At 36.1% G+C, this 115,343-nt stretch carries 98 protein-coding genes, 3 tRNA genes and 1 pseudogene (1 of these 102 cut by a window edge); 38 read left to right on the top strand and 64 right to left on the bottom strand.

Translation table 11 applies throughout. The annotated features are described in order from the left end of the window. A protein-coding gene (gene xdhA, locus ACPUVN_RS01980; RefSeq protein WP_426369851.1) for a xanthine dehydrogenase small subunit crosses the window boundary here: on the bottom strand, positions 1–1,225 show its 5' portion. 278 nt of this gene lie to the left of the window's left edge; only the first 1,225 of its 1,503 coding nucleotides appear in the window; the start codon lies at positions 1,223–1,225; its stop codon lies beyond the left edge, outside the window. 198 nt (positions 1,226–1,423) lie between these two features. On the opposite strand from xdhA, the gene ACPUVN_RS01975 reads away from it, so the two are divergent. The 6 genes from ACPUVN_RS01975 (at position 1,424) to ACPUVN_RS01950 (ending at position 8,542) form a co-directional block, all read left to right on the top strand. Beyond that, complete coding sequence (locus ACPUVN_RS01975; protein ID WP_426358249.1) at positions 1,424–2,959, top strand: ABC transporter ATP-binding protein; 1,536 nt, start codon at positions 1,424–1,426, stop codon at positions 2,957–2,959. Then, a complete protein-coding gene (locus tag ACPUVN_RS01970) occupies positions 2,956–4,083 on the top strand; it encodes an ABC transporter permease (RefSeq protein ID WP_426358250.1) in 1,128 nt (375 codons plus the stop codon). Before ACPUVN_RS01975 ends, ACPUVN_RS01970 begins: the two co-directional genes overlap by 4 nt. Next, positions 4,083–5,009, top strand: coding sequence for an ABC transporter permease (locus tag ACPUVN_RS01965; protein WP_426358251.1), 927 nt, complete (start codon positions 4,083–4,085; stop codon positions 5,007–5,009). The genes ACPUVN_RS01970 and ACPUVN_RS01965 overlap by 1 nt, the downstream gene beginning before the upstream one ends. Before the next feature lie 145 nt (positions 5,010–5,154). Further along, positions 5,155–6,222, top strand: coding sequence for a BMP family ABC transporter substrate-binding protein (locus ACPUVN_RS01960; protein WP_426358252.1), 1,068 nt, complete (start codon positions 5,155–5,157; stop codon positions 6,220–6,222). A 75-nt stretch (positions 6,223–6,297) separates the two neighbouring features. After that, positions 6,298–7,776 (top strand): uracil-xanthine permease family protein, encoded by a 1,479-nt coding sequence (locus ACPUVN_RS01955; RefSeq protein WP_426358253.1) that lies wholly within the window; start codon positions 6,298–6,300, stop codon positions 7,774–7,776. A gap of 34 nt (positions 7,777–7,810) precedes the next feature. After that, positions 7,811–8,542, top strand: coding sequence for a DUF5020 family protein (locus ACPUVN_RS01950; protein WP_426358254.1), 732 nt, complete (start codon positions 7,811–7,813; stop codon positions 8,540–8,542). 338 nt (positions 8,543–8,880) lie between these two features. Here ACPUVN_RS01950 and ACPUVN_RS01945 read toward each other — a convergent pair whose 3' ends face one another. The 12 genes from ACPUVN_RS01945 to ACPUVN_RS01890 all read right to left on the bottom strand — a co-directional run bounded on the left by ACPUVN_RS01945 (position 8,881) and on the right by ACPUVN_RS01890 (position 23,110). Then, on the bottom strand, positions 8,881–9,294 hold the full coding sequence (locus ACPUVN_RS01945; protein ID WP_426358255.1) for a group I truncated hemoglobin: 414 nt from the start codon (positions 9,292–9,294) through the stop codon (positions 8,881–8,883). Between the two features lie 2 nt (positions 9,295–9,296). Beyond that, complete coding sequence (locus ACPUVN_RS01940) at positions 9,297–10,151, bottom strand: DUF3034 family protein (protein ID WP_426358256.1); 855 nt, start codon at positions 10,149–10,151, stop codon at positions 9,297–9,299. Next, positions 10,144–12,525 carry an EAL domain-containing protein gene (locus ACPUVN_RS01935; RefSeq protein WP_426369850.1) on the bottom strand — a complete coding sequence of 794 codons (2,382 nt, stop codon included), beginning with the start codon at positions 12,523–12,525 and terminating at the stop codon, positions 10,144–10,146. Before ACPUVN_RS01935 ends, ACPUVN_RS01940 begins: the two co-directional genes overlap by 8 nt. Before the next feature lie 3 nt (positions 12,526–12,528). Further along, entirely contained in the window at positions 12,529–13,191 is a 663-nt protein-coding gene (locus ACPUVN_RS01930; RefSeq protein ID WP_426358258.1) for a methylamine utilization protein, read from the bottom strand. Between the two features lie 495 nt (positions 13,192–13,686). Next, positions 13,687–15,045: an 8-oxoguanine deaminase gene (locus ACPUVN_RS01925; RefSeq protein ID WP_426369849.1), complete on the bottom strand. Its 1,359-nt coding sequence runs from the start codon at positions 15,043–15,045 to the stop codon at positions 13,687–13,689. 196 nt (positions 15,046–15,241) lie between these two features. Beyond that, a complete protein-coding gene (locus ACPUVN_RS01920) occupies positions 15,242–16,501 on the bottom strand; it encodes an allantoate amidohydrolase (RefSeq protein ID WP_426358260.1) in 1,260 nt (419 codons plus the stop codon). Positions 16,502–16,510: 9 nt separating this feature from the next. Beyond that, positions 16,511–17,740, bottom strand: coding sequence for a pyridoxal-phosphate-dependent aminotransferase family protein (locus ACPUVN_RS01915; RefSeq protein ID WP_426369848.1), 1,230 nt, complete (start codon positions 17,738–17,740; stop codon positions 16,511–16,513). 4 nt (positions 17,741–17,744) lie between these two features. Further along, positions 17,745–18,569, bottom strand: a complete 825-nt coding sequence (locus ACPUVN_RS01910) for a sulfite exporter TauE/SafE family protein (protein WP_426358262.1) — start codon at positions 18,567–18,569, stop codon at positions 17,745–17,747. 119 nt (positions 18,570–18,688) lie between these two features. Then, positions 18,689–20,275 (bottom strand): gamma-glutamyltransferase family protein, encoded by a 1,587-nt coding sequence (locus ACPUVN_RS01905; protein ID WP_426369847.1) that lies wholly within the window; start codon positions 20,273–20,275, stop codon positions 18,689–18,691. Then, positions 20,268–21,473 carry an amidase family protein gene (locus ACPUVN_RS01900; protein WP_426369846.1) on the bottom strand — a complete coding sequence of 402 codons (1,206 nt, stop codon included), beginning with the start codon at positions 21,471–21,473 and terminating at the stop codon, positions 20,268–20,270. Before ACPUVN_RS01900 ends, ACPUVN_RS01905 begins: the two co-directional genes overlap by 8 nt. A gap of 463 nt (positions 21,474–21,936) precedes the next feature. Further along, a complete protein-coding gene (locus ACPUVN_RS01895; protein ID WP_426358264.1) occupies positions 21,937–22,419 on the bottom strand; it encodes a putative 4-hydroxy-4-methyl-2-oxoglutarate aldolase in 483 nt (160 codons plus the stop codon). A 49-nt stretch (positions 22,420–22,468) separates the two neighbouring features. Further along, a complete protein-coding gene (locus ACPUVN_RS01890; protein WP_426358265.1) occupies positions 22,469–23,110 on the bottom strand; it encodes a TetR family transcriptional regulator C-terminal domain-containing protein in 642 nt (213 codons plus the stop codon). 499 nt (positions 23,111–23,609) lie between these two features. Here ACPUVN_RS01890 and mutS point away from each other — a divergent pair, with 499 nt between their 5' ends. Beyond that, positions 23,610–26,231, top strand: coding sequence for a DNA mismatch repair protein MutS (gene mutS / locus ACPUVN_RS01885; protein WP_426369845.1), 2,622 nt, complete (start codon positions 23,610–23,612; stop codon positions 26,229–26,231). Between the two features lie 422 nt (positions 26,232–26,653). On the opposite strand, the gene rpoS is transcribed toward mutS, so the two are convergent. From rpoS to ACPUVN_RS01830, 11 genes are all read right to left on the bottom strand, one after another. After that, positions 26,654–27,559 carry an RNA polymerase sigma factor RpoS gene (gene rpoS / locus ACPUVN_RS01880; protein WP_426369844.1) on the bottom strand — a complete coding sequence of 302 codons (906 nt, stop codon included), beginning with the start codon at positions 27,557–27,559 and terminating at the stop codon, positions 26,654–26,656. Between the two features lie 73 nt (positions 27,560–27,632). After that, on the bottom strand, positions 27,633–28,073 hold the full coding sequence (locus ACPUVN_RS01875) for a peptidoglycan DD-metalloendopeptidase family protein (RefSeq protein WP_426369843.1): 441 nt from the start codon (positions 28,071–28,073) through the stop codon (positions 27,633–27,635). Next, positions 28,021–28,446 (bottom strand): LysM peptidoglycan-binding domain-containing protein, encoded by a 426-nt coding sequence (locus tag ACPUVN_RS01870; protein ID WP_426369842.1) that lies wholly within the window; start codon positions 28,444–28,446, stop codon positions 28,021–28,023. The genes ACPUVN_RS01875 and ACPUVN_RS01870 overlap by 53 nt, the downstream gene beginning before the upstream one ends. A 51-nt stretch (positions 28,447–28,497) precedes the next feature. Beyond that, positions 28,498–29,076: a YqaA family protein gene (locus ACPUVN_RS01865; protein ID WP_426369841.1), complete on the bottom strand. Its 579-nt coding sequence runs from the start codon at positions 29,074–29,076 to the stop codon at positions 28,498–28,500. Beyond that, the gene (locus tag ACPUVN_RS01860) at positions 29,076–29,738 is read right to left on the bottom strand and encodes a protein-L-isoaspartate(D-aspartate) O-methyltransferase (protein WP_426358271.1); all 663 of its coding nucleotides are present in this window, start codon (positions 29,736–29,738) and stop codon (positions 29,076–29,078) included. Before ACPUVN_RS01860 ends, ACPUVN_RS01865 begins: the two co-directional genes overlap by 1 nt. A gap of 62 nt (positions 29,739–29,800) precedes the next feature. Continuing rightward, positions 29,801–30,547, bottom strand: a complete 747-nt coding sequence (gene surE / locus ACPUVN_RS01855; protein ID WP_426369840.1) for a 5'/3'-nucleotidase SurE — start codon at positions 30,545–30,547, stop codon at positions 29,801–29,803. After that, positions 30,547–31,605 carry a tRNA pseudouridine(13) synthase TruD gene (truD, locus tag ACPUVN_RS01850; RefSeq protein WP_426369839.1) on the bottom strand — a complete coding sequence of 353 codons (1,059 nt, stop codon included), beginning with the start codon at positions 31,603–31,605 and terminating at the stop codon, positions 30,547–30,549. The genes surE and truD overlap by 1 nt, the downstream gene beginning before the upstream one ends. 29 nt (positions 31,606–31,634) lie before the next feature. Further along, positions 31,635–32,117 (bottom strand): 2-C-methyl-D-erythritol 2,4-cyclodiphosphate synthase, encoded by a 483-nt coding sequence (gene ispF / locus ACPUVN_RS01845; RefSeq protein ID WP_426358274.1) that lies wholly within the window; start codon positions 32,115–32,117, stop codon positions 31,635–31,637. Next, positions 32,117–32,899, bottom strand: a complete 783-nt coding sequence (ispD, locus tag ACPUVN_RS01840) for a 2-C-methyl-D-erythritol 4-phosphate cytidylyltransferase (protein ID WP_426369838.1) — start codon at positions 32,897–32,899, stop codon at positions 32,117–32,119. Before ispD ends, ispF begins: the two co-directional genes overlap by 1 nt. 2 nt (positions 32,900–32,901) lie before the next feature. Then, positions 32,902–33,186 (bottom strand): cell division protein FtsB, encoded by a 285-nt coding sequence (ftsB, locus tag ACPUVN_RS01835; RefSeq protein ID WP_426369837.1) that lies wholly within the window; start codon positions 33,184–33,186, stop codon positions 32,902–32,904. A gap of 194 nt (positions 33,187–33,380) precedes the next feature. After that, positions 33,381–34,001 carry a hypothetical protein gene (locus ACPUVN_RS01830; RefSeq protein WP_426369836.1) on the bottom strand — a complete coding sequence of 207 codons (621 nt, stop codon included), beginning with the start codon at positions 33,999–34,001 and terminating at the stop codon, positions 33,381–33,383. A gap of 310 nt (positions 34,002–34,311) precedes the next feature. On the opposite strand from ACPUVN_RS01830, the gene ACPUVN_RS01825 reads away from it, so the two are divergent. From ACPUVN_RS01825 to ACPUVN_RS01800, 6 genes are all read left to right on the top strand, one after another. After that, a complete protein-coding gene (locus tag ACPUVN_RS01825; protein WP_426358278.1) occupies positions 34,312–34,899 on the top strand; it encodes a paraquat-inducible protein A in 588 nt (195 codons plus the stop codon). Then, complete coding sequence (locus tag ACPUVN_RS01820; protein WP_426358279.1) at positions 34,896–35,519, top strand: paraquat-inducible protein A; 624 nt, start codon at positions 34,896–34,898, stop codon at positions 35,517–35,519. The genes ACPUVN_RS01825 and ACPUVN_RS01820 overlap by 4 nt, the downstream gene beginning before the upstream one ends. After that, complete coding sequence (pqiB, locus tag ACPUVN_RS01815; RefSeq protein ID WP_426358280.1) at positions 35,503–37,146, top strand: intermembrane transport protein PqiB; 1,644 nt, start codon at positions 35,503–35,505, stop codon at positions 37,144–37,146. The genes ACPUVN_RS01820 and pqiB overlap by 17 nt, the downstream gene beginning before the upstream one ends. Positions 37,147–37,171: 25 nt before the next feature. Next, the gene (locus ACPUVN_RS01810) at positions 37,172–37,921 is read left to right on the top strand and encodes a PqiC family protein (RefSeq protein WP_426358281.1); all 750 of its coding nucleotides are present in this window, start codon (positions 37,172–37,174) and stop codon (positions 37,919–37,921) included. A 129-nt stretch (positions 37,922–38,050) separates the two neighbouring features. Beyond that, positions 38,051–38,851 carry an IS110 family transposase gene (locus tag ACPUVN_RS01805; protein ID WP_426370543.1) on the top strand — a complete coding sequence of 267 codons (801 nt, stop codon included), beginning with the start codon at positions 38,051–38,053 and terminating at the stop codon, positions 38,849–38,851. Further along, positions 38,838–39,059: a hypothetical protein gene (locus tag ACPUVN_RS01800; RefSeq protein WP_426369835.1), complete on the top strand. Its 222-nt coding sequence runs from the start codon at positions 38,838–38,840 to the stop codon at positions 39,057–39,059. Before ACPUVN_RS01805 ends, ACPUVN_RS01800 begins: the two co-directional genes overlap by 14 nt. A gap of 518 nt (positions 39,060–39,577) precedes the next feature. On the opposite strand, the gene eno is transcribed toward ACPUVN_RS01800, so the two are convergent. After that, positions 39,578–40,876, bottom strand: a complete 1,299-nt coding sequence (gene eno / locus ACPUVN_RS01795) for a phosphopyruvate hydratase (protein WP_426358282.1) — start codon at positions 40,874–40,876, stop codon at positions 39,578–39,580. Between the two features lie 170 nt (positions 40,877–41,046). Next, the gene (locus ACPUVN_RS01790) at positions 41,047–42,684 is read right to left on the bottom strand and encodes a CTP synthase (protein WP_426358283.1); all 1,638 of its coding nucleotides are present in this window, start codon (positions 42,682–42,684) and stop codon (positions 41,047–41,049) included. A gap of 231 nt (positions 42,685–42,915) precedes the next feature. Here ACPUVN_RS01790 and ACPUVN_RS01785 point away from each other — a divergent pair, with 231 nt between their 5' ends. Then, on the top strand, positions 42,916–43,500 hold the full coding sequence (locus ACPUVN_RS01785; RefSeq protein WP_426358284.1) for a DUF4202 domain-containing protein: 585 nt from the start codon (positions 42,916–42,918) through the stop codon (positions 43,498–43,500). Between the two features lie 38 nt (positions 43,501–43,538). Here ACPUVN_RS01785 and ACPUVN_RS01780 read toward each other — a convergent pair whose 3' ends face one another. From ACPUVN_RS01780 to ACPUVN_RS01765, 4 genes are all read right to left on the bottom strand, one after another. Beyond that, a complete protein-coding gene (locus ACPUVN_RS01780; protein WP_426358285.1) occupies positions 43,539–43,922 on the bottom strand; it encodes a YbaN family protein in 384 nt (127 codons plus the stop codon). Between the two features lie 97 nt (positions 43,923–44,019). Beyond that, entirely contained in the window at positions 44,020–45,024 is a 1,005-nt protein-coding gene (locus ACPUVN_RS01775) for an ABC transporter permease (RefSeq protein WP_426358286.1), read from the bottom strand. A 3-nt stretch (positions 45,025–45,027) separates the two neighbouring features. Then, complete coding sequence (locus ACPUVN_RS01770; RefSeq protein ID WP_426369834.1) at positions 45,028–45,909, bottom strand: ABC transporter ATP-binding protein; 882 nt, start codon at positions 45,907–45,909, stop codon at positions 45,028–45,030. 45 nt (positions 45,910–45,954) lie between these two features. Further along, a complete protein-coding gene (locus ACPUVN_RS01765) occupies positions 45,955–48,165 on the bottom strand; it encodes a GNAT family N-acetyltransferase (RefSeq protein WP_426369833.1) in 2,211 nt (736 codons plus the stop codon). Between the two features lie 161 nt (positions 48,166–48,326). On the opposite strand from ACPUVN_RS01765, the gene ACPUVN_RS01760 reads away from it, so the two are divergent. Continuing rightward, positions 48,327–48,512 carry a PA3496 family putative envelope integrity protein gene (locus tag ACPUVN_RS01760; RefSeq protein WP_426358289.1) on the top strand — a complete coding sequence of 62 codons (186 nt, stop codon included), beginning with the start codon at positions 48,327–48,329 and terminating at the stop codon, positions 48,510–48,512. A gap of 121 nt (positions 48,513–48,633) precedes the next feature. After that, positions 48,634–49,290 carry a pyridoxamine 5'-phosphate oxidase gene (pdxH, locus tag ACPUVN_RS01755; protein ID WP_426358290.1) on the top strand — a complete coding sequence of 219 codons (657 nt, stop codon included), beginning with the start codon at positions 48,634–48,636 and terminating at the stop codon, positions 49,288–49,290. A 161-nt stretch (positions 49,291–49,451) separates the two neighbouring features. Here pdxH and ACPUVN_RS01750 read toward each other — a convergent pair whose 3' ends face one another. From ACPUVN_RS01750 to topA, 8 genes are all read right to left on the bottom strand, one after another. Beyond that, complete coding sequence (locus tag ACPUVN_RS01750) at positions 49,452–50,585, bottom strand: sodium ion-translocating decarboxylase subunit beta (RefSeq protein ID WP_426358291.1); 1,134 nt, start codon at positions 50,583–50,585, stop codon at positions 49,452–49,454. A gap of 8 nt (positions 50,586–50,593) precedes the next feature. Continuing rightward, the gene (gene oadA, locus ACPUVN_RS01745) at positions 50,594–52,366 is read right to left on the bottom strand and encodes a sodium-extruding oxaloacetate decarboxylase subunit alpha (protein ID WP_426358292.1); all 1,773 of its coding nucleotides are present in this window, start codon (positions 52,364–52,366) and stop codon (positions 50,594–50,596) included. 21 nt (positions 52,367–52,387) lie between these two features. Beyond that, entirely contained in the window at positions 52,388–52,651 is a 264-nt protein-coding gene (locus tag ACPUVN_RS01740; RefSeq protein ID WP_426358293.1) for an OadG family protein, read from the bottom strand. A gap of 1,424 nt (positions 52,652–54,075) precedes the next feature. Then, a tRNA-Arg gene (locus ACPUVN_RS01735) sits at positions 54,076–54,152 on the bottom strand. 84 nt (positions 54,153–54,236) lie between these two features. Continuing rightward, positions 54,237–54,313 (bottom strand) — tRNA-Arg (locus tag ACPUVN_RS01730). Positions 54,314–54,376: 63 nt separating this feature from the next. Further along, positions 54,377–54,468: transfer RNA gene (locus ACPUVN_RS01725), tRNA-Ser, on the bottom strand. 143 nt (positions 54,469–54,611) lie between these two features. Then, positions 54,612–54,809, bottom strand: coding sequence for a carbon storage regulator CsrA (gene csrA, locus ACPUVN_RS01720; RefSeq protein WP_304370079.1), 198 nt, complete (start codon positions 54,807–54,809; stop codon positions 54,612–54,614). A gap of 906 nt (positions 54,810–55,715) precedes the next feature. Continuing rightward, complete coding sequence (gene topA, locus ACPUVN_RS01715; protein ID WP_426358296.1) at positions 55,716–58,388, bottom strand: type I DNA topoisomerase; 2,673 nt, start codon at positions 58,386–58,388, stop codon at positions 55,716–55,718. Positions 58,389–58,785: 397 nt separating this feature from the next. Between topA and ACPUVN_RS01710 the strand changes: the two genes are divergently transcribed. Continuing rightward, positions 58,786–59,895 (top strand): arginase family protein, encoded by a 1,110-nt coding sequence (locus ACPUVN_RS01710; protein ID WP_426358297.1) that lies wholly within the window; start codon positions 58,786–58,788, stop codon positions 59,893–59,895. 100 nt (positions 59,896–59,995) lie between these two features. Here ACPUVN_RS01710 and ACPUVN_RS01705 read toward each other — a convergent pair whose 3' ends face one another. Next, entirely contained in the window at positions 59,996–62,299 is a 2,304-nt protein-coding gene (locus ACPUVN_RS01705) for a beta strand repeat-containing protein (protein WP_426358298.1), read from the bottom strand. Between the two features lie 169 nt (positions 62,300–62,468). Between ACPUVN_RS01705 and ACPUVN_RS01700 the strand changes: the two genes are divergently transcribed. Further along, positions 62,469–63,800, top strand: coding sequence for a dicarboxylate/amino acid:cation symporter (locus ACPUVN_RS01700; protein WP_426358299.1), 1,332 nt, complete (start codon positions 62,469–62,471; stop codon positions 63,798–63,800). A 226-nt stretch (positions 63,801–64,026) separates the two neighbouring features. Here the strand turns inward: ACPUVN_RS01700 and ACPUVN_RS01695 are convergent, their stop codons facing one another. Both ACPUVN_RS01695 and ACPUVN_RS01690 read right to left on the bottom strand, forming a co-directional pair. Next, positions 64,027–64,242 (bottom strand): hypothetical protein, encoded by a 216-nt coding sequence (locus tag ACPUVN_RS01695; protein ID WP_426369832.1) that lies wholly within the window; start codon positions 64,240–64,242, stop codon positions 64,027–64,029. Between the two features lie 28 nt (positions 64,243–64,270). Then, positions 64,271–64,612: a ribonuclease E inhibitor RraB gene (locus tag ACPUVN_RS01690; RefSeq protein ID WP_426358301.1), complete on the bottom strand. Its 342-nt coding sequence runs from the start codon at positions 64,610–64,612 to the stop codon at positions 64,271–64,273. A 167-nt stretch (positions 64,613–64,779) separates the two neighbouring features. Between ACPUVN_RS01690 and ACPUVN_RS01685 the strand changes: the two genes are divergently transcribed. Further along, the gene (locus ACPUVN_RS01685; protein WP_426358302.1) at positions 64,780–65,682 is read left to right on the top strand and encodes a pseudouridine synthase; all 903 of its coding nucleotides are present in this window, start codon (positions 64,780–64,782) and stop codon (positions 65,680–65,682) included. Positions 65,683–65,874: 192 nt separating this feature from the next. On the opposite strand, the gene dapA is transcribed toward ACPUVN_RS01685, so the two are convergent. Beyond that, positions 65,875–66,783 (bottom strand): 4-hydroxy-tetrahydrodipicolinate synthase, encoded by a 909-nt coding sequence (gene dapA / locus ACPUVN_RS01680; protein WP_426358303.1) that lies wholly within the window; start codon positions 66,781–66,783, stop codon positions 65,875–65,877. A gap of 127 nt (positions 66,784–66,910) precedes the next feature. Then, positions 66,911–67,297 (bottom strand): hypothetical protein, encoded by a 387-nt coding sequence (locus ACPUVN_RS01675; protein WP_426358304.1) that lies wholly within the window; start codon positions 67,295–67,297, stop codon positions 66,911–66,913. 586 nt (positions 67,298–67,883) lie between these two features. On the opposite strand from ACPUVN_RS01675, the gene ACPUVN_RS01670 reads away from it, so the two are divergent. The 3 genes and pseudogenes from ACPUVN_RS01670 (at position 67,884) to ACPUVN_RS01660 (ending at position 71,426) form a co-directional block, all read left to right on the top strand. Further along, positions 67,884–69,161: a CinA family nicotinamide mononucleotide deamidase-related protein gene (locus tag ACPUVN_RS01670; RefSeq protein WP_426369831.1), complete on the top strand. Its 1,278-nt coding sequence runs from the start codon at positions 67,884–67,886 to the stop codon at positions 69,159–69,161. A gap of 214 nt (positions 69,162–69,375) precedes the next feature. Continuing rightward, positions 69,376–69,703 (top strand): annotated as a pseudogene (locus ACPUVN_RS01665) (hypothetical protein). Positions 69,704–69,740: 37 nt separating this feature from the next. Then, the gene (locus tag ACPUVN_RS01660) at positions 69,741–71,426 is read left to right on the top strand and encodes a DUF342 domain-containing protein (RefSeq protein WP_426358307.1); all 1,686 of its coding nucleotides are present in this window, start codon (positions 69,741–69,743) and stop codon (positions 71,424–71,426) included. Positions 71,427–71,498: 72 nt separating this feature from the next. On the opposite strand, the gene ACPUVN_RS01655 is transcribed toward ACPUVN_RS01660, so the two are convergent. Further along, entirely contained in the window at positions 71,499–71,843 is a 345-nt protein-coding gene (locus tag ACPUVN_RS01655; RefSeq protein ID WP_426358308.1) for a HopJ type III effector protein, read from the bottom strand. A 209-nt stretch (positions 71,844–72,052) separates the two neighbouring features. On the opposite strand from ACPUVN_RS01655, the gene ACPUVN_RS01650 reads away from it, so the two are divergent. The 3 genes from ACPUVN_RS01650 to ACPUVN_RS01640 all read left to right on the top strand — a co-directional run bounded on the left by ACPUVN_RS01650 (position 72,053) and on the right by ACPUVN_RS01640 (position 75,391). Beyond that, positions 72,053–73,558: a dipeptidase gene (locus tag ACPUVN_RS01650; protein ID WP_426369830.1), complete on the top strand. Its 1,506-nt coding sequence runs from the start codon at positions 72,053–72,055 to the stop codon at positions 73,556–73,558. 166 nt (positions 73,559–73,724) lie between these two features. Beyond that, positions 73,725–74,450 carry an SDR family NAD(P)-dependent oxidoreductase gene (locus ACPUVN_RS01645; protein WP_426358310.1) on the top strand — a complete coding sequence of 242 codons (726 nt, stop codon included), beginning with the start codon at positions 73,725–73,727 and terminating at the stop codon, positions 74,448–74,450. 44 nt (positions 74,451–74,494) lie between these two features. Then, positions 74,495–75,391 carry an amidohydrolase family protein gene (locus tag ACPUVN_RS01640; RefSeq protein ID WP_426369829.1) on the top strand — a complete coding sequence of 299 codons (897 nt, stop codon included), beginning with the start codon at positions 74,495–74,497 and terminating at the stop codon, positions 75,389–75,391. Positions 75,392–75,546: 155 nt separating this feature from the next. Here the strand turns inward: ACPUVN_RS01640 and ACPUVN_RS01635 are convergent, their stop codons facing one another. The 3 genes from ACPUVN_RS01635 to ACPUVN_RS01625 all read right to left on the bottom strand — a co-directional run bounded on the left by ACPUVN_RS01635 (position 75,547) and on the right by ACPUVN_RS01625 (position 77,863). After that, complete coding sequence (locus tag ACPUVN_RS01635) at positions 75,547–75,831, bottom strand: SelT/SelW/SelH family protein (protein ID WP_304370062.1); 285 nt, start codon at positions 75,829–75,831, stop codon at positions 75,547–75,549. A gap of 15 nt (positions 75,832–75,846) precedes the next feature. Then, positions 75,847–77,022, bottom strand: a complete 1,176-nt coding sequence (locus ACPUVN_RS01630; RefSeq protein WP_426358312.1) for a mandelate racemase/muconate lactonizing enzyme family protein — start codon at positions 77,020–77,022, stop codon at positions 75,847–75,849. 61 nt (positions 77,023–77,083) lie between these two features. Beyond that, positions 77,084–77,863: a class II aldolase/adducin family protein gene (locus ACPUVN_RS01625; protein WP_426358313.1), complete on the bottom strand. Its 780-nt coding sequence runs from the start codon at positions 77,861–77,863 to the stop codon at positions 77,084–77,086. A 210-nt stretch (positions 77,864–78,073) separates the two neighbouring features. Between ACPUVN_RS01625 and ACPUVN_RS01620 the strand changes: the two genes are divergently transcribed. Beyond that, a complete protein-coding gene (locus ACPUVN_RS01620; protein ID WP_426358314.1) occupies positions 78,074–78,865 on the top strand; it encodes an NRDE family protein in 792 nt (263 codons plus the stop codon). Positions 78,866–78,883: 18 nt separating this feature from the next. Here ACPUVN_RS01620 and ACPUVN_RS01615 read toward each other — a convergent pair whose 3' ends face one another. Next, positions 78,884–79,057, bottom strand: coding sequence for a hypothetical protein (locus ACPUVN_RS01615; protein ID WP_426358315.1), 174 nt, complete (start codon positions 79,055–79,057; stop codon positions 78,884–78,886). 542 nt (positions 79,058–79,599) lie between these two features. On the opposite strand from ACPUVN_RS01615, the gene ACPUVN_RS01610 reads away from it, so the two are divergent. Then, positions 79,600–80,826 (top strand): threonine/serine ThrE exporter family protein, encoded by a 1,227-nt coding sequence (locus ACPUVN_RS01610; RefSeq protein ID WP_426358316.1) that lies wholly within the window; start codon positions 79,600–79,602, stop codon positions 80,824–80,826. Positions 80,827–81,029: 203 nt separating this feature from the next. Then, entirely contained in the window at positions 81,030–83,102 is a 2,073-nt protein-coding gene (locus tag ACPUVN_RS01605) for a M13 family metallopeptidase (RefSeq protein WP_426369828.1), read from the top strand. Between the two features lie 215 nt (positions 83,103–83,317). Here the strand turns inward: ACPUVN_RS01605 and fadR are convergent, their stop codons facing one another. Next, complete coding sequence (gene fadR, locus ACPUVN_RS01600) at positions 83,318–84,028, bottom strand: fatty acid metabolism transcriptional regulator FadR (RefSeq protein ID WP_426358318.1); 711 nt, start codon at positions 84,026–84,028, stop codon at positions 83,318–83,320. A gap of 234 nt (positions 84,029–84,262) precedes the next feature. Here fadR and nhaB point away from each other — a divergent pair, with 234 nt between their 5' ends. Together nhaB and dsbB are read left to right on the top strand one after the other, a co-directional pair. Further along, entirely contained in the window at positions 84,263–85,855 is a 1,593-nt protein-coding gene (gene nhaB / locus ACPUVN_RS01595; RefSeq protein ID WP_426358319.1) for a sodium/proton antiporter NhaB, read from the top strand. A 334-nt stretch (positions 85,856–86,189) separates the two neighbouring features. Continuing rightward, complete coding sequence (gene dsbB, locus ACPUVN_RS01590; RefSeq protein WP_426358320.1) at positions 86,190–86,708, top strand: disulfide bond formation protein DsbB; 519 nt, start codon at positions 86,190–86,192, stop codon at positions 86,706–86,708. Between the two features lie 106 nt (positions 86,709–86,814). Here dsbB and ACPUVN_RS01585 read toward each other — a convergent pair whose 3' ends face one another. The 3 genes from ACPUVN_RS01585 to ACPUVN_RS01575 all read right to left on the bottom strand — a co-directional run bounded on the left by ACPUVN_RS01585 (position 86,815) and on the right by ACPUVN_RS01575 (position 90,060). Beyond that, complete coding sequence (locus ACPUVN_RS01585) at positions 86,815–88,203, bottom strand: SLC13 family permease (protein ID WP_426369827.1); 1,389 nt, start codon at positions 88,201–88,203, stop codon at positions 86,815–86,817. Positions 88,204–88,241: 38 nt separating this feature from the next. Continuing rightward, positions 88,242–89,255, bottom strand: a complete 1,014-nt coding sequence (nagZ, locus tag ACPUVN_RS01580) for a beta-N-acetylhexosaminidase (protein ID WP_426358322.1) — start codon at positions 89,253–89,255, stop codon at positions 88,242–88,244. 166 nt (positions 89,256–89,421) lie between these two features. After that, positions 89,422–90,060, bottom strand: a complete 639-nt coding sequence (locus ACPUVN_RS01575; protein ID WP_426358323.1) for a TetR/AcrR family transcriptional regulator — start codon at positions 90,058–90,060, stop codon at positions 89,422–89,424. A 339-nt stretch (positions 90,061–90,399) separates the two neighbouring features. Between ACPUVN_RS01575 and ACPUVN_RS01570 the strand changes: the two genes are divergently transcribed. Further along, complete coding sequence (locus ACPUVN_RS01570) at positions 90,400–92,244, top strand: M2 family metallopeptidase (protein ID WP_426358324.1); 1,845 nt, start codon at positions 90,400–90,402, stop codon at positions 92,242–92,244. 394 nt (positions 92,245–92,638) lie between these two features. On the opposite strand, the gene ACPUVN_RS01565 is transcribed toward ACPUVN_RS01570, so the two are convergent. Further along, positions 92,639–93,700, bottom strand: coding sequence for an alpha/beta fold hydrolase (locus ACPUVN_RS01565; RefSeq protein WP_426358325.1), 1,062 nt, complete (start codon positions 93,698–93,700; stop codon positions 92,639–92,641). A 284-nt stretch (positions 93,701–93,984) separates the two neighbouring features. Then, entirely contained in the window at positions 93,985–94,521 is a 537-nt protein-coding gene (locus ACPUVN_RS01560; protein WP_426358326.1) for a TetR/AcrR family transcriptional regulator, read from the bottom strand. Between the two features lie 134 nt (positions 94,522–94,655). Here ACPUVN_RS01560 and ACPUVN_RS01555 point away from each other — a divergent pair, with 134 nt between their 5' ends. Together ACPUVN_RS01555 and ACPUVN_RS01550 are read left to right on the top strand one after the other, a co-directional pair. Beyond that, positions 94,656–95,087, top strand: coding sequence for a VOC family protein (locus ACPUVN_RS01555; protein WP_426369826.1), 432 nt, complete (start codon positions 94,656–94,658; stop codon positions 95,085–95,087). Positions 95,088–95,095: 8 nt separating this feature from the next. Then, the gene (locus ACPUVN_RS01550) at positions 95,096–96,034 is read left to right on the top strand and encodes a pyridoxamine 5'-phosphate oxidase family protein (RefSeq protein WP_426358328.1); all 939 of its coding nucleotides are present in this window, start codon (positions 95,096–95,098) and stop codon (positions 96,032–96,034) included. Positions 96,035–96,083: 49 nt separating this feature from the next. Here ACPUVN_RS01550 and ACPUVN_RS01545 read toward each other — a convergent pair whose 3' ends face one another. Further along, a complete protein-coding gene (locus tag ACPUVN_RS01545) occupies positions 96,084–97,844 on the bottom strand; it encodes a potassium/proton antiporter (protein ID WP_426358329.1) in 1,761 nt (586 codons plus the stop codon). A gap of 1,166 nt (positions 97,845–99,010) precedes the next feature. On the opposite strand from ACPUVN_RS01545, the gene ACPUVN_RS01540 reads away from it, so the two are divergent. Then, positions 99,011–99,286, top strand: coding sequence for an HU family DNA-binding protein (locus tag ACPUVN_RS01540; RefSeq protein WP_426358330.1), 276 nt, complete (start codon positions 99,011–99,013; stop codon positions 99,284–99,286). Between the two features lie 372 nt (positions 99,287–99,658). Next, positions 99,659–101,179 (top strand): esterase-like activity of phytase family protein, encoded by a 1,521-nt coding sequence (locus tag ACPUVN_RS01535; protein WP_426369825.1) that lies wholly within the window; start codon positions 99,659–99,661, stop codon positions 101,177–101,179. An 87-nt stretch (positions 101,180–101,266) separates the two neighbouring features. Here the strand turns inward: ACPUVN_RS01535 and ACPUVN_RS01530 are convergent, their stop codons facing one another. Further along, positions 101,267–102,610: an MFS transporter gene (locus ACPUVN_RS01530; protein WP_426369824.1), complete on the bottom strand. Its 1,344-nt coding sequence runs from the start codon at positions 102,608–102,610 to the stop codon at positions 101,267–101,269. 178 nt (positions 102,611–102,788) lie between these two features. Then, the gene (locus ACPUVN_RS01525; RefSeq protein WP_426369823.1) at positions 102,789–103,478 is read right to left on the bottom strand and encodes a glycerophosphodiester phosphodiesterase; all 690 of its coding nucleotides are present in this window, start codon (positions 103,476–103,478) and stop codon (positions 102,789–102,791) included. A gap of 605 nt (positions 103,479–104,083) precedes the next feature. Here ACPUVN_RS01525 and ACPUVN_RS01520 point away from each other — a divergent pair. The 3 genes from ACPUVN_RS01520 (at position 104,084) to ACPUVN_RS01510 (ending at position 110,061) form a co-directional block, all read left to right on the top strand. Further along, positions 104,084–106,480 (top strand): TonB-dependent receptor, encoded by a 2,397-nt coding sequence (locus ACPUVN_RS01520; RefSeq protein WP_426358335.1) that lies wholly within the window; start codon positions 104,084–104,086, stop codon positions 106,478–106,480. Positions 106,481–106,677: 197 nt separating this feature from the next. Next, entirely contained in the window at positions 106,678–108,654 is a 1,977-nt protein-coding gene (locus ACPUVN_RS01515) for a tetratricopeptide repeat-containing sulfotransferase family protein (RefSeq protein ID WP_426358336.1), read from the top strand. A 339-nt stretch (positions 108,655–108,993) separates the two neighbouring features. Next, a complete protein-coding gene (locus tag ACPUVN_RS01510) occupies positions 108,994–110,061 on the top strand; it encodes a metallophosphoesterase (protein WP_426358337.1) in 1,068 nt (355 codons plus the stop codon). Positions 110,062–110,262: 201 nt separating this feature from the next. Here ACPUVN_RS01510 and rimO read toward each other — a convergent pair whose 3' ends face one another. The 7 genes from rimO to ACPUVN_RS01475 form a co-directional block, all read right to left on the bottom strand. Continuing rightward, the gene (gene rimO / locus ACPUVN_RS01505; RefSeq protein WP_426358338.1) at positions 110,263–111,714 is read right to left on the bottom strand and encodes a 30S ribosomal protein S12 methylthiotransferase RimO; all 1,452 of its coding nucleotides are present in this window, start codon (positions 111,712–111,714) and stop codon (positions 110,263–110,265) included. A gap of 293 nt (positions 111,715–112,007) precedes the next feature. Then, a complete protein-coding gene (locus ACPUVN_RS01500) occupies positions 112,008–112,481 on the bottom strand; it encodes a tetratricopeptide repeat protein (protein WP_426358339.1) in 474 nt (157 codons plus the stop codon). Positions 112,482–112,704: 223 nt separating this feature from the next. Continuing rightward, positions 112,705–113,196, bottom strand: coding sequence for an AAA family ATPase (locus ACPUVN_RS01495; protein ID WP_426369822.1), 492 nt, complete (start codon positions 113,194–113,196; stop codon positions 112,705–112,707). A gap of 146 nt (positions 113,197–113,342) precedes the next feature. Continuing rightward, positions 113,343–113,945 carry a pentapeptide repeat-containing protein gene (locus ACPUVN_RS01490; RefSeq protein ID WP_426369821.1) on the bottom strand — a complete coding sequence of 201 codons (603 nt, stop codon included), beginning with the start codon at positions 113,943–113,945 and terminating at the stop codon, positions 113,343–113,345. A gap of 70 nt (positions 113,946–114,015) precedes the next feature. Beyond that, positions 114,016–114,507, bottom strand: coding sequence for a DUF3617 domain-containing protein (locus tag ACPUVN_RS01485; protein WP_426358343.1), 492 nt, complete (start codon positions 114,505–114,507; stop codon positions 114,016–114,018). Positions 114,508–114,570: 63 nt separating this feature from the next. After that, positions 114,571–114,834 carry a hypothetical protein gene (locus ACPUVN_RS01480; RefSeq protein WP_426358344.1) on the bottom strand — a complete coding sequence of 88 codons (264 nt, stop codon included), beginning with the start codon at positions 114,832–114,834 and terminating at the stop codon, positions 114,571–114,573. A 152-nt stretch (positions 114,835–114,986) separates the two neighbouring features. Continuing rightward, positions 114,987–115,283, bottom strand: coding sequence for a hypothetical protein (locus tag ACPUVN_RS01475; protein WP_426369820.1), 297 nt, complete (start codon positions 115,281–115,283; stop codon positions 114,987–114,989). Positions 115,284–115,343 lie beyond the last annotated feature (60 nt).

The following is a 115,343-nucleotide window of genomic DNA, read 5'->3' as shown; positions in this document are numbered from 1 at the left end:
CTGAGGTAATAACATTGTTCGCATGCTCTACCGCTAATATTAAACACACCGTTGAAATGTCATCTTCAAAACGTTTTGATACTTTATGACAAGCAAGTTTTAAAGATTCACTACGTTTTGGAATACTGATTTTAGCGATAACTTCATCAGCAGCTAATACTGTTTGGCGATAGCCCGTAAAGAAGTCTTCAACCTTGATGGTGCGAATACCTTTTACAGATTGAAGATCCATAGTGGCATTTAACGCAATAAGTAAAGGAGCAGGATCACCAATCGGTGATGCATTACCTAAACTACCACCTAAAGTTCCACCATTACGTACTTGAGTTGAACCTAAGCGTTCAAATAACTCTTTAGCTTCAGGATAAGTTCTACAAAGTACATCAACAAAATCGCAGTAAGGTACTGCTGCACCAATTTCAAACTGCCCATCTTTTTCACTAAATTGTGTAAGCTCACTGGTTTGGCTGACAGAAATAACGACTTCAGGTTTTAATAAGTGTTGGCTTAGCTCAATAGCAAAGTCAGTTCCGCCAGCTACAATACTCGCTTCAGGGTAAGTCGCTGTAAGCTCAACTAACTGGCTTACTGTTTGTGGTAAGTAGAATTTTCGTTGGTTGTCTTCTAAATAAGGTAAAGCGTTATCTTGAGGCGCAGCTAATAAGCTTTCTTTAAAGTTGATTGCCATTGCAGACCATGGCTCTTCAGCTCGGTCGTATTCAAAAGCTTTTTCTGCAGCTTTTAATATAGGGTTATAACCTGTACAACGACATAGGTTTCCACCTAGGGCATGAATAACAGCAGTTTTACCAGGATAAGTTTCGTTATTTATATATAAAGCTAATAAGCTCATGATAATGCCTGGCGTACAAAAACCACATTGCGAACCATGACATTCAACCATAGCTCTTTGCACTGGGTGTAAATCTTCTAATTCTGGGTATTGAGTTAACGAAACCGCTTCTACTGTAATAATATGCTTACCATGCGCGTTACCTACTAGCATTAAACAGCTATTCAATGTTTTATATTGCCAGTAAGTTTCACCTTTATTATTTGTGACTTCTTCACCTATTAATAAAGTACATGCGCCACAATCTCCGGTTGCACACCCTTCTTTGGTGCCTTTCTTCCCCGTTGTGGTGCGTAACCACTCCAAAATGGTGAGACTCGGCGAAGCACTCTGCACTTCAGTTACTGTGTCGTTTAGCAAAAACTGTATCACTACTTACCTCTCTACTCTTAGCCAGCCCTTTAGAATCAATACATTAAAAGACTAACTTTAGATTTTTTATATAATTTTTAAATATAGATTATTAGATATGGTCAAGTTATTGCATACACCATACCAACACTGACCGATCGGTCAATAATAAGTTAATTTATTAACTTATTAAAGAACATTCGCTACTAAGGCTCAATAATGACAAATACGAATAGACTTATAATGAAAGGTATAACCAAGGAATACCCAGATTGCAAGGCTAGTAACAATGTCAACTTAGAGATAAAGCACGGCGAAATTCATGCTTTATTAGGTGAAAATGGCGCTGGCAAAAGTACATTGATGAAAATTCTCTATGGCGTAGTAAAACCTGACCGAGGTGACATGTTCTGGAATGGAAAGCTAACCATCATTAATGCGCCAGTGAATGCACGAGCTTTAGGTATAGGTATGGTTTTTCAACACTTTTCACTATTTGAGACCTTAACTATAGCCGAAAATATCGCATTAGCCTTAGGTGATCAAGCGGGAGATTCCCACAGTTTATCTCGTAGAATTGAAGAAACCTCAAAACGTTACGATATGCCATTAGATCCACAAAGACGTATTTCAACACTATCTACAGGCGAACGCCAGCGTGTTGAAATAGTGCGGTGTTTATTACTCGATATTCAGTTATTAATATTAGACGAACCGACATCGGTTTTAACACCACAAGAAGTAGACGCATTATTTAAAACCCTGTTCAAATTAAAGAAAGAAGGTTGCTCCGTATTATTTATTAGCCATAAGTTACATGAAGTCACTGCATTATGTGATACCGCAACAATATTACGAAATGGCAAAGTAAGTGGGCATTGCAATCCTAAAAAGGAAACGCCAGCCTCCATTGCTCGTATGATGGTTGGTGATGACATATCCATAAGTAATGAAACCCGACGGGCTAAAGGCTCCGAAAACTTCCTCAATGTAAATAATCTCTGCACATCCCCCCAAGGTCATTTCGATGTTTCATTAAAAAACATTAGTTTTAACGTTCACAAAGGTGAAATAGTCGGAATAGCAGGTGTAGCAGGAAATGGTCAAGAAGAGTTACTCAAAGCATTATCAGGAGAAGAACCTCAAAAGCATTCAAGTGCCATACAATTTGCCAATCAAATAGTCGACCACTTATCTCCCCTCTTTCGTCGACGCTTAGGTTTAGCATTTGTTCCAGAAGATCGTTTAGGTCGAGGAGCCGTTCCCGAAATGGACTTATGCCAAAATGCTCTACTCACAAGTTATGACGAAGGCCTCGTTAATAAAGGTTTCTTAAATAAAGCAAAAATAAAAGATTTAGCTAACAAAATCATTTCAAAATATAAAGTTAAAACCCCTGGTAATCATTCCCACGCAAATAGCCTTTCTGGCGGTAATTTACAAAAATTCATTGTTGGTCGAGAAATCGAACAGTCCCCTTCTTTCTTACTTATGTCGCATCCTACTTGGGGGGTTGATATAGGCGCTCAAGTTGCTATTCATCAAGCCATTTTACAATTACGTGATAAAGGCTGTGCTGTGCTTATTATTTCTGAAGACTTAGATGAACTTTACAAAATCAGTGATCGTTTAGGCGCTATTTGTGACGGAAAGTTATCACCGTTAATTGCTACAGATGATTTACCCCTGTCTCAGTTAGGTAGATGGATGTCGGGCGACTTTGATCATAAAGCTAACAATGGAGAAGCCGCATGATAATTCGTTTAGAAGCGCGACCACAAAGCTCAAATTTATGGAGCTACTTGTCACCTTTATTAGCGGTAATGCTTACCTTAATTACTGGGTTCTTTCTTTTTTCAGCATTAGACCAAGATCCTATTCATGCGCTGTATATATTTTTCGTCGCTCCTGTTTCTGATTGGTACGGCATTACAGAGTTACTTGTTAAAACAATCCCTATTTTGTTATGTGCTTATGGTTTAGCCCTTTGCTATCGCGCAGGCGTTTGGAATATAGGCGCTGAAGGTCAGTTATTAATGGGTGGCGTTTGTGCTTCAGCCGTTGCTGTACTTTTTGTTGATTCAACAAGCTTTTGGGCAATGCCTTTAACACTAATAGCAGGAATGATTGGCGGCATGATGTGGGCAAGTATTGCGGCGTTTATGAAGTTACGTTTAAACACTAACGAAATTTTAGTCACCATCATGATGAACTATATCGCGTTAAACATTCTGTTATGGGCGGTACATGGACCTTTGAAAGATCCTGATGGCTATAACTTTCCTGAAAGTGCTTTATTCGGCGACAGCACCCTACTGCCTATTTTGTTTGAAGATACCCGCTTACATTTAGGCTTGGTATTTACCTTGATTGCTTTGGTAGCCAGTTGGATATTTATCAGCAAAACCTTTACCGGCTTTCAAATTCAAGTATTAGGTTTAGACAAACCTGCAGCCAAGATGGCGGGTTACAAACAACATAAATTAACCCTTATGGTCTTCTTGGTCTGTGGTGCTTTGGCAGGCTTAGCTGGTGCTAGTGAAGTAGCTGGGCCGATAGGTCAGTTGGTTCCTCATATTTCACCTGGTTTTGGCTACGCCGCCATTATTGTTGCCTTTTTAGGTCGATTACATCCTTTAGGATTAACCTTTGCGGGTTTGCTGATGGGTTTACTTTATATGGGTGGCGAAATGGCTCAAATAGAAATAGGCCTTCCTAACGCCATTACAGGTATCTTCCAAGGTTTAATGTTGTTCTTTTTATTATCTTGCGACGTGTTGATCCGTTACCGCTTACGTTTTTCATTACCAAAAAGCTTTATCAAATCTCTTCAAGCCAATCCAGCAAATCAAAGTGCGCAAACACAGGAGCAAAAATAATGGATATTGATCTAATCACCAATATTTTATACGCCACCATCCGTACGGGTACGCCTTTGCTTTTAGTGGCACTTGGAGAAATGGTTTGTGAAAAGAGTGGCGTACTTAACTTAGGCCAAGAAGGGATGATGTTGCTGGGCGCTGTAGCTGGTTTTATTGCTATGTATCACTGCGACAGCTTATTTATTGGCTTTGCTGCAGCTGCATTAACGGGCGTACTCATTTCTTTAGTCTTTGGTTTTATCACCCTTAACTTAAATGCTAGCCAAGTAGCAGCAGGACTTGCATTAACCATATTTGGTACAGGCTTATCTGCATTTTTAGGTGCAGATTATGAAGGTAAAACAGTTGAAGCTTTACCTACTTTATCCTTAGGCGTTTTACAAGACATTCCATTAATCGGTAAGCCTTTATTCGCGCAAGACGCCATCGTGTATTTGAGTTGGGTATTAGTGATCGGTGTTTATCTGTTTTTCAAATATCACCGTGGTGGTTTAGCTGTTAGAGCAGTAGGTGAAAACCCAGATGCTGGCAGTAATTTAGGTTTACCTGTAATGCGTATTCGTTACATGGCTGTGATGTTTGGTGGTGCAATGGCTGGTATTGCAGGTGCTTATCTTTCTCTTGCTTACACACCACTTTGGACAGAAAACATGACCGCAGGTAGAGGCTGGATTGCTTTAGCTCTTGTGGTATTTGCGAGTTGGCGTGTAGAGCGCGTAATTCTTGGTGCTTACCTCTTTGGTTTTGCCAGCATTATGCATTTGGTTGCTCAAGGTTTAGGGCTATCAATCGATTCTAACTTGCTTGGCATGATGCCTTATTTAGCCACGCTATTCGTATTAGTGATGCTGAGTAAAGACAAAGAAAGATTAAAGCTTTTCGAACCTATGTCACTGGGTAAACCTTGGCACAAAGGACATTAAAAGCATGGCAACTCACAAAGATTTAATAACGTTAATTTTAACTCTGACGGATCGCTCCGTTAGATAAAAAAATCCTTAATTTCTTTTAATACAACGGCGTATCAAAAGGCATAAAGACAAATAAAACCAAAACTGGAGTTTACACATGAAACGAATATTAAAAACAGCAGGTATCGCCTTAATGCTTAGTGTTTCAGCACTTAGTTATGCAAAAGATACTTTGAAAGTGGGTTTTGTCTACGTATCGCCTACGGGTGAAGCTGGTTGGACGTATACCCATGACGAAGCCAGAAAGTTTATTGAGGAAAAATTTGGCGACAAAATTAGTACAACCTTTGTAGAAAGTGTTGCTGAAGGTGCTGACTCTGAAAGAGTTATTACCCAACTAGCCAAAAGTGGACACGACCTAATATTTACCACGTCTTTTGGTTATATGAACCCAACGCTAAAAGTTGCTAAACGCTTTCCTAAAGTTAAGTTTGAACATTCTACAGGTTACAAACGTTCGAAAAATGTAGGTACTTACTTTGACCGTATTTATGAAGCTCGCTATTTAACAGGTGTTATTGCTGGGCACATGACAAAAGTTGACACCGTAGGTTATATCGCTGCGTTTCCAATTCCTGAAGTATTGCGCGGTATCAATGCTTTTACCTTAGGACTTCGTTCAGTAAAGCCTGATGCAACAGTAAAAGTGGTTTGGGTAAACAGCTGGTTTGATCCTGGTAAAGAACGTGAAGCGGCTGACAGTTTAATTGACCAAGGCGCTGACATTATTACGCAACACACAGATTCACCAGCACCATTACAAGCGGCTGAAGCTGCAGGTATTTACGCGATAGGTTATCACTCAGACATGAGTGCGTATGGTCCTAAAGCTCATTTAACCGCTGCAGTGCACAACTGGCATGAGTTCTACGCTAAACGTGTTCAACAAGTATTAGACGATACATGGAAATCGGAAGATGTTTGGCAAGGTATTAGCTCAGGCATGACAACGTTATCACCTTTAAACAAAGCTATTCCTGCAAGTGTAGTTGCTGAAATTACAGAGCTAACAAACAAAATATCTAAAGGTGATCTGCACCCATTTACGGGTCCAATAAAAGACCAAGCAGGTAAAGAAATATTAGCTGCAGGTGAAGTGATGGATGACAAAACCTTATTAAGAATGAGCTTTTATGTAGAAGGCGTTGAAGGCAAGTTGAAATAGTCACTTTTAGTAAATTAGCCATGAGAAACCATTATTGATTTCTCACTATTTTTGAACAAAAAAGAGAGTTTAGTTATGTCAAATCAAACCAGTTCGTCAGATGACATCATTTATGCTGTAGATGATAAACCAGGTGCCGTTGAATCATTTTTTGCAGGTTTACAGCATGTGCTTGCAAGTTTTGTAGGGATTATTACTCCAACGTTAATTATTGGTGGTGTATTAGGCTTAGGTGCAGAAATACCTTACCTAATCAGTATGGCGTTGGTTGTTTCGGGCGTGGGCACTATGATCCAAGCTCGTCGTATTGGTCCTGTTGGTTCAGGCTTAATTTGTGTTCAAGGCACTAGTTTTGCTTTTTTAGGCACAATATTAGCGACGGGCTTTGCCGTAAAAGCAACGGGTGGTTCAATCGATGAAGTACTCGCTACTATATTTGCCGTGTGTTTTCTTGCGGCTTTTGTAGAAGTTTTTATCAGCTTTTTTGTTGATAAGTTGGGCAAGGTAATCAAGCCAGCGGTAACAGGTGTGGTGATCACAACTATTGGTATTTACCTGATTAAAGTGGGTATGACAGACATAGGTGGTGGTCAGTGGTTACTTGATAACAAGCCTGAAAATTTTGCTTCAGCAAAAAATCTTATTGTGGGTTTTACTGTAGTGGCTTTAGTTGTATTTCTTAATGCGAGTAGAAACCAATGGATACGTTTAACGGCTGTTGTGGTAGCCATGACTATTGGTTGGATATTGGCGCTTATTTTAGGAATAGCGAGCTTTAAGCTTGGTGAATATGACCTTATCGCTATGCCTATCCCTTTCAAATATGGTTTTAATGTTGATTTAGGTGCTTTGATTGCTTTTGGTTTTTTATATTTGATCACAGCCATTGAATCGACTGGCGACATTACTGCTAACTGTTCTGTTTCAAAATTACCTGTTTCAGGTCCTAGTTACTTAAAACGCATACGCGGCGGTATTTTAGGTGATGGTGTAAATTCAATAATAGCAGCTATGTTTAATACATTTCCTAATACAACTTTCAGCCAAAACAACGGTGTAATTCAATTAACAGGTGTGGCAAGTCGTCATATTGGTATCTGGATTGGAGCTATTTTATTAATTTTAGGCTTATTTCCAGTGGTTGGTACAATCTTACAAAACATACCTAAACCTGTACTGGGTGGTGCAACGTTAGTAATGTTTGGAACAGTTGCAGCAGCGGGTATAAAAATATTAGCAGGAGAAGAAATGAACCGTAGAAACTTATTGATTATAGCAGTGAGCTTCGGAATGGGGCTAGGTGTTAGCTTTGTTCCTGCCCTATTTACCAATGCACCTAAATTAGTTGCGGCTGTATTTGGTAGTGCGGTTACCGTTTCAGGTTTAACTGCGATTGTGATGACACTCATACTGCCTGATAACTATTCAGCAACTGCAGACAGTAAAGATAAAGCAGCTTCAACAAAAGTGCCTGCCGCAGAAATAAACGTAGAAACAAAAACAACAAATAAAAATGATAAAGCGAGTGCTGATACTACAACTAGCATCGCATAAAAAATAATAATTTTAACTTTAAAGGGAAAACAACATGAAACTTAAAACACTTGCTAGTTTAGCTTTAATACCAACAATCGCTTTATGCTCAATAAATGTATCAGCTAAACAAATTTGGTCTGATTACAGTGTTACAGCAATGACAGGGAGCGATTACCTTAATCCATTTGCTGGCACTGAAGATGATAGGGATGTTGTAACTATAGAACATGCTTCTGGTCACACTTGGGGCTCAACTTTCTTCTTCTTGGATCGCTTATCTAACCCTGATGAAGTTTATGGTGAAATTAATATTAATCCAACTTTATATAAAATGGATGGTTTCGTAAAAGAAGTGTATTTAGGGCTACAGATTGAATACGGCTCTGGAGACACTAACCAAAATAACTTTCTATATGGTGTAGGTGTATCGCTAGCAGTACCTGGCTTCAAGTTTTTTAATGTGGGTTATTACCGTCGTAATCAAGATGAAATTGGAATTGAACGTGAAGATAACAACCAATTACAAGTTACTTGGCGTATAGATGAAGGCAACCTTCGTTATGATGGTTTCTTAGATATTGTAGATAGCGCTGACACTATGTTTGGTGAGAGTGAAGGAGGTTTCAACTTTACTTCTCAATTGAAATACAACATTGGTCCAATGTTAGGTATGGAAAGTGGTCGTCTTGATGTAGGTATTGAGTACGTATATTGGAAAAACAAGTTTGGTGTTGACGGTCAAACAGAGAAGAACCCTAACTTAATGGTTAAATGGCACTTTTAGTTAGACTTAACTACTTTTAACGTTATTTAACCTGAACTCGGTTTAGTATGTTTTTAATTCATTGAAGTTATGACTAATAAAATTTAACTCATACTCTAGTTTGTAGTTTTTCTTTCTTCAAGGAAAATTTCGCGTCAATAGCTATCCTATTGCAAATAAATTTAACGATGAAGCAAGTAAAAATAGCTGCTAGAGAAGAATATTAAAAAGCCGCAACGTGTATTTTTAATACAAGCTGCGGCTTTTTTTGTTTGATTAACAACACTCTTTTGATGTGTTTAAGTTAAAGCTTATTAAAGCTAAAACCTATTAAAGCGACAAAGTAAAACCGAGCAAAGTTAAAGATAAATAATATCTTCTCTTAGCTTGGCTAAATGATTCAATATTTTGTTTTGGTGTGGATGAGTTACGTTAGATTTATTCATCGCATTAATTAAGAGATCAACCGTGGTATTAAAGTCGGTTTCATTAATGTTCATGCCTTTATGAACTAACAACATTGAATCCCCTGTGTATTCACAAGGACCTTCAAGTACCAAACATAAGTGTTCAGTTATTTTCTCTCTGAATCTATCAACATTAGCGTTAGCAAAATAAGGAAAGATTGATTCGTTGTATTGAATTTCTTCAATAAAGTTATCAACAATCAAGTCTATTTTCGGCTGTCCACCAATGGTTTCATATAAAGACGCTTGTTTTGCTGCACAACCAGAAATAACCAGTAAAGCGATAAGACATATTGATTTTAACATAATTACCATAATTTCCCCGTCATCGTTAAGAAAAGTCCGTCTTGATCTTTAGCTCCTGCGATCGTGCCTAATTTCGCCCAAGCTAATGTTAAGCTGAAATGTTTATTAGGAATATAACCGACAAAAGCATCAAACCAATCATCTTCTTTTAAACCTAAGTTGTCTGGCTTTTCTCTGTATTCGATACCTGCAACCCAGTTTCTAGATAAGAGTATACCTACAGATCCTTCAAGCAAAAATTGGTAATTTTCTTCCGTGCTAGAACCAAAACCTAATAGACCTAATTCGTTACCCTTAGATAAACGCCCTGTAAGGTTCCACACCACGTTATAGCCATATGCTAAGCCTAAGTTAACCTTGGTTGCGGCTATATAATAATCGGTACCTGAACTAGAATCTTTTGCGCCTAAGGCGTTTGCAATCGCTCTATCGCTTAATCTTTTATGATGCATACCTAAACTAATTTGAGGCCACTTAGAATAGATAACATCGCCATACACTCGTACTTTTGCACCATAAATGGTTTGTTCAATATCACCACCTAAAGTCGTTAAATCAAACCTCTGTTTTGCAATGCTAAGTTCAACTCGATCATAAAAACCGACATTTGCTCCCAAAACATTTAACCGATAATCATCTAAGGTTACTTGCGTATAAAAAGCGGAAGCTGAAATCTCATCTTTTGAACCATAGCCAGCAATAGTCGCCCAAGGCACAATTCCGCCACCGCCAGAACCTTCTATTTGCGTAATGCCAGATGTGGCTAATAACTTTCCGCTGCCTGCCAGCGCTGGTGTTGCTATTGATGAAACCATTAAGCAGATAAGGTAAAGCAAATGATTGTGTTTTTTAAGCATTATGTATTACATTTTCTTGATGGAATGTTGTTAGCCATGTATTAACGTCTTGTGATGGCATAGGTCGGCTAATAAAATAACCTTGAATATATTGACAGTTCATTTCGTTAAGCATGTTTAAGGTTGATTCGTTTTCTACGCCTTCAGCAATAACATATAAATTAAAACTTTGAGCTAACGATATAATGCTTTTAACGATAATTTGATCATCTAAATTTTCATCAAGTTTTAGAATAAAGCTTTTATCAATTTTCAATTCAGCTACAGGGAAATCTTTAATGTAAGTTAAAGATGAATGCCCAGTGCCAAAGTCATCAATTGATAAGATAAAACCATATTCTCTGAATTTATTCAGCTGGATGATCGCTTTTTCAGGATCATCCATAATATCACTTTCAGTAATTTCAAAAGAAAGGTGATAAGGAGATAACCCGTAGAGTTCTAAGTTTGACAAAATAACGTCAAAAATCTCTTCTGACATAATATCTTGGGCTGAAAGGTTAATCGCCACTTGCACATCATTTCTCTGCCAAGAAGCTAAGTCACTAATCACTCGATGTATAACCCAATGACTCAACTCTTTTATAATGCCTGCTCGTTCAGCAATAGGAATAAATAATTCAGGAGATATGAATCCTAATTTTGGACTATTCCAACGGATTAATGCTTCCATCTTCTCAACCTTATTTGTTTTTAATAACAACTTAGGTTGATAGAACATAGCAAGCTCTTGATTATTTTTATCTTCTAAAACATTTAAGAGTGCATGAAGGATCTCTAAACGTTGCAGGTACACCGTTTCTTGTTCTTGATGATAGGCTTGAATGAAGTTGCTAGACAGGCGTGCATGACTAACCGCGATACTTAAACTACGTAAAATATCTTCAGCTTCTTTTTCTAATGTTTGAGGATTGTTCACACAACCAATAACGAGTTTAATCCTAATTTTTAATTGCGAGCAAAGTACTCGTTTTTCAAAGTCAGACTGGAGCTTACTTAATGCTTGTTCATCAAGCGGTTCAGGTGGCAACCAAATAACTTCTCCGCCAGAAAATCGAGCAGCGTAGCCGCCCTTTTCTTCTATGTATTTAGCTAATTGCAGTATGCAGTTATCACCTACTTGAAAACCAAAGGTTTCATTAACTTCTCTAAAATTATTAATTTGAATAGCTAATAACTGAGATTCTTTAGCTTCGGTAAGAGTTTCTTCTAATACTGAAAGAATTTTATTTCGATTGTATAAGCCCGTCAGTTGGTCGTGTAAGGCACTGTATTTTATTTTTTCTTCACGTTCTGATATATCGTGCTGCATGTGTGTAAACACAGATGATAGATTACGTATTTCAAAAGAACCGTCATCCAAGCTAATGCGTGTTAAATAATCTCCACCTGCAATTTTCTTGGCAACAATTGAAAGTTTTTCAAGTGGCTGCGTTAAGTTTCTTGAGAAAATAGTGCCCATTAATAAGGTTAATAACACGGCAACAATAGAGATCACGATAACTTCATCAAGCAGCGCATCAAACTCTTTAAATAAAATATCTGTGTCATGAGTTAATAAAATATAACCTGAGAATTCAGGATAATCTGTTAAATATAAACGTTTGGTGGCAAAGTTTTCTCGTTCGTTATAAGTATTTTTATTATCAGCTTTATCTGAGCTATCGAGTTCAGAATTCCCTAATAAAGTAACTAAATTTTCATATTTAAGAGTGGTTAAATATAGAGGTGTATTATTCTTTAATGCTGCGCTTTGTGAGGTAACATTTTTAACCATATCATCATTAAAAGCGATAGTGATATCAAGTCTAGTTAAGTGACTAACTCGCTCAACCAACGGTTGGTTAATCTCGAAACCTATCATGGTAATAGCAATGGGCTGTGGCGCATCCACTGTTAAAAATAGCGTTTGATAAAGCTTACCGTTAAGCTCTTGAATAGTACTTAACCCACCATCGGCTATTATTTTATTAATTGCCGTTCCCATATCTGTAATGCCGTCATCAAATGACAAGCCAGAACTCTGAGATATTGTTTCGCCCGTTAGTGTGAACACCGCCATAATATCAGCTGAAATTCTTTCACTTTGGTTATTCAAAACACTAACAATCGTCGCGCTGTCGTTCGTAGCTATAGCTTCTTTAAAGCCAAAGTCTTCTGTTAATACCGTTGCTGCACTAATTAACATGCTTTCACGATTACGTAAAAAATCTAAGAAAACACTTTCACCTACATCAAGTTCTCGAGAAAGTTGGGTATTAGCATGTCTGTCGGTGGCAAAGCCAATTGAGATAAGAATAGCAATAGTCGTGACTATAACGAGACTAGCGATTAGTCTTATTATTTTCGTTTTAAGAGAATACGAAGCAGCCACTATTTATCGTTTCCCAAATTTTTTCTTAAAGGTATTATTTTCTTTAACTTTACTTTTTGCAGCCAATCCAAGAGTTAATACATATTCACCTTTCTCATTAGGCTCAGGTAATTGCATTTCAATATGTTCAGTTCTTGAAGTAGATAATTGTGGGTGCCATAACTGGATGGTTGATAAAGCATTATTGTTTTTAGTTGAGACCAGCGCCTCACCTAGCGGATCAGTTTTAACCGCATATGTATTATCGCTTACGTATATATAACCGAGCATTTGATCATGAATATTACAACCTAACTCAACCACACCCGCTTGCTCAAATTCAATAGGCTCTGACGGTGTATTCTTATATAACTTGATTTTAAAAGGTTTAGCTTTCGAAAAACTATAGACGTGATGTCGAATATCATCACGATTGGGGAATGAAACAAACTGACCTGAATTAATTAACAAAACATGTGGAGAAAACTGACTGTTTATCTGATCCATTATCGCTATATCAGGTTTCGATTTAGCCAATGACTCTTCATCAATCAGTTCAGAAGGAACTTTAATGATAACGTTAGCAATAGGAGCTTTTGACTCATCAACGACTCTTAATTTGAAGTCTTTTGCATAAGATGTATTAAAAATAAAAAAGGTAAATAAAAAGAAAATAGAAAATTTCATAAAAATACTTTTACTTCTTCATGTTAGGTACATTATTTATTGAGTATAGCTAAAAAAATCTAATAAGACCCAGTTAACCTGCATTTCATAAAATCATTATAAAATATACTATTTAAAGAAAAGAAAAACAATTTAGTTATAAATATTATAAAGCTACATACTTTATGATTCAGCGAGATAGATATTTTAGATAACTTAAATAACTTAGATGATATTTTGAATACAAAGGCAAGCGAAAGACAATAGAAAGAGAATAGAAATACAAGCGAAAGCCTAGTAATAGTTAGGAAGATAATAAAAGTGAAATAAGTAACCTTGTATCTAATTACTTATTCCCTGCTCGTTTTTAATAATATTCCAGGTAACTTTTAACAACTTCCTAGACTCTTTTAAGATGTATTTTAGGACTATAATTACTTAAGGGTTTATAGCGATAAACTTAAGGAATCACTTAATTATTTACCTCGCTATTTACTTAACTGTTTGCTTAGCTACTTAGTTAACGAGCTGCCTAGCTAAAGTATGATGTTGTTGCTTAATCGCCATTATGTCTTGATTCAATAACTCACCATTTTTAACCAACCAGTTGCCTTTACACATCACAGCATCAGCTGAATGAGCGCCACACAATATCAACGCAGCTAAAGGGTCATGGCTACCTGAAAAACGTAATCCGTCTGTTTTGAATAGCGCTAAATCCGCTTGTTTACCCACAGCCAACTCACCAATATCATCACGTCCGATAACCTTAGCTGAACCTTTTGTAGCCCAATAAAGTGCATCGAGATGAGTTACTTCGTTAGCAGGATATCTCAGGCGGTTAATCATTAATGCTTGTCTAACTTCTTGGATCATATTCGATCCATCATTTGACGCTGAGCCATCAACCCCTAAACCAATTTTAACGCCTGCCGCCTCAAGTTCTTTGGTACGGCAAATACCTGAAGCTAGTATCATATTAGACGATGGGCAATGACAAATACCGACTTGGGCTTGCCCTAAACGTTTTATTTCTTCGTTATTAAAATAAATACCGTGAGCCAGCCATACATCGCTTGCTAACCAGCCAACCGACTCTAAATAGTCTAACGGTCGCATTCCAAACATTTGTAAACAAAAGTCATTTTCGTCTTCTGTTTCTGCTAAATGGGTATGCAGCATAACTTGATGACTTCTCGCCAGTTTAGCGGTTTCAATCATTAAGTCTTGAGTAACTGAAAAAGGTGAGCAAGGTGCTAAAGCAATATTCACCATACTGCCCTCTTCTTTATCATGGTAGAGATTAATTAATCGTGCTGAGTCGGTTAGTATTTGCGTATCTGTTTGCACAGTTTGTTGAGGAGGTAAGCCACCATCTTTTTCACCTAAGCTCATTGAACCTCGCGTTAACATAACACGACAGCCCATACTTTTAGCTGCCTGCACTTGCAAATCTATCGCATCTTCAATAGCTTTAGGAAACAAATAATGATGATCAGCGACTGTTGTACAACCCGATAAAATAAGCTCAGCCAATCCTAGCTTTGTTGAAGCTGTGATCATTTCAGGCATCAATTTAGCCCAAATGGGATATAAGCTTTTTAACCAAGGAAACAAGGCTTTGTTAATGGCTTGCGGTAATGCACGAGTTAAGGTTTGATACAGATGATGATGGGTATTTATTAAACCAGGAATAAGGACATGCTGTGAGGCATCAAACACGTGCTGAATATCGCTTATAGGCATTGTACCTTTAGCAACAAGTTCAACAATTTTTCCTGTAATTTGATCAACGACAATACCATTATCAGCATTTTCATCGTTAGCGGTATAAACAGCTAGAGGCTGCTTGATCCAGAGGTTATTTTTGCTCATTTCACTTTCCAGTTTAAGAGCTATCAAACTTCCAAGTATGTATTTTGAAAGTTGAATAGCTCATTATGAGCTTGGCAGGATTTTAGATAGATCACTGCCATAGCTCGTTAGAGTTATGGCAGTGACTTGCGTGTTAATCTGCCGATTTTATCAGTTAACGCTTATATTATTATAAATAAAAATTTATAAACAAATATTACAAACTTGCATTTCTCTGTTTAATAAGTGCGGTATATAAAACAGATAAAGCCTTAGTTACATCCTCATCAATCACAGATTCACTTGGATGATGACTAATACCTTTAGGGCTGCGTAAAAACAACATTCCAATTGGGCATACTTTCGCTATTGCCATCGCATCATGACCAGCACCTGAAGGTAAAAAGGGTGACTCTTCTGAGTTAGCAGAACAAGCAGATTTGAAGAGTTGCTGAATACCGTTATCGCAATCCACCGCTCCTGCTTGATGTGTCCACTGCCAATCAAATGTTAGGTTTCTTTCTTCAACAATTTTTTCAACAGAGTTTCTAATATCGCTAAGCAAAGCATCTAAGTCTGGAGCGTTTTGCGCTCTAATATCTAAACTCATTAAGGTTTTACCTGGAATAACGTTGGTTGCTCCTGGTTTAGCTTCAATTTGACCAACCGTTGCTACTTCACCATTTTTAGAGTTTTTAGCTAATTGCTCTATCGACACAATAAACTCAGCCGCTGCAGCAAGAGAGTCTTTACGCAAATGCATAGGTGTTGTGCCAGCGTGTCCGCTATGACCAATAAACGAAATAATTGCGCGTTTAGCTCCAGCGATTGCCGTAACAACACCGAGTGCTTGATCTACAGATTCTAGAACAGGGCCTTGCTCAATATGCGCTTCCCAATAAGCGATTAGCTCTTCAGGTTTAAGGGCTGATGACGAATAATCATTAGGTGTTAAACCAAACTCTGTCATGGCTTGTTCCATAGAAACACCATTAACATCGGTAAGGGCTAACCAATCAGGAGAGAATTCACCTGCTAAAGCTTTAGATCCAATTAAGGTCGTCGCAAAACGTGTACCTTCCTCATCACAAAAACCAACAACGTCGAGATGAAAAGGTAGCTCTATTTGTTGCTCAGTAATTAACGCTGCAAGTTCAACCGCTAGCAATACACCTAAAATACCGTCATAAGCGCCAGCATTAGGCACAGTGTCTAAATGCGAACCTATGATCAGGCGTTTAGCATTAGGATTAGCAGAAACAATACGTCCCCATTGGTTGCCAACACTGTCTTGCCAAGTAGTCATACCCGCTTCAGTCATCCAATCACTTACCGTAAGATTACATGCTTTATGTTCTTTGGTTAGGTATTGACGTAATATTCCACCGTCCATTTCGCTGATTTCACTTAAAATTTTACAGCGAGATAAAGCGCGTTCAGAATATTGAGCGGCAAGCGTGTTATTTAACAACTCCATTTTAAATCCCTATTTATAATGCGCTAATGCAGCTAATGTTGCTTCGCCGCTAGGACCTTTGTAGCCGTTGGCATGTAAACAAGCATCTAAACACGCTAATGTTTGTAATACGGTGTCTTTTCTGGCGTTATATCCCATAGTACCAATACGCCAAATCTTCCCGTGTAATGGTCCAAATGATGTACCTATTTCAATACCAAAATCATTTAACATTTGGTTACGCACTGTATCGCCATCAACTTCGTCAGGAATATAAACACCAACAACGTTATTCATTTTGTTTTTAATATCGCCGAAAATTTTCAAACCTAAAGCTTGAAGACCAAACAGCATCGCATCACCATGTAATTTATGACGAGCAACACTGTTATCAACGCCTTCTTCAATAACAATTCGCGCACATTCTGACGCACAGAACAACATACTTGTTGCTTCAGTGTGGTGGTTAAGTCTTTCTTCACCCCAGTAATCCATGATCATACCCAGATCGAAATAGTTCGAACCAATGAAAGGTTCAACACCATCTTTATGATCAGCGGTACGAATACCTGCTTCAACTTTTTTACGTTGGCGGATCCAATCAACACATTTATCACTTAGCGTGATAGGCGCTGAACCTGATGGACCACCTAAACATTTTTGTAAACCAACTGATAAAGCATCAACCTTCCACTCGTCTACAGGTAAATGATTACCTACGATTGAAGCAGTAGCGTCACAATAAAAAAGAACATCATTCTTTTCACAAATATCACCAATAAATTCGAGCGGTTGATTCATTGTTGTTGATGTATCGCCTTGCACCATAGCAAGCACTCTAGGCTGTATACGTTTAATAGCTTCTTCTATTTGTTCAGGCTTAAATACTTCACCCCATGGTACTTCAATCGTATGAACTTCAGCGCGAGCACGTTCTGCAATTTCAGCCAGTAAATGACCAAATCGACCCATGATAGGAATAAGTACTTTATCGCCTGGACGTAACATTGAAACTAAAACAGCTTCAATACCCGCACGTGATGTACCATCAATCAGCATGGTCCATTCGTTTTGAGTTTTAAATACTTCACGATATCGCGCCATGGTTTCATTCATAAAACCTGTCATTACAGGATCATATTGACCAATTAGTTGGGCTGACATTGCACGTAAAACACGAGGGTCTGCATTAATAGGACCTGGTCCCATTAATAAACGTTGTGGTGGATTTAACGTTTGAATTTGTGAGGTGTTTGTCATGAAATTACACTCCCATCGCTTGAGTTAACATACGGATACCTGTGAACATAAGCACTACAGCAAATGCACGTTTTAATTGCTTAGGATTAAGCTTGCTACCTAGTTTCACACCGACAGGTGCAAACAATATGGTTAATGGAATAATTAAGAAAAATGCTGGTACGTTAACTAAACCAAAAGTACCAATAGGTGCATCGCTAGGCGTTTGGCCTACCGTTAATAACGTGAGTACGCCAGGTAAAGCGATTAATAAACCAAATACCGCAGCAGTACCCACAGCAACATGAGCGCGTACATTAAAAGCCGTTAGCATAGGAACGCCTATGGTGCCGCCGCCTATGCCTATCATTACTGATAAACCACCAACGATTGAAGCCATAACACCTTGACCAAACTTGCCTGGTAACTCTTGTCTTAGCGCTGGAGCATTAGCGCGTAAAAGCATATTTAAGCTAACTAAAATAGCAATAACTGCGAACATAAAGGTTAAGCCGTTACCACGAACATATTGTGCAAGTAAGCTACCTACAATCGCCATAATTAAAATGAATACTGCCCAGTATTTTAATAGAGCGACATCAACATTACCTTTCGCATGATGTGAACGAATAGATGAGATAGAGGTAGGCACAATAGTCGCTAACGACGTTGCTGTTGCGATCATCATCGCGGATTCAGCACTTACGCCAAAGCCTTGTAGTAAAAAGTACATAACAGGCACGATAACAATACCGCCACCGACACCAAATAACCCAGCAAGAAGCCCTGCAAAAATACCTGTTCCAATTAGAGCTATTGCTATTGGCCATTGATTTAATAATTCTGACATTTATTTTCCTAATTAATTGTTTTTATTTTGTTTACTTAACTTTTTGCCTAATAGAGCTTAACTTTATTTAACTCAAATAGGTTTAGCTCTATTGCGTTCCATCTTTAACGACTTTTAGACTAGACAGCTTTAGCCACTATTGCCTTTCCATCTGAACGAGGATCTGTTGCTGCTTCAAGTGTATTTGATGCATCTAAAATAGCGCCAGCATGTCCCATCATTTCATTGTTATCATCAACCGATTGCCAATCATGTCCGCGAGCATTTAATTCGTCACTCACTTGATCTGCTAAGGCTTTTTCTACTTTCAAGTTTGTGCTGTCTTCACCCCAAGTGCGACCTAATAACCAACGAGGATCAGCTACTGCTTTCTCGATAGATTTATTTCGCCAAGCATAACCTGTAAAAATAGCTGCTTGAGTTTGTGGTTGCCCTTCTCCGCCCATAGTACCGTAAGATAAACGTCTGCCATCGTCGAATTTAGCCATAGCTGGGTTTAATGTATGAGCTGGTTTTTTGTTAGCGGCTAATACATTAATATCACTATTTTGTAGGCTGAAACTTAAACCTCGGTTGTTCCAAGAGAAGCCACCTTCAGACATAGCAACTCCGCTACCAAACTCCCAGTAAACACTTTGAATAAAGCTCACCAGTTGTCCGTATTTATCTTTAGCGCCCATCCAAACTGTATCGCCAGGCTCAGCGTCATAAGGCCACGTTTTGGCTTGTTTTATATCAACACCTTTAGCTAAAGTGTTTAACGTATTTTCAGTAAGTGCGTCGTTGTAAGCATCAGAAACTACAGCTGTTTTATCTGCCCACAAAGTACCTCTTTTGCTAAAGCTTTGTTTTGTCGCTTCAACAATCAAATGCAACCAATCGGCTTCGGTAGTTATATTATGTTGCTGTTTTAATTTGTCTAATACACCAATAATTTGTAATGAATGTATGCCCTGTGTCGGCGCTGGCAAGTTAAAACAAGTTGCTCCATTAATAGATAGAATTAGAGGCGTAACAACATCTGCTGCCGTATTAGCTAAATCTTCACGTGTTAACTGGCTACCTGCTGCTGCTAAATCTTGTACGAATGAGTCAGCTAACTCACCTTGATAAAAAGCATCTAAACCGTGAGTCGCTAGGTATTCAAAGGTACTAGCTAATTTAGGGTTAAAGTAATTATCGCCAGCCTGTAGAGGTTTACCTTGATTATTGCTGTTCAAATAAAGAGATTTAAAGGCTTGGTTTGTTTCTGCCACGCTGGCTAGCTTTTCACAGCCTGCTTGTAAGCTTGCTGAAACCACAAAGCCGTTACGCGCCCAACTAATTGCAGGTTCAAGAATACGGCTTAATGGTAGTTTTGCATTTTTATCGTTAGCTAACGCTTGTTGCCAACCTCTTACAGTGCCCGCTTGCGTTACTGCGCTTAAACCGCCACGAGATGGCATTTGGCTATGATTTTTATAAGCACCAATATTACTAGCAGAACGCCCACAAGCATCGATAGCTATAGGTGTTTTTTCGTTAGGATTGTCTATCAACCAAAAACCGTCACCACCGATAGAATTCATATGAGGATAAACCACACTAATAACAGCCGCTGCTGCCACCATAGCTTCAGTAGCGGTTCCACCTTCTTTTAAAACTTCAACGCCAGCTTCAGATGCTGCCCAATGTGGAGCCGTAAACGCTATATTTTGATCACTCATTAACCATCCCCTTTTTAAACTCGTTCGATATTTTAGTTATTTTTGTTAGTAAACTTTTGTCATTACCATGCGACATCATTAATGAAAATCCATACGGATGTCCTTTATCAGAAGTGGCTAATGGCAAATGTACCTGGGCCGAACCACTTAAACCGGCGATAGCCGACAATGTGATAATTCGCATACGTAATTCGCTAGTATCTTCACCTAGTTTAGGTGCAGTTGTTGGCGTAGTAGGCAGAAATAAACAACTTTTCTCATCTAAATTTTCTGCAATAACTTTCTGCCAAGCCTGCTGTACAGCTAAAGCTTCTTTTTCTTCAGCTTCAGTTAACGCCATTGCCATTTCAAAACGCGAAGTGATGGCAGGAGAAAAGCTTGGTTGTTCTTCATTTATCCATTTACTGTGCTGTTTAGCAATAGCTCTACCTTGTAAAATACGAAATGCATCGGCTAATTCAGTTAAAATATTTGTGTTCGGTAAAATAAACTTTTTATGATGAGTAAATTGAGTTTTTGTTTGCTCTAGCAAGCTTTGCATTATAGGTAGAAGTGCGGGATCAATTAAATCAAATAAACCCTCATCAATAACAAGTGTATCTACTGAGTTGATAGCTTGCTCAGGTAATAATACATCACCCGTTTGCTTTAATAACTCAGCCGTACTTGTAAACCAGCCGATAGTATCGAATGGCGGAGCTAAAGGAATAAGACCATCTTTAGCAATAATATCGTGACTAGGTCGCATACCATACAAGCCACAATAACTTGCTGGAATACGAACAGAGCCACCTGTATCAGTACCTAAACCAATATCAGCTAAATTAGCAGCAACCGCAGCTGCAGATCCCATACTTGAACCACCACAGGCATGGTTAGGAACTTTAGGGTTTTCAGCAGCGCCATAATGAAAATTATTGCCTTCTAAACTATAGGCAATTTCGTCGGTATGGGTAAAACCTACAAATTCACATCCTTGCGCCATCAATTTATCTATTGAAGAAGCACTCTGTTGGGCATTAGTCGCTTTTGCAAACCAATCAGGATTACCTGCACTATTCTTTTCACCCTTAACAGCAAATAAGTCTTTAACGGCAAGGCGTTTATTAAGCAAAATACCTTGATGACTAGTTTGCCATTGCGTTGGACCATGCTGACAAAAAATAGCGTTTTTATTTATATGTGAATTATTGTTCATAATTACCCAACAGTTTTAAATTGTTCATGTGGAGAATGCTCAAAACATAACATTAAGCTCAGTGTAAATAGCTTAGTAGTCACTTCTCTTAATCTGTACTATTTTGTATTGATTTGCATTTATATTTGAATAGTTCAAAGCACTGAAAATGCAATAAAGCATGTAATCGATTGCATTTAACTTTACTAAAAATAAAGTTCAACTCACCTAAAAATAAATAAGGAGCAATTACAATGCCAAAACAACATTCCTGTCCGATCGGTCAATGATAACAAAGATGCGCTTAAAATGAAAAATAAATATAACGCAAAATGATAGGTTTTCATCACCAGCATGGTGCTATAAATCACCAGAATAGTGCTTAAATAGCCACTACAGAGAACAAAAGATAACGATGCGAAGTGATTAAATTAGGCATAAAGATTTATGCCTAATTGAGGTATTAACCAGAGTATAGGTTAAATTAAATAAGTGGAGATTCGTTAATGATCAAACCGTTTACGTCAGCGTACACCCAATCATTAGGCGAAATAAAAGTACCTAATAAATTAACCGTTTGGTCTTTATCACCAAAACCACGCTTAAGTGTACTTCTTGGTGTAACGCCTAATGCCATTACCGCAATATCCATGGTTTTTAATATTTCAATATCGCGACAACAACCATTGATAATAACGCCTTCCCAACCATTATTAATGGCAGTTGTTGCCATAATATCACCAATAAAAGCATGTTTCTTACTAGCAAAACCATCAATAACAAGCACCTTCCCCTTACCTGGTTGTTTCAGTGCTTCAACAGCAAAAGAGTTATCTTCTGGACAGGTTACTGTTACCGCTTGACCAAAAAACTTATTTTTTCCACCGTATGAATTCAAACCACTTTCAGCTGTTCTCACGGTATCTCTATGATCGTCAAACAAATCTGGCGTTGTAAAATCTTGCATAATGTTAAAACCTTTAATTGCGTAGATAGATAATTACTGGGATAAATAATTACTTAGGAATAGAAAGACCAATGCCTTTCAAAATAATTTGAGCAATAGACTGAGTAATAGCTTTCACATCACTTTCTTCATACTCGTACTTATTCAATAACAATAAAGCTTCAGTTTGAAAATCAGCATAATATTGCGTAGTCGACCAGATCGTAAATAACAGGTGGTTAGGATCTACTTGATCCATCTTTCCTGCATCCATCCAAGCTTGTAACAATTCATATTTTTCTCTGAACCATGGACGTGAGTTTTTACGAATATAATCTTGAAGAAATGGCGCACCACGGATCATTTCAATCGCAAACAAACGCGACTGCATCGGCTTTTCTATTGATAGAATAACTTTGTACTGAATGTACTTATATAAAATAACAGCGGGATCATCTTCAACAGAAACGTCTTCTAGCCCTAAATTCCATGAGCTTACAATGTTCTCAAGTACTGTTTCATAAAGACCTTCTTTACTAGTAAAGTAATAATGAACATTAGCTTTAGCGACGCCAGCTTCTTTAGCTATCATACTCATACTGGCGCCATCATAGCCAAGTTGAGCAAATATTTTTTCGGCAGCAGCAAGAATAAGTTGCTGATTTTTCTCACGAGTCGCTTCTTTTTTGTTTTGTTTAATTTCTACTGTCATAAGATGCAATTTGATTAATTTATATTACTTATTTTTACGCATACTGACCAAAAGGTCAATGTGTGATAATTTAATAAAATTCATATACTGATAAAACATTAACCCATTGGCTTAAAGCGCCATATATCAACTGAAATAAAACTAAACAGTTAATTGTTACCGCGAATAAATAATTGATAACCTTGTATTTATATGAAGTATTCAAAACTCATTATCCTTAGATTTAGACAAGTATATGCACTTTACAAAAAATATTTTTTACAGATTCATTGCTAGCCCTATACCAGTAAGCAAAGTATCATTATGAACAAATTATAAATATGCGATTTAGTGTAGGTTTTCTCAGCGATTAGTTGTTATCAATTAAAACTACATTTTCACCTACACTAGATGCGGTAACAACATGAAAATTCATAGCGTTACACAATATTTAAATAGTTTTTGAAATATCCAAAAACTACATAACCCATTATAAATAAAGTAATAAACGAAATAACACATGACAGATTTATCACAACACACACCTATGATGCGCCAGTACCTTACGATTAAAGCAGAATTTCCGAATATTCTGATTTTTTATCGTATGGGCGATTTTTACGAATTATTTTTTGATGATGCTAAAAAAGCGTCTGATTTATTAGATATATCACTTACTGCTCGCGGTAAAACGGGTGGTAATGCAATTCCTATGGCGGGTGTTCCCTATCATGCTGTTGAAGGTTATTTAGCTAAGCTAGTTCAGCTAGGTGAATCTGTCGCGATATGTGAACAGATTGGCGATCCTGCGACGAGTAAAGGTCCTGTTGAACGTAAAGTGGTTCGCGTTGTTACACCAGGTACAGTGAGTGATGAAGCTTTATTAACAGATAAACAAGACAATTTAATTGTAGCGATTAGTGAAACGGTTCAAAAAAATAAGCATCATTTTGGCTTAGCTTATTTAGATATGACCAGTGGTCGATTTGTTATTACTGAACCGAGTTCGAAAGAACAGTTACAAGCTGAATTACAACGTCTGAATCCTGCTGAATTATTATATCCTGAGTATTTTTCTGACTTTTCGTTAATTTCTAATCATAAAGGTTTACGTCGTCGTTCTGAATGGGAATTTGATTTAAGTACTGCAAATAGCCTTTTAAACAAACAATTTGATACTAAAGAGCTGACAGGTTTTGGTGTAGCTGATAAAGCTTATGGTTTAGCTGCTGCTGGCTGTTTATTTCAGTACGTAAAAGAATGTCAGCGCTCTGAGCTGCCTCATATAAGATCTGTAGTTTTTGAATCAGCAGCAACTGGCGTTATTTTAGATGCAGCAACGAGAAGAAACTTAGAGTTAACTCATAACCTGAAAGGTGGCACTGACTGCACATTAGCGGACATTTTAGATAATAGTGCAACACCTATGGGATCGCGTTTACTGAAGCGTTGGATCCATTTTCCATTACGATATTTAGCTGTACTCAACAGCAGACATGAAGTGATTGAAGATGTATTAACTCATGACTTATATTTCGATTTATTTACGACATTAAAGTCGTTCGGCGATATTGAACGTATTGTTTCGCGTATTGCTTTGCGCTCTGCTCGCCCACGTGACTTTGCCCGTCTTCGAGATTCTTTACAAAGGTTACCTGAACTACAAGATATTTTGAGTATTAAAAACTCAGGCTATATGCACGAGTTAACGTTAAAGAGTAAACCTTTACCAAATATTCAATCTTTATTAGAAAAAGCTGTTGTTGAAAACCCTCCTGTACTTATTCGTGATGGTGGCGTTATTGCGCCTGGTTATCATGAAGAGTTGGATGTACTAAGAGACTTAAGTGATGGCGCAACTGAGTTTTTATCTCAGCTTGAGCAGCGTGAAAAAGAACGTACTGGCATTCAGTCTTTAAAAGTCGGTTATAACAAGGTTCATGGCTTTTATATTGAAATAAGCAGAAGTGCTTCTAACGATGTGCCTGACGATTATATTAGACGTCAAACCTTAAAAAATAACGAACGCTTTATCACTAATGAATTAAAACAGCATGAAGAAAAAGTATTAGGAGCACAAAGTAAGTTCTTAGCGTTAGAGAAAAAGCTATACGATGAGTTATTCGATCAAGTATTACCTGAATTAGTCGCCTTACAAGAGCTTTCAGATGCTATTTCAGAGTTAGACGTATTAACTACATTTGCTGAACGTGCACAAACACTAAATTACGTGAAACCGACCTTAACTGAAGCGTCGGGGATTTTAATTGATGATGGCCGACATCCTGTTGTTGAACAAATGACAACGGATGCTTTTATTGCCAATCCGGTACATTTATCAGAAAAGCATAAGATGCTTATTATCACAGGTCCTAATATGGGTGGTAAATCCACCTATATGCGCCAAACAGCTTTAATTGTGTTACTTGCTCATATTGGTTGTTATGTACCAGCAAGTTCAGCTGAAATAGGTATGGTTGATAGAATATTTACTCGTATAGGTGCTTCAGACGATCTGGCTAGTGGTCGCTCTACCTTCATGGTTGAAATGACTGAAACTGCGAACATACTGCATAATGCTACTGATAAAAGTTTAGTATTACTTGATGAAATTGGACGCGGAACAAGTACATACGATGGTTTATCGTTGGCTTGGGCATGTGCAGAAATGCTAGCAAGCAATATTAAAGCTTATACTTTATTTGCGACTCACTATTTTGAGTTAACCTTATTATCTGAAGAATTTGAGTTATTAGACAATGTACATTTAGATGCGATTGAGCATGAAGATACCATTGCCTTTATGCATAAAGTACAGCAAGGTGCTGCAAGTAAAAGCTTTGGTATTCAAGTAGCACAGCTTGCTGGTGTACCTAAATCAGTTATCAGTAGAGCCAAGCAACGACTTGTTGAGCTAGAACAAAACCATACAGCTTCATCTTCGTTGGCAGTTCATAAGAGTACTTCAAAAGCAGCTGTAACAAGTACGGTTAAAAATCAGAAAGAAGAAGCTAACTTCGAACAACTATCGTTCATTGATGAAAGTCACCCTGTTATTGATATGTTAAAAGGTACTGATTTAGATGATTTAACGCCAAGACAAGCGCTTGAATTATTGTTTACGTTAAAAGCTAAAATATAGTTTCGTATAGACTTATACCAAGTTGATTAACTAACTCACCTGAACTCTGGATAAGCAGTTACGCCTAATATTGTGATTTACCCCTCTAACGTCGTTGCCTGCATGGATGCAGGTACTTAGTTTTTATCGGGAATAAAAAAACTGTATTTTTCTTGACTAATAGCCAGCTATTAGTCAAGAAAAATGCCTGTTATAGAATTAAATTCCAACATCAGGAGAGTAATAAATCATTTAAACAAATAGTGTTGCAATAATTTACTTATAAAGCATTGAAAATCAATGCATTACAAAACCCATCATCCAGAATTCAGGTTAGCTACTCATTTTTAATGGTTAAATTAATTCAGATACAAAAAAACCAGCTTCTTTGCTGGTTTTTTTATTTTATCGATTGATTACATCAATTAAATACATAAATGCTATTAGGTTTGAAAGATAGCTTCTATCGATAAGTTTTGTTGGCTTAAAATATCTCGCAAGCGTTTCAATGCTTCTACTTGTATTTGACGAACACGTTCACGTGTTAAACCAATTTCAGAACCAACATCTTCTAATGTCGCAGGTTCATGACCAAGTAAACCAAATCTTCTCGATAAAACTTCGCGTTGTTTAGAGTTAAGCTCGCCTAACCAAGTTACAATGTTATTTTTGATGTCATTTGTTTGTAGTTTACTTTCTGGATTACCGCCCTTTTCATCAGGAATAATATCTAACAATGCTTTTTCTGCATCACCTGTGAAAGGAGTGTCTACCGAAGTAATACGTTCATTTAAACGTAACATTTTAGTAACGCCAGCTACAGGTACATCTAATTCTTTTGCAATGTCTTCAGCGGTAGGTTCATGATCAAGTTTTTGAATGAGTTCACGAGCTGTACGCAAATAAATATTTAACTCTTTAACAACATGAATAGGTAAACGAATTGTTCGAGTTTGATTCATGATAGCGCGTTCAATAGTTTGACGTATCCACCATGTAGCATAAGTTGAGAATCTGAAGCCACGTTCAGGATCAAATTTTTCTACTGCTCTTATCAAGCCTAAATTACCTTCTTCGATTAAATCGAGTAAAGGTAGACCGCGATTGTTATAACGACGAGAGATTTTCACAACTAAACGAAGATTACTCTCAATCATACGTTTACGTGAAGGCTCATCACCTTTTAGAGATAAACGGGAAAAATAAACTTCTTCTTCTGCAGTTAAAAGTGGAGAGGCACCGATTTCACTTAAATAGATTTGTGTTGGATCTAAGTTAGCTGATTTTTCTTCGGCTGTTATCGTGTTCTTGTCTGTTTTAGTACTTTCATGTTTTGCATCAATGCTCATGTTCTATCTCCAATGTTTAGCTTAGCTAAACTCACTGATTAGTTGTTAACATATTCTCCATTTTTTTTTATTATTATTTTTTCGACAAGTACTTCATCGGATTAACAGACTTTCCTCTAAAGCGAACTTCAAAATGAAGCATAACTTTATCGGCATCTGTACTTCCCATCTTGGCTATTTTTTCACCGTTCTTAACCGTTTGTTGCTCTTTAACCAATATATGGTCATTGTGGGCATAGGCGCTAAGATAATCTTCATTATGCTTAACAATAATTAACTTACCATATCCACTAAGCGCATCTCCAGCATATACAACAATACCATCTGCTGTTGATAAAACAGGTTGTCCTCTGCGGCCTGCAATATTTATCCCTTTACTGATCTGTTGTGAAGAAGAAAAGTAGGTAATAACCTTACCTTCAGTAGGCCATTTCCATTTGTGAACCTTTTGATTTAAATCACTACTTTTCTTGTCTACAATTCCACCATACGCTTGATTTTTTTTTCTTAGCAATAGGTTTTTTGACTACTTTAACTTTATCTATACTACCTTTACTATTTTGTAACGGTTTTTTAACACTAGGCGCTAATTGGTTAACCAAATCAAGCTTTTGTCCCGGATAAATGTGGTATGGTGAGCCAATATTGTTAAGTTTAGCAATATCTCTTACATCGATTCCTGAACGCCATGCAATTGAGTATAACGTTTCACCTTTTTTGACAATATATTGAGTCGCTTTTAAGCTATTTTTAATTTTTTTACTTAAAGGAATTGCACCATGGGTTTCAATAACAGGTGCTGGGGTTTTTCGAGAAGAACAACTCGCGACTAATAAAATAAAAAATAGTGTGAAAACGAAATTCATCGTTTTATGATAATTCATCATTAAATTAACAAACCGGTTTCAACATAGTAAAGTTAATAATCACCATTTAATTTAGCGTAAAACCAAGTAAGCAATAACAATAATAGCAACAAGTGCCCAGCCTATTCTATCAGCCCACTGTCTCAATTTTTCTTCCATTGCTACTCCACCCCATTTAATTAACCCTGCAACTAAGAAGAAACGCATGCCTCGTCCAATAGCGGAAGCGATTAAAAATGGAAGGAATGCCATTTGTAATAAACCTGCACTCACTGTAAATAGTTTATAAGGTACTGGCGAGAAGCCGGCAAGAAATACAACCCAAATGCCATACTGTGAGAACCAAGCCATAACTTGATCAAAACGATGCTGATAACCTAAATCAGTAATAATAGGCTGTATCCAAGGTTCAAACATTAGATAACCTAAGATATAACCACAAACACCACCAAGCACTGAAGCTATAGTAGTTAAGCTAGCAAACCTCCATGCTTTTTCTGGTTTTGATAACACCATAGGTGCTAGTAAAACATCAGGTGGTATTGGGAAGATAACTGATTCAGTAAAAGATAGTACAGCGAGTATATAAGGTGCAAATTTATGTTTCGCCCATTTTAGCGTCCAATCATAAAGGGCAGAAAATATTTTCATTAAGATAAAGCTCCTGGTACAAGGGGAACAAAACGAACGGCTTCAACTTGCTGTTCAGTATATTGGTCACCTTGACGGGTAATAATTTTTAAGATTTGTGTTTGTTCGCCAACAGGGATAATTAAACGTCCCCCATCAGCTAGTTGATCTAATAACGCTTGCGGCACTGATGATGGCGCAGCGGTTACTATGATAGCTTGAAAAGGTGCTTTACTGCTCCATCCTTTCCATCCATCTCCATGTTTCATTGAAACATTATGTAAATCCATTGCTTGTAAACGTCTTTTAGCTTGCCACTGTAAAGACTTGATACGCTCTACAGAAAACACTTTAGGTGTAAGTTGCGCTAAAATTGAGGTTTGATAGCCTGAGCCTGTTCCTATCTCTAAAATGCTTTCTGGCGTGCCATTGGCTACCAATAACTCTGACATTTTAGCCACAATATATGGCTGTGAAATAGTTTGACCTTGTCCGATAGGCAAGGCAGTATTATCGTAAGCTTTATGAGCTAATATTTCAGGTACAAAAATGTGTCTTGGGGAACGAGCTATAGCCTGCAACACATCAACATTTATAATTCCTTCAGCATGTAATTTTTGTGCCAGTATTTCTCCACTTCGACTTGATTTACCACCAATACGACTTCCTACTCTGACATTCATATTCCACTCATTTTTATTTTTTTAATTTTAATTTCAGTTACTCGAAAACTATCAAGAACAACTTATAAAGAAAGCTCGTTTACCCATTTAGCCATAGTGCCTATGCTCTTATGTGCCGTCATATCTACTGTTAGAGGCGTTATTGATGCATAGTTATTGGCTATAGCATGAAAGTCTGTGCCTTCGCCAGCATCCAGCTCTGGTCCTAACTGCCCATACCAATATATATTTCGTCCCCATGGATCTTGTTGTTTCTTCATGGCTTCAGCTTGATGCCTATGACCTAGGCGTGTGACTTTAATGCCTTTTAATTCAGCTAAAGGGATGTCAGGTACATTAACATTCAAGATTTGATCTTGAGGCAATGGAAAATCTTTTAAGCGTGTTATTAATTTAACAACAACCGCAGCTGCCGTATCAAAATGTTCATTACCTACTAAAGACACCGCAATAGCAGGCATTCCCATATGTCGACCTTCCGTTGCAGCCGCTACCGTGCCTGAATATAAAGTATCGTCGCCCAAATTAGCGCCATGATTAATACCAGCCACCACTAAATCAGGATGCGAGTCCATTAGCTGGCTAATACCTAAGTGAACAGAATCTGTTGGTGTACCGTTAACGGCAATAAAGCCATTTTCTAAAGTATGTGTGCGTAGCGGATTAACTAACGTTAATGAGTTACTTGCCCCACTACAATTCCTATCAGGCGCAACAAGTGTCACATCGAACTCTTTGGTTAAGTGTTCGAATAAGACTTTAATACCTTGAGCATGAACACCATCATCATTACTGAGCAATATTCTCATTAAGCGTGACCCTGGCGTTGAGTAAGGTCTGTGTAATCTAATAACTCGCGTATAACTGTTGTGGCGTATGAACCAGCAGGTAATGAGAAGTCTAATACTACCGTGTTATCGTCACCCTCTTTAGTAACGCTGATATCAGCATTGCTTACACACAGGCGAATTCTGCGACGTTCTTGCTTTAAACCAAACTTAGCTAAGCCATCACAAAACTCTTGAAATTGACTACCTATGATTTGCTCAAAGGTTTGTATTTCTTGTGTTGTCATTAACTCGCCAGCGCCCCACATAGGCGCTGTGATATCTATGTCTTTTTCAATAAAGCGTTTTTTTATACTGTCATCAATTTCGTCAGCGATAAAAACCGATTGAGTTCCCGCTAACATGCATACATCGCCATCTGATAATTGATCAAACTGATTGTTTTTAATTCTTTCGTCAATCATGGTGTTGAATATTAATGAACGTGCGGCAGAGAGATAAATACCTCTTTTTTTCTTATCTTTTACTTTAGTACCTGAAAATAACGACAGCGCTTTTTCAATGTTGCCACCTTCAATACCAAAACGTTGTTCACCAAAGTAATTAGGTACACCGTGAGCAACAATCGCGTGCCAACGTCTAACAAGCTCTTCAACTTCAGTCACTTTTTTTAAGGTAATTTGAAAACGGTTACCCGTTAAAGCACCAATTCGGAGTTTTTTATTATGGCGAGCGCTTGATAATACTTCGATACCTTCAATAGACAACTCAGACAAATCGAAAACTGCTTTACCTGGTACATGAATACCAAACCATTGTTCGGTAACAGCAAAGCGATCTTTTAATCCTGCATAAGAAACTAAGTTTTCTTTTACGCCAAAATGTTTAGCTAATTGCTTTGCAATAAATGCGGTATTTTCACCTGTTTTTCTTACATGAATAAACAAATGTTCACCTTCACCACAAGGTTGAAAAGGTAAATTTTCAAATACTTTGAAATCAGTCATTTCGCTACGTAAAAAGCCTGTAGAAGTTGGTTGTCCGTATAAATATGTAAATTTAGGCAATGCAGTATTCAAGTTAATTTCTCTGTATTTATTGGTAAGTATTAAGAGGTGCTTTTAGGCATAAGTAAAACAACGGCATGAACAGCTACGCCTTCTTTACGACCTGCGTAGCCTAATTTTTCAGTGGTAGTTGCTTTAACATTGACTTGAGACATTTCAGCATTTAAATCTTCAGATAAACATGTTCTCATGGCGATTAAATGTGGAGCGATCTTAGGTGCTTGAGCAACAATAGTTATATCTGCATTGCCTAATTCAAAACCTTGTTCATTCATTAATCCCACAACATGGCGTAATAAAATACGGCTTGAAATATTTTCGTATTGCCCATCAGTATCAGGGAAGTGGTTGCCAATATCAGCTAAACATAAAGCCCCTAAAATAGCATCACATAAGGCATGAATAGCTACATCACCATCTGAGTGTGCAACAAATCCATATTCATAAGGAATACTAACACCCGCTAATACTAAAGGACCTTCACCACCAAATTTATGTACATCAAAACCATGTCCTATGCGCATTACTTTACCTTCTGGGAAATTGTATGAGTTGTGCTTGTTGTGTGTTCAGTGTTCTGCTGAGAAAGAATAAAACTAGCTAAGGTTAAATCATCAGGGCGAGTAATTTTTATATTATTACCGTTTCCCTCAACCAGTAAACTACCAAACCCTGCATATTCTATGGCAGATGATTCGTCAGTTATAGTTATCTTGTTCTGTAATGCCTGAGAAATGGCTGAAATTAATTCATTTGTTTTATATAACTGAGGCGTTAATGCGTGCCATAAATCTTCACGTTCAATGGTTGTTTCAACCATTTCTTTTTTTATTAAGACCATATTTACTGGTTGAGTATTTACTGAACGGGCTTTTTTCATCGTATCGCGCACCGGGTACGCTAATAAACCACCGCAGTTATTCCTTTGGGTTTGTTCTATAAGTGCAGATATATCATCTAAACTCACGCAAGGTCGAGCGGCATCGTGCACCATAACCCAAGGGAAATCTTCGCTATTTATGGAGTGCAAACCTGCTAATACAGAATCGACACGTTCTGCCCCACCATGAACAACAGATATATTTTGATGGGTATGTAGCGCAGTATCTTTGAAGTATTCGTCACCTTCACTTATCGCAATAACCACATGAGTAATTAATGGATGAGAAAGCAACTTAAAAACGGTATGTTCTAAAATGGTTTGCTGAGCAATGGTTAAGTATTGTTTAGGACATTGCGCTTGCATTCTTTTACCTACGCCAGCGGCAGGTACAACAACAACAAATTTTTCACAGAGTGGACTCATATTTACTGAGTCTCCTTTTGAGAAACGATACGGAAGAATGTTTCGTTGTCTTTGATCATCCCTAATTCATTGCGCGCCCTTTCTTCTATGCCTTCAATCCCTGATTTTAAATCGTCAGTATCAGCATAAAGCACTTTATTACGTTGAATAAGCTTATCGTTATCAGCACGTTGTCTGTCTACATCATTCTCTAATGATATGTAATCAGGCACACTATTTTTCCCAAACCACAAACGATGCTGTAGTAAGGCTAAAAATACGATTAAAACGATAATGATTACTCTCATAAACGGCAGTTAATATACAATTCCTTAAGCGTTGCCCCATTATAAGAGTCACGCCGCCTGTGTAAACTATAATTACAAGTAAACGCTATAATTTATTGGCTAATGAACAAAAACAACCAAGGTTCGTTACCTATTAGTGATGAATGTAAAAAGATGTGTAGATTGAGTAAGAATGATGTTTGCCTAACTTAATACTATCGAATAATAGGCTTTTTGAAATTGCTCCAATTAACCGTGCATGAAATTAACAGCTCTCTAAGACTTGGCATCACAGGAATAGATTTATGATCATTCACCCAACAATGCCCAGCACAGGCTGCAGTCATTACACGTTTGTTTGGTTTCAAAAGTTTATATTGAGGTTGTTCTTCAGGTATCGATTCATTAAAAGAAAACCATCCGTGAACATTCGTTCTAAAACGCTGCTTGTTTAGATCAACCCTATCAATAGAATCGAGAGCAATATGATTATCGTGTACGATGGGAACCACTAAGCCATGTTTTAACTCAACTTTTGCATACCATTGACTCACCGTACTTTCATCTTGATCAGAAATAGGCATACGAGTGCCCTGCTTTGCTGACCAGCTCGCATTTTGAATATCTAGCATTAAAGGCGTTGAACATTGCATCATAGAATGTGCAGTGCGATTGATATAATACGGTAAGCTTTTTAAGCGTCCTTGTAGCGATTCAATGGAGATATTATCCATATTAGCAAGGCTATGTAATTCTCGTTCATACAAGGCATTACAAAACTCAGAAAAATCTGACGTTTGTTGTTCACCTTTCCAAAGAGAAACTTGCTCGGACATAATAACTTAGAGGCTATAAGGTTTGTGGATAATATTTAAGCATACTTCATTGATCGCAAAAGATAAATCGACTTAGTCGCTAAATAATCAAGAGGTAAAGATAATACATAAACAAATGAAATGACTTAAGTATTCATAAAGATATGAATAAATGTAATTTTTAGTAACGATTTAATTGTAACTAACCCGCTGAATGACTGGTAAGTAAAATGATTTATAGCTAAGCTAGAATATTGTAATAACTGATAAAACTATACTTTAAACTCAAATGAAAGAACGTAAAATTGCATGCCACGATTGTGATTTACTTATGCTAATTCCACCCTTAAAGCATAGGCAAAAAGCTCAGTGCCCTCGCTGTGGTTATGTACTAACGCGCTTTTATCAGCATGCACAATTAAAGTTATTTGTAAGCAGCGTAGTCGCCATCATTTTTTTAGCCTTTTCTTTAAACTTCCCTTTCATTATTTTTAGCATTCACGGTAATGAAAAAACACTGACACTCTTACAATCTATTCAAAATATTGAAAGTCTTACTTATCTGCTTATTTCAACACTCTTAGCCTTTACAGCCTTTATTATTCCTTTGTGTTTTTTACTGTGTATTATTTATATTTCTTGGTCATTTAGAAAGAAAAGATTATTACCTTTTACTAACCCTATTTTAAAACTAACCGTATTACTTAAACCTTGGAATATGGCAGAAATATTTATTATTAGTATTTTAGTTAGTTTTATAAAAGTACAAACTATGGCCTCTATCGAATTTGGTTTCGCGCTTATTTTTTACTTATTATTTATCATTAGCTTGTCAGCTACTTTTATATACTTTGATAAATATCAGTTGTGGTCTTTATATCAATTAAAAAGTAATCACGAACGAAGAGCTACCTCATGATCACAGCAAATAACGAAAAGCTTTGCCAGTGTCCTGTTTGCTTAACACTTAACCCAGCTTCAAACTCATATTGCGATCAGTGTCACGCTCACTTAACGAACATAAACCCTAAGTGTATTCAGCACACTCTGTCTTTGCTGTTAACTTCGTATTTACTTTTTATTCCAGCAAACTTTTTACCTATGATGGTCACTACCGTTTTAGGCAGTAAAACTGAAAGCACCATATTAGGTGGTGTAATTCTCTTATGGGAACATCAATCCTACCTTGTTGCTTTGATTATATTTTTTGCAAGTATAGTTATCCCTTTGGGAAAACTATTTGCGTTAACCTGGCTGTGTTACCAAGCCAATTACACAGGCTTTTCCTCTAAAAAAATGGCTTATCGCTCATACCATATCACTGAGTTTATTGGTAAGTGGTCAATGGTTGATATATATGTTGTGTCCATTTTAGTCGCCCTTGTGAATATGGGCGAAATTGTTAAAATTGAAGCAGGCTATGCTGCCGCTGCTTTTACAGGCTTTGTACTAATGACAATGCTAGCGGCAAATACTTTTGATCCCCGCCTTATTTGGCAATCTAAACCCATTGAGGCTACTAATGACTCCAGAAAATAACGAACTACCTGATGCTGTTGTTAAATCAGTAAATAAAATTTCTACTATTTGGCTTATTCCATTAATCGCCTTAACAATTGGTGCATGGATGGTTATCGATCAATGGTTAAAACAAGGTCCATTGATCACTATTGAGTTTTCTAACGCTCAAGGTATTAGCCCAAAAGAAAGTTTAATTAAGCTCAGAAATATTACTGTAGGTAAAGTGGTTGATATAAAGCTTAATAATAAATTAGATGGCGTTATCGTTAGCGCTAGGATGAATAAAAAAGCCAGTGATCTACTAACAAAAGACAGTAATTTCTGGGTAGTTAAACCCCGCGTAAGTTTGAGCAGTGTTTCAGGCTTATCAACTATTTTATCAGGCTATTACATAGAGTTTTCACCAGGGGAAGGCGATAAATCAAAATATGAATTTATTGGTTTAGAAAACCCGCCTTCTACGCCTATTGGTACACCTGGTTTACATATAACTTTAGACAGCAGTAGCGATAACGCTTTTGATATTGGCGCTCCAGTGTTGTTTAGAGGCAGCCAAGCAGGACGTATTGAATACGCACACCTCAATATCGAAGAAGGAAAAATGTATTACAACGTTTTTATAGAAGCTCCTTACGATAAATTAATAACTACCAATACACGCTTTTGGGAAGTGACAGGGGTTGATGTTGAATTATCAGGGCAAGGTATTCGAATCAATACGGGCACAATAGAAACATTACTTGGTGGTGGAGTGTCTTTTGATGTTCCCGCTTATTTAACAAAAGGTGAACCAATAACAGAACGTGCAGAATTTTCAATATTCCCAAACAAGCAAAAAGTTAATGAGCGATTATTTTATGCTGGCCAGAATTACATGCTTATGTTTAATCAATCTATCCGTGGTTTAAAACCAGGTTCTCCAGTTGAGTATAAAGGATTACATATAGGTGAAGTGGTAAGAACTGATATCGATTACCCAGAAATGAGTAATGTATTAGACAAAAACACCCTGCTACCTATCATGATAAAAATTTACCCTGGACGACTTGGCCTGCAAGACAATGATATTGGTTTACATAAAATGCAAAGAGACATGAATCAATGGATAACTTCAGGTTTACATGGTGCGATTAGCAATAATAACTTGTTACTAGGCAGTAAATATATCGAATTAAAATATATTGATAGCTCACTAGAGGTGCCTGAAACCTTTGGTGATTTATTATTAATTCCGACGGCCGATGATGAATTAGAGCAATTGATGACCAGAGTCAGTAATATAACTAAATCAATTGAAAAAATACCTTTCAATGACATCATGAGAAGTACATCAAAAGCACTCCGTGTTATCACTGAATCAATGGACCAATTCGATTCGACTTCTGAACGCTTTGAAACCTTATTAAATGATCCAAAAAGTCAGACACTTATTGCACAAATAAACTCAACATTAAAAGGTGTTGAAAGTTTGACCAAAAGTTATTCTGATGGTTCTAAAACCAATCAGCAACTTAACGAAGTATTACAAAGCTTAGACAAAACCATAAACAACTTATCGCCTTTAATTATGAAATTAAACATGCAACCTAACCGTTTAATTTTTAATTCTGACAATACAGAAATTCAGCCGAAAGCAGGCAATTAGGAAAGGTATAAAAATGGAATATTCGATGAAAACTTATCTCAATATGTTAAGTATTAAAAAATTAACCACAAAGAAACCCAAGGCTACCCATAGCGCCTTTAATAAAGCCTCACTTATCGCTTTAGCATTAATAGGGTTAGGCTGTTCAAGCACAGAGGTTGGTCTGCAATATTATTCATTAAATGCTATTAATTCGCAGTCTGTGAGTAATGTTTCAATTGAAAATAATGAAGATAATACTTTCGTTGCGCTAAATAATGTAGAAATGGCTGACTTTCTTAACACCGGTGGATTAGTGATGCAGATCGACTCTCATCAAATACATATATCTAACCAACACCTTTGGGGAGATAAGCTACCAAAAGCCATTGAAACGCATTTGATCACATCTTTATCAAACAAACAAAGCAAGGTGTATGTTGAACATAAAAACACAACCAATAGCCGAACAGCTGATAAACATTTAACCTTATACTTTGAGCAATTCACAGTGACAAACCAAACTGCTGGTGAGCCTAATGAAACAGTAATTTCAGGCAGTTACATTATCGAAACAAAAGCCGAAATAAAAACCGATGCAAAAGCCGAATCTCAAAATATAAACCAACAAAGAAAACATCGCAGACGTAATAACGCTATGGAGAGTAAAAAAGCCTTCTTCGACATTCGCCAGCCGTTAACTCAAGATGGTTACAACCATGCAGTAGAAAGCTTTAAAGCGTCTTTAAATCGTTTAAGTGCGCAAATACAAAAAGACCTAAGTGTTACAGACTAGCTTTAGCGCTCAAAAAATCTATTTCACCTAATTAACCTGAACTCGATGTATGGACTCCACCACTCTACAGTTATAGATTGGTGTCGACTAAAACAAAAGGAGTCCATACATGAGTAAGCGTACAATAATATCACTCGACTTAGCAAAAAAGTAATTCAAGTATGTAAAGTAAACAAGCACGGTGAGATCTTATTCAATAAAGTCATGTCGCCGCAAAAGACTAAAGAACTACTCGCTAACTCACTACCCTGCGTAGTAGCAATGGAAGGTTGTGCTAGTTTTCACTATTGGGCCAGAACAGCAGAGTCTTTTGGTCACGAAGTTAAAGGAATGGCCCCTAAAAAAGTAAAACCTTATATCTGCAATCAAAAGATGGATGCCAATGATGCCGTTGGAATTGCTGTAGCCTCAGCTCAATTAGGTATGACCTTTTGCCAAGTAAAAACATTATCGCAACAAAACATTCAGGCAATTCAGACTAGTCGAAAATGGTTTGACCGAGCAACAACGTCACTAGGAAATCATATTCGAGCTTTATGCTTTGAATACGGAGCAACAATTCCTTTTGGTAAAAAATCATTGAGAGAATCTATTAGTTATTTTATCTCTCCAGAATCTAGTCATTTACCCATACCTATAAAACAATTACTCATGATTTTGTGGCAGCAATATCAAACAACAGAAAATCATTATCAAGCAATCACATTACAACTAAAGCAATTAGTTAATCAATCTGAGCCATGTAAGCGATTGATGAAGCTCGAAGGTGTTAGTTATATAGGTGCTGCTGGTTTAATTTCATGCTTAGGTGATGGTAAAAGTTTCAAAAAGGGTCGTCATGCCTCAGTTTATGTTGGCTTGACACCAAAACAACATAGTAGTGGTGGTAAGGTCGTCATGGTTGGCATAGACAAACATGGGGGGAGATAAACTGCTTCGTTCAATCCTCTACCAAGGTGCACTTTCGGTGATTTCCAGGTTACCATCCGAACCCAAAACGTATAAACAACAATGGCTCATTGCTTTAGTTAAGCGAGTAGGTATTAAACGAGCCTGTGTTGCGTTTATGAATAAAACGGTGCGCACAGCGTGGGCATTACTCAATTACGGTACAGAATATAAAATCCAAGCAGTATAAGTTAAAGTTTCAAAAAAGTTCAGCAAAATGCATTAACAAATAGGTAAGACCAACCTTCTGAAAACCTGTTTAAACCGACAGCGTTAATAACGCTACTATTTCGATTAGGACAGAGGGTGCGAATAGATCACTGGTTAGAAGATAGCTTCTTCAATTAAAAACCGTATATACGTGCGCATCTAATCTTTTTGTAAAAGCAGTTGCTAAACAGGTGGGGTCCATATACGGTTTAAGATGCTTTTAATTCATAGAAATTATGACTAATAAAATTTAACTTATACGCTAGCTTGATAGTTTTTCTTTCTTCAAGGCAAATTTCGCGTCAATAGCTAGCCTATTGCAAGTAAAAGTAGCTGTTAGAGAAGAATATATTAAGCAGAGCTCAGGTTAATTACATCTTACATCAATAAATGAACATAAAAAAAGCCACTAAAAAGTGGCTTTTTTGTATCTGTAATTACTCAGTCTTAAAGACTAAACCTAATCTAAATAGATATAAACTAGGTTATTATCAGTAATTACTGACCTTTAACTTCTGACAAACCATTAAAAATAGCTTTATCACCTAAGAATTCTTCTATACGTAATAATTGGTTGTACTTAGAAACACGGTCAGAACGACATAAAGAACCTGTCTTAATTTGACCTGCAGCAGTACCAACCGCTAAATCAGCGATAGTTGCATCTTCAGTTTCACCTGAACGATGAGAGATAACAGCAGTAAAACCAGCATCTTTAGCCATTTTAATAGCAGCTAAAGTTTCAGTTAATGTACCGATCTGGTTGAATTTGATTAAGATAGAGTTACCAATACCGTTTTCAATACCGCGAGCTAAAATCTTAGTGTTTGTAACGAATAAATCATCACCAACGATTTGAACTTTGTCGCCTAACAATTTAGTTTGGTAAGCAAAACCATCCCAATCTGACTCGTCTAAGCCATCTTCAATTGAAACAATTGGGTATTCTTCACAAAGCGTTGCTAAGAAGTCAGAAAATTCGTTTGCAGTAAATTGCTTGCCTTCGCCTTTAAGGTCGTAAATACCTTTGTCTGCGTCGTAAAACTCAGAAGCAGCACAATCCATTGCTAATGTTACGTCTTTACCTAATACGTAACCTGCAGCAGAAACAGCTTCTTTGATTACTGCTAAAGCATCAGCATTTGATGCTAAATCTGGTGCAAAACCACCTTCATCACCAACAGCAGTATTTAAGCCTTTAGCTGATAATACTTTCTTAAGTGCGTGGAAGATTTCAGCGCCCATACGTAACGCTTCTTTAAAGCTTTTAGCGCCAACAGGTTGAACCATAAATTCTTGAATATCAACGTTGTTATCAGCATGCTCACCACCATTGATGATGTTCATCATTGGTAATGGTAAAGAGTAAACACCTGGAGTACCGTTTAAGTCTGCGATGTGCTCAAACAATTGTACGTTTTTAGCGTTAGCAGCCGCTTTAGCTACAGCTAAAGAAACAGCTAAAATAGCGTTAGCACCAAATTTTTCTTTGTTTTCTGTGCCATCTAAATCGATCATGATTTGATCAATTTCAGCTTGTTGTAGTGGATCTTTACCGATTAAAGCAGGAGCAATGTTATCGTTTATTGCAGCAACTGCTTTTAAAACACCTTTACCTAAGTAACGTGATTTATCACCATCGCGTAATTCTAATGCTTCGCGTGAACCTGTAGATGCGCCAGAAGGAGCAGCAGCTCTACCCCAAGCACCTGATTCTAAATAAACATCAGCTTCAACAGTTGGGTTACCACGAGAGTCCATTATTTCACGAGCAATGATTTTACTAATATTCGACATGTCTTATCCTATTTTATTAAAAAGTCGTTAACCTGTACCTACAGCGATAAAAAGTACATTTAACGGCAATATTCCAGTTTATTATATCTAAAACAAATTTATTTTTTAGAACATTCAATTATGTTAAATACCCTAAATAAAAAACCGCAGCTTTAGGCTACGGTTCTATTTTATGATTGATCGTTTTTCTGATGCTCAAATGAAGCGGCAACAAAACTTTCAAACAATGGGTGCCCATCACGAGGAGTTGAATTGAACTCAGGATGGAACTGCCCAGCAATAAACCAAGGATGATCTGGAATTTCAATAACTTCTACTAATGTTTTGTCTGTAGAAAGACCTGAAAATACCAAACCAGCTTTGCTTAGTTGATCTCTAAAATTGTTATTTACTTCATAACGATGACGGTGTCTCTCGTAGATAGTGTCGCTACCATAAACTTCACGTACTTTAGTTCCTGGTAATAAATGACATAACTGAGAACCTAATCTCATAGTGCCACCTAAGTCTGAGTCTTCATGACGATACTCAACTTGGCCTTCTTCATCTAACCATTCGTTGATCAAGCCAACAACAGGTGATGATGTATCAGAAGAAAATTCTGTACTGTGAGCATCGGTTAAACCTGCAACATTACGTGCGAAGTCTATCAAGGCTACTTGCATACCTAAACAAATGCCTAAGAAAGGTATTTTATTCTCACGTGCATATTTTGCTGTAAGTATTTTACCTTCTACGCCGCGCTCACCAAAACCACCAGGGATAAGGATAGCATCAAGATCTTTAAGAATTTCAACACCTTTATTCTCAACATTTTGAGAATCTACATATTGAATTTTAACAGTTATTTGATTTTTTAAACCTGCATGTTTAAGGGCTTCGTTTACTGATTTATATGCGTCAGGTAATTCAATATATTTACCAACCATACCTATAGTAACTTCACCTTTAGGGTTAGCTTCTTGATAAAGAACTTGTTCCCATTCACTTAAATCAGCTTCTGGTACATCTAAACCAAAACGTTTAACCACTAATTCATCAATGCCTTGTGCTTTTAATAAAGCAGGTACTTTATAAATGCTGTCTACATCACGCATTGAAACAACAGCTTTTGATTCTACGTTAGTAAATAAAGATATTTTTGCACGTTCATTCGCAGGAATAGCTTTTTCACTACGACAAACTAAGATATCAGGGAAAATACCAATTGAACGTAACTCTTTAACAGAATGTTGTGTTGGCTTAGTTTTAATTTCGCCAGCAGCAGCGATATATGGAACAAGAGTTAAATGCATGAACATTGCGCGTTCACGACCTAATTCAACACCTAGCTGACGAATAGCTTCTAAAAACGGTTGTGATTCAATATCACCCACTGTTCCGCCAATCTCAACCATAGCAATATCGTAACCTTCAGCACCTTCAATAACTCGACGTTTAATGTCGTTTGTTATATGTGGAATAACTTGAATAGTTGCGCCTAAAAATTCACCTTTACGTTCACGAGCAAGAATATCTTGGTAAATTCTTCCTGTTGTAAAGTTATTACGCTTAGTCATTTTGGTACGAATAAAACGCTCGTAGTGACCTAAATCGAGATCGGTTTCAGCGCCATCTTCTGTAACAAATACTTCACCATGCTGAATAGGACTCATAGTACCTGGATCAACATTAATATAAGGGTCAAGTTTAAGCATAGTAACCTTAAGGCCACGGGCTTCAAGAATTGCAGCTAAAGATGCAGCAGCAATGCCTTTTCCAAGAGACGATACAACGCCACCTGTTACAAAAATATATCTAGTTGTCATGTGATACCAAAGTCGGATAAGCTGAATTTTGCGTTAAATTGAAGCTTGTGTTTAGTTACACAAATCAATCTAACAGGACGGGAAAGTATTATACTTAAATTGCAATTAAACGACAATATATTAGATGGTCTATATGCAATTAAATATAAGTCATTACAAAGTAAATGATATTACATGCGCGGCACTTTGTAATAGGTTAAAATGAATTATTAAATTATTTAGGTACTTACTATGACAAACCCTCAACTAAGTTCAGTTCTTTCTGCGATAGATACTATTAATAGTGAAGATCCAAATACCACTCTGGTTGATGGCAGCCCACAACCTAAAGAATTATTATACGGCCAGTACATGACGGCATGTGTGAACCAATACTGGCCTCAAGCTAATGAGTTATTACAAATAGCTGTTCGATCTCAACATATAAAACGATGGCATTTACTTCGCACCGAGTTTGATGCTGGTAAGGCAGGTTATTTAAAATGGCGTATTGAGCAAGGTAAATTTCATGCGCAACTGACTAAAAACTTAATGTTAGAAAACGGCTATTCAGAAGAAGATGCTGAAACAACAGCTAAGATATTACGTAAAGAAAAGTTAAAGTCGAATCCTGATACTCAAACCTTAGAAGACGTTGCATGTTTGGTATTTTTACAACATTACTTTGATGAGTTTTCAGCAAAACATACTGAAGAAAAAATAGTTAGAATATTACAACTTACGTGGCGAAAAATGTCTGACCAAGCCCATGAAATAGCACTTAAACTCACGCTACCTGATCATTTAGCTGCTTTGGTTGGTAAAGCTTTAGCTTAATATTTGTATTAAGAGTTTGAGAAAAAAATTTAGGCTGCCTATGAGCTAATTCGTTTAGCAATAGGTAGTCTATAAACAAATATAGCTGGCCCTATCATAAGAGAAATAACTAACACCTTTAACCATATATTTTCGAGCATGTAACACGACCACGCCCCTGCCAACACCATAGAACATAAAGAAATCATTTTAGACTTTTGCGATATAGATCGTGAATCTTGCCAATCTCTTATCAACTGACCAAATACTTTACTGTTTAGTAGCTTGTTATAAAAATAAGGTGACGATTTAGCGAAGCACCCTGCTGCTACCAACAAAAAAGGTGTTGTGGGTAGCAAAGGTAAAACCGCGCCAAAAATAGCTAAAATAACAAACAAACAGCCAGTGCTTTTTAAAAGAAAGTTTTGAATAGATAACCCCATATCTGATCAATAAATCTATACATAAAAAATAAAAATAATAAACTTCATATCTTTAAGTATAGCTAAAATGGTGATTTTAGCTAACTCAACCAATAACTTATCGCTCTGTATTCCAACTAAATAATGAAGAACCTAACACTAAAAATAATGAACACATGCCCACTAAACACCATAAGTGAAAACTGATGTCAGCCAAACTTGCACCTTCAGTAATGATTTTACGCGCTCCTGTGACTAAATGCGTTAATGGTAAGAGGTTAGAGAAAGTTTGAATCGCACTTGGCGCACCTTCTAAGCTAAACCAAACACCTGATAGCAACATCATTGGCCATGAAGTTAAGTTTAATAAGCCACCAATCAACTCTTCACTTTTACTTCTACTCGCCACTAGAAGCCCTAAGGTAATTAAGCTAAAGGCACCTAAAGCGCCAATTATAAATAAGTCTAAATAACTGCCTAACATGTAAAAATCGAAAAATATGTTACAGCCAATATAAACAGAGCTCGACATAAACATAACAATAAATAAACGCGACACCAACTGAGCTGATACAAATTCAAAAGCGGATAAAGGCGTAGCTTTTAAACGTTTTAAAACTGAATTTTTTCTGTACCTAACAATGACGTAACCCACGCCAAACAAACAACTAAACATCATGTTCATGCCCAAAATACCAGGTAAAACCCAATCAACGTATCGAATAGGTGCCCCATTAGTGGTTAAACGTTGATAATCTGAATGTTCGCTTATAAAGATTTTTTCGACTAAATAGCTATTAGGCGCGCCTTCATTTACCCAATATTTTTCTAAGGTGAAATCGACTAACAAGTCTATCGCATGATGCTCAAGCTTAGTGGTAGCTAACGCTACATCATTATAATCAACAAAGTCTATGTACTTAGTTTCAATAAAACTTGATTGTGCCGTAGGTAAATTAACAACACCAATTTTATACACGCCACGACCATCACCTGAAAAAACAAATGATAAGCCAGCTAACATTAAAACAGGAAATAATATGTTCCAACCTAAAGAAGATCTGTCTCTAAAAAACTCAAGATTACGAGCTTTTACTACGGCAAAAAAACGTTTGAAATTCATCAGTTAATCCCTCAAAGAATAGCCAGTTAGTTTTAAAAACAAATCATCTAAGTTAGCTGACTTCACATGTAATCCTTCTAATGAAACATTATTTTCAATCAATAAAGTTAAGGTTTTCTCTACGTGTTGCGTCGTTATCTCTACCCTATCGCCTTGTACTTCACCTTGAAATTTTCCAATGAGTTCTGTATTTAAATGCATAGCAGGTAGGTAGATAAAAATACTTTCGAAATGTTTATTTAGTAAAGCCTCTGGTGTACCCGATTCAATAATTTCACCATGATCCATAATAACCACTTCGTCACACAGCTGTTCGGCTTCATCCATGTAATGTGTGGTTAAAATAATAGTTTTACCTTGTGCTTTAATATTTTTAATCAGTTGCCAAAAGTTGCGTCGTGCTTGTGGATCTAAGCCCGTTGTTGGTTCGTCGAGAAAAATAATTTCAGGATCGTTAATCAAAGCCAGAGCCAATAATAAACGTTGTCTTTGACCACCTGAAAGTAAGCGGTTATTTTTATTTAGAAATTCACTTAAGTCACACAACTCAATAAGTTTATCTTGAGACACAGTTTTATCGTAAAAGGCAGCAAATAGATTTAAGGTTTCTTTTACTGTTAAGAAATCTTGTAGAGCCGTATTTTGAAATTGAATACCTATTTGTTGAGATATGGTTGAATCAACAGGCTTACCTTTATATAAAACATTGCCATGAGAGGCTGGAATAATACCTTCCATTATTTCAATCGTGGTGGTTTTTCCTGCACCATTAGGACCTAACAAGCCAAAACAATGTCCTTTTTTTATTGAGAAACTCACATCATCTACAGCATTTAAATCGCCGTATTTTTTGACTAAGTTTTCAACCGTGATCACTTCCTGCATATTTATTCCTGTTACCAAACGACAAAAATTTTATATAAAAATATTTTATTTATTTTTTTGACTATAACTTTCGATGAATTGAATTAAATGATTGTTAAAGGCTTTCTTTCCTGAAAATCCATAAGCTTCGGTTAGGCTAGAAACTTCTTGTCGCTGAAATATTTTATTAATAATAGGTCTCATATCTGGGTCAAAAGGCATTTTCATTTGATGCTGTAACCACTTATGTAAATGATAAACACAAACACTATATTGACGTTTCTTCGTATAAAAATCGTCTATGGCTTTCAAGTCGAATTTATTAAGTATAGGCAAAGAATCTATTGGACAATAAGTCATAATTTGCCAAACAAGTTCAGGTAAAAGATCTTTATATTGCTCTGCTAATAAATAATCAAAGCTCTGATAAAAGTTATCTTCTATTTTATCTAAATACGGCTCATGTTGTTTATTTATCGCTTTTAATAATAACGCCGAATGTTCACCACTGGCTTTGTCTTTAGTAAAACCTATTCGCGCAATTTTATAGGCTTGCTGCTGCCAAAAGTTAAGGAGTGATTTATTCGCCCCAAAACTTGTTCCGATAAAATCTATGTTTTGTTGTTCAGCATAGGCTTCAATAAGCGATAAGAACATACTACCTAAACCCTTATCTTGTAACTCAGGCAGAATAGCAATACGCATCACTCTTAAATAAGAATAGTTAAAACTGCTTTCTTCGCCACAGTGCGTTAATAACGATTGTGGAATAAACTGATCTTTTAAGCGACGCTGATTACTCTGAATTAACCCTTTTAACTGTTCATCTTCAGTTGCACCTTCTTTTAATAATAAGGCGACACCCAGTAATTGCTTTTGAGAAGACAAAGTTACAAGTGTTATGTTTGGATTATCAAGTAATAATCTAAGATCATTCGGTGACGTTTGATAATGTGCAGTAACAAGTACAGCAAAAATTTGCTGTAAAAGTAATTCATCCAACATTAAAGCTTCAGTGTTTACTTCTTTAAACTCAAGTAATGACGAAGATAATGAAAAACCTTCAGGTAACTTCGGCGCTTCTGCATTCAACAAACAAAGATCATAAATAAAAGCTTCTACAGGATCATTTTCTGCCCATCTAATTGGCTGGCTGATATTTAAGGTTTTACTTTCTGGATATTTTTGCGCTACGTTATTCTGAAATTTTAAGGTAAAACTTCTTCCGGCCCCTTCGTATCCGTGAACCGTACTCGCAAACACCATTCGATGATGTTTTGCTAATAATTGATTTAAAAAATACAAAGGTATCGAAGCAGCTTCATCCACTAATACTAAGTTAAAAGTGGTTTTAGTTTTAATGAGTTCATCTACGGCAATAAACTGCACTGAGCCATTTTTATGTTCTAATCGGTTACTACCAGAAATATTAATATCTGCAGTTGTTTCTTCTCGCTTTAAGCTTTGAGTCAATTGCTTAAAAAACACATCAATTGATTTTCTATGAGTTGCGGTTATGGCTATCTTTATTTCTGCTTGTGCATTTTTGAGTAATTCTGCACAGGCTATCGCTAACGCAGAAGACTTGCCTCTTCCTCTATCCGCTGTTAATACAAGAGGACGATTGCGATGACCTTTTACCACTTGAATAACCTGTTTTACTGCCCTCAATTGTTCTTGAGTTAAACAGTTCATTTCGAGTGATGTTTGCTTTAAAACGACTTCCACATCTTCAGCTGAACTTTGGCTGATAACAGAACAAGCATTTGAAGCTTTAGCGCTAGCAACACCATCAGCTTCTTTGATTATTTTAATAGCTGTATTATTTAAAACTTTATCGGCTAAGCGTTGATTGAAGAAACTACCTTGATAAAAGTCTGAACTCGCTATATTTTCAGGAATGACAATAAATAGTATTCCACCTGAAATTAAAGTCCCTGATAGCGCAGCCAAAGCATCAATATTTAATTGCTCATGATAAAACACTACAAACTGACTTTCTGTTCCGAGTTTATTTCTGAAGGTTTGTTTGTTTACATTTCCGCGAATAGCTATGTCATCACTGTAGATATACCCGTCTTTATTCTTTAATGATGAGGTATCAATAACATTTTCATTGGTAATGTCTTGGCTAGAAAAAGGATGCGATGGAATTTGCTGAAGAAGTGTATTCGCCCATGTATGACTGCCTTGCAAAATAACTATTTGTCGATGAGAACGCGTTGAAGCATATAAAGAAAGCTCGGTTATGCATCGGTAAAAGTTAGCAGAAGTCATTTTTTGTCTATTTTATGTATAAAATCAAAGCTAAGTTTACCAAGCTATGAAAAATATCGAAACAAACATAAATAAAATATTGAAAATCAGCTTGGTAAAGTTATAATTTTTTCCTATATTCAGAGAAGGTCTCCTCAAGTTTTAGAAAACATAGGTGTTAAATGAGCGATGATATAAATAGCGTTGAAGATATCAGCAATAATGATGATAAAATTTCTTACGACGACGATTTGGCCAAAGGAGATAAGGCAGAACGCAACAGCCAAGTAAGGCAACGCATTGAAGATATGCTAGAACGAAAGCGTTTAAAAGAGCTTTTAGACGATAGCGATGATTGGGAGCTATAATAACCAGATAACTTTACTTTAAATCGCTATCTAAATAGCATTATTTAGATCCACCCATTATTTTATTATCCTTAACTTCTAAAGCTGATAAAATAATAAAAACGTCACTTGAATCAATTTAATGAACTTCATCGAAAAAATAAAATGTTTACTCACTTTTGGTCAAGGGGTTGCTTTACCTTTACCCGATATTTCTTCTGAAACTGATCCGTTAGCTTTATTTGAGCAATGGTTTGATGATGCTAAAAAGTCAGGGATTTTGTTACCAGAATCTATGTCGATTAGCACCTGTGATCAAAATGGACAGCCGCGTTCTAGGATGGTGTTACTTAAAGAATATAACGCTGATGGTTTTGTTTTTTATACTAACTATGGCAGCAGTAAAAGCCAAGAATTAGAAGCTAACAATAAAATATCCATACTTTTTCATTGGAATGTTTTACAGCGACAAATTCGCATAGAAGGTGAAGTATCAAAAACATCGGCTGAACAATCTAAACGTTACTTTCACAGTAGAGACAGAGGCAGTCAAATTGGTGCTTGGGCGTCAAAGCAAAGTACTAAGTTAACATCAGCAGATGAATTAAAAGAACGTGAAGCCTTTTACAAGAAGAAGTTCGCTGATTTAGCTGAAATTCCTTACCCTGAATTCTGGGGGGGCTGGAATGTTAAACCTACATATATTGAATTTTGGCAAGGTAGAGCAAGTAGATTACACGATAGAATATGCTTTGAAAAACTTGATAATGAATGGACTCAATTTAAACGTCATCCTTAAAGAAGAGCGATACCCATAAGGTTAACGTTAAAAGTAAATAAACACTTAATTCTCTTAGCTTATATCCACAATATTTAATCAATAAAAAAGCGCAAACAGTTATGTTTGCGCTTTTCTTTTTTTAACACGTTAATACTTGCTTAACGCTTAACTACGAATAGCTATCCGCCAACTAGGGCTAGTAAAATACCCGCTGCAACAGCAGAACCTAATACACCAGCAACGTTAGGACCCATAGCATGCATTAACAAGAAGTTATGCGGGTTAGCTTCTAAGCCAACCTTGTTAGCTACACGAGCCGCCATAGGTACAGCAGAAACACCCGCAGCACCAATTAATGGGTTGATAGGGTCTTTACTAACTTTATTCATAAACTTAGCCATTAATACACCAGATGCTGTACCGATAGAGAAAGCAACAGCTCCTAAGCCTAGAATACCTAAAGTTTCAACGTTCAAGAACGCATGAGAACTTAATTTAGAACCAACACCTAAACCTAGGAATATAGTTGTGATATTAATTAATTCGTTTTGAGCTGTAGTGCTTAAACGATCAACAACACCTGATTCACGCATTAAGTTACCTAAACAGAACATACCTACCAGCGGAGTAGCTGATGGTAAAAAGAATATTGTCATTAGTAATACACCTAATGGGAATATAATTTTTTCTATTTTAGTTACATGACGAAGTTGCGCCATTTCAATTTTACGTTCATCAACACTTGTTAAAGCACGCATAATTGGTGGTTGAATAATAGGAACAAGCGCCATGTATGAGTAGGCAGCAACAGCAATAGCACCTAATAATTCAGGAGCAAGTTTAGACGCTAAGAATATTGCAGTAGGACCATCGGCACCACCAATAATCGCAATAGCTGAAGCATCTTTTAGTGTAAATTCAATACCTGGAACTGCATTTAATGCAATAGCGCCAAATAAAGTAGCAAATATACCAAACTGAGCAGCGGCACCTAAAAACAACATTTTAGGGTTAGCAATTAGTGCCCCAAAGTCTGTCATTGCACCTACACCCATAAATATAATTAATGGGAAGATGCCAGTATCAATACCTGCATAGTATATGTAATGTAAAAGTCCGCCTACTTCAGAGAAACCAGCAACAGGAATATTGGTTAATATCGCGCCGAATCCCATAGGAAGTAACAATAATGGTTCAAAGTTACGTGCTATTGCTAAATACAATAATCCACAACCTACCAACATCATTACCACTTGGCCAACTTCAAAGTTAGCTAAGCCAGTAGACAACCATAATGTGTGTAATGCTTCCATTATTTCACCTATGTTAAACTTAGTAAGGTGTCACCAACTGTTACAGAGTCACCCTCTCTAATATGTACAGCAACGATTTCGCCCGCGCTTACTGCTCGAATTTCTGTTTCCATTTTCATTGCTTCCATCACAATAACAACTTCCCCAGCTTCAACAGTATCGCCTTCATTTACTAACACTTTAAATATGTTACCTGCTAGTGGCGCGTTTAATGTTTCTGCAGCACTAACTGATGTAGATTGCTTAAGCACTTCGCCACCAGGAGCATGTGAAACACTTTCAAGGCTTCCACCAGGAGCAACAACAACATCATAAACTTTACCGTCAACACTAACTGCATAGTTCTCAGTTGCTGTGTTTGATTCAGACTTAGGAACTGACTTAGCAGATTCTTTAGTAGGAACAGGTTCAAATGCTGATGGGTTGTTACGGTTTTCTAAAAACTTCAAACCAATCTGAGGAAATAATGCGTAAGTTAATACGTCATCAATCATATCATCAGCTAGTGAGATTGATTTTTCTTTAGCTAATGCAGCTAATTCAACTGACAAGTTATCTAGTTCAGGAGCAATTAGGTCAGCAGGACGACATGTAATTGGTTCTGCGCCATCTAATACTTTAGCTTGTAGCTCAGCATCAACTGGTGAAGCTGTAGCACCGTATTCACCTTTTAAGATACCAGCAGTTTCTTTAGTGATAGATTTGTAACGTTCACCTGTTAGTACGTTTAATACTGACTGTGTACCTACAATTTGAGACGTTGGCGTAACTAATGGAATGTTACCTAACTCTTTACGTACACGAGGGATCTCTTTTAATACTTCATCAAATTTATCTGAAGCGCCCTGCTCTTTAAGTTGGCTTTCCATGTTAGTTAACATACCACCAGGTACTTGAGCTAATAAAATTCTAGCGTCAACACCTTTTAAACTACCTTCAAATTTAGCGTATTTCTCACGAACGTCTCTAAAGTAAGCTGCAACTTCAGCCATTTTAACTACGTCTAAACCTGAATCACGCGGCGTACCATCTACAATTGATGCGATAGTTTCTGTTGGTGAATGGCCGTAAGTTTGGCTCATTGAAGAAATAGAAGTATCAATTACATCAATACCTGCATCAATCGCTTTCATGTGTGTAGCTACACTCAAACCTGTTGTTGCATGACAATGTAATGAAATAGGTAAAGCAACCGTTTCTTTTAACTTACCGATAAGTTCTGCAGCAAAGTATGGTTTAAGTAAACCAGACATATCTTTAATACATAAAGAATGAGCGCCCATATCTTCAAGCTGTTTAGCCATAGTTAGCCAGCCTTGAAGTGTATGCACTGGGCTTTCGGTATAACTTAAAGTACCTTGAGCGTGAGCACCCACTTTAACAGCAGCTTTAATTGATGTTTCTAAATTACGTACATCGTTCATTGCATCAAAAATACGGAAAACGTCAACACCATTTACATGTGCGCGCTCAACAAACTTTTCTACTACATCATCAGCATAATGACGGTAGCCTAAAATGTTTTGTCCGCGAAATAACATTTGTTGCTTAGTTTTAGGCATCGCTTTTTTAAGGGCACGAATACGTTCCCAAGGATCTTCACCTAAATAACGAATACACGAGTCAAACGTTGCTCCACCCCATGATTCAATAGACCAATACCCTATATCATCTAATGTAGACGCAATGGGTAGCATATCTTCAAGGCGTAACCTTGTTGCTAGTAGTGATTGATGGCCGTCACGTAGAACGACCTCAGTGATACCTAATGGCTTTGACATGGAAATGCTCCTATGTTTTTTTTAATTATGTTTGCTACGGTATTGTGAAACGGCTGAAGATATAGCGGCAACTACACTTGGCGAAACACTACCTGCAGAATTTGTTGAGGCTTTTGCAGCTCTCGGCGCTCTAGTTTGTGGTTTAGCATCAGGAAATTTAATTGCTAACTTAGCTAATACACAGTTAATAAAAATTACTAACAAGCCAAGAAATACAAAAACAAAAACCATACCCGCAAGCATCAATGTGCCTGCTTCAATAAATAACTCGTTTAGATGTTCCATTTTAGGACCTCAGGTCACTCTAAAGTGTAATTAGAATAAAGACTCCAATTGCTAAAAACAATTTGTTTTTTCTCGTTTCAGAAAAATAGTTTTTGTCAAGAGCATAAATCAATTTATATTCACTTATATTAATAATTATTCAGAACATATTATAAAAAAATTAAAATCGTATACAATCCTTGAGCAGGTAAAGACTAATATCTAGAGGGTTAAGGTTTAATTGTATACAATATTCAATAAAAGGTAAGCTTGAAATAATTATTCATAATATTTGGATAAAGTAAAAACTATTGCTGATAGTAGTTGTTTTTATTAACAGGACATCATGATATTGCAGTTTGAGAAGTGACGGCTTATAAAAGTGTTAAGCGTTATTAATGAGCTTGCCCTTTAACCTAGTTACCACTGCGCATGAGTTAACTACATATACAACAATGCTTCTTTTGATCAACTTCGCCCTAACTAACAATTCATAGAGCTAGATTACCTATATTTAAACTTATTAGTAAATTAGTAAATTAGTAAAAGTTGCGTTTTAAAGACTAATAACAGTTTACACCGTGTTATTTCATTTTGTATGTAGAAAACTACTGAGATTTAATATTACTCATCAAGTTATCACTATAGCTAATTGATGACAAAGAGCTATTTAACAGAATAATAAAGTGAAGAAATAAATCTTATAATATTTATTAGCGAACTATTAATATTTGTCACTTATTAAAAGAACCCTAGCTGAATATAACGCCCGCCTCATCTTAAACGACATTTATTTTATTACTGCCTCTTTCGTGAGACATTTAAAAAGATATTCAGGTTAATCATAAAGAAACAATAAAGTAAGTCATTTGGATAGTGAAGTAATTATATTATTTCGTTTTACTTTATGAGCCAATTAGAAAGTTATTAGTCTTATTTTAAGTTATACCAAACGGATTGATTTATTGCTCACTTAGCGTGAATTTAAAGACTTAGAGGCACAGGTTCATAGTTCCAGACTGAACCTAAGCACCTACATCCATGTAGGCGAGGCATTGATTGAAGAGAATGGTTATTCTCGGTAACTGCTCCTGCGTTACCCTAATGTCCTACATCCATGTAGGAACCTTGTCAAAATCAATAACGCGGCATATGAGCCTTTAAATTCCAGCCCTTCGGGAGCTCATTAGCAAACTGATAACATCACAAAATTAAAAAAATATAGAATAACTATGTTTAATCAATTTTGCTTGTTCTAAGCTTGCTAATGTAGCTCTAAGTTGCTCAATAAATTAATCCGTTTGGTATTATATGAATTAATAAATTACAAAATTCATTATCCAGAGTTCAGGCTAAGTATGTTTTAAGAAATAAGATCATAGATAGGAGTTGACGAATTTTAGGCGAAAAAAAACCAGTCCGAAGACTGGTTTTTCTTTTTTAAGTGGTGGGCGTGGCAGGAGTCGAACCTGCGACCGCCTGGTTCGTAGCCAGGTACTCTATCCAGCTGAGCTACACGCCCACAATAAACTTGTTTTGTATCTACGTTAAAAGATAAGTGTTCACCGTACTCTCGGTCTTTATTATTTTATCACTTAAAGAAAAGTGGTGGGCGTGGCAGGAGTCGAACCTGCGACCGCCTGGTTCGTAGCCAGGTACTCTATCCAGCTGAGCTACACGCCCTCAAGAAACTTTTTTTATATCTAGTTCTAAAGATATCTAACTTCACACAACCATTATAAATAATGGCGGAGAGGGAGGGATTCGAACCCTCGAACCGGGATAAACCAGTTACTCCCTTAGCAGGGGAGCGCCTTCGGCCACTCGGCCACCTCTCCAATGGCTGCGAATACTAATGGATTCAAAAAATAAGTCAAACTTTTTTTTGATTTTTTTTTCTGTTTGTTGGGATTTCAAGCAACACGTTTAATTTTCAAACACAAATAAGCAAAAAGCCGACTATTGTCGGCTTTTTATATGATTAGAATTTATTACCTGCAGACTCTGGATTGTCTTTTTCAGATTGAATTCTCATGTATATTTCTTCTCGATGTACTGATATTTCTTTTGGAGCATTTACACCGATTCGAACTTGGTTACCTTTAACTCCTAAAACTGTAACGGTAACTTCATCACCAATCATTAGAGTCTCGCCTACACGGCGTGTCAAAATTAACATATTAATTTCCTTTTTTATTCCGGATCCACTAAATATTTATAAGCTAGTAATAAATTTAAATTTAGTTCAAAAATTAAGATAAAGCACTATATCTACACAAAAAATTTAATATTTTATATAAATAACCATTTTTAATACTTAAACACCACTAATATGCAAAATATTAAAAACAAAATAAGCCTTATATACCTGTTATATATATTAACAAGCTTATTGATCCAATAAATACCAATATTTTTGTTTTTTGTATATTATTTTGTAATAACTCATAAGACCAGTTGATATAAGCAACTACATGGTCAAATTTCAATCAAAAACATTTACTTAAAATGAATTTAAGTCACTAACCTCAACTGTAGACAAATCAAATAACAAATTTTACAACTGATAATTTGAATTATCCCATTTCAGCCTTTATTCAAATCAAAAGATTTAAGCTAATAGATAAAATAACACTCAAACTTTACATGGATGGTATAAATCAATTCATGAAGCCATCTATATAAACGAGTAATAGGTTATTTTGCTAAAGGAGCACCCTTATATATATTTAAATAAAGTTACTTCGTAATACCTGTTTTATCTTTGAAGTTAACTAACCTGAACTCGGTTTAAGATCCTTTTAATCCATTGAAATTATTATTCATAAAATTTAACTTATACTCTAGCTTGATAGTTTTTCTTTCTTCAAGGCAAATTTCGCGTCAATAGCTAGCCTATTACAAGTAAATTTAACGATGAAGCAAGTAAAAATAGCTGTTAGAGAAGAATATATTAAGCTGAGCTCAGGTTAACTAAGTTAGTAGACCTTTCGAAAATACTAAAGTTCATTTGCATTACTTAAATTAAAGCAATAAAAAAGCGCCCTGAGGCGCTTAATAATAAGTTTTAATTGAATCAGCTAGTTTAGGTAGCTTTTTTTGCTTTAGGTTTTGCTTTTGGCTTAGCCTTAGCTTTTACTGCTTTTTTCTTCGCTTCTTCAACCCACTTGCTATCAATGTACTTTGCAGTCCACCCTGTTGCTTTACCTTCAACTTCTGTCATCACATATTGTTCTTTAGTTTTACGACTAAATCGAACAACAGCTAAGTTGCCATCAGGATCTTTAGCAGGAGCGTCAGCTAAATAATAAAACTTAGATGATATTCTATCTCTAAATCTTAAAAGCTCTTCAACTTTAGGCGCTCTAGTTTCACGAGACTTAGGAAAAGTATTGGCAGCTAAGAAAATACCTGCAGCTCCATCTCTTAAGACAAAGTGCGCTTCAGACTTCTCACAAGCTAGTTCAGGTAACTGCACAGGATCTTCTTTCGGCGGCGCAGCTTCCCCACTTGCTAATAGCTTACGGGTATTTTTACATTCTTCATTGGTACAATCGAAATATTTACCAAAACGTCCAGATTTAAGTTCCATTTCAGATTCACAACGATCACATTCTAAAATAGGACCTTCGTAACCTTTAATTTTGAACTCGCCTTTTTCTATTTCAATACCATCACATACAGGGTTGTTACCACACACATGTAATTTTCGAGTTTCATCAATTAAATAGCTGTCCATCGCTGTAGAACATTTTTTACAACGATGCATCGCACGTAAAGCTTCAGTTTCTTGATCTTCAGCTAAAACACTTACAGCTTCTTCGCCAGCCGTCAGGTTCATTGTTTTAGTACAACGTTCCTTTGGAGGTAAAGCATAACCAGAACAACCTAAGAAAACACCTGTTGAAGCTGTTCTAATGCCCATTTTACGTTGACACGTTGGACATTCAATATCAGTGAGTACTGGCTCATTGTTTCTCATGCCGCCTTCTTCAGTTGGCATGTCAGCTAACTTTAACTGTTTAGTAAAGTTGCTATAGAATTTATTTAAAACATCTTTCCAATTGGCTTTACCGCCAGCTACTTCATCAAGCTCTTGCTCCATGTTAGCTGTAAAGTCGTAGCTCATTAAGTTATCAAAACTTTCAGATAGGCTATCGGTTACGATTTCACCCATTTTTTCTGCGTAGAAACGTTTTTTATCTAAACGTACATAACCCCGATCTTGAATAGTTGAGATAATTGAAGCGTATGTTGATGGACGACCAATAGAACGTTTCTCCAACTCTTTAACTAATGAAGCTTCACCAAAACGTGCTGGTGGCTTAGTAAAGTGTTGTGCTGGATTAAGCTGTTCAAGTGTTAATACTTCACCAACTGATAGATCAGGTAGATGCTTATCATCACCTTTAGACAATTGTGGATGAACACGAGTCCAACCATCAAATTGCATTACGCGACCTTTAGCTTTCAAATCAAATGTTGAAGCGCCAATCGTTAATGTACTTACGGTATATCTAGCCGCTGTCATTTGACAAGCAACAAACTGACGCCAAATTAAGTCATATAACTTTTTAGCATCGGCTTCAATACCTTCCATGAAGGCTGATTCCATTTTCACATTAGACGGACGTATCGCCTCATGCGCTTCTTGAGCATTACCTTTACTACTATAAACTTTCGCACTTTCAGGTAAGTAATTTTCACCAAAAGAATCTGCGATATAAGTTCTACAAGTTTCAACAGCGTCTTTACTTAAGTTAGTTGAATCTGTACGCATATAAGTAATATGCCCTGCTTCATACAAACGTTGAGCAAGCCCCATCGTACGTTTTACACCAAAGCCTAATTTTGTACTGGCCGCTTGTTGTAACGTTGAAGTAATAAATGGTGCTGACGGTGTACTTTTTGAAGGTTTATCTTCACGTTTATCAACCGTATATTTAGCATCATTTAAAATAGCTAAAGCATTATCAGTATCTACTTTGTTCGTTGGTTTGAATGCTTTACCGTTGTTGTGAGTAACATCTAACTCAAAATCTAATCCAGTATTTGTTTTAGTGTCAGCGGTAATTTCCCAAAATTCTTTAGGATCAAAAGCTTTGATTTCACGTTCTTTTTCAACAACTAATTTAACTGCAACAGATTGAACACGCCCTGCTGATAAACCACGAGCAACTTTTTTCCAAAGTAACGGGCTTACCATAAAGCCAACAACACGATCTAAAAATCTACGCGCTTGTTGTGCATTAACACCAGGCATACTTAATTCGCCAGGCGTAGAAAAGGCTTGTTGTATTGCGTTTTCTGTTATTTCATTAAAAACAACACGTTTGAATTTTGAATCATCACCACCAATTAACTCTTTTAAGTGCCACGCGATTGCTTCTCCCTCGCGATCCAAATCGGTTGCGAGATAGATGGTATCTGCAGTACTCGCTAATTTGGTTAATTCGTTAACCACTTTTTCTTTACCAGGTAAAACCAGATAATTAGCTTCCCAGTCTTTATCAGGGTTAATACCCATGCGATTAACTAAAGCTTCTTTATCTCTTTTTTCTTTGTACTTAGCTTTTGCTGCAGGAGCCATTTTACGAACTTCAGCAGGAGATTTTGCAGCAACTTTTTTACCCGTACTTCCATGAGGTAAATCACGGACATGACCGACACTAGATTTCACAATGAAATCTTTACCAAGGTACTTGTTAATTGTCTTCGCTTTAGCTGGTGATTCGACAATTACCAGAGATTTTCCCATATGATTATATATTCCTAGTCACTAACTGAAGTACATCAATTAGGTATTATATGTTAAGTTGAATTTGTTCGATAATTAGGCGAGCAACCAATGTTTAAGAACTAATTCACGATAAAATAGATGTTTAAAATGTTAATTACTATTAGATATATCTGTAAAAAAGCAAAGTAACAAGCAAATATTATGATTAAATTCGCCTGACCTAATGCTTTTCGTTATAATGTAGGAGTAATTTCTGGCGTAATCATAATCGACTTTAATACAAAAAATAAGAGCAAATAAAGATAATCATTCATTATTTTTCGATTACAGCCCTTAAAAAACAATGAATCGCCAAATTCCCCCTACATTTATTCCTTTTGATATTTGTAATCTAAATAACATAACGAGATTTCATATGACTGCATCATGGCTAAATTTAAAAAATAAGTTTACGCAATGTTTATGTCCTCCTGGTAATGGAGTTTTTACAGTAAACACGGCTAAAGAAAGAAAAGAACAATTGCACCAAGCTCTTTTTGGACAAACAGAAAACATTGAACAATTATGGTCATCATCATTAGACGACTTACCAACAGCATCAAATGCTGTAATTCTGGGTATCGCATCTGATTGTGGTGGCGGAATTTTACGAGGCGCTAACTGGGGACCTCTATTTGTTCGATCTACATTACTAGAGCAGTATAAAGGTTTAAATGCTTTTGATTTAGGTGATGTGCGCGTTATCCCTCATTTACTACATGATAAATATTTGAATGAAGCCACTATTTCAAACTGTAGAAAAGCATTATATCAAGATGAAAATAGCACTTACCCTGTAAGCCCTTTAACTATTACGGAAGATGTATTGCATGATTTCTATGCTGAGTTCCCTAAAAAAGGGATCTTTGGTATTGGTGGAGATCACTCTGTGAGTTATCCGCTCACAAAGGCTTATTTACAAGCTAAAAAGAAACAAGGCATTCGTGCTGCAATAATTCATTTTGACGCGCACACAGACCTATTAGTGGAGCGCTTAGGCATAGATTTGTGTTTTGGTTCGTGGTGTACACATATTTTAGATGATTTACATGACCGCAGTCATTTGATCCAAGTAGGTATACGTTCAAGCGGAAAACCTAAATCACATTGGGAAAATACCTTTGGCGTGAAACAGCATTGGTCGCATGAGATTAAAGAAAATGGTGTTGATAGCATCATACAAAATATTCTATCTCAATTGAAAAGCGAAAATATTGATGAACTTTATGTAAGCTTTGATATTGATGCGCTAGATGCTTCGATAGCTTCAGCTACAGGAACACCAGAGCCAGATGGCATGGATATGCCTGATACAATGAAGATACTTAAATCTCTTGGCAAAGAATACCCAATCACTGGCGCTGACATGATGGAAATTGCACCTTTCACTGATAGCTCAGGTTTAGGTGAAGAAAGTAGAAACAAAACATTAGCAGCCTGTGGTGAAATCTCAGCATTTTTAATTAGTGAGATGTCAAAAGCGTAATCGTTAATTGGAGTGTTAGTTTTTACTTGAATTCAAGACATTAAAAAAGCTCCCGAAAGAGCTTTTTTTATAACTGAATATTACCTCACCCTAAATAGGGTTAATCGGCAACATTACAATTACTAGTTGCGCCAAATGGACCATTTAAACCGGTACCTGATGTAGGTGGCGTTACGTCTTCATCAAGTATATCTTCAGCTGATGTAGAAAGTGTAAATACTGTTTGTGTAGAACTTTCAGTACCATTTACTTTGGCTGATACAATAAGATCTATATCTGCCCAACTACCATGACTTTGTGGATAACGAATATCAATAATGGCTTTACCTTCATCATCAGTCACAATATCACCAAGAGCTGCAACTATATTCCCTGGTGTTAGTGATCCATCAGTATTAGTATCTTCACCGATATCTAATATCCCATCAATATTAGTGTCTTCATTATTACACCCGAACCCACCAACATCATAGGCCGTTACATTACCCAGTTCATCTTTAATAACATTTCTTGCAGTAGCCCAGCGTAAGAAAGTTCCAGCAGTATCATAAGTTCTGATCCATTCTCCCTTATAATAAGTATTAGGTACAGCAGATACCGTCAACTCAACATTTTCAACAGGAGTAGAATCTACATCAGTAACAAAAACACTAAATTGTTTGTTGTAATTAGTCACATCTATTTCTTCAATAGTGTTACCTGTACCTAATGTAATAAATAACTCTCTATCAGCAACTGTTAATGTAACAGTCTGAGTTACTGTTGGAGTATCTCGTACCGTTGCCTTTATAGAAACAGCATCTTGAGCAGATACTGCATTAGATGTATATACTGTTGAAGCATTACCATTACTGTCAGTTATAGCACTCGCTGGGAAAATAGAGCCACCATTAGTATCCGTTAAAGTAAAATCAATTTGTTTATTTTTCACTAAGTTACCCGTAGGGTCTTTTACCACTACAGATATAGTTGATGTTTGACCATTTGGCCCTATAGAGTGAGGTGATGCTTGAGCTACAATCTCATCAGCTGTTTCAGCAACAAATTCAAATTCTAATTGATTCGTTAAAGCAATATCACCATCAACACCACTGAAAGTAACTAACGACTTACCTGCATTCGTAGATGATACTGTAGTTGATACTTGGCCATTAACCGTTGTTGCACTGTTAGTAGATAAATCACCTCGAGTTGCAGTAAAGTTAATTACTGTACCATCAGCCACAACAGTTCCACTTCTAGACCAAGTTAGGGTTATTGTTGCTGTATTTGATAACAATACGTCAGGTATAGATGATAAGTCTTGTGTGGTTAAATTAATATTAGTGCCATCACCATCATTGAAAGCAGAGAATAAAAATGAGTCTGCTTGAACGGTTACTGCTTGAGTTACTGAAGCACCTAGAGCTGTTGCTACGATAGAGTTCTTACCACCAGATGTACCCACAACAGCTAAAGTTGCTTGGCCAGTAAAGTCAGTAGTCACAGATTCTGGTATTGTTATATTTGCAACTTCACCGGTGCTGGATATATTCGTTGTAGATAAAGTAACTAGACTATTTGCAATACCTTCACCATCAGAATCTAACACTCGAATTATAAAGTTATTCGAGTCATTAATTGCTAAAGATGATGAACCTGTAAGCTGTACCGTTGTACCAACAACTTCAACATCTACTGAATCAGAAAACTGTGCTGTAGATGCCGTCACATTTATAATTCTATTTGATGGATCAATAGATGTCGTTAGTGTTGCTGTTGCTTTACCATCGGCCCCAGTTACTCCATCAACAATTTCAATATCACCCGAACTGGCAGAGAAAGTAACATTTACATCTTCTAATAAATTATTATTTGCATCTTTTGCAATAGCAGACAATGTGACTTCTTGCGCCCCACTTGAAGCGATTTGTTGGCTACTCGCAAACAATGAAATATTAGACACATCAGGCGTTTCTCCTGTATTGGCATCACCTGCGCTACTAAAAGAAGTACTTGCTATAAGCTCTTCATCATCAAAAGATATGGTAGCACTAACAGTACCCGCACCAGCAGTACCGCCAGAATTAAGCGTTATAGTTGCGATACCGTCATCATTAGTAACACTTGTACCTAATTCAGGTGTAAATGTTGCAAGTGTTTCGAAACGTTCATCAAGAGAGAACTGAACGAGAACACCAGAAAGAGGCTGTCCATCAGCTAACACTGTAGCACTTAATAAAGCAGGACTCGCATCAGAAATGTTTGTATCCGAAATTTCCAAAGACATGGTGACAAGAGTAATATCTGTATCAGTGTCCGTATCGGTATCTGTGTCGGTGTTTGTAAAACTCCCTTCACTCCCTCCACAAGCTACTAACGTAAAAAGTAGTATAACTAAACTAAAGCGTTGAAGTAGCGCCATAAAAAGCATCTCCCTGGTAAATTTTAATATCAACTTTGTCATCTTAACTGAAAAAATGCAAAAAGGTCACTACCTTATTAAAAAAACTAACAATCGTTAGCTTTTTAATAAGGGGATTTACTGATAATCTAGTAAAATCATCTTCTAATTAATAAAACATTTATAAAATATGTCAAATAAAAAAAGCGCTAGTTTAACTACTCGCATCGTTATAGGTATGGCTGCCGGCATTATTCTCGGCTTTATATTACAAATGCTCATGCCCAATAAATCTGATTTCGTTATCCCTCTTTATATTTTCGATCTTTCTCTTAGAGGATTATTAGTTGATGGAATATTTCAAGTAGGCGGTAAGGTTTTTGTCGCCAGCTTACAAATGTTAGTTGTTCCTTTAGTTTTTGTTTCTTTAATTTGTGGTACGTGTTCTTTAAAAGACACCTCTAAACTAGGGCGTATTGGCGGCAAAGCTATAGGTTTATATTTGATAACCACAGCAATAGCGATAAGTTTTGCTATGTTCTTAGCTTTGCTAGTAAATCCTGGTGAAGGCGTTAACATGGTAGCCAATACCACATTTGAAAGTAGAGAAGCACCATCTTTAGCTCAAGTTATAATTCAGATGTTCCCAAGTAATCCATTTGCAGCCTTTGCTAATGGAAATATGCTTCAGGTGATTGTTTTTGCATTATTGTTTGGTATAGCCATTGCTCTTTCAGGTAAACCAGGCGAAAGAATTGCTAGCTTATTTGAAGACTTAAGCACGGTTATTATGCGCTTAGTGACTATTTTAATGAACTTAGCACCCTATGGTGTGTTCTGTTTATTAGCGGGGTTATTTACTGATGTATCCATAGAAACCTTTGGTAATTTGATCCAATACTTCCTAGTGGTATTTTTTGCATTAGTTCTTCACGCCACAATTACTTATCCTGTTTTACTTAAATTATTAACAGGTTTAAACCCTTTAATATTCCTTAGAAAAATGCGTAATACCGCTATATTCGCTTTCTCTACCTCAAGTAGTAATGCAACATTGCCTATAACAATGGCAACAACAACTAAAAAGATGGGCGTTAAAAACTCTATCGCCTCTTTTACTGTTCCTTTAGGCGCAACAATTAATATGGATGGCACTGCGATCATGCAAGGTGTCGCCACTGTATTTATTGCCCAAGTGTTTAATGTTGATTTAACTTTAACTGATTATTTACTTGTGATCTTAACGGCAACGCTAGCCTCAATAGGTACTGCTGGAGTACCTGGCGTAGGGCTAATAATGCTTGCTATGGTACTTAACCAAGTAGGCTTGCCTGTTGAAGGTATAGGTCTGATTATTGGTGTTGATAGACTGCTTGATATGACTAGAACGGCAGTTAACGTGACAGGCGATAGTATGGTAACTATTATTGTTGGTAAGTCTGAAAAGCAATTCGATGAAGACGTTTTTTATGATATGGATGCAGGACAAGAACAGGAAGAAGCTGATTCAAAAGTCAGCTAAAGTTTTAAACTAAAAGCAAACATTAACTAAGGCCTGTTATTTAATCGTAACAGGCCTTTTTATTTAACTAACCTGAAGGGAATCGAAGGAGAGTAAATATAAGATTTACTGAACAGCTTGATTTGACGTAGTTCTAAAATATTTTGAATAGCTCTTAGCTTTATAAATCTATATCAATTTATGTAAAGGCCAATGCTTTATCATAACGATGACGACTTTTTAGTTTCTACAACTCAAAATCTAAAGCAATATCGGTACAACCTTTACTACAATACAAACCTGGAGATTCAGACTGTTCAGGTAAAACTAGCTTGATTGTGGTTCCGCAGGTATTACATTGAATAACCCTGCCCGCCATCACTTTCTTTATCAATGCTTTTTGTTCATTAAAAGATTTTGCACTTGTTTTCTTTATCTCATCAAACTTCTTAATATCAATCATACGGCTCTACAATTATGGAAAGTTGTTATTAATTTACTTGGAAATAAAACCCATCAAAAACACCTTCAAAAGGTGCTGAGCTTTCTGTTAACAAATGGCGATACGCAATAATATTTTCATACAAGGCACTAATAAATGGGTAAGCTGTAACTTCCCATGGGTAATCAGTATTCTCATCAAATGGACATAATGAAAGTTTTTGATTATTCTCTAATAATAAATGACCGAATTTAAGTGCCAGTTCATGAGACTTAAAAATAACAGTAAATTCGATCTCTCTTTCTTGGCTAAGATCATTACCTGTACTTACTGCATCCCACAAATATTCACCAATCTCATCTTGAGGAAAAAGCGTTAAATCACGTTCCATTTTATACCTTAATAAATTTTAGTTTTGTATTACTCGATCAATCTATGATTTATAAAACCTATTATCCCGAGTTGAGATTAAATAATACTATCAAAAATACGACAGGTCATTGTCTTGTTTGGTAAACTAGCATTATTATTTTATTAAAACCGATTTAAAGGCTTAGCTTGAGCATTTCAACAGAACATTTAGCTAACAAGCAAATTTTCGAAAAACATATCGTTATTACATCAGAAGCAACTAATGCCCTAGTGGAGTTAGAAGCGATTTGTGATATAAGCATTGCTAACTTAAAAAAGGCTATAGCTAAAGGTGCCCTTTGGTTAACAAGAGGCAAATCTACACAACGTTTTCGTCGAATAAAAAAAGCATTAAAAAAAGGTGATGAGTTACATTTTTATTATAACCAAGATGTACTTAATCAAGTACCGAATGAAGCCAAGCTGATTGAAGATATGGGTGAATACAGTATTTGGTATAAGCCTTATGGCATGTTATCTCAAGGTTCAAAATGGAGTGACCATTGTACAATCGCACGCTGGGCACAAACCCATTTACAACCAGAGCGTGCAGTTTTTATTGTACATCGCTTAGATCGTGCTGCTACAGGTCTAATTGTTATCGCACATACTAAAAAAATGGCTCAAGCTTTCAGTAAAAAATTCGAACTGCATCATTTAGAAAAACACTACCTTATTTTGATCCATGGCGATCATAGGAAGCGTCCTCAACCTGAAATAATTACGACACAAGTTGATGGAAAAAATGCACAAAGCCAATTTAATTGCTTAACTTATAATGAAGACCTTAATACATCTTTGATTAATGTTCTTATTGATTCAGGAAGAAAACATCAAATACGACTTCATTCTGCAAGTATAGAAATGCCTGTTGTTGGCGATAGGTTACATGGAGATATTGAAAAGGATAAGATTTTTAATGATAAAACGAATGAGGAGTTAAATCTGCAGCTATGTGCTTTTTCATTATCATTTGATTGCCCTATAAGCTTTGAGAATAAAAGCTTTCGCTTACCTGACGAGTTATTACCTTTGCATTTAATTAAATAAGTTCAGAAATTTAATTCTTAACTTTAGCTTAACGCTACTTTATAAATTTAAGGCTTCGTTCTTTAATACTTTAGTAACCCGAATTGAGGTTAAGTATAAGAAACGAAGCCTTATTATCTACAATCACTTATTTATTAATCAATGCAAATAAATGAGATTTAAAATTCTACTTTAAAAGTATGGCTTTAAAATTTAGGCTTTATAAGTAAAGTCGTCATCAGCCATTAAAGATAAGCTATCACCAACAAGTTCATCTGAGTCTATTTCTTTTAACAGAGCAAAACCTTCTTCACGTTGCTGCTGATTTAAAGCGTAATACGGTAATCTAAACACAGGGTTAACAGCTTTAGTCATCATTAAAGCCGTATTTAATGCGATAGGATTAGGCTCACAAAATAACCACGACATAAAGTTTGTAACGCTTTTATTTAACTCATGATCGGGTTCATCCATTAACTTACGCATAACTTTAGGAATAATATTTGATGCTACAGAGATAACTCCATGAGAACCAAACTCATGTCTTCCTGCAAAACTTTCATCGTCGTTACCCGACCAACACGCAATGCCTTTTTTCTCATACTGAGCTATACGCTCATTACCTGAACATTCTTTCACACCAATAAAGTTTTTGTGAGTTGATAATGGCTCTATCATCTCAGGTGTTACATCTTGTCCTGTTCTACCAGGCACGTTATAAATGAATGCAGGACCAATATCTAATACCGCTTTAAAATGTTCAATAACACCTTTTTCTGAAGTACGACCGTAATATGGGTTAATTTGTAATGCTGCATGCATTCCCATAGCAAAACCGTTTGTCGTTGCTTTAATCGCTTCACGCGTATTATTGCTACCAGTGTTACCTACAACAATTAGCTTATCGCCATAACGGTTAACTGTGTGAGCAATAAGCATCAAGTGCTCTTCCCAGCTTAATAAATGCCCTTCACCTGTTGTTCCACCAACAATAATACCGTCAACTCCAGCTTCAAGTTGCTTCGCCACAAGTAAGTCATATGTTGCTAGGTCTATTTCACCATTCGCGTCATAAGGAGTTTTTATTGCTGTTATTAAACTTGCGTCTTTAAGTCTTTTCATTGTTGTCTCAAAATTGTTGTTTTAAAATTTTAAAAGTGCGATAAATACTTGTTTCTCAATTTTAAAAAGCACTTACATAAATTATTCTTTTAATTCGCTATTCGATAAAAATTTAACCAAACACTCATTAACAATGAGCTATTTTATCAACAACACGTCTCAGTATAAATACTTCGTCTGTAATTATATGTTGATATTTAACAATGTTACGGTCTAAATCTAATATTTTGTAGGCTTGATAGTTTTCTTCATCTGTCATATCTGCACCGTAATGTTCTTCATCAATGAGTTCACCTTTAGTTATCGTAAAGTGAATATCGCCGACTAAACCCCAGTCTCCCAGCTCAGTTATTTCTTCAACAACCTCACCTGCCTGGTTATATTGTACAAATATAAACTCAAAACTACCGTCTGGCTCTATCCGCGCAAACTCTGTCATTTGGTTCCCTTCAGCGTCAGAGTCACCTCTATACCAATATCCTAATAACAAATTACGGTTAAATGTTTTTGCCAAAATGTTAACTTTCCCAAGCCAAATTAATCTTATTTATTCTAACGTTAAAGTCACTTATTTGATACGGATGAATAGACAATTATGTAACTAAGACTTTCAAAACATTCTAGGGTCTGTTGATCTTTCAGGGTTAAATTTTATTCACTTTAAAACGAATTTAATCGCGATGTGAGCTTTGTCTAATAGTTATTCTATTAAAAAAGCGAACAGCAATGAGTAAATTCGTTTTAAATGAACCCAAAGGGCAGCATATGTTTGAAATTCCTAACTTTGGATAGACAGGGCGTTATCGTCTGTTCGAGTAGCTAGCTACACGTCACAGACTCAGCCTTGTCTAAATATCAAACACCTTGCTGTAAAAGCAATCTCGAAAGGTCAACAGACCCTAATAACAAGTTTATTAAAATAACCAAAACATTCATCCAAAAAATAGAGTCCCACTTGCCTGCTTCTTATTTTATATTGTAGAAAAGAGAGTAAAACAAAGTTAAAGGCACTTTAACTTAATGAAAATGTATAAATATAGTTTGATAAAATTTATGATGTCTTATTGCTATTAATACTTGAATAAAAGAAAGGTAAACTTATGTCGTCTATCAATTTACAGTTACTACTTACTGGTAATGAACTCGTTAGCGGTGACGTTATTGATACAAACTCAGCTTATGTTGCAAAACAGATTAAAGCGTTAGGTCTTGATGTTTCAAGACGTGTAACTATCTCAGACAACTTAGCCACACTGATCAGTGAAATACAGCATATGTCTAAACTTGCAGACATACTAATTATCAATGGTGGCTTAGGACCAACAACAGACGACTTAACCGCAGAAGCATTAGCCATAGCTGCCGACTTAGCATTAGAAGAAAACCCTAAAGCAATAAAGCATTTACAGGTATGGGCTGAAAAGCGCGAATTAATACTTGATCAAGCAAATTTAAAACAAGCGATATTACCTAAAAATTGTCAAATAATTCATAACCGAACAGGCAGTGCTGTGGGGATACACTTAAATATTAATGACTGTGATATTTTTTGTACACCAGGCGTGCCTAGCGAATTAAAAATAATGCTGAATGAAGAAATCATTCCTTTATTAAAAAGCCAACTCCCCAATCAAGAACTCGCTCACACAACCCGATTTTTAGTCTTTGGTATTGGCGAATCAAAGCTACAAATGCTGATTAATGAAAACTTTCCTGATCTACCTAAAGAAATTGAAATTGGATATAGAGCTAACTCCCCTACTTTAGAGTTAAAATTAACAAGCTATACAAAAGCCGCCTATGAAATCAAAACGCTGTGGTTGCCAAGATTTCACGAACTATTAAACGATCATATTTTAGGTGAAATAGAAGACGATAGTTTTTCACTGCCCTCATGTGTTTATCAGCTACTCTTAGAAAAAAAGCTTACTATAACAACGGCAGAATCTTGCACTGGTGGCTTAATTGCCAGTCAAATAACCGAAATAGCAGGTTCATCTCAAATATTTGAAGCGGGTTTTGTTACTTATTCAAACGAAATGAAAACAGAAATGATCGGAGTACCTAAAACCACATTAGATAAATTGGGTGCGGTAAGTAAAGAGACTGTTATTGCGATGGCAAAAGGCGCATTAGCTAAAAGTCATGCTGATATCGCTGTTGCTGTTTCAGGTATTGCGGGTCCAACAGGTGGCACACCTGACAAACCAACAGGTACAGTTTGGATAGCTTGGGGAGATTCAAGCAACATTCATACTCAGCACTTTGTTGTGAAAGGTGAGAGAAATAACTTCCAACGAACCGTAGCTGCCAGATGTTTAGATCTAGTAAGGCGTTTCTTAATACAAAGCCCACATAAGCCTTTGTATGTAAAATAACTTGAAACACATAAGCAATAGGATTTATAGCAATATTCTTGTTATGTATTGCTTAGTAAATTAAAACTTTATATATTGACTGCTAGAGTATTTAAATTGTTACTCTTTCCCGTGATTAATATATTTTAAATACAGTAGCTTATAATTTTTCATAAACTATGCTTTACCTGTATTAAATAAAACTGAGACCAGTTACCGACATTAGGGGCGAATTTTGATAGAAAAGAATTTTATCACCAGTGGACGCAATACAATTATCCACAAAAACAGAAAATTTGATTTACTTATCGTTAATGGCGAAAAGCCTGTAGTAATAATAAGTAACAGAGGTATTGGTGAATACAAAGGTGAATTACCAAGAAAAAGAATCTGAAGCTAAAAAAGTCTATCAAGAAGTAATTGATATAAGCTCTTCAGAGTGTTTTGGTGAAGAAAAAACCTTATTATTTGTGCAAGCTTTAGACAATAAAGAATACAAGATTGATTACTCTAAAATAAGAACCCCTGCATTTATAAAGGTACATCAAGAAAATTATATTTAAAATATAAAATAAAGACTGAACATTAAGGATGTAGTTCGTGACTCAAGCAAACTTGGTTGAAAATAAGAAAAACAATATCGACTTGGTTTTACAGCCAATAAAAAATGACAAGATCATTAATGAAGCAGCTATTCAAAGTTTAATTGAGACTTCCGAATACAGTCATTTAGAGCTAAACATCAGTAATATTAGAAATGCTATTGCCGAACTCAATAGTGTTTTAAAGCCTCTCAAAAAAGATAACACAGGTCGAGAAATCCGTTATCAAGTACTCGAACGAAAAGATGCAACTATCGAAATAAAAATCGATGATGATGAAATGTCAGCAACAGCTGAAATCACCACAGCATTAGGCGGAAAGAACCTCACCGCTAAAGAAGTTTTAAATACCGCACAAGCAGCAGGGATCAAAAAAGGTTTTAGTAAAGAAGGACTCATTCGCCTTGCTCAAGATTCAATTACAGAGCCTGAAGGTATATTACTCAAAGGAGTGATAGCCAAAGGTAAAACGCCCATCAATGGCTCCAATGCTCGTATAAAACTATTAGTACAATGCGCCCAAGACCGTATATTACGCCCACGTGAACGTGATGATGGCACGGTTGACATGAGAGATTTAGGTGACATTATTTGTGTACGTGTTGGCGAACCTCTTGCTCAAATAATACCTTTTACCGAAGGTGTTAAAGGCTTCACGGTTACAGGGGTTCCTCTTGAATCTAACCCAGGCGAAGATATTGAAATGGCTGTGGGTGAAGGCACGATCATCAGTCCTAAAAATAAAAACGTTCTTATCTCAACATTAGTTGGCCTGCCCCGCTCTATCAAAAATGGTATAGCGATAGATGAAGTTTATAAATTAAAAAATGTTGATGTTACAACGGGTCATATAAAATTTGAAGGTAGTGTCATTATTGATGGCGATGTATGTGAAGGCATGAAAGTAGTAGCTAAAGGCGATATAACCGTTGGCGGTTTTGTCGAGTCAGCTTATTTAGAAGCGGGTGGCGACATTACAATTATGAGCGGCATCATTGGTAAAAAGCAGGAAGTAGAAGATCTTTCCACATCTAACATCACCATGAGCGCCAATATCAATGCTCAAGGCAATATTTTCGCTAAATACTGTCAGTATGCCGATATTAGCTGCAACATTCTTCGCATAAACAATCAACTAATGCACAGTATAATTAACGTTAACGATAAACTTTGGGTCGGCTCTGAAGACAAAGCTGATGGTAAATTAATTGCTGGCTATATTAACGCGGTAAACTCAGTTCACGCCGGCACAGTTGGCGCTACAGCAGGTAGTTCAACAACAATTACTTTTAATAAAAGAATTAAAGAGTATAAACAACAAATTAGTGAAATAGAAAAACAGCTAAAAATTGAAACTGAAAAAACTCAAGAATTAAAAGTAGCCATGAATAAAGTTAAAGCGCTACCCAAAGGCAAAGCGCCTGCAGGTATGATTAAAAAAGTGGTTTCAACCTATCAATATCATGCGCACAGAATGGGAGAGATCCTTATTGAGAAAGAAATCATTGAAGCACATATTCAAAGCTATATGACTGAAGTTTATATTGAAGCCACTGAACGTATATATCATGGCGTAAAACTTAATGTTGGCGAGTTCAATGAAAGAACAAAAAGAGAACATGGTCCAAGTAAAATGTTTTATTTAGAAAGAAAGGTTCATATAGAACCTCTTATTCATACCTAACAACTCGCTTTCTAAATGATGTGTTATCAATGGTGCTGAATCACTCATTCTGCATCACTTGAATACCATCACTTAAGCCTTAACTAAGACCTCACCAGAAAATTTAACACCTTCCCAACCAGACACTATAAAGTTACGAATATTTCCATGGTCGTTGCCTTCAGGATGCGCTAATACATCTTCACGGTAATATTTACCGAAACAGGCTAACGTTTGCGCTACCGATAATTCATTTAATTGAGCAAAAGCAAAAATCTTACATGAACCTTCGTTAGTTCCTGATTCATTAACCACTTCGCCATTACTAAAAGTTGTTGGTGTATATTGATAATTTTCATTAATAGTACTGATCACATCATCAAAAGAAACAGTTTGTGGTTCTTTTACTATTACTGCTAAAAGTTGTGTTAACGTCATAACTTACCTAAATAATAAATTTCATAAATAAGCGCGTACTTTACCTTAAAACAAGCTAAACGGGGACGTTTTCATGATTTTTTTAACATCTTCTTCGAACATAAAAAGCTGTATAGGTTGATTAAAACGTATCTGTACAGTGAGCTTATCTATTTATTCGTTATAATAACGTTAGATCCACCACATTAAATTACCTTTAAGGACAACTTGTGATTAAGAAACTCAGTTTATTAACACTTTTAGTACCATTTATTTTCTCTACCTCAGTAAGCGCAATGAAAGTAAGTACATTAGCTGATGAAACAGCAACTTACGCAGTAGAAACCTACAAAGAAGACATGATAAACAGCCTGGCTCAACTGGTAAAACATAATACCGTTGCTGTAGAAGGTGTTTCTTCACCAGAAAATCCTGTTCATATTGCATTTAAACAAGAATTAAAAAAACAAGCTGCAGCTCTTGGTCTTGATTTTAAAGACGATGGCTTTGTAGTAATTATCGGCTTAGGTGAGTCAAAAGACCGCGTTGGGATCATTACTCATGGTGATGTACAACCTGCTAATAAAACCAAATGGAAACAATCTCCATATACATTAGATCTAACATCAAAACCTGGGACTATAATTGGTCGCGGTACAGAAGATGATAAAGGTCCTATCTCTACAGCTTTGTATGCAATGAAAGCAATTAAAGATAAAAACATACAATTAGATAAGCGTTTAGAGCTATACATTTACATGGCAGAAGAGTCAGATTGGGCGCCATTAGAAGAATACATAAAAACTCACGACTTGCCTCAAATGAACATTACCATTGATGCAGAATATCCAGTAGTAACGGCAGAAAAAGGTTATGGAACAATAAGTGTAACTTTCTCTAACAAAACAGTGAGCACTCAACAAGCTTACTTAGCATCATTCACAGGTGGATTTTTTGGTAGTCAAATACCTGAAGATGCTATAGCTATTATCGAAAATGCAGATGTTGAACTACTTCAACAACTTATCAACAAAGCAAAAGCTTATAAAAATATCGGTTTTGATTTTGATCTAACAGATCGTGTATTAACCATTAAAGCTTTAGGTAAGTCAGCTCATTCGTCAAAACCTGAAGACGGTGTAAATGCGATTACTTATCTTGCAGATTTGATCTCTTTTAAACGCTGGCCAGCAAATACAAGTGGCGCGCTAGTAAACTTTATTAACGATAATATCGGTACAGGTTTATACGCAGACAAATTTGGAGAGTTAGCCTTTAAAGATGACTTTATGGGACCACTAACTTTATCTCCAACGGTATTAAAGCAGCTAGATAATGGTATGCAACTTAATATCAATATTCGACGTCCTCGAGGCAAAGACACGGCAATACTTAAAGCGCAAATAACAAAAGCAGTAACTGATTGGTCTAGCGCTAACCAATTTCCTGTTACCGACTTAGGCACTGTAGTTAAAGAACCTTGGGTACAAGATGATGCACCTCAAGTTGAAACGTTATTATCAATTTTTTCACACTATACTGGTGTTAAAAATGCTCAGCCTATTTCGATTGGTGGTGGTACTAATTCAAGAATGTTCCCTCACGCTGTAAGCTTTGGACCTTCAATGCCAAACACTGAATACACAGGTCATACTGAAAGTGAGTTTATTACTATCGAACAATTCACACTGAATTTGAAAATGTACACAGCAGCATTTATAGAGTTAGCTAAATAATTAAGTCTTAAATAAACAGGTATTATTAACGCCTGATACTTAGCTGAAAACATCAAAGCCAACAGTTTATATAAATTGTTGGCTTTTTTTATACTCTTGATAGTAGTTCATAGCTGATAACGTTATTATAAACCTAAGATTTTCACTTCTTCAAAAGACTTTTCTCATGAAAAAAACATGCATAATTACAGGCGGTAGTTCAGGTATAGGTTTAAGTATTGTTAAGCTATTTTTGGAAAATAATTACCGAGTATTTAACTTAGATATTACACCGTCAGACGCTGGAATATTTAAAGCATGCGACATCACAAGTGTGGACGCAGTAAGCCAAATCGTAAATGAAATAAGTACTCAATATACGATAGATGTGCTGGTATCTAATGCAGGCATTCATTTTTCAGGTACGATTGAAAACACCTCAGAAGCTGATTTCGAACGGGTATTTAACATTAACGTTAAAGGCGCTTATGCCGCAGTAAAAGCCGTATTACCGTCAATGAAAGCAAATAATGCGGGCTCAATTATTATTATGGCGTCTGATCAAGCGTTAATAGCTAAGCAAAACTCATTTGCCTACAACATGAGTAAAGCAGCATTAGCCTCTATCGCCAAAACTACAGCGCTTGATTACGCAAGTTATAACATACGCTCAAATGCAGTTTGCCCTGGCACGATTGAAACACCTCTTTATCATCAAGCTATAAATAAATATTGCGAGCGCTCTGGTGCAGATAAAGCACAAATTCATCAAGAAGAAGCAGGTTTACAGCCTTTAGGAAGATTGGGGCAGCCTGAAGAAGTCGCTGAACTCGTACTATTTTTGGCGTCTGATAAATCAACGTTCATCACTGGCAGCTTGCAGGTAATTGATGGTGGATATACCACACAATAGTAGATTCGTAGATAAGTAACGTTGCAGTAAGTTAAGGTTTTAGCATGAAGATTATTGATCCACATATTCATTTATTTGATTTATCACTTGGCGAGTACCAATGGCTAAAGCCTGAAAACCCGCCTTTCTGGTCAGATAAAGAAGTTATCAATAACAAATTTTCTGAAACTGACATTAACCTATCAACTCAGACCAAAGCGCTTGAACTCACAGGCTTTGTACATATTGAAGCAGGCTTTGATAATGAGTCGCCTTGGCGAGAGATTCAATGGTTAGAGGCTAGCTGTAAAAATGACTTCCGCTCAGTAGCTTGTATAGACTTAACAGCGCCAGCAAACGACTTTATAAAACAAATAAATACGCTAATAGATTATAAAAGTGTCGTTGGCTGTCGACATATTTTAGACGATTCAGCATGCGATATTTTAAGTCATAAAAACACTTTCAATAATTTAAAACTTTTAGCTGATAATCAATTAAGTTTTGACTTACAAATGCCTTTATCTGATCTAAAAGCGATTCAGATTTTAACTGATATTTTAAAACACCTACCTGAACTCACCATTATTATTAATCATGCAGGATCACCGCCCTACTTTATAAAAGATCATAGCAATAATATTGCAGTGCAAAGTAGTGAACTTGATCATTGGCTAAATGGCTTAAAAACACTCAGTCAATTTGAGCATTGCGCAATTAAATGTTCAGGTTGGGAAATGGAAGACAGAAATTATAGCTCTGTTTGGTGCGATGACATTATCGCTCATTGTATTCAGGCTTTTGGTATTAATAGAGTTATGCTTGCGAGCAATTTTCCGCTGTGTTTATTCAGTAAAGATTATCTAAAGGTTTGGCAATACCATTCACGTCTAGCTACTTATAATCAAAAACAACTTACACAACTTTGCCTAGAAAACACAAAGCACTGGTATAAGTTTTAGAACAGCAAAATAGCTAGCGATAAAACCTCAATATAGAAGAAAAAGAAGTTAAGAGCTTACAACTAAGCATACTTAACTTCTTGTGATATCAGATTTTGTATTTATCAAAAACTAACAAGTATGAACGAGAGATAATGAGTTATCCCTCGCTTAAACTAACTGTTATTCTTTTTCCGATCAATACAGCCTAAATCTTTATCTGGCGCTATGGTATCTCTCACTAAAGTTTTTAATTCGGTAATTTCAGGAAATCGCCCCATATCTTTACGCGACCAAATAAGCGTACCATTAGCATATATTTCAAATATGCCTCCAGTACCTGGTAACAAAGATAGCTCATCAATTTCGCTCTCAAAGGTAGTTAATAACTCTTGAGCCATCCAAGCAGATCGCGCTAACCATTTACATTTAGAACAAAACTTAATATCAACTTTATTCATAATAATGACTCTCGATTACTTAACGATCACATGTGGAGAACGTTTCACAATGTCATCGTTCAATTCAATACCAAGACCTGGTGTTTCAGAAACTTTGAACATACCGTTTTTAGGTTGTGGGTCTTGAATACATAATTCACGGTTCCACGCTTTAGTCGCATAAGTGTGATGTTCATGAATTAAAAAGTTAGGTATCGCTGTTTCTAAATGCAAAGACGCAGCTGTTGCTACAGGACCACCACATACATGGGCTTGAATGCGAATATCATAAACATCAGCATAGTCACACACTTTTTTAGCTTCAGTAAAACCACCACATAAACCAACATCTGGCTGTAAAACATCAATACTTTGGTCTTCAAAATACGGACGTACATCCCAACGATGATACAAACGTTCACCGCCAGCAATAGGCACTTTCACATTTTCAGCGACTTTTTTATGTACCGCAGAGTTTAAGTAGTTTACTGGCTCTTCGTACATCATACAGCCAACTTCTTCGATAACTTCACCCATTTGGATAGCAGAAGCTGCGCCCATTAATGAATGAGATTCAAAAATAATATCAACATCTGGTCCAACAGCGTCACGAATAGCTCTTAAACGATTTCCGAATAAACGCATTTGTGGTTGAGTAAAGAGTTTAGTGCGATCAAATGACGACTCACCATTTGCATCATAAACAATAGGATCAACTTTAACTGCATCATAACCTTCAGCAACCGCTTTTAAAGCTGCTTCAGCGTATTGCTCAGGTTGAGTTAACTTGGTAATTTCAGTATCCCAGTCGAACTGTAATTGACTGGCATAAGTACGTAGTTCATCATTCACTTTACCACCTAGTAATTGATAAACTGGAACACCTAAGGCTTTACCTTTTATATCCCAAAGCGCGGTATCAATAGCGCTCATCGCAGAATAAAGTACAGGTCCGCCGCCTAAGCCCCAAAAGCTTTCACGTAACATGCGTGACCAAAGTTTTTCAGTTTGAAACGGGTCATAACCAATTAAAACAGCTTCGACTATTTCTTTGATCATAGCGGCTGCAGCACTGTGTCCCCAGTCATAAGCTAAACCTGCTTCACCAACACCTGAAATACCTTCATCAGTATGTACTCGAATAAAAATAGGGTTCCAAGGTGGACGTTCTGGACAATGAATATCAAAAATTTCAACGTGAGTTACTTTCATGGAGTTCTCTATATAAAAAGCTGTTTAAAAAATAAGTAAATGAGTTTGTGGTCTCAAAATACTATTGAGCAAAACTTGGATCTTCGTTATACACACGTCTTAACATAGCAGGCCAAGCTTTTTGACCACCTGTTAATCCAGTATGTACTATATTTGCTTGTGCTTTAATGCCATCAATAATGCTTTGATCAACAATATTAGGTTTCATACCCGTAGACATTATTTGCACTTGAATTTCGCATGCACGTGCTAAATCGTACATATGCATAAATGCATCACCTATGGTTTTACCTACAGTTAACGCACCATGATTTCTTAGCAGCATAAAATTGGTATCAGCTAAGTTGTTTTGTAATTTGACTTTCTCTGCAGGATTAACCGCTAAGCCTTCATAATCGTGATAGCTTAGCGAGGCAAGCGCAAACATCGCATATTGGCTTAAAGGCAAAAGCCCGTCTTCTACACTCGCAACCGCTATAGTTGCATTAGTGTGAAGATGTAAAACACACATAGCATCATGTCGTGCTGCATGTATTGCACTATGAATAGTAAAACCTGCAGGGTTTATCTCAAAAGGACATTCTGCATCAATAATATTACCGTCAATATCAATTTTAACGAGGTTAGATGCAGTAACTTCTTTAAAAGTAAGTCCAAAGGCGTTAATTAAATAATAGTTCGTGTCTGGAATACGAGCTGAAATATGGGTATAAATTAAATCATCCCAGCCATGTAAAGCCACTAAGCGATAACAAGCGGCTAAATCGACTCGCGTATTCCACTCACTTTCAGAGACTTTATCTTTTAAATTTATATTACTTATATTAGGTAATTCGAACATAAACACCTTGTTTCATCAGGCTCACTTTAATACTATTAAGTTTAAAGCATAGAGCAATGCTTTTAAACACATCTAACACTTAGTAACACTATCTATATTTTATTAAACAATTATAGTTTATTCACTTTCGATTTAATTAAGTGAAATAATATAATCAAAAGTTAGTTCCTATTCCTATATTCTCAGCTAAAACGAAGTCTTAAATTACCTATGTGCATTCTATTTATCGCCCTAAAGCAACATCCAAAGTTCCCTGTTATTATCTGTGCAAATCGAGATGAGTTTCATCAGAGACCTACACAAAACCTCCACCTATGGGTTGAAAGCGATATATTAGCAGGTAAAGACTTACAAGCAGGCGGAACTTGGTTAGGCTTAACTAAGTCTGAACATTTTTCAGCATTAACTAATTTCAGACAACCGCATTTAATTGATAATACAAAAACATCACGTGGTGATTTGGTACTTAAAGCCCTAGCCCCTGATAATATTGCTGTTGATCACCAAAAAATAAGAAGTCATCTCACCCAGAATAGTCAAAGCTACAATGGTTTCAATTTAATCTACGGAAGTTTAGACAAGCTCTACGGCTTTGATAGTGTTAACCAAGAAGAACATCTTATGGAAGATGGCGTTTTTAGTGTTTGTAATGGCGCTATAGCCGATAGTTGGCCTAAAATGAAACGTGGTCAACAAAAACTAAAAGACTTAGTGACTGATAAAAAACATGAAAGCCAGCTTGATATGGATCTTTTATTAGATTTAATGACGGATACAACACAAGCTTCAACAGACACTTTACCTAAAACAGGCTTACCTATAGAGCGAGAAGCTCTACTGAGTTCTATATTTATAACATCACCTGACTATGGCACACGCTCAACAATTATTATCACTAAAGACATAAACAATGTCGTTGATATTATAGAACGTACTTATGCCCCTTCAGGTGAAATACTCAGTAATCAAAAAATGACGCTAGATGAAGTGTTTAATGCCTAACCACTGCATTTTTGACTTTTAGAGCATTTGTTTCACAATTAAAGAAATGATTAAGATAAAACAAGCGATACCCGCTATTTTAGATAGCTTCGCTTGTTGTTTTTGCTCCATAGGTTTACCAAAGCGTTCACCTAAAACCACCATTAAACCAACAACAGCAAAAATAACGGCTAAAATAATCAGTAATGCCATGACTATATCCTTGTAATAGTTAGAAATTATAAAATGTTAAATGACTGTTAGTTTTTTAAGTTTATACTTTTAAAACCTGAACCTTCCAAAGCAATATCTCTCAAAACAATATCTTCGAAAGTAATACTTTGTAAATAAAGCCTAATAAACAACAGCGTTTCAATCCAAACCCTACATACCAAACCTTACATTAAACAAAACCTAAGTACTCATCCATATTCAGATAGCTATAAAATCCGCAACGAGTCAATTTCTTTGAAATAAAGGCTAGAAGTTAATTCTTTTAAGCTAAGGTTCTAAAGTTAAGGTTTAGATTACTTTTGAAGGATATCAGTCTGTATCAAATTGATTTTTTATCCTGTTTTAGTTATTTGATCAGGAGTATCTGCTCTCAATCACTATACTCGGTATAAATACAAATAAGTTACAGTAAAACATACTTGAAAAACTTGCTATTTCAGCCTTGTTTTTAATAAATAATTCAATACATCTTCACACAATTCCACTAAAATAAGCTATTAAATAATTAGGAATATATGTTAATGGAAAAAGGTTTAGACTTCGAAGATAAAAGACGCTTTATCATAAAGTTAGGAAAAGCGCTGCATAAGTTTGGGACACCAGCTTATCGTCTTGAAGCTCACCTGCATAATGTCTCACTTTCCTTAAACTTAGATTCTTGTTTTTTAATTACGCCTACGTCTTTAACGTTTGTGTTATCTGAAACAGATGATGAACAAGAATACGCGCATGTTATTCGTGTAGATCCTGGCGATTTAGATTTAGGATCATTAGCGAGAACTGATGAGCTAGTTGACGAGTTAAGCTCAGGTCAACGTACTCTTTCAGACGCTATAGACCGTTTAGACGAAATAGAAAATAAGCCCAATCCCTACGGACAGCTATTAACACTACTTGCCTTCGTTGGCTCTAGTGGTGCATTCGCTATGTTGATGCACACCAGTTGGAATGATGTTTTTTGGTCAGCACTGTTAGGTGTTGTTGTTTATTTATTTGTATTTTGGAGTGGTTATTCTCGACGCGTAACTGAAATGTTAGAGCCAATAACGGCACTTATTGTTGCCGTACTTGCTTCTGCCGCTACCTTAATTGATCCAAGCTTGAATACTCCCGTCGTTATTCTCTCGAGTATTATTTCCTTTATTCCAGGTTTAGCACTCACTTTAGGTTTATCTGAATTAGCTTCTAGAAATTTAATCTCTGGTACAGCACGAATAATGGATGCTTTGATGTCGTTATTTAAGCTCTACTTCGGTGGTTTTCTCGGTTTAGCCATAGGTCGATTACTTTGGGGCGAAGTCGATATAGTACCATCAACCTTTATTCCTGATTGGACTGCATGGCTTGCTGTAACAGTTTTATCAATCAGCTTAGTTATACAATTTAAAGTAAGATTAAAAGATGCACCTTGGGGCATGGCTTCAGGTTATGTGGCTTATGGAGCAAGTATTTGGAGTGCTTTATATTTAGGTGGTCCTTTGAGCGCTTTCGTGGGAGCTTTTGCATTAGGTTTATACAGCAACATGTTTTCTAAAATAATGAACTTACCTTCGAGTATCGTTAAATTATTAGGCTTAGTTGTTCTAGTACCTGGAAGCAAAGTTTATATCGGATTAAATAGTGCTGTTTCAGGACAAAACATGATCAACGCTAGCGATCTTGGCTCACAAACCTTTCTAATTTTCATGTCATTAGTGGCTGGATTGTTATTTTCAAATGTCACTTTGCCACCGCGTAAAGTCCTGTAATTACCTGATCCATAACATGATAAATGTAAGTATATATGTCATGTTATGGAAATTATAACCTTTCCCATTTATTATCGTTCAGTAACATTCATTTATTACCTCGTTTAGTGTTAATCAAAATAACGCTAAACGTGTTAGCCGATGAATATAAAAATTCGCTTTATATCCCCATAATCATAACAAATATTAAAGAGTACTTACTCATGAAAACACTCATTACGAGCGCAGTGTGCACGTCAGTTTTATTGCTATCAGCCTGTAATCAAACACCTGAAGCTTTATCAGAAAAAACACCGGTACAAACAGCTAAACAATCTCTACTGGTGTCTGGTATTACAAAAGCAAACATCGATAATTCAGTTCGACCACAAGACAACTTTTATCAATATGTTAACGGTGGCTGGCTTAAAAGATCAGAAATCCCAGGTGATAAAACTGCGATAGGTTCTTTTTACGACTTACGTGATGATGCCGATAATAGCGTTAAAGCCATTATTGAAGACTTAGCAAAACAGAAAAATCTTATTGCTGGTAGTGATGAACAAAAAGTAGGTGATTTATTTAAATCATTTATGGATATGGAAACGAGAAATGCTGCGGGTATCTCTCCTCTTCTGCCAATAATGAACGATATTAATAAGCTGAAAAGTAAAAAAGATCTTGCTAAGTTCTTTGGTGAATATCAAGCAGCAGGTATTAATACACCGTTTTCATTTTACATCAGTGTTGATGCTAAAGACTCTAGCAACTACGCCACACACATTTGGCAAAGTGGTTTAGGTTTACCTGATCAAGATTACTACTTTAATGAAGAAGAACGTTTTGTAGCATTACGTCAAGGTTACTTAGCGCATATTGAAAAAATGTTTGAATTAGCTGGGCTTCCAAATGCTAAAGCAGCGGCTAAAAGCATTATGTCTTTAGAAACAAAGTTAGCAAAACATCATTGGACACGTGTTGAATCAAGAGACAGCGAAAAACGTTATAACAAGTTTGCTGTATCAGATTTACCAAAATCGGTAACCAATAAATTTGATTGGGCAACTTACCTAGAAGCACTTGGCGTATCTCAACAGAAAGACTTAATTGTTAACCAACCTGATTATGTTGCAGCCTTTGGTGATGTATTCACTGAAACATCAGTAGCCGATTGGCAAACCTATTTAACTTTCCACACATTAAACCGTTTTGCCTCTTATTTAACAGCTGACTTAGATAATGAAGACTTTGACTTCTTTTCAAAACAGTTAAACGGTCGTGAAGAACAACGCCCACAATGGAAAAGAGGCGTATTTGTTGTTAACTCAAACTTAGGTGAAGTTATTGGTAAAGTTTATGTTGCCAAGCATTTTGCTCCAGAAGCTAAATCAAGAATGAGTCAATTGGTTGAAAATCTAAGAGGCGCATACGGTGCAAGTATTGATGAACTTGAGTGGATGTCTGAGGATACTAAAAAATCAGCTCATGTGAAACTTGCTGCTTTTACACCTAAAATTGGTTACCCAGACAAATGGGAAGACTATTCAGCATTAAACATCAAAGCAGATGATGTTGTTGGAAATATTATTCGCTCTGGTGAAATTAGTCATAAAAAAGAAATAAGTAAACTTGGTGGACCTATTAGAACATGGGAATGGGGAATGACACCTCAAACCGTTAATGCTTATTACAACCCTACGGTAAATGAAATTGTATTCCCTGCAGCTATTTTACAAGCTCCTTTCTTCAATATGGCTGCTGATGACGCGGTAAACTATGGTGGCATTGGCGCTGTAATTGGTCATGAAATGGGTCATGGTTTTGATGACCAAGGTAGCAAATATGATGACAAAGGTAATTTAAGAAACTGGTGGACTGAAACTGACTTAAAAGCCTTTAAAGAGCGTTCTGATAACCTAGTAAGTCAATACAGCAACTATGCAGTATTTGATGATTTAAACGTAAATGGTGAATTAACATTAGGCGAAAACATTGGTGATTTATCTGGTGTGACTATCGCTTACAAAGCTTATAAAGCTTCATTGAATGGTAAGAAAGCTCCTGTAATTGATGGCTTAACAGGTGATCAACGTTTCTTCATGGGTTACGCTCAAATTTGGCGCTCAAAAATTGTTGAGAAATCAATGAGAAATAGAGTCGCTACTGACCCTCATTCTCCAGGTGAGTTTAGAGCATTAGGTTCTTTATCTAATATGCCTGAATTTTATAAAGCATTTGATGTTAAAGCAGGCGATAAAATGTATATCGCGCCTGAAAACAGAGTTAAAATTTGGTAGTAAACTGAGCTTATCTTTTTATATAAGCTCAAGCTAGGAAACACAAAAGTAGGTTCAGACTATATTCCTCAACCTACTTTTTTATGTCTCTTATTATACTGCCCCTCTGTTTAGAAAAGACAAAATAAAGAAAGCTCAAAAACGAAAAAAGGCAGCAATAATTGCTACCTTTTAAAAATATATTCTCATTTACAAAAATGAAATAAACAGTAAACCTACAAAGCTAACTCTTTAAGCATCTGATCTTTAAGCTCTAACCAAAGTCTACCTGATTCAATACCATAATCTCGCGTAACAAAAACAGCTTCGTCAAACTTGCCTGTTTGAGCTAGGTCGATCAAGGCTTCATAATAGTTTCTTGAAATTTCACGCCCTTTCGGATGAGAAAAATACAAACCACCCAAACGTGAATACAAACCACTAAAGCCATTTAAGATTAATAAGTAGATTGAGTTTCCAGATGCTACAACAAGCGCTTTATGAATTTTATAATCAAATTCAGCAAAAGCATCACCTTCATCAGCAATATCTTTATATTCACTTAAAATATTAATAACCTGTTCAGGATTGTTTTTTAAGGCACCACGAGTGTATATAGCGCTGATATTAGTACGAGCAGACAATAAATTATCAACTAAGTCAGGAATACCTTCTTGGTCTAATTGCGCTAAGGTTTCTAATATATTTAAGCTAGAGGTTTCCCAAAAATTATTTACTTTAGTCGGTTTGCCATGTTGAATAGTTAACCAGCCATCTCTCGCTAAACGCTGTAGAACTTCACGCAGTGTTGTACGAGTAACGCCAATAAGTTCAGATAGCTCACGTTCTGCTGGTAAAATAGAGCCGGGAGGAAAACCACCATTCCATATAGATTCTACAATATATTGTTCTGCAAACCCTGCCGGACTATGTGCTTTAATAACCATAAGTATCCATTTACTTGATTTTTGTTATTTATAGTAGTGATTGTACCAGAACATCTAATTGGTACAAGCCGCTATAATCAGCTGCAATGATTATTTACAAGCGATAGTTTACCGCTTAAACTAATATAACTATTGGTATTTTTATCAATAATGTACGATATTAATGTACGTATTAATAATAATAAAATTAAGAATCAGTAAACTTAATTCAACTTAACTTCAAAAAGGTCCACTATGCAACAATCGTCTATGGCTGCATTTTATAAAAACTTTCTAGGAAACTCTCCTGAGTGGTATAAACTCGCAATTGTTTCTTTTCTAGTTATAAACCCTATATTATTTTTTCTTGTAGACCCATATACCGCGGGCTGGGCATTAGTTATCGAGTTTATTTTCACTCTCGCTATGGCATTAAAATGTTATCCCTTACAACCGGGTGGTTTATTAGCTATTGAAGCAGTAGCGATAGGAATGACATCACCTAATCAAGTAATGCATGAAATGATTGTAAATTTTGAAGTAATACTACTTCTAATATTTATGGTTGCTGGTATCTACTTTATGAAGAACTTACTGCTATTTTTATTCACAAAAATAGTCACTAAAGTTACCTCCAAAGTTATGGTCTCATTTTTATTCTGTTTCTCTGGTGCTTTTTTATCTGCATTCTTAGACGCACTTACTGTTATTGCTGTAATTATCAGTGTGGCGATAGGCTTTTACTCGGTATACCACAAGGTTGCTTCAGGTAAAGACTCAAATCAATCACACGATCACAATGAAGATAATCAATTACCTGATCTTAGCCGAACAGATCTAGAACAGTTTCGTGGTTATTTACGTAACTTATTAATGCATGCTGGTGTAGGTACTGCTTTAGGCGGTGTTTGTACTATTGTAGGCGAACCTCAAAACTTAATTATTGGTCAACAAGCGGGTTGGGAATTTGTAGAATTTGCTATTCGTATGTCACCTGTAACTATCCCTGTATTTATTGCAGGCATGCTAACGTGTGTCGCTTTAGAAAAATTTAAAGTCTTTGGTTACGGTGTTGTTTTACCAACTAATGTACGCCAAATCCTTAATGATTATGACGTTGCAGAAACTGAAAAACGTACTAAAAGCGACAACATTAAACTTGTTATGCAAGGTGTAATTGCCGTTTGGTTAATTATTGGTTTAGCCCTTCATTTAGCGCCTGTAGGTTTAATAGGTCTTACGGTTATTATCTTAGCAACAACATTTACAGGTATTACTGAAGAGCATCAAATTGGTCACGCTTTTGAAGAAGCTTTACCTTTTACCGCATTACTTGCTGTGTTCTTTGCTGTTGTAGCCGTAATTATTGATCAACAGTTATTTACACCAGTGATCACTTGGGTACTAACTTATGAAGGAAATATGCAGCTAGTTATGTTCTATCTGGCTAATGGTTTGCTTTCAATGGTAAGTGATAATGTATTTGTAGGAACGGTTTATATTACCGAAATTCAAAAAGCATTATCGGCGGGTCAAATAACTCGTGACCAATTTGATTTATTAGCAGTAGCAATTAACACAGGTACGAACTTACCAAGTGTTGCAACGCCTAATGGTCAAGCTGCGTTCTTATTCTTACTTACTTCAGCAATTGCTCCGTTAGTACGTTTGTCTTACGGCAGAATGGTTATTATGGCTTTACCGTATACCATAGTGTTAACGATTGTAGGTTTGATCGCTATATCATCTGGTCACTTAGCTGATAAAACAGCTGAGATGTATGAGTCAGGTATAATAACTCATCATTCAGAATCAACATCTCATGGCGCCGCACCTGCAGCGCACTAAGATGTATTAAAAATATAGTTTTACACAATTTAAAGCGCCTTTTGTGGCGCTTTTTCTTTATTTAACCTGAACTCTGGGTAATGAATTATGTAATCTATTGATTCATAAAACTTAAAAGGTAAGACGATAAAGTCCCGCTAAGAAAATAGCATTTACTTTTCTCCTAATTCTGAGATTTAGTCCGTATAACAAGACAATTTTATGTACTAATAGCTGGCTATTAGTAATAAAATTAACGCAGGTAGACGGTTAAATAACAATATTAGGCATAATTGCTTATCCAGTTTTTAGGTTATTTAATATAAAGTTTTTGAAAAATTAAAAAGGTTATTCTGTGAAGTTTATAAGTAATTTAGCGACTAATTCTCGCGCTTGGTTAGTATTAGCATTAAGTGCTCTAGGATTAGAAATAGTCGCATTGTATTTTCAATATGCTATGGGATTGAATCCGTGCATTATGTGTATTTATCAACGTACTGCGCTTTGGGGAGTATTCTTTGCTGCTGTAGTGGGTTATCTAGGTAAGAGTTTACTTATAACGCGCTTATTAGCCTATATTCTTTGGGGTACGAGTTCTATATGGGGAATGTTAATAGCCATTGAACATGTTGATATGCAAACATCGACTCTTTCATTTATGTATGTATGTGAAATTGTACCTAACTTTCCACAATGGGCACCTTTGCACGAATGGTTACCATCCTTGTTTGAAGCTAATGGTGATTGTGGTGATATTAACTGGCAGTTTGTAGGCTTTAGTATGCCGCAAGTAATGATTGCTGTATTTGCTGTTTATAGCGCGATTTTGGCGTTCTTATTAACCATACGTTTAATCAAAGATAAAACAATCTAATCTGTAAATCGTAGTGACCTCAATAAAAAAGATGAATAACCTTATTCGGTTTATTCATCTTTTTAACTGTTTATCTCTTTAGTCTCTAGCTTGCCTTTATAACAGCCTACATCAGCATGAAATAACAAATCACACCAGCGACACAAGAAACGACAAAGCTCAATACTGCGCCCTCTTTTACCATATCGCCTATGGTTATCTCACCTGTACCGTAAGCAATAGCATTAGGCGCTGTCGCTACAGGCAACATAAAGGCACAACTTGCACAAATAGCAGCAGGTATCATTAACACCTCAGGATTTAATCCAGAGGAAATCGCAGTGATAGCCAAAATAGGCATTAACAAGGTTGCCGTTGCTGTATTACTGGTTATTTCAGTTAAGTAAGTAACCACTAAACATATACTTAAAATCATTAAAATAGGCGGTAAAGCGGCAAACGATGTCAGCCAATCACTCATAATAAGGCTCAGTCCCGAAGCTGAAAAACCTTTAGCCAGAGCAATACCACCAGCAAATAAAAGCAACATGCCCCAAGGAATACTAACAGCCGTTTCCCAATCTAATAAATGCTCTTTTTTGCCATTTTTCTCTTTACCATTAGGTATTAAGAACATAAAAACAACAGCACATAAGGCTATACTGCTATCACCTATTGTGGTTATGTTTAGCCACTCACTCCAGCCTCCAAAAGGCTCTAAACGCGTTATCCATAAAAGCGCAGTTATACCAAATACGATTAATGTGCGTTTTTCTTCAGTGCGCCACGCCCCTATTTCAGGTAGCGAGATATTACTTTCTAATTTTACATTTCGAGTTAGCCATAACCCGATCAAAGGAATAGATACTACAACAACAGGTATGCCTATTTTCATCCAAGAAAAGAAGCTAAACTCTAGTCCTGTTTGCTCTTCATATATCCCCATAAAAATCACATTGGGTGGTGTTCCAATAGGCGTTCCCACTCCACCAACACTAGCTGAATAGGCAATACCTAATATTAAAGCAACTTTTAATGAGGCATTATCAACATGCTTTAGAATAGCGAGCGCCATCGGTAACATGATCAAGGTAGTGGCTGTATTTGATATCCACATACTCAAAAATGCAGTAGCAAACATAAAGCCAAAAACTAAACGCTTACCACTTGAAACACCCACCAGTCTTAACATATACATAGCTAAACGTTCATGAGCGCCACTTTTTTCTATTGCTTTAGACAGCATAAATGCACCCATTAATAATAGAATGACGTGACTACCTAAAGATAACGCTGCAACTTTATGATCAATAACACCAAATAATGGAAACAAAGCAAAAGGAACAAGTGAAGTTGCGGGGATAGGAATAGCTTCAGTTACCCACCATATAACGGTAAGCATAGTTATTGCTGCCGCAATAGCAGGTATATACGCTAAGTCAGAAAGACTAAGCACATAATAAAAACAGAAACTTAAAAGCGGTGCTAACCAAAGAAAAGATCGTTTAGATAACATAAAACTACCTAGGTTTATTTTTAAGGACTATTTATAGCTTAGCTGTATTTTTCAATAAACTTACGTGACTCTTGCCATTTTATATTTTGCTTTAACTGACTAAAGCTTGTTTGGCTATTTTTAAGTAAGCGTTCAATACGTTGGTTGCTGAGTTTATTAATTTCAATATTGGCTTTATCAATAACACTAATACAACCGTCCCTGTTATTACATAATAACAACATGTCACAACCTGCTTGTTGCGCGGCTTCAGCTCGTTCAACATAGCCGCCTACGCAAGAGGCTCCTTCCATTGATAAGTCATCACTAAAAATAACACCATCAAAACCGAGCTGTTTACGTAATATGTCTTGTAGCCAATAAGAAGAAAAGCCAACTGATTCACTATCAATTTCTGGAAATATAATATGTGCTGGCATTAAAGCATCAATTTTATTGGCTTTAATTAAGTGTTTAAAAGGTAAAAGATCGAAAGATTCAATTTCTGAATTTCCGCGAGGATCAATAGGCAGCGCAATATGAGAATCAGCTTGAACACTTCCGTGGCCTGGGAAATGCTTACCTGTCGCTTTCATTCCAGCCAAATGCATGCCATCAATGAAAGCATTGGCAAGATGAATAATGGGTTCAGGTTGCGAGTCAAAAGCTCTATCACCAATCACTTCGCTAATACCATTCACATCTAAAACAGGTGCAAAGCTAATATCGATATTACAGGCTTGTACTTCAGTAGACATTACATAACCACAATGCTGAGCTAACTCTTTAGCCAAATTAAAGTCGTGTTGTGTTTTTGTAAGCAAAGAGCCCATAGCAGGAATAATACTGAAACCGTCGCGAAATCTTTGTACCCTGCCACCTTCATGATCAACAGCAATAAGAATATCTTTACCTGCGGCTTTGCGTATTTGAAGATTTAAATCCGATAATTGCTCAACCGACTCAAAGTTTCGGGTAAATAAAATAAGGCCACCCACTAATGGATGTTCTAATAATTCTTTATCTTCTGCGGTTAACGACGTGCCAAGCACATCTAACATTATAGGACCCATAAAAACCATTATTTATCTGTAGTTTAGTGATTAGGGTTAATTATAAATGATTCAAAAGGAAAGGATATAACTGAATGTGTTTATCTAAAAAACAGAAGAAGGCTTTAGTTAAAGAATACAAAACGAAAAGAGTTAAGCTTAAGTTAACTCTTCTATTTATTATTTATTATTTATTATTTAAAGGCATGATTGGCGCAGCAACACCAGCAGCAATATACGGAATAACTTTATGAATAATCCCAGAAATATCGATATTGTTATCAAAATCATTTTTAGCAATATCAAGTAAAGCATTACTTGAAGACATAGTAAAAACTAATGTGCCCATAGTAAAATGCAAACGCCAGAAAACTTCTTCTGCTGTTAATTCTGGATACGCTTTATAAACAGCCTTAACAAAGTTACTAATAACACCTGAATAGTGACTCGTTAAAAACCAACGTAAAAAACCTTGGCTATCGGTATAACTGCGCCCTAAAAGCTGTAAAAAATGACTTGTACCATTTTCTTTATATTCATTTAGCGATAATAAAGGCTCAACAAAAGCAGAAAATACTTCTGTTAATGTTGGTTTTCTCTCAGCATCACAAATTTCTTGTAAAGCCGCTTCTAATCGCGGAGATAACTCATTCATATAACGCGACATTACCGCCTTGATCAGCTCTTTTTTAGAGCCAAAGTGATAATTGACCGCTGCTAAATTAACTTCAGCTTGGCTCGTTATTTCTCGTAACGAAGTACCATTAAAACCATGTATGGCAAATAAATGTTCTGCCGCATCTAAAATTTTACTTTTTGTACTCATAGTATCATCAAACTTTTTTTGAAAATGAAATAGGATTAAAGCGTATTATTTTAAAAGAAATGCATTTAAAACGTTTGTTTAAAATAGCGTATACGCCAGCATAGGTCAATATATCAGAGACACAAAGCTAAGTTAAAACTTGATGAAATAAATTAACTTCTTCTTACTAGAGATAATGATAGGAATATTTTTCATACGATATAGCTTTATTGAAAAAGAAATAACACTTATAGATGAATTATTTAACGCTGAAATAGCATCTAAAATATTGTTTTTATCGTCCTAAAAGGCTACTTTGTTTAGTTCAATAACATCATTTAAAATACAGTGAATTATCCGATGAAAAAAACATTTACCTTATCTTCCTTAACACTCGTAATCACTTCCTTATTATATGGCTGTGGGCAAGCATCTACAGATCAGACGGCACCTGTTGCACAGCAAAGTAAACAACAAGTATTAACTTCACAAGATGCTGAAGTATTTTTAACTAAAGCTGAAAAAGAATTTGAACAACTTAGCTTAGAAGGCAATCAAGTCGAATGGGTTTATAGCAACTTTATCACTGAAGATACAGAAGCATTATCTGCTAGAACCAATCAAAAAATAACAGAAGTTGGTGTTAAATATGCGATGGAAGCAGCTAACTTCGACAGCGTAGAAGTTACGGCTGATCAAAGACGTAAGCTAGATATGTTAAAGCTAAGCTTAGTAATGCCAGCTCCTCAAGATCCAGAGAAGTCTGCTGAACTCGCTCGAGTAACATCTGCATTAAACGGTATGTATGGTAAAGGTACTTACACTGATAAATCAGGTAAAGTATTAAGCTTAGGCGAACTATCTAGCATTATGGCGAACTCGCGTGATTACGATGAGTTATTAGAAATGTGGGAAGGATGGCGAGAAATCAGCCCTGATATGAAGCCTTTATATGTTGAACAATCAGCACTCGGTAACGAAGGTGCTCAAGGTTTAGGCTATAAAGATTTAGGCGTTATGTGGCGTTCTAAATACGATATGCCTGCTGACGACTTTGCTAAAGAACTTGACCGTTTATGGGGACAAATAAAACCACTATACGATGACTTACATTGTTATGTTCGAACAGAATTAGGTGAAGAATATGGCATTGATAAAGTTGCTCAAGACAAACCTATCCCAGCACATTTGTTAGGTAATATGTGGGCTCAATCTTGGGGTAACATTTACGATTTAGTCGCTCCTGAAGATGCAGATCCTGGTTACGATGTAACAGCGCAATTAGAAAAAAATAACTACGACGAAATAAAGATGGTGAAAGGCGCTGAACAGTTTTTCACTTCATTAGGCTTTGATGCCTTACCTGAGACATTTTGGACACGTTCATTATTTACTAAACCTGAAGATCGAGATGTTATTTGTCATGCCTCAGCTTGGGATCTTGACGATAAAGACGATATTCGCATCAAAATGTGTATTCAAAAAACAGGTGAAGAGTTTGGTGTAATACATCATGAGTTAGGTCATAACTTTTACCAGCGTGCTTATAAAGATCAACCTAAGCTTTATCGCGGCAGTGCAAATGATGGCTTCCACGAAGCAATTGGCGATACTATTGCTCTTTCCGTTACACCTAAATACTTAAAGAAAATAGGCTTAATTGATACCATTCCTGATGAATCGAAAGACATAGGTTTATTACTTAAAATGGCGCTTGATAAAGTTGCCTTTATACCATTTGGTTTACTTGTTGATAAATGGCGTTGGGGTGTTTATTCAGGCGAAATAACACCAGAAAACTACAACAGTGCTTGGTGGGAATTACGTGAACAATACCAAGGTATTGCCGCACCGGTTGATCGTGACGAAAATGCTTTTGATCCAGGAGCAAAATATCATATACCTGGAGGAACACCTTATTCTCGTTACTTCTTAGCTCATGTACAACAGTTTGAATTTCATAAAGCACTTTGTGAAATATCAGGTAATACAGATCCAATTCATCGTTGTTCAATTTACAACAGCAAAGAAGCTGGAACTGCGTTAAATACCGTATTAGAAATGGGTGCAAGCCAACCTTGGCAAGAAGCTTACAAAGTTCTTACAGGTAAAGAAGAAATGGATGCTACTGCTGTATTAGATTATTTCTCACCATTACAAACTTGGTTAAAAGAAAAGAACCAAGGTAAGCAATGTGGATTTTAAACTTTTGTAACAGTTAGAAAAACAAGATCAAAAAAAGAGCTAATCAGTCAATGATTAGCTCTTTTTTTATGATAAATAAAGGGTAAATGAACCAATCATAATGAAGGTTTACGCATATCAATAAAGCTTATACCCAACGGACTAATTTATTGCTCACTTAGCGAGAATTTAAAGGCTTAGAGGCAAGGCATTGATTGAAGAGAATGGTTATTCCCTTGTCAAAATCAATAACGCGGCATATGAGCCTTTAAATTCTGGCCCTTTGGGAGCTCATTAGCAAACTGATAACATCACAAAATTAAAAAAATATAGAATAACTATGTTTAATCAATTTTGCTTGTTCTAAGCTTGCTAATGTAGCTCTAAGTTGCTCAATAAATTAATCCGTTTGGTATTACTTTTGAGTAAACGTTTTATTCATAAAGTTAACAATATATTGAGCAATTTCAACTGACTTTTCTTCAACACTAAAGTGACCTGAATCCAATAAGTGTAATTCAGCATTAGGTACATCTTTTAAATAAGCTTCAGCGCCAGCAGCAATAAAAGCAGGGTCTTTTTTACCCCAAACAATTAACGTTGGTGGTTGATATTTACGTAAGTAAGCTTGCCACTTAGGGTAATCAAGTAAGTTATTATAATAGTCTTGCAGTAACTGAACTTGAATGTTTCTGTCTTTTTTCGTTTGTAAAAAATGTAAGTCTTGGGTCCAACTATCTGGACTCATGCTTTCAATATTATTTGGTACATCTCTCAAATACTGTTTATTAATAATGGCTGATTCTGAAGTAAACGAATAAATTTTATCTGATTGAGCTAGAGATTTATCTTGATTCGCTTTTTTGAAAAAAGCTTGTCTTGGTGGCGTTAAACCTTCCAAATAAGCATTACCATTTTGTACAATTAACACTTCTAATTTATCTGGATTATTTAATAACATTCTAAAGCCAACTGGCGCGCCAAAATCTTGTATATATAAACTGTATTTCTCGACATTAAGGGTATTTAGCAAACCTGCTACGTGCTGAGCTAAAACATCAAAGGTATATTTTTGTTGAGATGGGTCTGGGCGATCACTATAACCTGAACCTAAATAATCAGGTGCAATAACATGGTAACGTCCAGATAATAATGGAATAAGCTCACGATACGTATGTGAAGACGACGGATAACCATGTAATAAAATAATAGTCTGTTTATGCTGCTCGCCCGCTTCACGATAGAAAATACGCTGCCCTTCTACTGTTGCATAACGATAAGATGTTTTTGAAGGCCAAACAGCGCTAACAACCGGTTCAGTAACGCCTGCCGTGCTAGTATTTTCAGCATTAGCTTTATTCGCTAGTATAAAAACAAGTACAACGATTAAAGTACTAAATATAACTTTAAAGACAAAAGATTTAGTGCAAAATTTATGATCTGCAGAATAACAAAATGAGTGATTAAATAATTTCATGAATACCTTCTAAGTTTTTAACTAAATCTATTAAAGCGGATAATAAAAAAGACGATTTAAAGCATTCTTATTCAGATACATGCTTTAGTTAAAAATCTGAAATGAATATAGGCTTAGTTGATAAAGACCTTTCATTTGGGTTTTTCATTCAAAAAAATTATATTTAAATGGCTAGTTAATAATATTTATATCGCCTTATACAATAAATCCTTACTGAATAACTGATGGCTAGATCACAAATAATTGAATAACCTCTTGTTGCATAACACCTATTTGATTAACGTCTATTGAATAAAGTGTTTCGCCATATCTTTAGCCATAAGCGCTGATTTTTTTAGCCCACGAGTATGAGCCATTACAATAGCGCCTTCTACCAACAAAGCGATTTGTTCAGCTTTATCTGTATTTGCATCGGATAATTGAGTTTTGATCAAATCAACAATAGCTTGCTTATGTTGAGCCGCAAAAATGTTAATCGGATGGCAAGCATCAGCATATTCGCCGCTGACATTAATAAAGTTACAGCCCCAAAAAGTTTCGCTGTTAATCCATTCATCTAAATTGTCGAATATAGCTAAAATACCTGAACTTCCTGATTGGATCGCTTCTTCAATTTTACCTTGTATTGCTGTTAAGACTTGTTCATGACGTTGCTGAAGTGCCGCTAATATCAATTCTTCTTTACTACGAAAATGCTTGTATAGCGTCGCCTTTGATACTTTCGATTGCGCCAAAATTAAATCGATGCCCGTTGCGTGATATCCGTGCTGATTAAATAACTCTAATGCGGTATCAATCAAATGTTGTTTTCTTGGTTGCATATTCTTTATCTTAATTCTTACGACTTGTTCTAAATTATAACAACATTTAGCTTGACGTAAACAGTTCTGTTCACCCATAATAAATAGACAGATTTGTTCACCCCCTATTTAAATATAAATTAAGGCCAATTATTATGTGTACAACAACCGACTCAGCAACAAATAACAACGCGATTAGCACTTCAGGTATTCACCATCTTGGTCTTAGTGTTCCAGATATTAAACAAACTGCTGCGTTTTTTATTGAGCAACTTAATTTCACTATCGTTGGCGAAAAGCCAGACTACCCTGCTATCTTTGTATCCGATGGCACGGTTATGTTGACACTTTGGCACATTAACGATTCAAATGAAATGAAATCATTTGATCGTAAAAATAACGTAGGTTTACATCACTTTGCTCTTAACGTGGCTAACTTAGAAACGTTAGAAGCTTTACATCAACAATTTGTTTTAGTTGATAATATCGATATCGAATTTGCACCAGAGCAACTAGATCAACTACCTATTCATCACATGATGTGCACCATTCCAGGTGGTGTAAGACTTGAATTAATTACAGCGTAGGAAAGTTTATGAATAATGAGCAGTTAGCCGTTTGGCATCAAGGTGAGCTAGCCGTTCAAAAAATGGCAGGCACAGATAAAAGAATGGCTGAAATTGGTAATAAATTCATTCGTGAATTTATGCCTCAACAACACCGTGATTTTTTTCAGTCTCTGTCGATGATTTTTATCGGCTATAACGATTATGCTACTGATATTTTCGCTAGCGTACTGTTTGGTCCAGTCGGTTTTATTCAGTCACCAACTGAACATGAGCTGATCATTAATACGCAATACTCGATAAATACTGATATTAAATCTGACTTAAAAATAGGTGATCGTATTGGTTTAGTCGGTATAGTATTTAATACCCGAAGACGTAATCGTGTTAATGGCGTAGTCACTGAAATTAATCAGAAAAGTATCCGATTAAGAATATTACAAAGCTATGGTAATTGCCCTAAATACATTCAGCCAAAAGCCTTAACTACAAATGCTAACTATGGCGAATTTATCACGACAACGCGTCATCAACTCAGTGCAAACGATAAAGAAGTAATAACAAATGCTGATGTGTTTTTTATTGCGAGTAGTTTTGATGATGGTCAGCAATTAAATAACCGAGGTGTAGATATGTCTCACCGTGGCGGTGATGCTGGCTTTGTAACGATTAATAAAAATGAACAATTATTAGTAGATGATTATTTTGGTAATGGATTTTTTAATACCATGGGTAATTTATATAAAAATCCAATAGCTAATCTCTTGTTTTTGGATTGGCGTACGGGTAATGCTATGCAAATTACCGTATCAAGTGAAATATTATGGAATGAAGACAATGCACAAAATAACACACTCACCTACTCAGAAAGTACTGAAGCAGGTAAAGCGAAAAGAACATTGTGTTTTACTCCCATAGAAATAAAACACATCACAAATGCTTTAGCTTATTGCCAAATTACTGATTGAAAGCTTGCTGATTTAAGAGATCATTATCTATAAACTTTAGAGTTAAAAGCTATTTTCTAATTTTAGCCAGCATTCTTATACGCCAAGACCTTTTAACTAAGCTGATCTTTTCTAATATACCTACAGTAATAATACGTTCGCCTACCATATCGTGAACATATAACTTTAAATCGCCAAATTCAGAAATATCACCTATTTTAGGTTTCATTACTAACGTAGATTTGATCACTTGTTCAAGTGTTTCCTCTGGCTCTCTAGGGATATTAATATTATAAGAATGTGCAATATCTGCAATCGTATTATTGCCTTTAACTTTTAACTCTTGTACTGATAATTCATGTTTTTCTTTAGTTATAGCTCCTGAGAAAACATAATCAATAAACTCTCGGATATTAGGTTTAAGTACAATAAAGAGCTGATCACCTGCCTCTAATAACGTAGAACCTCGTGGCGCAATAACCTTGTTATTACGAGTGATCATCGCCATAACCGCACCGTCGGGTAGCGCGAGTTGTGATATTCTACGTCCCACCGAACGTGATGAATCGCCTAACGTATATTCAACAATATCCGCATCTACATCACCCAAAGCCGTTATTTCTAATGTTGCCGCTGGCGTTACTGGTGGTGGTAATGTTAATTTTAGTTTACGCGCCATCAAAGACAAGGTTGAGCCTTGTAAAGTGGCTGAAATAAGTACCACGAAAAACACAACATTAAATATAAGATCGGCCCCTGGTAAGCCAAAAATCAATGGAAAGATAGCTAAAATAATAGGTACTGAACCACGTAACCCGACCCAAGAAACCAAAGTAATTTCTCGAATATTAAAACCAAACAAGGCTAAAACAGGAACCACAGCAATAGGTCTTGCAACAAAAATTAACACTAACGCAATAAGCAGTCCTTCAAACCAAATATCAAACAGCGACGTAGGTGTTATTAATAAGCCAAGCACAACGAACATGGTAATTTGACTTAACCAAGCTAAACCATCATGAAATAAGAAGGTGCTGCGCTGAAATACAAACCGACTATTTCCAATAACTACACCCGTAATGAAAACAGCTAAAAAGCCGCTACCACCAATATTGGCAGTAATACCAAAAGATAAAAGCCCACAAGCAGAAACCAATACAGGATATAAACCAACAGCGACCAGTTGAATTTTATTAATTAATCGAACCGATAACCAACCAACAGCAAGACCTACAATTGCGCCTAAGCCCATTTGCGATAAAAACATAACAAGTAAGCCTGAGCCTGGCTTTAAATCGTTTACTAAAATCTCTAATAAACCTACCGTTAAGAATATCGCCATAGGATCATTGGACGCACTTTCTATTTCTAAAGTAGCTTTTAACTTTGGATTAAGATTAATACCTGCATTTCTTAGCAATGAAAATACCGCTGCAGCATCAGTAGAGCCAACAATAGCACCTAGTAACAAGCCTTGTAGTAACGGAATATCTAAAATATAAGCAGCAGCAACGCCTGTCACCCCGCCTGTAACTAATACACCTAAGGTAGCTAAGGTAGAAGCTGGTTTCCAAACTTGTTTAATAGCTTTAAAAGGGGTTTGTAAACCACCATCAAATAAAATCAGCGCTAATGCTAAGGTCCCTAAGGAGTGTGCTGCTTCAGCATTATCAAAGAAAATCCCACCTGGTCCATCTTCTCCTGCTAGCATGCCGACTATCAAAAAGAGCACAAGTACGGGTAATCCTAAACGGGCTGATAATTGGCTGGAAATAATGCCAAGCAAGATCAGCACTGCGGACAACAATATAATTTGGTCAATCAAAAACATTTATCATTCTCATTAATAGCTGCGAGGCAGCGAGGCTTTATTTTAAAATATTCACTTGAACGGTGAATGTGAAATGCATATTCATTTTATTGCTAACCACGTTCAAATAAGTTTAGGAGCTATTGTTCTCTCAGGGTTAAATTTTATTCAATTTAAAACGGATTTAATCGCGATGTGAGCTTTGTCTAATAGTCATTCTATTAAAAAAGCGAACAGCAATGAGTAAATTCGTTTTAAATGAACCCAAAGGGCAGCATGTGTTTGAAATTTATACCACGTTATCGTCTGTTCGAGTAGCCAGCTACACGTCACATACTCTGCCTTGTCTAAATATCAAATACATTGCTGTAAAAACAATCTCGAAAGATCAACAGCCCCTAGTATTTAAACGGGAAAAATAAAGAGTTAAAAGGAAGGAGACAAAGTCATACCCTATATAAGAAACAACATAAAACTTTCCTCTATTCTATCATTATTCTTAAAATATATGCACTTGCGCTATAAACAAAAAATAGAGTTGTTTATGCTTTTTATCGTCATATTTATGAAGCTCTTAATGTATTTCGTTACTTTTCAAACCCGTATTCGATTATTGAAATCAAATACATTACATTCTCTCTTTATAGGTAATACCTGACATACGCTTAAAATTACATTCATGTAAAAGTAGTAACTATTAAATCACACCAAGAAAAATCAGCTTTATTATACAAAACCTTAAAAATTCGAGTTATAAATAAAATCTTACAATTAAGTCTCTTAAAATAAGTTAATAGCATCTTTAACTTGTTTGATCTCATAAGCTTTTCTGAAATAAGAGTTAATTATGTATAAGTAATTTAGAAAAAAACATTAGTTTCATAGGATTTCTTATATTTGAGGAGATATTTTGTATTTTTGTTGTGTTTTACACTCAATTTTATGGCCCATATATTTATTTTCCATCACTTTAGCTTCTATAAAATGTTATAAGATCATAACAATAGAGCACAAAAAACGTACAGACATAGATATAATTTAAGTATTTTATTCGTCGCAAAGCCCCATTTTACAGTGATAAAGCAACTTTTTAGCTTTAATATTGAAAACAAGTAACTTTAGCTATTGCTCAATTGACAGTTATTTCTTAGTATGTTCATAACAATCATAGTTAATGGAAAATAATAATGAACAAAAGTGAATTGGTAGCAAAAATTGCTGAAGGCGCGGATATTACTAAAGCCTCTGCTGGTCGTGCGTTAGATAGCCTAATTGAATCAGTTACTGCTGAATTAGCTAGTGGCGGTGATGTAACATTAATCGGTTTTGGTACTTATAAAGTTAACGATCGTGCAGCACGCACAGGTCGTAACCCTCAAACTGGCGCAGAAATTCAAATTGCTGCTGCTAAAGTACCTGCATTTAAAGCTGGTAAAGCATTAAAAGATGCTGTTAATTCTTAATTAACACTGATTTTTTCTAGAAAAAGCCTGGCTTACATGTCGGGCTTTTTTATGTCTGCTTTATCAGTATAGCCCTTATGAACTCTGCTTTCATAAAATGATAGAATTCCTTTTATTAACTTTACCTCTGAATTAATAAATTCAATTATCTATTTTCTTTCTAAAGCAGCACAAACGTTTCTCCTAATTTAGATAACAACTTATCTAGTAAACTGAACAATTAATACATTCAAATTTCACCTTATTCCCCATTCATAAAATTGTCATATTACATTCACGTATTAGTCATAATGATTATTTATCCTCTCTTGATAACTAAAAATAATTAAAAAAGAGAAATAATGTGAAGCATAAAAAATAACCTTAGCTGTCATGCTAATAGCAAGCTTAAGCCTAACTGCTTGTGATGAGGGATCTAATGGTACTAGTGGTTTAAATAGTTTAATCGACCATGACCCACTAGCTTTGTGTAGCGATGAGTGTTTTTTTGGTGGCTTAAAAGTAATATCAGGTCTAGACACTGATAGTGACGGTTCACTAACCGAAAATGAAATAACAAGCATAAGCACTAATTGTAATGTAAACCCAATAGATAATTCAGGTTCCCTATTACCTTACAGTGTAATACGTGCAGATATTGAAAATGGTGCTTTACCGGGCAGTTTTATGGAAATACGCAACGGTGGTTATGGATCAGATATGGTTGCGCACCCAACAGAACCTACATTTTTTTATGCCTTAACTGACCGAGGTCCTAATGCTACATATACGGGTGACCAAGGTGTAGGTAAAAAATTCCCGACTCCTGATTACACACCAAGAATTGGGTTATTTGAATTGCAAAACAATGGCGATGTTAAAAAAATTAAAGATATCTTATTAAAACGTCCCAATGGCACATTGATCACAGGCTTACCGAATAGCTCAGCTTTAGGTGGAACAGGTGAAACGCCATATGACGCTGATGGAAATGTGATTGTTGAAGACATGAGCTTACCTTATGATGAAGTTAATAATCCTATCAAGGTTGACGATTATGGTTTAGACGGTGAAGGCTTAGTCGCTTTATCTGATGGTAGCTTTTGGATAAGTGATGAATATGGTCCACACCTCGTTCATTTTAATTCTGAAGGCATTGAGATTGGCCGAATTAATGCTTTCGCAGATGATGTACGTAATACTTATACATTACCCGCTGAATTTTCAAATCGTAGAGCGAATCGCGGTATGGAAGGTCTGACTGTAACACCAGATGAAACAACCTTAGTGGGCATCATGCAATCCACAATTTACAATCCAAGTAGCTCAGTAAAAGTTAACGATATTGTTCGCATAATTACTGTAAATTTAGTTGATGGCAGTATTGGCCAATACCTTTATAAACAAGAAAAAACTCAAAACTCACAGTCAGGTATTGTGGCTTTAAGTAATACCGAGTTTGTTGTTATTGAACGTGATGGAAGCTTTTACAATCAAGATACCAGCGCAATGAAACATCTATATAAAATAGATATCAACAATGCTACAAATATCGAAACAGTAGTTTCTACTGCGAATATGACACAAGATGCTTATTTAGGTTTATTAATTGATGATAAAACATTAGAAGAGATCACCTTAGAGACAGACGGTTGGAACACGTTAACAAATGCAGGCATTGAAATAACAAGTAAAAGCTTATTAGTAGATTTGGTGGCTGAAGATGGTTACCCACACGACAAATTAGAAGGTCTTTGGCTAATAAATGATACCACCATAGGTGTTTTAAATGATGACGATTTTGCAACGTGGGCTACAAATGGTGTACTTGAACAAAAATACTTAGATGCAGGTCAAACGGTTATTGATGGTAATCGCTTATACATAATTGAAGGTTTAGATTTAACTCATTAATTTCAGATAATAGAAATAATAAAGCCGTGATTCGATTTAAAATGAATCACGGCTTTTTAAAGATAAATATTAAAAATATGTTTTAAATTAAGCGTCAGTTACTTTCGTCGCTTTATATTCTGAATGCATAAATCCCCATACCGAGATAATACCCACGGCAGAAATCAAAATTAGCATATTCATAAAGCTAGACCAGCCCCCTGCACTATCAGCTAATCGACCACCAACAAAGCCAAACGTTGCACTAGCAGCAAAACCAAAAGCATCAATAAAACATACTAATTTCGCGCTATGTGGTCCGCCATATTCAATAGAGAAGATTGACATAGGTAAATAATAAGCAGGTGAAATCGAGAATGCGAATAAGAAAATAGCCGTTAACGCTACCAAATAATTCACTTCATTACTAAAAGCAAACCAAGATAAATATTTCAACGTAAGCACGCTCAGTAAACTAATCGTTAGCGCAATAGTTAAAACCGTTCTAATACCCTTTTTAGAGAATCTGTCATAAAACGCAATAGAAGCTAATAAACCACCTAAAGAACCTATTGGAAATATAGTAGAAGCCATTGCAGCTTGTGAAGGTGTGAGGTTGTAGCTTTCCATCAAGTAAACCGCCACAAAGTCTAAAAATGCCATCATACAAGTTAGCATCATCAACATGATCACCACCAACCAAACTCTTGGGCTTTTAGCAAAAGCGAGCATTCCGCCCATCATGCTAGTGCCTTCCAGTGGATGGTTGTACTTATTATCAAGGGCTTGTTTTGATGCTAACGCCAGCTCAACTTCTTCAGGACTTGCATCGTCATCAGGGGTATCACTTTCATTGTCTTTAAAAAAATTAGGATTTTCAGGCTTTTCTCTTAAGAAAATGTAACAACCAACAAAAATAACTAAGGCAAAAACAGCGGCGATAATTGCTACTGTTCGCCAATGCATAAAGCTTAATAACCAACCAAAGAATAAAGTCGCAAGTACTACACTAAAACGAGAACTGGTTGATAAAATACTCCATACCCTCCCGTAATGATGAGGGTGATACCAGTCGCCTACAAGTTTAGTCATACCTGGCCAGCCAGCAGACTTAGTAAGGTAGAGTAGGAATGAAAATACAGAAAACACCATTACATTAGGTGAAAACCCAAAGGCGATAATAAATAATGCGGTAAGTAAAACACCCGCTAAAAAAGTAAAACGCCCACCAATTTTATCAGCAAGAGGTCCCCAAATAAGCTTTCCTACCAACGCACCTAAAGTACCGTATGCAGCAAAGTCACCTAGGTTAGTTTTTGTTAAGCCCAAAGTCTCATCGGCAAGCATAGCGGGGCTAAGAATGGTGATCATTTGTCGACAGATCATCATGGCGGCATAACCCAAATACATATAGATGAGGATGTTTAATTGTTTAGGAGGTCTACTAGACATAATTTCTCATTGAACGCTGTAATATAGTTTTTTGAAGGTCTATAAAATTATGGTTCTGTTAGTGTGAATTAACATTAATTGTATATGCGTTATGATATTTAAGTATTCAGATAACAAATACTTATTAAACAAAGTTACTCATAGCTCAATGCAATTAAATTCTTATTTTTATATTTACTTAAAGTCGTTCTGGAAAATTACTAAAAATACCATCAACACCTAAAGCTTTCACTTTAACAATGTCATCGTATTCATTAACCGTCCAAACATATACTTTTAAACCTTTATCATGAGCATCATTTACAAAGTCTTGATTAATAAAATCTAAGCTCAAATTAACGGAATCTGCTTGAAGTTGAATTGCACATTCACAATAAGTAAGAGGAACACCTTCGATCAATGCGCCAATCGATATTTCAGGATAATATTGCTTAAACTTATTTAGTTCACGGTGATCAAATGAAGAAACCATAAAGTCACTTTCAGCCCAGCCTTTGGTTTTTATATAGTCTTTAATAACTTGGCTAGTGGCTATTGCCGTGTCCTTACCTTTCAACTCAACATTTATGATAGCTTTTTTATCAATAACATCTAAAACTTCTTCAAGTGTTGGTACAAGTTCGCCTTTACCCGCATCAAGAGCTCTTAACTCTGCAAAGGTTTTATCTTCGGTATAACCTTTACCGTTTGTAGTTCTATCTACTTTGTCATCGTGAATAACAACAAGCTCACCTGTTTTACACACATAAACATCTAACTCTACCGCATCAACATTTAGCGCTAATGCTTTTCTAAAAGATAGAATGGTATTTTCAGGTTCATGGCCCATTGCGCCACGATGGCCTATTTTTAAAACGTTTTTATCCAAAATTAAATTCTCATTATTCTTTAATAAATTACTTTCAACACAAACTATAAAGTAAATAAAAGCCTTTCATTTCAACTTAAGTTTAGCATTAAGCTCGTTTATATTGGCAAATATATTAACAGCGTTTCTTTCTGTATCGTAGTAAATTCGGCATTATTCCCGCAATACAGTAACAAAACAAGAACTTTCACGCTGACTGAATAAGCAAAGCAATACATTTATAGGTTTTAGCATAAAGTTAGAGAACAAATAAAATTTACTCAATAATTTACTTGAAACTCCCCTCTTGATTACTTCATTTGTTATAATCCCCCCAAACAATCATTCAAATTGTTCCTTTGAGATCGTAAAAACAAGTTAAGTAACTAAATTTTTCTACCTATGCTCTGTGTATTTTAAATATAGAGGCATGTTGTTACAGAAGAATTAATGCAAAGTTTTAAGACCAAGTATTTAACAGTTAGTTTCATAGTGAACATAGGTTGAAAATAACCTTTAGTTTATTGCTGCTAAATTAAAACTGACTTAAATCTGCAATATGTACTTAATACAATTAGGAACAATAATAAATAAACTTTGAAGTAACATAATACTAAAGGATACATATGTCTCAAATCAAAAGACCTACTAAAACAGTATTAACTGTAGCAGTAGCACTTGCATTGAGTAACGGTGCAGTTCACGCTCAAGAAAATAACGTAGAAAAAGAAGCTGATAGCGAACGTCAACTCGAAAAAATAATTGTTACATCAACTCGCCGTTCTGAAAATCAACAAGAAGTACCACTTGCGGTTCAAGCAATGAGCGGTCAAAAACTTCAAGAACTTGGTATTGATAGCTTTGAAGATTACGTTGCATTACTTCCAGGTGTTAGCTCAGAAGGTCAAGGTCCAGGTAAACAAGAAACTTATATTCGTGGTGTTTCTGCTGGTCGTTCAGACGTAAGACTTGCTGGTATTGGCGGCGAACCAAGTGTGGCTTTTTATCTTGATGAAGCGCCTATTACAACGCCTGGTCGTAACATTGATTTATACGCTGTAGATTTACAACGCGTAGAAGTATTAAAAGGCCCTCAAGGTACATTATTTGGTGCTAGTTCGCAGGCAGGTACTGTACGTCTTATTTCTAACAAACCAGATTTAGTTGATTTTAGAGCCGGTGGTGAATTCGGTATATCAACAACTAAAAGTGGTGCTATCAGTAACCAATCTGAAGGCTTCGTTAACATCCCTCTTGTAGAAGATGTTTTCGCAATCAGACTTGCGGGCTATAGCTCAACTGATGGCGGTTTTATTGATAATGAACTTGCTACAACTCAGTTACCTCTATCAAATCCTGGCTTAGGTGGCACAATTCCTTCATCGAGATTAGAAGTAACTAATGCTACATACGCGAAAGACGATTACAACGAAGCAACTTATCGTGGTATGAGAGCTAGTGCATTGTGGCAAATTAACGATGAATGGGATTTATTAGTACAACATACAAGTCAACAGCTTGATACTGAAGGTTCTTTCGAATATGACCCTACAATCAGTGACGATGATGACTTAAATGTAACAACCTTTTCACCAGTAGAAGGGAATGACGAAGTTAACCTAACACAGTGGACTGTGAATGGTATGTTTGGCGATCTTGAAGTGATCTACAACGGCTCATATACAGACAGAACCTATCAAGGTAATACAGATTACACAGCTTATATAGAAGTAGGTCCTTTTGTTCCTTACTATATTTGTACTTACCCTGGCTACGATGAGTGTTTTAGCCCAGTAATGACAACATCTGAGCAGTTTGAAACTGAACGTTCAGTTCATGAGATCCGTGTATCAACTAATGCTGAAGAACGTTTTCGTGCAATTGGTGGTGTGTTCTATGATGACCAACAACTTAACAGTTTAACTGACTTTAACTATGCAGGTTCTGTTCAAGCTGGTTTTTCACCAAACTTTCCAATCCCTGGCGCATTTACCAATACAGATGGTAGTGCTCGTCCTGCAGGCGTAACGTATTTCAACGATTACCAATCAGATCGTGAAGAAATATCTGTATTTGGTGAAATCGCTTATGATGTTACTGACACAGTTACTGTTACTGTTGGCGCTCGTCATTATGAAATAGATATCGGACTTAAAGGTCAATCACCTTTCGGTCAAAGAGCAGCAGGTCCAGAAGCTGATGCTGGTACAAATGTAGATGCAAACCTTGCTGGTTTAACACCTACAACTCTTTCAGGTACTATTTACAAAGGTAATGTTCGTTGGAAAATGAACGACGACACTATGTTCTACCTTACTTACTCTGAAGGTTTCAGAAGTGGTGGTTTTAACCGTTCAGCTAATGTGAATGGCATTCCAGCATCTTTTGATACAGATGATGTAACAAGTGTTGAATTAGGTTGGAAAACAACGTGGTTAGATAACACTTTACGTTTCAACGGTGCTATATATAACGTTGATTTTAGTGATATGCAGCAAAGTGTTCTTGATCTTGATATTGCTAACAATTCATTCTTTGATAATGTTGGAACATCTAGAATTAATGGCCTTGAATTCGATTTAAATTGGACCGCTAACGACTACTTAGATGTATTTGGCTCATTTAGTTATATCGACTCTGAATTGACTGAAATCCCAGACAATCTTTTAGTTGGTATTGCTCCTGTAGGTTCAAACCTTCCTTATGCCCCAGAAACTGAAGGTGTGCTTGGTGCTCGTATCTACCAAGAAGCTGGTGATTTTTCTGTTGTTTATCAAGGTATTTTCAAGTGGACAGATTCACGATTCAACAGTCTAGTTGCTGATGATCGTGTTGAGTTACCATCTTACAACCAAGTTAATTTATCAGCGAGTATTAGCAAAGATGACTGGAGAGCAACATTCTTCATCGATAATGCTACAGATTCTTTAGGTCAAGTAGCGGCTGGTTCTGCAGATAACGTATTCAGAGTATCTCCAACTAGACCACGTACTATTGGTTTTAGAGTAAGTTACGATTATTAGCATTTAGAATAATGTTAATATATAGCTCTACCATTTAAAGGCGTAAGATTTAGTTCAAACTTACTGAGATTTGCATCTTGAAGTGGAATAGGTATATAAAGGTTGACGAGTAAAATCGTCAACCTTTTTTAATTTTTGCTTATATAAAACATTCAACACACAATATTCAATACACCTAATATTCACTGGACATTACTTTGCCTGAACAATTAAATACTCCCCAACCTGAAGAGATTATTAAAAAATCTCAGCAATTGATCCAAAAAGGTCAGCTAAATCAAGCTGCTGAAAACCTTAATAATATGCTTACTGAACATCCAGGACATATCGAAGGTGTTTATTGTCTTGCTGTGTGTCAGCGTAAACAACAAAAATATAACGAATCTATGGCTAACCTGAACCAAGTACTGGTCAAGCTTCCCGATCACGCAAGAGCGTATCAAGAGCAAGGTTATATTTATAAAACGCTAGGTGAAACATCAAAAGCTATCGCTGTTTTTGATAAAGCAGTTACGCTCAATCCAGCCTTATTTGGAAGCTGGCGTGTTTTGTCTAATGAACCAACCTATTCAAAAAAAATTGAAGCTAAAAGACATCTCGAATGGCTATCGAGCTTACCACCTGAATTAGTTTCTGTTTCAAGCCTAATTTATCAAAAACACCTGCACAAAGCTGAATGGTTATGTCGTCACTTTTTGAAAGATAATCCACATCACCCTGAAGCCATGCGTTTATTAGCGGAATTAGGTTCAAAATTTCAAATCCTTGACGATGCTGAATTCTTATTAGCGAGCTGTCTTGAGTTTGAACCCAAATATCATAGAGCACGTTTAGATTACGTTAATATCCTACATAAACGCCAAAAATTTAATAAAGCATTAGAACAAGCAAAAATCCTTTTAGCAGCAGATCCTAACAATTCAAATTTCAAAATAGCATTAGGCAACGCCCAGCAAGCAACAGGCGACTTTGCTGCAGCTATAAATACTTTTGAAACCGTTTTACAAAGTAATTCAAATAATCATTCAATTCACCTCACATTAGGCCATGCCCTTAAAACTATGGGTCGAGTTGAAGATGCCATTACAGCGTATCGAAATGGTTATAATATCAAACCTGATTTTGGTGATGCTTTTTGGAGTTTAGCCAACCTCAAAACGTATCGATTTACCGAAGAAGAACGCCAGCAAATGCGAGAGCAAGAGGCAAGTTCAGCAACATCAGTTAATGATAGAGTTCACTTCTGTTTCGCTATAGGAAAAGATCTTGAAGATAGAAAAGAATTCGACGAAGCTTTCACTTTTTATCATCGAGGCAACAAGCTAAAAAGTGAGCAAGACAAGTTTGATAGTAAAAGTCTTGATACTTCATTTGATATTCAGAAAAGCGACTTCGATGCTGAGTTTTTTGAGCGTAATAAAGAGGCTGGTTGCCAAGCGCCAGATCCTATCTTTATTGTTGGGCTACCACGTGCAGGCTCAACACTTTTAGAGCAAATTCTATCATCACACTCACAAGTAGATGGAACTATGGAATTAGCCAATATCATTGGCTTAGCTCATCGTTTAAGTGGACGAAAGTTAAATAAAGAAACACCACAATATCCTGGTATTCTTAAAAAAATATCGGCTGAAGACATCAAAAAAATGGGTGAGCTTTATATCGAAGAAACTCAACATCACCGCCAAGGTGGAATGTTTTTCATCGATAAAATGCCAAACAACTTTCGACATATCGCCCTGATACATTTGATATTACCAAACGCTAAAATTATCGATGCTAGACGTCATCCAATGTCGTGTTGCTTTAGTGGGTTCAAACAACTCTTTGGTGAAGGACAACAGTTTTCTTATGATCTTGAAGATATTGGTCATTATTACCAAAGCTATGTTGATATTATGGATCATTGGGACAAAGAGTTACCAGGTAAAATATTACGTGTTCAATACGAAGATGTTGTAGCCGATTTAGAAACCCAAGTACGTCGTATACTCGATTATTGTGGCCTGCCTTTTGAGCAAACTTGTATCGATTTTCATACCAACAAACGTGCCGTACGTACACCAAGCTCAGAGCAAGTTCGACAACCTATTTATCAAAGTGGTTTAGAACAATGGCGTAATTATGAAGCACATCTTGGTCCACTGAAAAAAGCACTGAATCAAGCAGACTAGGTATCTAAAGTATGTCTAATACATACCAAACATGAGTCTAAAGTGTGAGAGTAATAAGTTAACATGCGAGCCCCTGAAATTAATTCGATCTTAGGGGCTTATCGTAAAAATAACGCAATAACTCATCGAGAACATAATATGTTATTAAAAAGACTATTAACGGCCTTACCCCTACGATTATCATTTAGTTCCCAACACATTTCTCTAGTCACCTCTCAATTTAGCTCCCTATTTAGCCCCCGATTTAGTTACCCATTTAAATCAAAGCTAATATTAAGTACGTTAATTATTTCAATAATAAGCTCATTTTCTGCCAGTGTTAATGCGCAAGACAAGTCCATGACACAGAGTACCGATAAATTCTCTATCGCTCTTGCTGGTGATTGGGATGATCATTGGGGCGCACCTTTTTCAAAAGGTAAGAAAACACTCACACGTGATTCTATGCGCGAGGCAGGTAAAAGTGATTTAGTCGTTCTAATTGGCGATTTAAGTTATGGTCGAAATAAATTAGCCCCCAAAGAACAAGCATTACATTGGTGTAAAGCTGCCAAAGTAGTATCAAATAATACTCCAATGATTTTTGTTCCTGGCGATCATGATAGTCATAATCAACATGGTGATATTGCTACATACAGAAATTGCCTGACACCAACAGGTAATAACACCGTTGCGAGTGCCCCACAAACAGATGGTTATGGTTTATATCCTTATTTATATTATGTTGATGTAACTGTGGGAAAGGCAAAAATGCGCATTGTGGCAACGTCTATCGCTTTTCAAGAAGAAGAATATGAACCTGCTCATGCACAAAAATATTTTACGGATTATGAAAAAGATAAGCCAAATTATCAGTGGCTAAAATCGGTATACCAAGAAGCAATTGAACAAGAAAGATGGCTTATTCACTTTAACCACTTACCTTGTATTGATATGGGGAAAAATCAAAGTTTTGGTCAAGGCTGTGAAGATGTTATCAATTTAAATATTGAACAAGGTGTTAATGTATTTTTATCTGGTAGCTCTCATAACATATGGCGTACCCATTTACTGAGCCATTCAGAAGCTTGTCCACAAGTTCCATTAACAACTACGGCTAATGGTGCAAACCCTGCGTGTGTTATTGATAGAACAAGCTCAACCTTTACCTACGGAGCAGGTTTAGTACAAGCACATGCTGGCGCTGGAGGAAAATTATCAGCGAGTAAACGGGCTATTCCTTGCGATCCTAAAAGTGATGGTGAAGCAGCACATTACTTAGCTCCAAATTCATGTGGTACTCATAACGTACCTGGCTTTGTAGAGTTATCGGTTAGCGAGCAAGAATTAACAGCTAAATATAAGCTCATTAAAAGTAATACTTATTTTGAACCTTATGGTTTCAAATTTGTTAAACCAATTAAATAACCTCTTTTAAGGTTAAATAAGCATATGTATGCTGCACGTTCTCCACAGTTATAAACATTATTTATAACTAGATTAAGTGTCGAATAACTCAATATACAATTATGTGTTTCACATTCTTAACAATTTTAAGGCACAAAAAAACCAACTTACATTAAGTTGGTTTTTTTATTTTAGCTAAGACCTTGTAGAGTTAGGAGAAACTTAATCCTCAACTCTTACGCCCCAAACGTCATGCTCGTCGGCGTGAATGATTTGTACCCAAATAAGATCACCTGGTTCAGCTTCATAATCGTCAGATAAATAGACTTTACCATCCACTTCTGGAGCATCCATGTATGAACGACCAACAATACCAAGGCTATTCACTTCATCAACAAGAATTAAATATTCTTGACCAATACGAGCTTGTAATTTTTCAGAACTGATGCGTGCTTGAACTTCCATAAAGCGCTGAAGTCTTTCTTCCATAACTTCTTCTGATACATGATCAGGTAGGGCATTAGCAGTAGCGCCTTCAACTGGTGAGTATTTGAAACAACCTACACGATCAAGCTGAGCTTCTTCTAAAAAGTCTAACAACTCTTCAAACTCTTCTTCCGTTTCACCTGGGAAACCAACAATAAAGGTTGAACGAATAACTAATTCAGGACAAATCTCACGCCATTTAGCAATACGCTCTAACACGCGGTCTGAGCTACCAGGACGTTTCATTAACTTAAGAATACGTTTGTTAGCGTGTTGAAATGGAATATCTAAATAAGGCAGTATTTTACCTTCTGCCATTAATGGGATGATTTTATCAACATGCGGATATGGATAAACGTAATGTAAACGGATCCAAACGCCCTGCTTAGCTAACTCTTCACACAACTGTTGCATGTGAGTTTTAACTGGCATGCCATCCCAGAAATCTGTTTTATGTTTAACATCAACACCATAAGCAGATGTATCTTGCGAAATAACTAATAACTCTTTAACGCCAGCATCCACCAAACGTTTAGCTTCACCTAATACATCACCCACTGGACGTGAGTCTAAATCGCCACGCATTGACGGGATAATACAGAAAGTACAACGGTGGTTACAACCTTCAGATATTTTTAAATAGGCATAATGCTTAGGTGTTAGTTTAACGCCTTGAGGCGGAACTAAATCGATAAAAGGATTATGGACAGGCTTAGCCACATGTTGATGAACTTGTGTTAATACTTCATCATAAGCATGCGGTCCAGTAACACCTAATACATTAGGATGTAGCTCAATAATTTCATCTTTCTTAACACCTAAACAACCCGTAACTAATACTTTGCCATTAGCGGCAAGAGCTTCACCAATCGTATCTAACGACTCTTGAACTGCTGAATCAATAAAACCACAGGTATTCACAATCACCATTTCAGCATCAGCGTAAGAGTTAACAACATCGTAACCCTCAGTACGAAGTTGAGTAAGAATGCGTTCGCTATCTACTAAATTTTTAGGACAACCTAAGCTAACAAAACCAATTTTAGCTGTTTTAGCAGGTTCTTGGCTTTGTTGAGTGTTAGCTTGCTCTTCAATCATTTTAGATGGAATGCTTAACGTAGTTGTTTGGCTTTCAGCCGAGTTACTACTTTTCTTTGGTGTTTGTGGATCGAATTGTTCTACGGTCATATTACGCTCTGTTGCTTTAACTGGCTTCGAACCTATGGGTTAAAGCGTTATAAATAGGTGTTAACAGCTAAAATTAAGATTAAAAATAGGCTGTTGTTTAATGCGCAGGATTATACAGGAATGTTGTCTTAGGTGGTAATTAAAGAAATAAGCATCTCTTAAATAGTAATGAGTTTTGTGGGTAAATCTCAACAAATTATCGATATGAAAGCGTCTTAATAATATTATTGATTGGAATAACAACACGATAATAAATTACTTATTATCGTGTTTATTAAAACTAAACTTCAGCATTAACCATAAATAGGATGTGGTGCTTCTGGTTCTTTTGGCTCTTTAGGTTCATCTGGGCCTCTTAACTCTACTAAAAGATCATGTATTTCAGCTTTAAGTTGCTTATCAACGATCTTATTACAGCTAATTTTAGCTTTTTCTAAATGCTCGATAGCGCCCTCTTTATCACCTAGTTCAACTTTTAAGGTAGCAATTGAAAAGCCGATTGATGAACGAAAATCTTTAGAGTTAATTTCTTCTGCTTTGGCTAAAGCTTTTTCATAAATAGTTACTGCTTCAGCTAAGTCTTCAGTGAAGTCGCCTAACGTTTCCCATTGTACTGGGTGGTTTTTATCAGTACTTTCGTTTTCTTCACATAGTTCTTTTAGTTCAGCATAGTATTTATCAAATTCTTTTTGATTTTCATCCTGAGCTGCAGCCATTAGGTGATCAGTGATTAGTAGTACTCTTTTGTATATTTTGGTATTCATCATGTTTATGGCCTTTTATATTGTTGCTATCGAAGAAGTTATGATCAACGAAGAATTGCGGTGATTATAAAGGATTTACACCAACTAACCATAAACTTAGTTTATTAAGCGTAAACTAGTGACATAAGTGGTCATAAAATTGTGGGGAAACGCTTTATTTCTTATTCACATGCGTAAAGTTCACGTAATAGTTATTTCAATAATTAAACAATAGTGAACGGCAGTTTTACTTATTTGAGGTACGCATTTCTTTTTTACCGCTAAAGCGATCAAATAAAACGAGATGTGATTTTTGAGAAAAGTGGTCGTCTCTATTGGGATATTCTGATATCCAATTTATCAACATATCCAAATTAGCGTTTTGAGCTGCTTCAGATTCATATTTATGAGGTTCCCATGCTCTATTCTTAGCATTAACAATGCACTCATCTACGGGTAAATTAAGAAATACCAGTTCTTGTGCTTTATCTAGTAATAGTTCTAATAAATCAGAATAACAGCCTTCAATAACCCAACTATTATGTTGTGCTAAAAAGTTTTTTATTAAAGCTTCTGACTCGGTTAAAGGCATACGTGTCGGAATTGTTTGCTCTGCTGTAAAGGGTTGCCAAGCAATGGTGTCTAAATCTAAATGAGCAACATTATTCTGTTCACTCAACGTTTTAGCTAAGGTTGATTTTCCTGAACCTGAATTGCCGAATATTAAGGTTTGAGTCAAAATAGAATTCCTCTTTATAATTTGTGCGCGCTAACGATTTCTACCTGAAAAGTTATAGCGTTAATAAATGGGATTTAAAAGCTATGTATTATTATTGAAGCAATAGATTATCAAAAAATATTTTATTATTTGAGTGTCCATTTATTTTAATCAATCAAATTTATGTCTAATGAACTTAATAGCCTGACCGCTTCATAACGACAGAATGTCGCATTTTTAATGATATTATTTTTTATATTTATATCGTAGTTTTCAGCTTCTTTAAAGTTTGCGTTGGTGAGGTTGGTATTATTAAACAAGCTTTCTCTTAAGTCGCTATGAGAGAAGTTTGCGTCATTTAAGTTGGCTTCTCTGAAGTCGACGTAATGCGCACGGCAATCTTCAAATATGATTTTCTCTAAGCTTAAACCATAAAAAGTAGATGAATTTATCATACAACGTTTAAAGGTTAACGGTGCTGATAACAACATGCCGCGCCAATAAGCTAAAGTCCAGTTAACACCGATGATTTTACAATCTAGAAATTCAACTTCTAAGAACTTAGAGTTTTTTACATTCACGTTATTAAGATCGCAAGCAACAAACGTACAGTTGTTAAACTCACAATTAAGAAATTGTGCTTCATTAAAGTCACATGACTCAAACCTACAGTCATAAAACTCTTTACCTGATATAACTTCTTTAGCGTATTCTAAGCCAGTAAATGTTTTATTGCCGAAGGTTTTATTGGTGTTAATTAACTGTTTCACTTGCTACCCACTTATAGTTCTTCAATCAAAAAAGGAGCAAATATATGCTCCTTGATAGTTTTAAAACTTATTAAACACCTTTAGGGCAATCACTCGATGTCCATTTAGATGTCATATTGAGAGTTGTTTCAGGCATACCTTGCACACTAGTTACTACACTTGATGTACTTAACTTGTCATTAACGAACAAGGTTTCTATTTTTATAACAGAACCAGGGCAAGTCATTGAAGCAACCAACTTCGCCTTACTACTTTCTGCAACGGCAAATTTACAATCTTGATTGTCGCCAAATGCGCTTTGCAGCTGTTTATCAAAGTTAGTTAAGGTCTCTTTGGTAATACATTGGTTTGAATTATTTGTACTTTCCATTTTCTCTTCCATCATCTTTCGAATCATAGGTCGAGTAGACTCTGGAACTGCAGCTAAAGCTTGATCAATAAAAGCAGAAATGTCTGATGTTGTGACCCAATTTCCAAGCTCTATATCTGGCGTTACAATCTCCGTTGCATTAACAATGAAAGGTGTATAGCAAGCAAGTAAGCTTATAATTATTTTCTTCATTATTTTTCCTTTTAGGTTTTGTTGCTTAATAAATATATTTTGTCCGCTCTACAATTCTGTATTTTAAAACATGCCCACGTATTTTAGAATACCAGCAGTTATACATAGTAGAAAAGTACCTGAATAAACCATTCTTCCTGAGTATGAAGCTATATCCCAATATTTTGCACAGTAGATTAACGATAAAGGCATACATAAGAAAATAGCCCAGCCAAAAACTTTCTGCTGGTTGCCTATGGCGACAATACCACTAAATGCTGATCCCACAATAAATAACATAAGTCCGATCGAGCCACTTAATAAGGTAATAACAACCAAAAAATCCATCATATTCTTAATTTTACTCAGTAATGATTAAACGTAGATAAAACATATACGTTAATAAAAGAAGGTTTAGCTTCTGCTAACGTTAGTTTACAGGCTATAGAGGTTTAGGTGCTATTATTTTGAGAAAATGAACAGAATATTTAAGAGGTTATTTAACGTGTATATTTGAGCCAAAGCTTTAAATAGACACGGTTGCAGGTCGCGTTATCATCCATTTCACCGTCTCTATCACAATCAGAGCCCGTGAGTGATTTCATCACGCTATTCCCATATTCAGCAATATCGTTATCTTCAGGTTGAACAATAACGGTTACTCTCGGGGAATCATCTATAAAGTCAGCGACATTAGCATACGATGAGAATTTTTCTTTTGTGATGAGATCACTAATATCTTTAGCCTTTGTCGGTGCATCAGCTGCAGACGTATTTAATAAAGTTAAGTACGTCATTATGAATATTAAAACTTGAAACCACTTCATATTTGGAACCTGAAAAATAACGATATATTT

Origin of the sequence: Pseudocolwellia antarctica, from assembly GCF_049933045.1 — a bacterium.
Taxonomy (GTDB): Bacteria; Pseudomonadota; Gammaproteobacteria; order Enterobacterales; family Alteromonadaceae; genus Pseudocolwellia.
This window is presented reverse-complemented; position numbering and strand designations above follow the sequence as displayed.

Bases quoted from the DNA above. Each gene is read 5' to 3' on its own strand.
- ACPUVN_RS01975 (WP_426358249.1), top strand. From the start codon at position 1,424: ATGACAAATACGAATAGACTTATAATGAAAGGTATAACCAAGGAATAC.
- ACPUVN_RS01970 (WP_426358250.1), top strand. From the start codon at position 2,956: ATGATAATTCGTTTAGAAGCGCGACCACAAAGCTCAAATTTATGGAGC.
- ACPUVN_RS01965 (WP_426358251.1), top strand. From the start codon at position 4,083: ATGGATATTGATCTAATCACCAATATTTTATACGCCACCATCCGTACG.
- ACPUVN_RS01960 (WP_426358252.1), top strand. From the start codon at position 5,155: ATGAAACGAATATTAAAAACAGCAGGTATCGCCTTAATGCTTAGTGTT.
- ACPUVN_RS01955 (WP_426358253.1), top strand. From the start codon at position 6,298: ATGTCAAATCAAACCAGTTCGTCAGATGACATCATTTATGCTGTAGAT.
- ACPUVN_RS01950 (WP_426358254.1), top strand. From the start codon at position 7,811: ATGAAACTTAAAACACTTGCTAGTTTAGCTTTAATACCAACAATCGCT.
- ACPUVN_RS01945 (WP_426358255.1), bottom strand. From the start codon at position 9,294: ATGTTAAAATCAATATGTCTTATCGCTTTACTGGTTATTTCTGGTTGT.
- ACPUVN_RS01940 (WP_426358256.1), bottom strand. From the start codon at position 10,151: ATGCTTAAAAAACACAATCATTTGCTTTACCTTATCTGCTTAATGGTT.
- ACPUVN_RS01930 (WP_426358258.1), bottom strand. From the start codon at position 13,191: ATGAAATTTTCTATTTTCTTTTTATTTACCTTTTTTATTTTTAATACA.
- ACPUVN_RS01925 (WP_426369849.1), bottom strand. From the start codon at position 15,045: ATGAGCAAAAATAACCTCTGGATCAAGCAGCCTCTAGCTGTTTATACC.
- ACPUVN_RS01920 (WP_426358260.1), bottom strand. From the start codon at position 16,501: ATGGAGTTGTTAAATAACACGCTTGCCGCTCAATATTCTGAACGCGCT.
- ACPUVN_RS01915 (WP_426369848.1), bottom strand. From the start codon at position 17,740: ATGACAAACACCTCACAAATTCAAACGTTAAATCCACCACAACGTTTA.
- ACPUVN_RS01910 (WP_426358262.1), bottom strand. From the start codon at position 18,569: ATGTCAGAATTATTAAATCAATGGCCAATAGCAATAGCTCTAATTGGA.
- ACPUVN_RS01905 (WP_426369847.1), bottom strand. From the start codon at position 20,275: ATGAGTGATCAAAATATAGCGTTTACGGCTCCACATTGGGCAGCATCT.
- ACPUVN_RS01900 (WP_426369846.1), bottom strand. From the start codon at position 21,473: ATGAACAATAATTCACATATAAATAAAAACGCTATTTTTTGTCAGCAT.
- ACPUVN_RS01895 (WP_426358264.1), bottom strand. From the start codon at position 22,419: ATGCAAGATTTTACAACGCCAGATTTGTTTGACGATCATAGAGATACC.
- ACPUVN_RS01890 (WP_426358265.1), bottom strand. From the start codon at position 23,110: ATGACAGTAGAAATTAAACAAAACAAAAAAGAAGCGACTCGTGAGAAA.
- mutS (WP_426369845.1), top strand. From the start codon at position 23,610: ATGACAGATTTATCACAACACACACCTATGATGCGCCAGTACCTTACG.
- rpoS (WP_426369844.1), bottom strand. From the start codon at position 27,559: ATGAGCATTGATGCAAAACATGAAAGTACTAAAACAGACAAGAACACG.
- ACPUVN_RS01870 (WP_426369842.1), bottom strand. From the start codon at position 28,446: ATGATGAATTATCATAAAACGATGAATTTCGTTTTCACACTATTTTTT.
- ACPUVN_RS01865 (WP_426369841.1), bottom strand. From the start codon at position 29,076: ATGAAAATATTTTCTGCCCTTTATGATTGGACGCTAAAATGGGCGAAA.
- ACPUVN_RS01860 (WP_426358271.1), bottom strand. From the start codon at position 29,738: ATGAATGTCAGAGTAGGAAGTCGTATTGGTGGTAAATCAAGTCGAAGT.
- surE (WP_426369840.1), bottom strand. From the start codon at position 30,547: ATGAGAATATTGCTCAGTAATGATGATGGTGTTCATGCTCAAGGTATT.
- ispF (WP_426358274.1), bottom strand. From the start codon at position 32,117: ATGCGCATAGGACATGGTTTTGATGTACATAAATTTGGTGGTGAAGGT.
- ispD (WP_426369838.1), bottom strand. From the start codon at position 32,899: ATGAGTCCACTCTGTGAAAAATTTGTTGTTGTTGTACCTGCCGCTGGC.
- ftsB (WP_426369837.1), bottom strand. From the start codon at position 33,186: ATGAGAGTAATCATTATCGTTTTAATCGTATTTTTAGCCTTACTACAG.
- ACPUVN_RS01830 (WP_426369836.1), bottom strand. From the start codon at position 34,001: ATGTCCGAGCAAGTTTCTCTTTGGAAAGGTGAACAACAAACGTCAGAT.
- ACPUVN_RS01825 (WP_426358278.1), top strand. From the start codon at position 34,312: ATGCTAATTCCACCCTTAAAGCATAGGCAAAAAGCTCAGTGCCCTCGC.
- ACPUVN_RS01820 (WP_426358279.1), top strand. From the start codon at position 34,896: ATGATCACAGCAAATAACGAAAAGCTTTGCCAGTGTCCTGTTTGCTTA.
- pqiB (WP_426358280.1), top strand. From the start codon at position 35,503: ATGACTCCAGAAAATAACGAACTACCTGATGCTGTTGTTAAATCAGTA.
- ACPUVN_RS01810 (WP_426358281.1), top strand. From the start codon at position 37,172: ATGAAAACTTATCTCAATATGTTAAGTATTAAAAAATTAACCACAAAG.
- ACPUVN_RS01800 (WP_426369835.1), top strand. From the start codon at position 38,838: ATGGGGGGAGATAAACTGCTTCGTTCAATCCTCTACCAAGGTGCACTT.
- eno (WP_426358282.1), bottom strand. From the start codon at position 40,876: ATGTCGAATATTAGTAAAATCATTGCTCGTGAAATAATGGACTCTCGT.
- ACPUVN_RS01790 (WP_426358283.1), bottom strand. From the start codon at position 42,684: ATGACAACTAGATATATTTTTGTAACAGGTGGCGTTGTATCGTCTCTT.
- ACPUVN_RS01785 (WP_426358284.1), top strand. From the start codon at position 42,916: ATGACAAACCCTCAACTAAGTTCAGTTCTTTCTGCGATAGATACTATT.
- ACPUVN_RS01780 (WP_426358285.1), bottom strand. From the start codon at position 43,922: ATGGGGTTATCTATTCAAAACTTTCTTTTAAAAAGCACTGGCTGTTTG.
- ACPUVN_RS01775 (WP_426358286.1), bottom strand. From the start codon at position 45,024: ATGAATTTCAAACGTTTTTTTGCCGTAGTAAAAGCTCGTAATCTTGAG.
- ACPUVN_RS01770 (WP_426369834.1), bottom strand. From the start codon at position 45,909: ATGCAGGAAGTGATCACGGTTGAAAACTTAGTCAAAAAATACGGCGAT.
- ACPUVN_RS01765 (WP_426369833.1), bottom strand. From the start codon at position 48,165: ATGACTTCTGCTAACTTTTACCGATGCATAACCGAGCTTTCTTTATAT.
- ACPUVN_RS01760 (WP_426358289.1), top strand. From the start codon at position 48,327: ATGAGCGATGATATAAATAGCGTTGAAGATATCAGCAATAATGATGAT.
- pdxH (WP_426358290.1), top strand. From the start codon at position 48,634: ATGAACTTCATCGAAAAAATAAAATGTTTACTCACTTTTGGTCAAGGG.
- ACPUVN_RS01750 (WP_426358291.1), bottom strand. From the start codon at position 50,585: ATGGAAGCATTACACACATTATGGTTGTCTACTGGCTTAGCTAACTTT.
- oadA (WP_426358292.1), bottom strand. From the start codon at position 52,366: ATGTCAAAGCCATTAGGTATCACTGAGGTCGTTCTACGTGACGGCCAT.
- ACPUVN_RS01740 (WP_426358293.1), bottom strand. From the start codon at position 52,651: ATGGAACATCTAAACGAGTTATTTATTGAAGCAGGCACATTGATGCTT.
- csrA (WP_304370079.1), bottom strand. From the start codon at position 54,809: ATGTTAATTTTGACACGCCGTGTAGGCGAGACTCTAATGATTGGTGAT.
- topA (WP_426358296.1), bottom strand. From the start codon at position 58,388: ATGGGAAAATCTCTGGTAATTGTCGAATCACCAGCTAAAGCGAAGACA.
- ACPUVN_RS01710 (WP_426358297.1), top strand. From the start codon at position 58,786: ATGACTGCATCATGGCTAAATTTAAAAAATAAGTTTACGCAATGTTTA.
- ACPUVN_RS01705 (WP_426358298.1), bottom strand. From the start codon at position 62,299: ATGGCGCTACTTCAACGCTTTAGTTTAGTTATACTACTTTTTACGTTA.
- ACPUVN_RS01700 (WP_426358299.1), top strand. From the start codon at position 62,469: ATGTCAAATAAAAAAAGCGCTAGTTTAACTACTCGCATCGTTATAGGT.
- ACPUVN_RS01695 (WP_426369832.1), bottom strand. From the start codon at position 64,242: ATGATTGATATTAAGAAGTTTGATGAGATAAAGAAAACAAGTGCAAAA.
- ACPUVN_RS01690 (WP_426358301.1), bottom strand. From the start codon at position 64,612: ATGGAACGTGATTTAACGCTTTTTCCTCAAGATGAGATTGGTGAATAT.
- dapA (WP_426358303.1), bottom strand. From the start codon at position 66,783: ATGAAAAGACTTAAAGACGCAAGTTTAATAACAGCAATAAAAACTCCT.
- ACPUVN_RS01670 (WP_426369831.1), top strand. From the start codon at position 67,884: ATGTCGTCTATCAATTTACAGTTACTACTTACTGGTAATGAACTCGTT.
- ACPUVN_RS01655 (WP_426358308.1), bottom strand. From the start codon at position 71,843: ATGACGTTAACACAACTTTTAGCAGTAATAGTAAAAGAACCACAAACT.
- ACPUVN_RS01645 (WP_426358310.1), top strand. From the start codon at position 73,725: ATGAAAAAAACATGCATAATTACAGGCGGTAGTTCAGGTATAGGTTTA.
- ACPUVN_RS01640 (WP_426369829.1), top strand. From the start codon at position 74,495: ATGAAGATTATTGATCCACATATTCATTTATTTGATTTATCACTTGGC.
- ACPUVN_RS01635 (WP_304370062.1), bottom strand. From the start codon at position 75,831: ATGAATAAAGTTGATATTAAGTTTTGTTCTAAATGTAAATGGTTAGCG.
- ACPUVN_RS01630 (WP_426358312.1), bottom strand. From the start codon at position 77,022: ATGAAAGTAACTCACGTTGAAATTTTTGATATTCATTGTCCAGAACGT.
- ACPUVN_RS01625 (WP_426358313.1), bottom strand. From the start codon at position 77,863: ATGTTCGAATTACCTAATATAAGTAATATAAATTTAAAAGATAAAGTC.
- ACPUVN_RS01620 (WP_426358314.1), top strand. From the start codon at position 78,074: ATGTGCATTCTATTTATCGCCCTAAAGCAACATCCAAAGTTCCCTGTT.
- ACPUVN_RS01615 (WP_426358315.1), bottom strand. From the start codon at position 79,057: ATGGCATTACTGATTATTTTAGCCGTTATTTTTGCTGTTGTTGGTTTA.
- ACPUVN_RS01610 (WP_426358316.1), top strand. From the start codon at position 79,600: ATGGAAAAAGGTTTAGACTTCGAAGATAAAAGACGCTTTATCATAAAG.
- ACPUVN_RS01605 (WP_426369828.1), top strand. From the start codon at position 81,030: ATGAAAACACTCATTACGAGCGCAGTGTGCACGTCAGTTTTATTGCTA.
- fadR (WP_426358318.1), bottom strand. From the start codon at position 84,028: ATGGTTATTAAAGCACATAGTCCGGCAGGGTTTGCAGAACAATATATT.
- nhaB (WP_426358319.1), top strand. From the start codon at position 84,263: ATGCAACAATCGTCTATGGCTGCATTTTATAAAAACTTTCTAGGAAAC.
- ACPUVN_RS01585 (WP_426369827.1), bottom strand. From the start codon at position 88,203: ATGTTATCTAAACGATCTTTTCTTTGGTTAGCACCGCTTTTAAGTTTC.
- nagZ (WP_426358322.1), bottom strand. From the start codon at position 89,255: ATGGGTCCTATAATGTTAGATGTGCTTGGCACGTCGTTAACCGCAGAA.
- ACPUVN_RS01575 (WP_426358323.1), bottom strand. From the start codon at position 90,060: ATGAGTACAAAAAGTAAAATTTTAGATGCGGCAGAACATTTATTTGCC.
- ACPUVN_RS01570 (WP_426358324.1), top strand. From the start codon at position 90,400: ATGAAAAAAACATTTACCTTATCTTCCTTAACACTCGTAATCACTTCC.
- ACPUVN_RS01565 (WP_426358325.1), bottom strand. From the start codon at position 93,700: ATGAAATTATTTAATCACTCATTTTGTTATTCTGCAGATCATAAATTT.
- ACPUVN_RS01560 (WP_426358326.1), bottom strand. From the start codon at position 94,521: ATGCAACCAAGAAAACAACATTTGATTGATACCGCATTAGAGTTATTT.
- ACPUVN_RS01555 (WP_426369826.1), top strand. From the start codon at position 94,656: ATGTGTACAACAACCGACTCAGCAACAAATAACAACGCGATTAGCACT.
- ACPUVN_RS01550 (WP_426358328.1), top strand. From the start codon at position 95,096: ATGAATAATGAGCAGTTAGCCGTTTGGCATCAAGGTGAGCTAGCCGTT.
- ACPUVN_RS01545 (WP_426358329.1), bottom strand. From the start codon at position 97,844: ATGTTTTTGATTGACCAAATTATATTGTTGTCCGCAGTGCTGATCTTG.
- ACPUVN_RS01540 (WP_426358330.1), top strand. From the start codon at position 99,011: ATGAACAAAAGTGAATTGGTAGCAAAAATTGCTGAAGGCGCGGATATT.
- ACPUVN_RS01535 (WP_426369825.1), top strand. From the start codon at position 99,659: ATGCTAATAGCAAGCTTAAGCCTAACTGCTTGTGATGAGGGATCTAAT.
- ACPUVN_RS01530 (WP_426369824.1), bottom strand. From the start codon at position 102,610: ATGTCTAGTAGACCTCCTAAACAATTAAACATCCTCATCTATATGTAT.
- ACPUVN_RS01520 (WP_426358335.1), top strand. From the start codon at position 104,084: ATGTCTCAAATCAAAAGACCTACTAAAACAGTATTAACTGTAGCAGTA.
- ACPUVN_RS01510 (WP_426358337.1), top strand. From the start codon at position 108,994: ATGACACAGAGTACCGATAAATTCTCTATCGCTCTTGCTGGTGATTGG.
- rimO (WP_426358338.1), bottom strand. From the start codon at position 111,714: ATGACCGTAGAACAATTCGATCCACAAACACCAAAGAAAAGTAGTAAC.
- ACPUVN_RS01500 (WP_426358339.1), bottom strand. From the start codon at position 112,481: ATGATGAATACCAAAATATACAAAAGAGTACTACTAATCACTGATCAC.
- ACPUVN_RS01485 (WP_426358343.1), bottom strand. From the start codon at position 114,507: ATGAAGAAAATAATTATAAGCTTACTTGCTTGCTATACACCTTTCATT.
- ACPUVN_RS01480 (WP_426358344.1), bottom strand. From the start codon at position 114,834: ATGGATTTTTTGGTTGTTATTACCTTATTAAGTGGCTCGATCGGACTT.
- ACPUVN_RS01475 (WP_426369820.1), bottom strand. From the start codon at position 115,283: ATGACGTACTTAACTTTATTAAATACGTCTGCAGCTGATGCACCGACA.